104 protein-coding genes and 1 riboswitch (2 of these 105 only partly in view) are annotated in these 113,485 nt (G+C 64.9%); of the genes, 36 read left to right on the forward strand and 68 right to left on the reverse strand.

Going from position 1 to position 113,485, the window contains the following annotated elements; all coding sequences use genetic code 11:
- The 3 genes in view from LN047_RS00265 to LN047_RS00275 are tightly spaced (at most 7 nt apart) and all read left to right on the forward strand, a layout consistent with a single transcriptional unit that may run on beyond the window.
- Positions 1–323 carry the 3' portion of a nuclear transport factor 2 family protein gene (locus LN047_RS00265; protein WP_056327686.1) on the forward strand. 136 nt of this gene lie to the left of the window's left edge, so the window shows 323 of its 459 coding nt (coding positions 137–459); its start codon lies off the left edge, out of view; its stop codon occupies positions 321–323.
- Positions 324–330: 7 nt separating this feature from the next.
- Positions 331–894, forward strand: a complete 564-nt coding sequence (locus LN047_RS00270) for a flavin reductase family protein (RefSeq protein ID WP_373980877.1) — start codon at positions 331–333, stop codon at positions 892–894.
- Between the two features lie 5 nt (positions 895–899).
- Positions 900–1,400: a nucleoside 2-deoxyribosyltransferase gene (locus LN047_RS00275; protein ID WP_373980878.1), complete on the forward strand. Its 501-nt coding sequence runs from the start codon at positions 900–902 to the stop codon at positions 1,398–1,400.
- Between the two features lie 16 nt (positions 1,401–1,416).
- Here LN047_RS00275 and LN047_RS00280 read toward each other — a convergent pair whose 3' ends face one another.
- The 3 genes from LN047_RS00280 to LN047_RS00290 all read right to left on the reverse strand — a co-directional run bounded on the left by LN047_RS00280 (position 1,417) and on the right by LN047_RS00290 (position 3,846).
- Positions 1,417–2,067: a TetR/AcrR family transcriptional regulator gene (locus LN047_RS00280; RefSeq protein ID WP_334167811.1), complete on the reverse strand. Its 651-nt coding sequence runs from the start codon at positions 2,065–2,067 to the stop codon at positions 1,417–1,419.
- 84 nt (positions 2,068–2,151) lie between these two features.
- The gene (gene ribB / locus LN047_RS00285; RefSeq protein WP_056327690.1) at positions 2,152–2,871 is read right to left on the reverse strand and encodes a 3,4-dihydroxy-2-butanone-4-phosphate synthase; all 720 of its coding nucleotides are present in this window, start codon (positions 2,869–2,871) and stop codon (positions 2,152–2,154) included.
- Between the two features lie 112 nt (positions 2,872–2,983).
- Positions 2,984–3,135: riboswitch (FMN riboswitch) on the reverse strand.
- 111 nt (positions 3,136–3,246) lie between these two features.
- Positions 3,247–3,846, reverse strand: coding sequence for an SET domain-containing protein (locus LN047_RS00290; RefSeq protein WP_373980879.1), 600 nt, complete (start codon positions 3,844–3,846; stop codon positions 3,247–3,249).
- Between the two features lie 106 nt (positions 3,847–3,952).
- Between LN047_RS00290 and LN047_RS00295 the strand changes: the two genes are divergently transcribed.
- Complete coding sequence (locus LN047_RS00295) at positions 3,953–4,873, forward strand: bestrophin family protein (RefSeq protein ID WP_056327692.1); 921 nt, start codon at positions 3,953–3,955, stop codon at positions 4,871–4,873.
- A 22-nt stretch (positions 4,874–4,895) separates the two neighbouring features.
- Here LN047_RS00295 and LN047_RS00300 read toward each other — a convergent pair whose 3' ends face one another.
- Positions 4,896–5,366, reverse strand: a complete 471-nt coding sequence (locus LN047_RS00300; RefSeq protein WP_056327693.1) for an Lrp/AsnC family transcriptional regulator — start codon at positions 5,364–5,366, stop codon at positions 4,896–4,898.
- Between the two features lie 93 nt (positions 5,367–5,459).
- Here LN047_RS00300 and ilvB point away from each other — a divergent pair, with 93 nt between their 5' ends.
- The gene (ilvB, locus tag LN047_RS00305; protein ID WP_180099856.1) at positions 5,460–7,283 is read left to right on the forward strand and encodes a biosynthetic-type acetolactate synthase large subunit; all 1,824 of its coding nucleotides are present in this window, start codon (positions 5,460–5,462) and stop codon (positions 7,281–7,283) included.
- A gap of 240 nt (positions 7,284–7,523) precedes the next feature.
- On the opposite strand, the gene LN047_RS00310 is transcribed toward ilvB, so the two are convergent.
- The 5 genes from LN047_RS00310 to LN047_RS00330 form a co-directional block, all read right to left on the reverse strand.
- Positions 7,524–8,303, reverse strand: coding sequence for an SDR family oxidoreductase (locus LN047_RS00310; protein ID WP_373982093.1), 780 nt, complete (start codon positions 8,301–8,303; stop codon positions 7,524–7,526).
- 14 nt (positions 8,304–8,317) lie between these two features.
- On the reverse strand, positions 8,318–9,163 hold the full coding sequence (locus tag LN047_RS00315) for an ABC transporter permease (protein ID WP_108006355.1): 846 nt from the start codon (positions 9,161–9,163) through the stop codon (positions 8,318–8,320).
- A 19-nt stretch (positions 9,164–9,182) separates the two neighbouring features.
- Positions 9,183–9,953: an ABC transporter ATP-binding protein gene (locus LN047_RS00320; protein WP_193725346.1), complete on the reverse strand. Its 771-nt coding sequence runs from the start codon at positions 9,951–9,953 to the stop codon at positions 9,183–9,185.
- Positions 9,953–11,014: an ABC transporter substrate-binding protein gene (locus LN047_RS00325; RefSeq protein WP_373980880.1), complete on the reverse strand. Its 1,062-nt coding sequence runs from the start codon at positions 11,012–11,014 to the stop codon at positions 9,953–9,955. The genes LN047_RS00320 and LN047_RS00325 overlap by 1 nt, the downstream gene beginning before the upstream one ends.
- A 119-nt stretch (positions 11,015–11,133) precedes the next feature.
- A complete protein-coding gene (locus LN047_RS00330) occupies positions 11,134–13,785 on the reverse strand; it encodes a DNA topoisomerase III (RefSeq protein ID WP_373980881.1) in 2,652 nt (883 codons plus the stop codon).
- A gap of 62 nt (positions 13,786–13,847) precedes the next feature.
- Between LN047_RS00330 and LN047_RS00335 the strand changes: the two genes are divergently transcribed.
- The gene (locus tag LN047_RS00335; RefSeq protein WP_373980882.1) at positions 13,848–16,472 is read left to right on the forward strand and encodes a GDYXXLXY domain-containing protein; all 2,625 of its coding nucleotides are present in this window, start codon (positions 13,848–13,850) and stop codon (positions 16,470–16,472) included.
- Positions 16,473–16,532: 60 nt separating this feature from the next.
- Here the strand turns inward: LN047_RS00335 and gluQRS are convergent, their stop codons facing one another.
- The 4 genes from gluQRS to LN047_RS00355 form a co-directional block, all read right to left on the reverse strand.
- Positions 16,533–17,411 (reverse strand): tRNA glutamyl-Q(34) synthetase GluQRS, encoded by an 879-nt coding sequence (gluQRS, locus tag LN047_RS00340; RefSeq protein WP_373980883.1) that lies wholly within the window; start codon positions 17,409–17,411, stop codon positions 16,533–16,535.
- Positions 17,412–17,497: 86 nt separating this feature from the next.
- A complete protein-coding gene (locus tag LN047_RS00345) occupies positions 17,498–17,956 on the reverse strand; it encodes a DUF494 family protein (RefSeq protein WP_056327700.1) in 459 nt (152 codons plus the stop codon).
- Between the two features lie 248 nt (positions 17,957–18,204).
- Positions 18,205–20,229 carry a TRAP transporter permease gene (locus tag LN047_RS00350; RefSeq protein WP_373980884.1) on the reverse strand — a complete coding sequence of 675 codons (2,025 nt, stop codon included), beginning with the start codon at positions 20,227–20,229 and terminating at the stop codon, positions 18,205–18,207.
- Positions 20,230–20,467: 238 nt separating this feature from the next.
- The gene (locus tag LN047_RS00355) at positions 20,468–21,430 is read right to left on the reverse strand and encodes a TAXI family TRAP transporter solute-binding subunit (protein WP_223573802.1); all 963 of its coding nucleotides are present in this window, start codon (positions 21,428–21,430) and stop codon (positions 20,468–20,470) included.
- Positions 21,431–21,694: 264 nt separating this feature from the next.
- On the opposite strand from LN047_RS00355, the gene LN047_RS00360 reads away from it, so the two are divergent.
- Positions 21,695–22,834 carry a DSD1 family PLP-dependent enzyme gene (locus LN047_RS00360; protein WP_373980885.1) on the forward strand — a complete coding sequence of 380 codons (1,140 nt, stop codon included), beginning with the start codon at positions 21,695–21,697 and terminating at the stop codon, positions 22,832–22,834.
- 150 nt (positions 22,835–22,984) lie between these two features.
- On the opposite strand, the gene LN047_RS00365 is transcribed toward LN047_RS00360, so the two are convergent.
- The 10 genes from LN047_RS00365 to LN047_RS00410 form a co-directional block, all read right to left on the reverse strand.
- Positions 22,985–23,113, reverse strand: a complete 129-nt coding sequence (locus tag LN047_RS00365) for an entericidin A/B family lipoprotein (RefSeq protein ID WP_056327784.1) — start codon at positions 23,111–23,113, stop codon at positions 22,985–22,987.
- A 58-nt stretch (positions 23,114–23,171) separates the two neighbouring features.
- Positions 23,172–23,354: a CsbD family protein gene (locus tag LN047_RS00370; protein WP_056327704.1), complete on the reverse strand. Its 183-nt coding sequence runs from the start codon at positions 23,352–23,354 to the stop codon at positions 23,172–23,174.
- Between the two features lie 243 nt (positions 23,355–23,597).
- Entirely contained in the window at positions 23,598–24,335 is a 738-nt protein-coding gene (locus LN047_RS00375; protein ID WP_142052026.1) for an amino acid ABC transporter ATP-binding protein, read from the reverse strand.
- Complete coding sequence (locus LN047_RS00380) at positions 24,316–24,972, reverse strand: amino acid ABC transporter permease (RefSeq protein ID WP_063954198.1); 657 nt, start codon at positions 24,970–24,972, stop codon at positions 24,316–24,318. Before LN047_RS00380 ends, LN047_RS00375 begins: the two co-directional genes overlap by 20 nt.
- Entirely contained in the window at positions 24,969–25,637 is a 669-nt protein-coding gene (locus tag LN047_RS00385) for an amino acid ABC transporter permease (protein ID WP_108696637.1), read from the reverse strand. The genes LN047_RS00380 and LN047_RS00385 overlap by 4 nt, the downstream gene beginning before the upstream one ends.
- A gap of 16 nt (positions 25,638–25,653) precedes the next feature.
- The gene (locus LN047_RS00390; RefSeq protein WP_373980886.1) at positions 25,654–26,436 is read right to left on the reverse strand and encodes a transporter substrate-binding domain-containing protein; all 783 of its coding nucleotides are present in this window, start codon (positions 26,434–26,436) and stop codon (positions 25,654–25,656) included.
- Between the two features lie 200 nt (positions 26,437–26,636).
- Positions 26,637–27,542 (reverse strand): LysR family transcriptional regulator, encoded by a 906-nt coding sequence (locus LN047_RS00395; RefSeq protein WP_056327709.1) that lies wholly within the window; start codon positions 27,540–27,542, stop codon positions 26,637–26,639.
- 118 nt (positions 27,543–27,660) lie between these two features.
- Positions 27,661–27,924 carry a hypothetical protein gene (locus LN047_RS00400; protein WP_373980887.1) on the reverse strand — a complete coding sequence of 88 codons (264 nt, stop codon included), beginning with the start codon at positions 27,922–27,924 and terminating at the stop codon, positions 27,661–27,663.
- Positions 27,925–27,946: 22 nt separating this feature from the next.
- Entirely contained in the window at positions 27,947–28,720 is a 774-nt protein-coding gene (locus LN047_RS00405) for an SDR family oxidoreductase (protein ID WP_373980888.1), read from the reverse strand.
- 207 nt (positions 28,721–28,927) lie between these two features.
- On the reverse strand, positions 28,928–29,893 hold the full coding sequence (locus LN047_RS00410; protein ID WP_373980889.1) for a Bug family tripartite tricarboxylate transporter substrate binding protein: 966 nt from the start codon (positions 29,891–29,893) through the stop codon (positions 28,928–28,930).
- Between the two features lie 228 nt (positions 29,894–30,121).
- Between LN047_RS00410 and LN047_RS00415 the strand changes: the two genes are divergently transcribed.
- From LN047_RS00415 to LN047_RS00445, 7 genes are all read left to right on the forward strand, one after another.
- Complete coding sequence (locus LN047_RS00415; RefSeq protein ID WP_056327713.1) at positions 30,122–31,315, forward strand: acetylornithine transaminase; 1,194 nt, start codon at positions 30,122–30,124, stop codon at positions 31,313–31,315.
- 124 nt (positions 31,316–31,439) lie between these two features.
- A complete protein-coding gene (locus LN047_RS00420) occupies positions 31,440–31,766 on the forward strand; it encodes a hypothetical protein (RefSeq protein ID WP_373980890.1) in 327 nt (108 codons plus the stop codon).
- A gap of 51 nt (positions 31,767–31,817) precedes the next feature.
- Entirely contained in the window at positions 31,818–32,456 is a 639-nt protein-coding gene (locus LN047_RS00425) for a class I SAM-dependent methyltransferase (RefSeq protein ID WP_373980891.1), read from the forward strand.
- A gap of 567 nt (positions 32,457–33,023) precedes the next feature.
- Positions 33,024–33,836: a pentapeptide repeat-containing protein gene (locus LN047_RS00430; protein WP_373980892.1), complete on the forward strand. Its 813-nt coding sequence runs from the start codon at positions 33,024–33,026 to the stop codon at positions 33,834–33,836.
- A gap of 1 nt (position 33,837) precedes the next feature.
- Positions 33,838–34,500 carry a nucleotidyltransferase domain-containing protein gene (locus LN047_RS00435; protein ID WP_373980893.1) on the forward strand — a complete coding sequence of 221 codons (663 nt, stop codon included), beginning with the start codon at positions 33,838–33,840 and terminating at the stop codon, positions 34,498–34,500.
- A gap of 313 nt (positions 34,501–34,813) precedes the next feature.
- Positions 34,814–35,395 carry a hypothetical protein gene (locus tag LN047_RS00440; RefSeq protein ID WP_373980894.1) on the forward strand — a complete coding sequence of 194 codons (582 nt, stop codon included), beginning with the start codon at positions 34,814–34,816 and terminating at the stop codon, positions 35,393–35,395.
- Between the two features lie 268 nt (positions 35,396–35,663).
- Positions 35,664–37,178, forward strand: coding sequence for a HEPN domain-containing protein (locus LN047_RS00445; protein WP_373980895.1), 1,515 nt, complete (start codon positions 35,664–35,666; stop codon positions 37,176–37,178).
- 395 nt (positions 37,179–37,573) lie between these two features.
- On the opposite strand, the gene LN047_RS00450 is transcribed toward LN047_RS00445, so the two are convergent.
- Together LN047_RS00450 and LN047_RS00455 are read right to left on the reverse strand one after the other, a co-directional pair.
- Entirely contained in the window at positions 37,574–38,071 is a 498-nt protein-coding gene (locus tag LN047_RS00450) for a hypothetical protein (protein ID WP_313689399.1), read from the reverse strand.
- 57 nt (positions 38,072–38,128) lie between these two features.
- The gene (locus tag LN047_RS00455) at positions 38,129–38,593 is read right to left on the reverse strand and encodes a J domain-containing protein (protein WP_313689402.1); all 465 of its coding nucleotides are present in this window, start codon (positions 38,591–38,593) and stop codon (positions 38,129–38,131) included.
- A gap of 730 nt (positions 38,594–39,323) precedes the next feature.
- On the opposite strand from LN047_RS00455, the gene LN047_RS00460 reads away from it, so the two are divergent.
- Positions 39,324–39,656 (forward strand): hypothetical protein, encoded by a 333-nt coding sequence (locus LN047_RS00460; RefSeq protein WP_373980896.1) that lies wholly within the window; start codon positions 39,324–39,326, stop codon positions 39,654–39,656.
- Positions 39,657–39,756: 100 nt separating this feature from the next.
- Here LN047_RS00460 and LN047_RS00465 read toward each other — a convergent pair whose 3' ends face one another.
- Complete coding sequence (locus tag LN047_RS00465; protein WP_373980897.1) at positions 39,757–40,494, reverse strand: anti-sigma factor; 738 nt, start codon at positions 40,492–40,494, stop codon at positions 39,757–39,759.
- Positions 40,491–41,006 carry a sigma-70 family RNA polymerase sigma factor gene (locus LN047_RS00470; RefSeq protein WP_217284666.1) on the reverse strand — a complete coding sequence of 172 codons (516 nt, stop codon included), beginning with the start codon at positions 41,004–41,006 and terminating at the stop codon, positions 40,491–40,493. Before LN047_RS00470 ends, LN047_RS00465 begins: the two co-directional genes overlap by 4 nt.
- Positions 41,007–41,205: 199 nt before the next feature.
- On the opposite strand from LN047_RS00470, the gene LN047_RS00475 reads away from it, so the two are divergent.
- Complete coding sequence (locus LN047_RS00475) at positions 41,206–42,429, forward strand: catalase family peroxidase (protein ID WP_373980898.1); 1,224 nt, start codon at positions 41,206–41,208, stop codon at positions 42,427–42,429.
- Positions 42,426–42,980, forward strand: coding sequence for a cytochrome b (locus tag LN047_RS00480; protein WP_373980899.1), 555 nt, complete (start codon positions 42,426–42,428; stop codon positions 42,978–42,980). Before LN047_RS00475 ends, LN047_RS00480 begins: the two co-directional genes overlap by 4 nt.
- A gap of 250 nt (positions 42,981–43,230) precedes the next feature.
- Here the strand turns inward: LN047_RS00480 and LN047_RS00485 are convergent, their stop codons facing one another.
- Entirely contained in the window at positions 43,231–44,724 is a 1,494-nt protein-coding gene (locus LN047_RS00485) for a carotenoid oxygenase family protein (RefSeq protein ID WP_373980900.1), read from the reverse strand.
- 190 nt (positions 44,725–44,914) lie between these two features.
- Positions 44,915–45,361, reverse strand: a complete 447-nt coding sequence (locus LN047_RS00490) for a hypothetical protein (protein WP_271263931.1) — start codon at positions 45,359–45,361, stop codon at positions 44,915–44,917.
- 161 nt (positions 45,362–45,522) lie between these two features.
- On the opposite strand from LN047_RS00490, the gene LN047_RS00495 reads away from it, so the two are divergent.
- The 3 genes from LN047_RS00495 (at position 45,523) to LN047_RS00505 (ending at position 49,692) form a co-directional block, all read left to right on the forward strand.
- Positions 45,523–46,050 carry a sigma-70 family RNA polymerase sigma factor gene (locus tag LN047_RS00495; protein ID WP_063954182.1) on the forward strand — a complete coding sequence of 176 codons (528 nt, stop codon included), beginning with the start codon at positions 45,523–45,525 and terminating at the stop codon, positions 46,048–46,050.
- Positions 46,040–47,092, forward strand: a complete 1,053-nt coding sequence (locus LN047_RS00500; RefSeq protein WP_373980901.1) for a FecR domain-containing protein — start codon at positions 46,040–46,042, stop codon at positions 47,090–47,092. Before LN047_RS00495 ends, LN047_RS00500 begins: the two co-directional genes overlap by 11 nt.
- Positions 47,093–47,205: 113 nt before the next feature.
- Positions 47,206–49,692 carry a TonB-dependent siderophore receptor gene (locus LN047_RS00505; RefSeq protein WP_373980902.1) on the forward strand — a complete coding sequence of 829 codons (2,487 nt, stop codon included), beginning with the start codon at positions 47,206–47,208 and terminating at the stop codon, positions 49,690–49,692.
- Positions 49,693–49,758: 66 nt separating this feature from the next.
- On the opposite strand, the gene LN047_RS00510 is transcribed toward LN047_RS00505, so the two are convergent.
- Positions 49,759–50,133 (reverse strand): glutaredoxin family protein, encoded by a 375-nt coding sequence (locus tag LN047_RS00510; RefSeq protein ID WP_373980903.1) that lies wholly within the window; start codon positions 50,131–50,133, stop codon positions 49,759–49,761.
- A gap of 277 nt (positions 50,134–50,410) precedes the next feature.
- Here LN047_RS00510 and LN047_RS00515 point away from each other — a divergent pair, with 277 nt between their 5' ends.
- The gene (locus tag LN047_RS00515) at positions 50,411–51,475 is read left to right on the forward strand and encodes a hypothetical protein (protein ID WP_373980904.1); all 1,065 of its coding nucleotides are present in this window, start codon (positions 50,411–50,413) and stop codon (positions 51,473–51,475) included.
- Positions 51,476–51,707: 232 nt separating this feature from the next.
- On the opposite strand, the gene LN047_RS00520 is transcribed toward LN047_RS00515, so the two are convergent.
- From LN047_RS00520 to LN047_RS00545, 6 genes are all read right to left on the reverse strand, one after another.
- Positions 51,708–52,943 carry an MFS transporter gene (locus tag LN047_RS00520; protein ID WP_373980905.1) on the reverse strand — a complete coding sequence of 412 codons (1,236 nt, stop codon included), beginning with the start codon at positions 52,941–52,943 and terminating at the stop codon, positions 51,708–51,710.
- A gap of 131 nt (positions 52,944–53,074) precedes the next feature.
- Entirely contained in the window at positions 53,075–55,099 is a 2,025-nt protein-coding gene (locus LN047_RS00525) for a biotin carboxylase N-terminal domain-containing protein (RefSeq protein ID WP_373980906.1), read from the reverse strand.
- Positions 55,100–55,277: 178 nt separating this feature from the next.
- Positions 55,278–56,885: a carboxyl transferase domain-containing protein gene (locus LN047_RS00530; RefSeq protein WP_056327727.1), complete on the reverse strand. Its 1,608-nt coding sequence runs from the start codon at positions 56,883–56,885 to the stop codon at positions 55,278–55,280.
- A 228-nt stretch (positions 56,886–57,113) separates the two neighbouring features.
- A complete protein-coding gene (locus LN047_RS00535; RefSeq protein WP_062839373.1) occupies positions 57,114–58,295 on the reverse strand; it encodes an acetyl-CoA C-acetyltransferase in 1,182 nt (393 codons plus the stop codon).
- A 35-nt stretch (positions 58,296–58,330) separates the two neighbouring features.
- A complete protein-coding gene (aceK, locus tag LN047_RS00540) occupies positions 58,331–60,211 on the reverse strand; it encodes a bifunctional isocitrate dehydrogenase kinase/phosphatase (protein ID WP_373980907.1) in 1,881 nt (626 codons plus the stop codon).
- A gap of 22 nt (positions 60,212–60,233) precedes the next feature.
- On the reverse strand, positions 60,234–61,412 hold the full coding sequence (locus LN047_RS00545; protein ID WP_063954174.1) for an isovaleryl-CoA dehydrogenase: 1,179 nt from the start codon (positions 61,410–61,412) through the stop codon (positions 60,234–60,236).
- A gap of 247 nt (positions 61,413–61,659) precedes the next feature.
- Between LN047_RS00545 and LN047_RS00550 the strand changes: the two genes are divergently transcribed.
- Positions 61,660–62,835, forward strand: a complete 1,176-nt coding sequence (locus LN047_RS00550) for a M20 aminoacylase family protein (protein WP_373980908.1) — start codon at positions 61,660–61,662, stop codon at positions 62,833–62,835.
- Between the two features lie 58 nt (positions 62,836–62,893).
- The gene (locus LN047_RS00555; protein ID WP_373980909.1) at positions 62,894–63,865 is read left to right on the forward strand and encodes a Bug family tripartite tricarboxylate transporter substrate binding protein; all 972 of its coding nucleotides are present in this window, start codon (positions 62,894–62,896) and stop codon (positions 63,863–63,865) included.
- Between the two features lie 154 nt (positions 63,866–64,019).
- Here LN047_RS00555 and LN047_RS00560 read toward each other — a convergent pair whose 3' ends face one another.
- Together LN047_RS00560 and LN047_RS00565 are read right to left on the reverse strand one after the other, a co-directional pair.
- Positions 64,020–64,352, reverse strand: a complete 333-nt coding sequence (locus LN047_RS00560) for a YnfA family protein (RefSeq protein WP_373980910.1) — start codon at positions 64,350–64,352, stop codon at positions 64,020–64,022.
- A gap of 5 nt (positions 64,353–64,357) precedes the next feature.
- Positions 64,358–64,738, reverse strand: coding sequence for a MerR family DNA-binding transcriptional regulator (locus LN047_RS00565; RefSeq protein WP_056327734.1), 381 nt, complete (start codon positions 64,736–64,738; stop codon positions 64,358–64,360).
- 73 nt (positions 64,739–64,811) lie between these two features.
- Here LN047_RS00565 and LN047_RS00570 point away from each other — a divergent pair, with 73 nt between their 5' ends.
- Complete coding sequence (locus tag LN047_RS00570; RefSeq protein ID WP_373980911.1) at positions 64,812–65,879, forward strand: MBL fold metallo-hydrolase; 1,068 nt, start codon at positions 64,812–64,814, stop codon at positions 65,877–65,879.
- 115 nt (positions 65,880–65,994) lie between these two features.
- Here the strand turns inward: LN047_RS00570 and LN047_RS00575 are convergent, their stop codons facing one another.
- Entirely contained in the window at positions 65,995–66,621 is a 627-nt protein-coding gene (locus LN047_RS00575) for a LysE family translocator (protein WP_152383112.1), read from the reverse strand.
- Positions 66,622–66,804: 183 nt separating this feature from the next.
- Between LN047_RS00575 and LN047_RS00580 the strand changes: the two genes are divergently transcribed.
- Positions 66,805–67,524 (forward strand): nitroreductase, encoded by a 720-nt coding sequence (locus LN047_RS00580; RefSeq protein ID WP_373980912.1) that lies wholly within the window; start codon positions 66,805–66,807, stop codon positions 67,522–67,524.
- Between the two features lie 58 nt (positions 67,525–67,582).
- Entirely contained in the window at positions 67,583–68,776 is a 1,194-nt protein-coding gene (metC, locus tag LN047_RS00585) for a cystathionine beta-lyase (protein ID WP_373980913.1), read from the forward strand.
- Positions 68,777–68,885: 109 nt separating this feature from the next.
- On the opposite strand, the gene LN047_RS00590 is transcribed toward metC, so the two are convergent.
- The 5 genes from LN047_RS00590 to argS form a co-directional block, all read right to left on the reverse strand.
- Positions 68,886–69,851: a hypothetical protein gene (locus LN047_RS00590; RefSeq protein ID WP_373980914.1), complete on the reverse strand. Its 966-nt coding sequence runs from the start codon at positions 69,849–69,851 to the stop codon at positions 68,886–68,888.
- Entirely contained in the window at positions 69,830–71,041 is a 1,212-nt protein-coding gene (locus LN047_RS00595; RefSeq protein ID WP_175156337.1) for an ABC transporter substrate-binding protein, read from the reverse strand. Before LN047_RS00595 ends, LN047_RS00590 begins: the two co-directional genes overlap by 22 nt.
- A 161-nt stretch (positions 71,042–71,202) precedes the next feature.
- Entirely contained in the window at positions 71,203–71,835 is a 633-nt protein-coding gene (locus LN047_RS00600; protein WP_056327737.1) for a thiol:disulfide interchange protein DsbA/DsbL, read from the reverse strand.
- Between the two features lie 79 nt (positions 71,836–71,914).
- The gene (locus LN047_RS00605) at positions 71,915–72,631 is read right to left on the reverse strand and encodes an SPOR domain-containing protein (RefSeq protein ID WP_217618943.1); all 717 of its coding nucleotides are present in this window, start codon (positions 72,629–72,631) and stop codon (positions 71,915–71,917) included.
- A 9-nt stretch (positions 72,632–72,640) separates the two neighbouring features.
- A complete protein-coding gene (gene argS, locus LN047_RS00610; RefSeq protein ID WP_056327739.1) occupies positions 72,641–74,326 on the reverse strand; it encodes an arginine--tRNA ligase in 1,686 nt (561 codons plus the stop codon).
- Positions 74,327–74,595: 269 nt separating this feature from the next.
- Between argS and LN047_RS00615 the strand changes: the two genes are divergently transcribed.
- Both LN047_RS00615 and LN047_RS00620 read left to right on the forward strand, forming a co-directional pair.
- On the forward strand, positions 74,596–74,943 hold the full coding sequence (locus LN047_RS00615) for a DUF1840 domain-containing protein (RefSeq protein ID WP_056327740.1): 348 nt from the start codon (positions 74,596–74,598) through the stop codon (positions 74,941–74,943).
- Between the two features lie 81 nt (positions 74,944–75,024).
- Positions 75,025–75,342, forward strand: coding sequence for a hypothetical protein (locus LN047_RS00620; protein WP_056327741.1), 318 nt, complete (start codon positions 75,025–75,027; stop codon positions 75,340–75,342).
- A 71-nt stretch (positions 75,343–75,413) separates the two neighbouring features.
- Here LN047_RS00620 and LN047_RS00625 read toward each other — a convergent pair whose 3' ends face one another.
- The 6 genes from LN047_RS00625 to LN047_RS00650 all read right to left on the reverse strand — a co-directional run bounded on the left by LN047_RS00625 (position 75,414) and on the right by LN047_RS00650 (position 81,459).
- On the reverse strand, positions 75,414–76,214 hold the full coding sequence (locus LN047_RS00625; protein WP_056327742.1) for a carbohydrate ABC transporter permease: 801 nt from the start codon (positions 76,212–76,214) through the stop codon (positions 75,414–75,416).
- Entirely contained in the window at positions 76,211–77,086 is an 876-nt protein-coding gene (locus LN047_RS00630) for a carbohydrate ABC transporter permease (RefSeq protein WP_062840145.1), read from the reverse strand. Before LN047_RS00630 ends, LN047_RS00625 begins: the two co-directional genes overlap by 4 nt.
- Positions 77,087–77,101: 15 nt before the next feature.
- Entirely contained in the window at positions 77,102–78,397 is a 1,296-nt protein-coding gene (locus LN047_RS00635) for an ABC transporter substrate-binding protein (RefSeq protein WP_128829723.1), read from the reverse strand.
- Between the two features lie 33 nt (positions 78,398–78,430).
- Complete coding sequence (locus LN047_RS00640; RefSeq protein ID WP_152383116.1) at positions 78,431–79,486, reverse strand: ABC transporter ATP-binding protein; 1,056 nt, start codon at positions 79,484–79,486, stop codon at positions 78,431–78,433.
- Positions 79,487–79,601: 115 nt separating this feature from the next.
- Positions 79,602–80,399, reverse strand: coding sequence for a phosphodiesterase (locus LN047_RS00645; RefSeq protein ID WP_373980915.1), 798 nt, complete (start codon positions 80,397–80,399; stop codon positions 79,602–79,604).
- A 46-nt stretch (positions 80,400–80,445) separates the two neighbouring features.
- Positions 80,446–81,459: a LacI family DNA-binding transcriptional regulator gene (locus tag LN047_RS00650; protein ID WP_056327747.1), complete on the reverse strand. Its 1,014-nt coding sequence runs from the start codon at positions 81,457–81,459 to the stop codon at positions 80,446–80,448.
- A gap of 319 nt (positions 81,460–81,778) precedes the next feature.
- Between LN047_RS00650 and LN047_RS00655 the strand changes: the two genes are divergently transcribed.
- Complete coding sequence (locus LN047_RS00655) at positions 81,779–83,107, forward strand: amidase (RefSeq protein ID WP_373980916.1); 1,329 nt, start codon at positions 81,779–81,781, stop codon at positions 83,105–83,107.
- Between the two features lie 235 nt (positions 83,108–83,342).
- Here the strand turns inward: LN047_RS00655 and leuA are convergent, their stop codons facing one another.
- Both leuA and LN047_RS00665 read right to left on the reverse strand, forming a co-directional pair.
- Positions 83,343–85,052, reverse strand: coding sequence for a 2-isopropylmalate synthase (leuA, locus tag LN047_RS00660; RefSeq protein WP_062840150.1), 1,710 nt, complete (start codon positions 85,050–85,052; stop codon positions 83,343–83,345).
- A 518-nt stretch (positions 85,053–85,570) separates the two neighbouring features.
- Complete coding sequence (locus LN047_RS00665; protein WP_373980917.1) at positions 85,571–86,248, reverse strand: hypothetical protein; 678 nt, start codon at positions 86,246–86,248, stop codon at positions 85,571–85,573.
- On the opposite strand from LN047_RS00665, the gene rpoN reads away from it, so the two are divergent.
- Both rpoN and LN047_RS00675 read left to right on the forward strand, forming a co-directional pair.
- Positions 86,247–87,692 carry an RNA polymerase factor sigma-54 gene (gene rpoN, locus LN047_RS00670; protein ID WP_373980918.1) on the forward strand — a complete coding sequence of 482 codons (1,446 nt, stop codon included), beginning with the start codon at positions 86,247–86,249 and terminating at the stop codon, positions 87,690–87,692. The genes LN047_RS00665 and rpoN overlap by 2 nt on opposite strands.
- A gap of 121 nt (positions 87,693–87,813) precedes the next feature.
- Positions 87,814–88,092 carry a bacterioferritin-associated ferredoxin gene (locus LN047_RS00675; protein ID WP_056327752.1) on the forward strand — a complete coding sequence of 93 codons (279 nt, stop codon included), beginning with the start codon at positions 87,814–87,816 and terminating at the stop codon, positions 88,090–88,092.
- Positions 88,093–88,121: 29 nt separating this feature from the next.
- Here LN047_RS00675 and LN047_RS00680 read toward each other — a convergent pair whose 3' ends face one another.
- The gene (locus LN047_RS00680; RefSeq protein WP_373980919.1) at positions 88,122–88,985 is read right to left on the reverse strand and encodes a LysR substrate-binding domain-containing protein; all 864 of its coding nucleotides are present in this window, start codon (positions 88,983–88,985) and stop codon (positions 88,122–88,124) included.
- A gap of 132 nt (positions 88,986–89,117) precedes the next feature.
- Between LN047_RS00680 and LN047_RS00685 the strand changes: the two genes are divergently transcribed.
- Together LN047_RS00685 and bfr are read left to right on the forward strand one after the other, a co-directional pair.
- The gene (locus LN047_RS00685) at positions 89,118–90,029 is read left to right on the forward strand and encodes a DMT family transporter (protein WP_056327754.1); all 912 of its coding nucleotides are present in this window, start codon (positions 89,118–89,120) and stop codon (positions 90,027–90,029) included.
- Between the two features lie 393 nt (positions 90,030–90,422).
- Positions 90,423–90,899 (forward strand): bacterioferritin, encoded by a 477-nt coding sequence (gene bfr, locus LN047_RS00690; RefSeq protein ID WP_056327755.1) that lies wholly within the window; start codon positions 90,423–90,425, stop codon positions 90,897–90,899.
- Positions 90,900–90,992: 93 nt separating this feature from the next.
- Here bfr and LN047_RS00695 read toward each other — a convergent pair whose 3' ends face one another.
- From LN047_RS00695 to LN047_RS00710, 4 genes are all read right to left on the reverse strand, one after another.
- A complete protein-coding gene (locus tag LN047_RS00695; protein ID WP_056327756.1) occupies positions 90,993–91,667 on the reverse strand; it encodes a hypothetical protein in 675 nt (224 codons plus the stop codon).
- 37 nt (positions 91,668–91,704) lie between these two features.
- Positions 91,705–93,312, reverse strand: coding sequence for a peptide chain release factor 3 (locus LN047_RS00700; RefSeq protein ID WP_056327757.1), 1,608 nt, complete (start codon positions 93,310–93,312; stop codon positions 91,705–91,707).
- Between the two features lie 109 nt (positions 93,313–93,421).
- Positions 93,422–94,051 carry a LysE family translocator gene (locus tag LN047_RS00705; RefSeq protein ID WP_056327758.1) on the reverse strand — a complete coding sequence of 210 codons (630 nt, stop codon included), beginning with the start codon at positions 94,049–94,051 and terminating at the stop codon, positions 93,422–93,424.
- 46 nt (positions 94,052–94,097) lie between these two features.
- A complete protein-coding gene (locus LN047_RS00710; protein ID WP_373980920.1) occupies positions 94,098–95,633 on the reverse strand; it encodes a DEAD/DEAH box helicase in 1,536 nt (511 codons plus the stop codon).
- 305 nt (positions 95,634–95,938) lie between these two features.
- Here LN047_RS00710 and LN047_RS00715 point away from each other — a divergent pair, with 305 nt between their 5' ends.
- Positions 95,939–97,411 (forward strand): YdgA family protein, encoded by a 1,473-nt coding sequence (locus LN047_RS00715; protein ID WP_373980921.1) that lies wholly within the window; start codon positions 95,939–95,941, stop codon positions 97,409–97,411.
- A gap of 131 nt (positions 97,412–97,542) precedes the next feature.
- On the forward strand, positions 97,543–98,994 hold the full coding sequence (locus LN047_RS00720; RefSeq protein ID WP_373980922.1) for a YdgA family protein: 1,452 nt from the start codon (positions 97,543–97,545) through the stop codon (positions 98,992–98,994).
- A 3-nt stretch (positions 98,995–98,997) separates the two neighbouring features.
- On the opposite strand, the gene LN047_RS00725 is transcribed toward LN047_RS00720, so the two are convergent.
- The 8 genes from LN047_RS00725 to LN047_RS00760 form a co-directional block, all read right to left on the reverse strand.
- Complete coding sequence (locus LN047_RS00725; protein ID WP_056327762.1) at positions 98,998–100,206, reverse strand: amidohydrolase family protein; 1,209 nt, start codon at positions 100,204–100,206, stop codon at positions 98,998–99,000.
- A gap of 27 nt (positions 100,207–100,233) precedes the next feature.
- Complete coding sequence (locus LN047_RS00730; protein ID WP_062840160.1) at positions 100,234–101,961, reverse strand: ABC transporter ATP-binding protein; 1,728 nt, start codon at positions 101,959–101,961, stop codon at positions 100,234–100,236.
- A 7-nt stretch (positions 101,962–101,968) separates the two neighbouring features.
- Positions 101,969–102,895 carry an ABC transporter permease gene (locus LN047_RS00735; RefSeq protein WP_223573838.1) on the reverse strand — a complete coding sequence of 309 codons (927 nt, stop codon included), beginning with the start codon at positions 102,893–102,895 and terminating at the stop codon, positions 101,969–101,971.
- 12 nt (positions 102,896–102,907) lie between these two features.
- Positions 102,908–103,879, reverse strand: a complete 972-nt coding sequence (locus tag LN047_RS00740; protein WP_056327765.1) for an ABC transporter permease — start codon at positions 103,877–103,879, stop codon at positions 102,908–102,910.
- Between the two features lie 119 nt (positions 103,880–103,998).
- Complete coding sequence (locus tag LN047_RS00745) at positions 103,999–105,606, reverse strand: ABC transporter substrate-binding protein (protein WP_373980923.1); 1,608 nt, start codon at positions 105,604–105,606, stop codon at positions 103,999–104,001.
- Positions 105,607–105,868: 262 nt separating this feature from the next.
- Positions 105,869–107,254 carry a GTPase/DUF3482 domain-containing protein gene (locus LN047_RS00750; RefSeq protein ID WP_056327767.1) on the reverse strand — a complete coding sequence of 462 codons (1,386 nt, stop codon included), beginning with the start codon at positions 107,252–107,254 and terminating at the stop codon, positions 105,869–105,871.
- Entirely contained in the window at positions 107,247–108,704 is a 1,458-nt protein-coding gene (locus tag LN047_RS00755; RefSeq protein WP_373980924.1) for a DUF2868 domain-containing protein, read from the reverse strand. Before LN047_RS00755 ends, LN047_RS00750 begins: the two co-directional genes overlap by 8 nt.
- Before the next feature lie 108 nt (positions 108,705–108,812).
- On the reverse strand, positions 108,813–109,703 hold the full coding sequence (locus LN047_RS00760; protein ID WP_179690774.1) for an AraC family transcriptional regulator: 891 nt from the start codon (positions 109,701–109,703) through the stop codon (positions 108,813–108,815).
- Positions 109,704–109,875: 172 nt separating this feature from the next.
- Here LN047_RS00760 and LN047_RS00765 point away from each other — a divergent pair, with 172 nt between their 5' ends.
- Entirely contained in the window at positions 109,876–110,781 is a 906-nt protein-coding gene (locus LN047_RS00765) for a DMT family transporter (RefSeq protein ID WP_373980925.1), read from the forward strand.
- Between the two features lie 13 nt (positions 110,782–110,794).
- On the opposite strand, the gene LN047_RS00770 is transcribed toward LN047_RS00765, so the two are convergent.
- From LN047_RS00770 to LN047_RS00780, 3 genes are all read right to left on the reverse strand, one after another.
- Entirely contained in the window at positions 110,795–111,991 is a 1,197-nt protein-coding gene (locus tag LN047_RS00770) for an aminotransferase class V-fold PLP-dependent enzyme (RefSeq protein ID WP_373980926.1), read from the reverse strand.
- A 25-nt stretch (positions 111,992–112,016) separates the two neighbouring features.
- The gene (locus tag LN047_RS00775; protein ID WP_128829732.1) at positions 112,017–112,490 is read right to left on the reverse strand and encodes a RidA family protein; all 474 of its coding nucleotides are present in this window, start codon (positions 112,488–112,490) and stop codon (positions 112,017–112,019) included.
- 108 nt (positions 112,491–112,598) lie between these two features.
- On the reverse strand, positions 112,599–113,485 hold the 3' portion of the coding sequence (locus LN047_RS00780; protein WP_373980927.1) for a LysR substrate-binding domain-containing protein. It continues 7 nt past the right edge of the window; 887 of the gene's 894 nt are visible here — the last part of the coding sequence; its start codon lies beyond the right edge, outside the window; the stop codon is at positions 112,599–112,601.

The raw sequence follows: 113,485 nt of genomic DNA on the forward strand, positions 1-113,485 counted from the left end.
ACCGCGATATCGACGAGGCGGTGCGCCTGTACGTCGGCCCGAACTACACCCAGCACAATCCGTACATGCAGGACGGCGTCGGGCCGATGGTCGACTTTTTCCCGCGCTACTTCGAGCAGCATCCGCAGGCCATCGTCGAGATCAAGCGCGTGATCGCCGAAGGCGACCTCGTCATGATCCACAACCTGTGGCGCGACTCGCCCGAAGACCGCGGCCAGGCAGTGGTCGACATCTTCCGCCTTGAAGGCGGCAAGATCGTCGAACACTGGGACGTGAGCCAGGAAATCCCCGAGAACCCCGCCAACAAGAACGGCATGTTCTAGGCTGCCCATGATCGAACCCGTCGACCTGCCCCGCGCCTATCTGCTTTTGAACCACGGCCCGACCGTGCTGGTGACCAGCGCGCACGGCGGCGCCCGCAACGTCATGGCCGCGGCCTGGGCCATGCCGCTGGACTTCAGTCCGCCCAAGATGCTGGTGGTGGTGGACAAGAACACCTGGACGCGCGAGCTCATCGAAGCCTCGGGCGAATTCGCGCTGTGCATCCCGTCGCGCGCGCAGGCGCACGCCACGCTGCAGGTGGGTTCGCACTCGGGGCGCGACGAAGACAAGTTCCAGGCCAGCGGCCTGACCACGTTTGCCGCCAGCAAGATCGGCGCGCCGCTCATTGAGGGGTGTCTCGGGTGGCTGGAATGCAAGGTCATCCCTGAACCCCACAATCAGCAGGCCTACGACCTTTTCATCGGCGAGGTCGTGGCCGCATGGGCGGCGCCGGACGTGTTCTCGGGCAACCGCTGGCACTTTCCGGCCGACGAGCGCCGTTCGGTGCATTACGTGGCCGGCGGCTCCTTCTTCGCCACCGGCGATGCCTTCAACGTCGCCGATCCGGAGTAAGGGCCATGCGCAGCGTGTATCTGGCGGGTTTCGACGTCTTTCTGCCCGACGCCGTGGCCCACGGCGAACGGCTCAAGACGCTGTGCGCCACCTACGGTTTCGAGGGCGTGTTTCCGCTGGACAACGCGGCGCCGCCGGACCTGTCCGGACAGGCGCTGGCGCAATGGATCTATCGCGCCAACGTCGCGCTGATCCGCCGCGCCGACATGGTGATGGCGAACCTGAATCCGTTTCGTGGCGCCGAGCCCGATTCGGGCACGGCCTTCGAGGTGGGTTACGCCATCGCCTGCGGCAAGCCCGTGTGGGGCTACACCGGCCAGTCCGGCAGCCTGATCGATCAGGTGGCGGTGGGGGCGGCGGCCGACGACGGCGCATCGCGCATGGTCGACGCCCAGGGCCATACCGTCGAGGACTTCGGCCTGAGCCTTAACCTGATGCTGGCGTGCAGCGCGCGCATCGTGAATGGCGGTCCGGCGGACTGCCTGGCCAGCATGGCGCGCAACTGACGTTTGATGCCAGCAGCTAGGCGCGCGCGGCCTTCGTCTTTCTGGCGGCGCCGGCTGGCGCGCCCAGATACCCCATCACTGCATCCACCACCGCGGCCTCCAGCTGCTTGGGCGTGAAGCCCGCCGGCGGCGCCAGCGCGGCCGCGTGCACCAGCGATTCCATGATGCGCAGGACCACGTAGGTCGCCAGATCCCGGTCCGCCTGCGCGATCTCGGCGCGGTGCAGTTCCAAGAGATGCCGCATGCGGCGGTGAATGTCCTGGTCCGCGCGGCTGTGTTCGTGCGGCTGGTCAAACAGCGGAAATTCCCGTTCCAGCACGCGATGCAACGCCGGCTCCAGCAGATGCGCGTGCAGCATGGCTTGCACGATTGCGCCCACACGCTCGCGCAGCGTGGCCGCCGGATTGCCGTTCAACACGTCGTCGATCACATCCAGCATCTGGTTGTCGTGCCGGTCATGCAGCGCGGCGATCAGCGCGTTCTTGTTGGGAAAGTACTGATACAGCGAGCCCACGCTCACGCCGGCCGTTTCCGCAATCAGATTCGTGTTGGTGCCGGCATAGCCATGCGTGGCCAAAACGTGAGCGGTGGCCTGCAGGATGGTGTCGACGGTGTGCTGGGACCTGAGTTGGCGCGGCGATTTCCGGGGCTGGGGGATAACGGTCATGGGTGGGGCAAAAGGCGAGTATTCGCGCGGATTATGCCATCCGCATCGGGGCTGCGATGGCGCGGCCCCACCCATTGCGGCCGGTCAGACGGTGGCCGCCATCTCCAGGACCTCGTCATCGATCGCTTCGGCCTGGCCGTCCTGCAGCTTTTGCAGGTGGTCGGCCAGTTCGGCGATGGTCAGCGCCACCAGGCCCTGTTCGGCGGCGTAGCGCTCCAGCGCCGCACCGCGCATCATCGTGCCGTCGGCGTTCATCAGTTCGCACAGCACGCCTGCCGGACGCAGCCCGGCCAGCACGGCCAGGTCCACCGAGCCTTCGGTGTGGCCGCGGCGCGTCAGCACGCCGCCCGGTTGCGCGCGCAGCGGAAACACATGACCGGGGCTGACGATGTCGTCGGCCTGTGCCGACGGCGCAATGGCGGCGCGGATCGTGGTCACGCGGTCCACGGCGGACACGCCGGTGCTTACGCCTTCGCGCGCTTCGATCGACACGGTGAAGGCCGTGGCAAAACGGCTCTGGTTGCGCTGGACCATGGGCGGCAGTTCCAGGCGGTCCAGCGTTTCGCCGGGCAGGCACAGGCAGACGATGCCGCTGCCGTCGCGGATGAGTTGCGCCATGACGGGCACGGTCAGCCGGTCGGCGGCCACGATCAGGTCGGCTTCGTTCTCGCGGTCAAAGTCGTCCATCAGGATGACGGGACGGCCCAGACGCAGATGATGCAGCGCGCGTTGCAAGCGGGCGGCAAAGGGCTGGGATGCCAGGCTGGGGAGGGGGGACTGCTGGGTAAAGGCAACGTTGGACATTGAAACGCTCTCGCAAAAGGATTGGGCGAAAAACGTTTCAGGGCTAATCGACAGCCGAACGCAATACGGCCAGGCGGACGCAAACGCGCCCGGCGCAGCCGAGTATGTGCCGGCACATCTTCTCTCATCCGGACTATGACCGTCGGCCCTGGCTTCTCACCAGGTCTGCTGACCCCGGCCAAATAGCTGGCCGGGCGCTCGCGGGCTCGCCACATTGCATGGCATACCGCCGGTGGGGAATTGCACCCCGCCCTGAAGACGTACTGCATGTCGTGTTAACGACCGAATGATTGTACGCCTGTCCGCGGGACGGGATTGAATATGCTTATTGCAGTTGTGGTCTTCGGAAAGCGCGGGACTGGCCCCGTGTTGCCGTCAGGCGGCCTCGGCGGCGCTGGCCTTTTTGGCCGCGGGGCCCTTATTGGTCTTGGCGGTCTTTTCGGTCTTTTCGGCCTTGGCGGGCTTCTCCACCTTCTCCGCCTTGTCGGCTTTCTTCGCCTTCTTGGCGGGCAGCGCCAGCATCGTGCCGCGGCACGGCGGCGTGCCGCAGAGGCACTTGTAGCCTTCCTTCAGCGCCTTGGTGATGCGCCCATCCAGCACCAGCCCGTAGTCGTACGACAGCTCGGTGCCGCGCGCGATGTCCTCTAGCGCCACGATGTAGACGCGCTTGCCGTGCTTGCCTTCCTGCGCCTCGCAATTGGGCTGGCAGGAATGGTTGATCCAGCGCGCGTCGTTGCCCTCGTCGCCGCCGTCGATCACGCGGCCGGAGCTGAGCGCGAAGAAGAAGGTGTGGAAGGGATCGTCCGGATTGGTCGGGTGGCGGCGGTCGGCTTCCTTGGCGCTGATGCGCTTGCCGCCGTACTCGATGATGCGCGTGCCCGCGGGAATCTTGCGGGCGGCGAAGACGCCATTGCCGTGCAGCTTGGAGCGGCGGACGGCGTACCAGGGCTTGATCGGGGTGTCTTCGGTGGTCATTGAAGGTCGCGTGTGGCGTGAGACGAAACAGAATTATATCGGCGGCCTCTTTGCGCGATCACAGGCGTATAGTGAGCGCCGGCTTGTCCCTTGTTTGATATTCATCATGATCGTCCGTCCGCGGCCCTCCGCGCTGGCTCTGTTCTTTGTACTGCGCGGTTCCATCATCCCGCGCATCCTCAGCAGGATCATCGTCATCACGGTGCTCTCCTGCGTGGTGGTGTGGATGTACCACCGCCAGTTCTTCTCGCCCGCGCATCTGACCGCGGTGCCGTTCTCGCTCTTCGGGCTGGCCCTGTCCGTCTTCATGGGCTTTCGCAACAACGTCTGCTATGACCGCTGGTGGGAAGCCCGCAAGCAATGGGGCGACCTCGTCGTGCAGGCGCGCAGCCTGGCGCGCGAGAGCGCCGTGCTGCTGGCGGCCAGCACCGCCAATCCCTTGCAGGAGCGTCTGGTGCGGCGCTGCATCGGATTCGGCTACGGACTGGCGGCGCGGCTTCGCGGGCAGGACATGGTCGAGGCGGTGCGGCCGTGGGTGCAGCAGGACGAGCTGGATTCGCTGGCCGGCTGCCGCAACGTGCCCGATGCCCTGCTACTGGCCATCAACCGGGATCTCGCGGCCTGCCTGCGGCGCGGTGAGCTGACCGACATCCTGTACCAGGGCCTGACTCAGCGCGTGGCGCAGTGCGCCGCCATCCAGGCGGCCTGCGAGCGCATCAAGTTCACGCCCTGTCCGTTCGCCTATTCGCTGCTCCTGCATCGCACGGCGTGGCTGTTCTGCCTGCTGCTGCCCTTCGGGCTGGTGGGCACGCTGGAGTTCCTGACGCCGCTTGCGGTGACCATCGTCGCCTACACCTTCTTCGGCCTGGACGCGCTGGGCGACGAGCTGGAAGACCCCTTCGGCGCGGACGAGAACGACCTGCCGCTGTCGGCGCTGGCCCGCGTCATCGAGATCGACCTGCTCGAAGGCCTGGGTGTGCGCCCCTTGCCCGAGCCGGCGGTGCCGGTGGACTACGTCCTGCGCTGAAACAGCTGGGCGGGGCGGCGGCTTACGACGCCGGCCCGGTCAGCGGCAGCTTGGTTTCCTTCAGCCGGCGCAGCACAAAGCAGGACTTGCTGTGCCGGATGCCCGGGATGCGGTAGAGCTGTTCGCGCAAGAGGCGCTCGTAGTCGCGGGTGTCGCGCACGGCGATGCGGATGTAATAGTCGTAGTCGCCCGACACCAGGAAGGCCTCCAGCACCTCGGGGATCTGCGCCAGCGCGCGGCCGAATTCATACAGCGTCTCTTCGCTGTGGCTCTCCAGGGTCACGTGGACGATGACCGTGTCCATGAAGCCCAGGCTGGCCGGATCGATGTCCACGGTGTAGCCGCGGATGACCCCGGCGCTCTCCATGCGTTTGATGCGGTTCCAGCACGGGGTGGACGACAGGCCGACCGCCGCGCCGATGTCGTTCAGGCTGGCGCGCGCGTTGTCCTGCAGCACCTTCAAAATGGCCAAGTCGAACTTGTCGAGGTTCATTTTCTTTGATTCCTCCAAATCAAAGATGAATTTACTCCGTCCGCCCGTTATCCGTGGAAAAGAAGATAAAAATTCTTCGGTTCTACCAATAAGATGGATAGCATGAACGATCGCCTGCACCCCACCGCCGCCGCCGCGCTTGCCGCCACCGAAACCGCCCCTGAAAACGGGGCGAAGATTTTGCTCGACACGCTGATTGCGCACGGCGTCGACACGGTCTTCGGCTATCCGGGCGGGGCCGTCCTGCCCTTGTACGACGCGTTGTACGCCGAGCCGCGCCTGCGGCACGTGCTGGTGCGCCACGAGCAGGCCGCCGTGCACGCGGCCGAGGGCTACGCCCGCACCACCGGCCGCACGGGCGTGGTGTTCGTGACCTCCGGCCCCGGCATGGCAAACACGACCTCGGGCCTGTTGGACGCCATGTGCGATTCGATCCCCGTGCTTTGCATCAGCGGCCAGGTGGCCACGGCGGCCATCGGCACCGACGCCTTCCAGGAATGCGACGCCATCGGCATTTCGCGTTCCGTCACCAAGTGGAACACCCAGATCCGCGCGGTGGACGACGTGGCTGGCGTGACGGCCCGTGCGTTTGAACTGACGCGCCAGGGCCGTCCCGGTCCGGTGCTGGTGGATTTTCCCAAGGACGTGCAGCTGGCGGTGCCGCGCGATAGCGGCGATGGCCTGGACGTGCCCTCGCAGCACAAGCTGGCCGCGCTGCGCGCGCGCCGCCAGTCGGGCAAGCTGGCGGCCAAGCTGCCGCAGTCGGCCGTGCGCCGCGCCGCCGCGCTGATCGCGCAGGCCAAGCGTCCCATCTTCTACGGCGGCGGCGGACTGGTGAACGCCGGTCCCGAGGCCTGCGAAGCGTTCACCGACTTGGTACGCCACACCGGCGCGCCTTGCACGCTGACGTTGATGGGCCTGGGCGCGTTTCCCGCGTCCGACCCGCAATTCGTGGGCATGCTGGGCATGCACGGCACGGTCGAAGCCAACCTCGCCATGCACAACTCGGACCTCGTCGTCTGCATTGGCGCGCGCTTTGACGACCGCATCACCGGCAAGCTGTCCGAGTTCTGCCCGCACGCCCGCAAGATCCATATCGATATCGATCCCGCGTCGATCAACAAGGTGGTGCGCGTGGACGTGGCGCTGGTGGGCGACTGCCTGCCGCTGGTGCGGGCGCTACGCGCCGAACTGGGCGACACCAGGCTTGAGCCCGCGCGCCTGGCGCCCTGGTTCAAGCGCATCGACGCCTGGCGCGCGCAGGACTGCCTGGGCTTCACGCCCGCGCCCGACGCCATCCTGCCGCAGCACCTGATGTCGCGCCTGAACGCCGCGCTGGCGGACCGCGATGCCATCGTCTCCACCGATGTGGGCCAGCATCAGATGTGGGCGGCGCAGTATCTGCGCTTTGACCGCCCGAACCGCTGGTTGACGTCTGGCGGCGCGGGCACGATGGGCTACGGCGTGCCGGCCGCCATCGGCGCGCAGGTCGCGCACCCGGACAAGACCGTGGTCTGCGTCAGCGGCGACGCGTCGGTGCTGATGAACATCCAGGAACTGTCCACCGCCATGCAGCACGAGACGCCCGTCAAGGTCGTGCTGTGCAACAACGGCTACATGGGCATGGTGCGCCAGTGGCAGGAGCTGATCCACGGCGGACGCTACAGCCACAGCTACAACGCGTCGCTGCCGGATTTCGTGGCGCTGGCGCGCGCCTTCGGCTGGGGGGCGGCGCGCGTGGATGACCCGGCCAAGCTGGACGCCGCGCTGGCCGAATGCCTGGCGCACGATGGCCCGTACTTCCTGGACGTGGCGGTCACGGCGCAGGAAAACTGCTTCCCGATGATGCCGGCGGGGCATGGCCACCAGAAGATGATGCTGGCCGAAGGCGTCTGGTATCAGGACGAGACGACTTGAGCGTTTCAAGGTGTCTGACACCCGTTGAGGCGTTGCGGCAGGCTGGAGATCATCTCCCCAGGGTGTCAGACACCGGAATCAGAACGCCTCAACGTAGGTGTCTGACACCCGTTGAGACGCAGCGGCAGGCTGGAGATCATCTCCCCAGGGTGTCAGACACCGGTGCGGCACCGCTGAAAAAGCCGGTGTCAGACACCGGCGCCAGCGCGGCACACGACGATTTCAGACACCCCGCCGTCTTCAAAACTGAATAGACAGCCCGCCGTCCACCACCAGCACGTGACCGTTCACATACGATGCCGCGGGTGACGCCAGGAACACGGCGGCCCCGGCGATTTCCTCCGGTTCGCCCCACCGCCCCGTCGGGTTGCGCGCCGCGATGCGCGGCCCGAATTGCGGGTCGGCCACCATATCCGCATTGGTCTCCGTGGCAAACGTCCCCGGCGCGATGGCGTTGCTGGTGATGTAATGCCCGCCGAATTCCGCCGCCAGCGCTCGCACCATCCCCGTCAGTCCCTGCTTGGCCGCCGGATACACCGCATCGCCCGCCCGCGCCAGCTCCCCCACCACCGACGTAATCGCAATCAACCGGCCGCCGCCCTGGCGCATCATGCGCTCGGCCGCGAACTTGGCCAGCAGCATGCCGGCCACCAGATCGGTGTCGATCAGCTCGCGGATTTCAGCGGGGCTGGTGTCCTGCAGCGTCTTGCGGTTGCGTGCACCGACGTTGTTGACCAGGATGTCCAGCCGTTCGTGTTCGCTGTCGATGCGCTGGAAGGCCGCTGCCATCGCCGCATCGTCGGTCACGTCGAACGGCAGCGGATGCGCGTCCAGGCCCGCGCCCGTCAGCTCGGCCACTGCCGCATTGACCGCGTCGGCATTGCGCCCGTTGATCAGCACGCGCGCGCCGCAACCGGCCAGTGCCCGCGCGATGCAAAAGCCCAGCCCGCGGGCCGAGCCGGTCACCAGCGCCACCTGTCCCGTCAGGTCGAAATTGCGCAGATACGGAAGGGTCTTCATCTTTCGGGCCTCGCTCATTCCCGGAACTCCGGCGCCCAGTGCAAGAGCCGCCGTTCGATCCACGTCACACAATAGACCAGCGCGATGCCGACGATGGACAGCAGCGTCACCGCCGCAAACATGTCGGTGGCGTTCAGCGTCGCCAGCGCCGTGATCATCAGATATCCCATGCCCGTGGTCGAGCCCACGAACTCGGCCAGCACCACGCCGATCAGCGCAAAACTGATGGCGTTGGGCAGCGCGGCAAAGGTCCAGGCCGCGGCCGTGGGGATGCGCACCCGCCACAGGATCTGGCGCGGCGAGCCGCCCAGCGTGCGGCAGAAATCGACAAGCTCGCGCTCCACGCTGCGCCCGCCCTTGTAGGTGTTGAAGAACACCAAAAAGAACACGACGAACCACGACGTGACCACCTTGGACGCCAGCCCCAGCCCGAAGAACATGGTGATGAGCGGCACGAACGCGATCCGCGGCATGGAATTGAACGCCACGATGAACGGATTGAACACGTCGGCCAGAAAGCGGCTGCGGCTGAGCGTCATGCCCACCACGAAGCCGCTGCCCACGCCCACCACCAGGCCCACCAGCGTCGCCTGCAGCGTCAGCCACAGGTGCGGCCAGACCGAGCGCGGCCCGGGTTGCAGCCATTCCCACAATCGCACGGCGACGCGCGAGGGCTGGCTGATGAAGAAGGGATCGAAAAGCGTGTTCTGGGTGAACCACGGTATGCGCGTGAGAATTTCCCACGAGCCCAGGATGACGGCAAGAATCAGAACCTGCCACAAGGTGATGCGCACGCGTCGCGCGGCGTTGGCGCGGCGGTCCAGCCGCAACTGGTCCTGCAGGGTGTCGGCGGTATCCATCGAATTCATGACTGTCGGTTCAGGCGGCGGCGCGGAACTGCTGGCCCAGCACGCTCCAGAGGCTTTGCACGTGGGAGACGAACTGCGGCGTTTCGCGCAGCGTGAAGACGTCGCGCGGATGCGGGATCTGGATGCGCTCGTCCAGCAGCACGCGGCTGGGCGGGCCGGACAGCACCACCACGCGGTCGGACAGCAGGATGGCTTCGTCCAGGTCGTGCGTGACCATCACGATGGTCTGGCCCAGCTTGCGCCAGATCTCCATCAGCTCGCGGTGCAGGTGGGTCTTGGTATGCGTGTCCAGCGCCCCGAAGGGCTCGTCCAGCAGCAGGATGCGCGGCTCGACCGCCAGGCTCATCAAGAGCGCCACGCGCCGGCGCATGCCGCCGGAAAGCTGATGCGGAAAGGCGTCGGCGAAGGCGCTCAGGTGACCCAGTTCCAGCAGTTCGGCGACACGCTTTGCGATCCGGTCGGCCGGCACGCCCTGAAACTTCAAACCCAGCGCCACGTTCTTCCTGACGCTGAACCACGGCAGCAGCGTGTCTTTCTGAAAGATGTAGCCCAGCGCGGGCGGCACCTGCCCGTCCACCACGCGGCCGTCCACCAGGATGGTCCCGGTGGTGGGCTGCAGAAAGCCCGCGATCATGTTCAGAAGCGTGCTCTTGCCGCAGCCCGACGGCCCGACGATCGACACGAATTCGCCTTCGTTGATCGTCAGGCTGACCTCGCCGACGGCGTGCGTCGTGCCCTGGCGCGACTGGTACGCCTTGCCCACCTTGTCCAGCGTGATCATCAAAGGCCCCGGGCTTTGCGCACGAAGCTCATGTTCACGCATTTGGCGTAAGGCACGGTCTTGATCTCTTCATTGGAGAACTGGCGCCCGTCGCCCATGATGGCCGTCATGCGGTTGTACGCGTCCTCGGTGATGATGTTGTCCTTCAGGAACACCGTCTCCTTGTAGACGCCCAGCGTCTTCTCGATGGCGGCGCGCGGGAAGGCGCTCAGGTAATCATCGTAGATGACGTCGGTGATGGCGGCCGCGCTGTTGGCGGTGATGAAGTCCTGCGCCTTGACCATGGCGGTCACAAACGCCTGCACGAGCTCGGGGCGCTTCTGGATGGTGTCTTGAAGCGTCAGCGCCGCGATGCCCGGCACGTCGCCGCCCATGAACTCGTTCCACGACGCTTCGGTGGTGGCGTCGAAGATGGGAACGCCCCAGCCTTCCTGGCGGGCCTGTTCCATCATCGACATGGTCGCCATGCTGGCCGCGACCGAGCCCGTCTTGAGTGCGCCCAGCATCGTCGCCAGATCGCCCAGGGGGCGGATGTCGACCTTGTCGGCCACGCCGGCCTTCTGCATCAGGTACAGCGCCATCAGCCACGTGCTGGACTGCGGCTGGGTCGCGCCCACGCGCTTGCCCGCCAGGTCCTTCAGCGACTTGATCTTGCCGCTGTCGAAGTCCTCTCGGCGCACGATGACGTTGGCGTACGTCAGCTTGCGGTCAAAGCCGAACACCAGTGTGGCGGGCTTGCCCGCGATGGTCAGCGCGGGCGCGGCGGTGGCCGCGGTGGCGCCAAAGGCGATCTGGCCGGCCGCCAGCAGCTGGTTGGTGCGCGGGCCGCTTTGCGAATTCAGATACTCGACCTCCAGGCCGCCTTCTCCGAAGAAGCCCTTTTTCAGCGCCACGTAGCCGGCCGCGAAAAAAGGGTCGATGCTGCCCTGGCCGTAGACGACCTTGCCCAGCTTGGGCTGCGCGAAGACGACGCGCCCATTGAGCAGGCCGAAGCTGGCCAAAGCGCAAGCGCTCGCCGCCAGCACGCGGCGGCGGGTGGTGAAGTCGGAGCTACGGGTCATGTCGTCCTCGGAAGTTTCTGGGTTGCAGCTGTTTGGCGTCAACAATACCCCAGCGATTGCTGCCCAACAATGGAAAACGCCCGGTCTCCCGGGCGTTTGGTCGTGCGGCGCAGGCTGGATTACGCCGTGGTCTTCTTGGGCGCCGCCTTTTTCACGGCTTTCTTGGCCGCGGTTTTGGTGGCGGTTTTTGTGGCCGTTTTGGTTGCGGTCTTGGCGGCAGCCTTCTTGGCCGGCGCCTTCTTCGCAGCCGTCTTGGCCGCCGTCTTGGTGGCGGTCTTCGTTGCCGTCTTGGCCGGCGCGCGGGCGCGGCCGGGCTTCTCGGGACGGGGCTCGAACTCGAACCCGATCTTGCCGTCAGGCTGGCGCACCAGGAACGCCTTGAACTTGCGGTTCGTGCGGCTGGAGACAAAGCCGTCGAGCAGGTCGGTGCGGCCGTTGGTCAACAGCTTTTCCATCTGCTCGCGCGAGATCTCCTGCTGCAGGATGACCTTGCCCGACCGGAAATCGCACGACTTCTCGGGGCCCACCGATTTTTCGCAGACGTAGCTCATGCCGTGCTCGAAGACGCGCGACTGGCACTTCGGGCAAGAGCCCACCGGCGTGTGGCCGGAGAAGTCCACGGCTTCGTTGTCGTCCTCGTCGTTTTGGCCGAAGTCGAATTCCAGCTTGTACTCGTCGCTGATCCGCAGGATGGCCGCAAACGGCCGGCCCATCTTGCTGATGAAGCCTTGCAGCGGACCGATCTCTCGCTTGGCCAGGAGTTCTTCGACTTCCGGCAGCTCGAACGTGCGGCCGCCCGGGTGCTTGCCGATGGAAAAGTCGCAGGCCGTGCAGGCGTAGCGGCGGTAGTTTTCCTTGACCACCGCGCCGCACTTGGGACACGGCGTTGTCAGCGTGGCGTAGTCGCCCGGCACCGTGTCGCGCTCGTATTCCTTGGCGCGCTTGACGATCACCTGCGTCATCTGCGCGATCTCGCGCATGAAGGCCTCGCGGCCCAGTCCGCCCTGCTCGATCTGCTTGAGCTTGTGCTCCCATTCGCCGGTGAGTTCGGGCGAGGTCAGTTCGGCCACGTCCAGACCCGACAGCAGCGTCATGAGCTGGCGCGCCTTGGCGGTGGGCACCAGGTCGCGGCCTTCGCGGCGCAGGTAGCTTTCGTTGAGCAGGCCTTCGATGATGGCCGCGCGCGTGGCCGGCGTGCCCAGGCCGCGCTCGGACATGGCTTCGCGCAGTTCCTCGTCGTCCACCAGCTTGCCGGCGCCTTCCATGGCCGACAGCAGCGTGCCTTCGTTAAAGCGCGCGGGCGGCTTGGTCGACAGGCCGACGGCCTCGATTTCCTCGGTGCGCACGGTCTCGCCGTCGCCCACGGGCACCAGGTTGGCGTCTTCGCCCTGCGCTTCCTTGCCGTACACGGCAAGCCAGCCGGGGTTGACCAGCACCTTGCCGTCCGTGCGGAAGCGATGCCCCTGCACTTCGGTCAGGCGCGTGGTGACGCGGTACTCTGCCGCCGGGAAGAACACGGCCAGAAAGCGCTTGAGCACCAGGTCGTAGAGCTTGGCCTCGGCTTCGCTCAGGTCGTGCGGGATCTGCAGCGTGGGGATGATCGCAAAGTGATCCGACACCTTCTTGTTGTCGAAGATGCGGCGGTTGGGTTTCACCCACTGCTGGCTGACGACGGTCTCGGCGTGGCGCGACAGGCCGCCCACGGCGTTCGAGCCGCCCTTGGCCAGCGCGCGCATGGTTTCCTGCACCGTGCTGATGTAGTCCTCGGGCAGGTAGCGCGAGTCGGTACGCGGATACGTCAGGGCCTTGTGGCGTTCGTACAGCGTCTGCGCCAGCGCCAGGGTGGTCTTGGCCGAAAAACCGAACCGGCCGTTGGCCTCGCGCTGCAGCGACGTCAGGTCGTACAGGGCCGGCGACATCTGGCTGGACGGCTTGGATTCCTCGGTCACGCTGCCCGGCTGCTCGCGGCAGGCGGCGACCACGCTTTGCGCGGCGGCGGCCGACCACAGGCGCGATTCGCGCTTTTCGGGATCTTTGTCGTCTTTCTTGAATTGCGGGTCGATCCAGCGGCCTTCGTACAGGCCGGCGGCCGCCACGAAGGTGGCGCGCACTTCCCAGTAGTCGCGCGGCACGAAGCGGCGGATGCGCTCTTCGCGTTCGGCCACGATAGCCAGCGTGGGCGTCTGCACCCGGCCGACCGGCGTCTTGAAAAAGCCCCCGTCCTTGCTGTTGAAGGCGGTCATGGCGCGCGTGCCGTTGATGCCGACCAGCCAGTCGGCCTCGGCGCGCGAACGCGCCGCGGCTTCCAGCGGCTTCATCTGCGTGTCGTCGCGCAGGCTGGCAAAGGCCTCGCGGATGGCGGCCTGCGTCATCGACTGCAGCCACAGGCGCTGGATGGGCTTGTTCACGCCGGCGTACTGAATGATGTAGCGGAAGATCAGTTCGCCTTCACGCCCCGCGTCACAGGCGTTGATGATGGCGTCCACATCCTTGCGCTTGGCAAGCCGGACCAGCAGCTTGAGGCGTTCGGCGGACTTCTTGTCGGTCGGGCCCAATTCGAAGGCCGGCGGAATCACGGGCAGGTGCGTGAAGCTCCATTTCCCCTTGACCGGATCGTTGGGCGCGACCAAGCTGAGCAAATGGCCGATGCTTGAAGCGAGAACGTAACGTTCGCTTTCAAAATAGTCGCCCTCGCGCGCGAAGCCTCCCAAGGCGCGTGATATATCAAGGGCCACCGAGGGCTTCTCGGCAATAATCAGCGTTTTATTCATGTGTTTCCAGTGGCGGTAGTCCCGCCGTATCAGCGCGGATAATAAGATCGGAGATTCGCCAGATGCAAGTCGGCACTGAAAGGCAAGCGGGATCCGAACTGCACGCTTGGCGTCAATTTTTGGCGCGAAGCACCTTGTGGCTAGGCGTTTTGCTGCTGGGCAGCGCTGCCGTCTGCTGGGTTGCCGCCAACTGGCAGGACATGACAAAAATGCAGCGCTTTGCCGGGTTGCAGGGCCTGTTGGCCGTCTGCGCGCTGGCCGCCGCGTGGTCCGGTTTGCGCTTGCGCGCCCGGCCCGGCGTGCGGCGCAGCATCCCTGGCGCGCTGCTGGCATTGGCCGGCATTTTGCTGGGCGCCCTGCTCGCCCTATTAGGACAAACTTACCAGACGGGCGCCGATACCTGGGAACTGTTCGCGTGGTGGGCAGTGTTGCTCTTGCCCTGGGCGCTTGCCGCGGGCAGCCAGGCCGTGTGGTTGTTGTGGGCGCTGGTGCTCAATCTTGCGGTCGCGCTGTGGCTGGGCGAACGCGTCTTCACGTGGATGATGATCTTCGGCGGTCCGGGCCTGCCCAGCCTGGTCATGGCCGCGTTGAACCTCGTCTTGCTGTTCGGCTGGGAAATGGCCGCGCGACGCTGGCGCGCCAGCACGGTCTTCGGGCCGCGCATCCTGGCCGCCATCGCAATCAGCGTGCTGGTGCTGGCCCTCATGTTCGGCGATTTCATCGTCGACGGCCTGGGCACCTACAACGGCGTCGCCTGGGTCGCTGCCACGCTGGGGCTCGGTCTTTACTATCAGCGGGGCCGGCGCGACCTCGTCATCCTGGCCATGCTGGCCGCCGGCGTCATCTGCGTGTCGCTGCGCGTGGTGGGCGAATGGTTGTGGCGGCTTGAGCCCGGCGCGTGGGCGGCGCTGCCGCTGGCCGCCTTGCTCATGGCCGAGGCCGTCGTGGCCGCCCGATGGCTGCGCGGCATGAGCAACGAAGCGCCGGTCCCCGTGCCGGCCGCCGACGCGGAACCGGCTGGCGCCTCGGCAGGCAATGCCGTCGATCCCGCCGAATCCAGCGCGCCCGTGGCCCAGTTGGCGCCCGCTGCCGTGCCGCGCGCTGAACCGCCCTGGTACGTGCAATGCCTGCTGGGCCTGTCCGCGTGGCTGGCCACCCTGCTCCTCTTGCTGTTCGTCGCCTTCTCCAACCTGATCACCACCGAAAGCGGCGCGCTGGTCGCCGGCCTCGTGCTCTGCGCCGTGGGCGTGGCGGTGCTGCGCAGCGATGCCGGCCCGTTCTGGCGGCAGTGCGGCACGGCCATGGCTTTCACCGGGCAGATCCTCATCATCTTCGGCCTGTCCAGTTCGACCTCGTTCGCCAGCGCAAGCTTCTTCGTGCTGCTGATGGCGGCCGCAGTCTATGCGCTGGGACCCGACGTGATCCTGCGCTTTCTGAGCGGCCTGTTGATCGCGCTGGCCAGCGCCGGCCTGATCTGGCGCGGCCTGTCGCCCGACCTCATGCGGGAAGACCTGATGGACGCCTGGATCCGTTTCGACGCGACCCGGGCCACCTTCCTGTGGCTGCCCATCGGCGTCATCGGCGCCTGGGCCACCGCCGTCATCTTCACCGTCAGCCACCGCGTGGGCGCGCGGCGCGGCCATGCGCTGCAGCCGCTGGCGTGGGCGTTCCTGCTGTCCGTGCAGGGCATGGTCTGGCTGGCAAGCGGCATTGCCGTCACCGAACTGCCCGCGATCTGGCAGCTTGCGCCGCGCACCGCTGCCCTGGTCGTCGCGGGCGCGCTCTTGCCGGTGGCCGCCGCGCTGGCCGTGCTGTGGCCGCGACGCCGCCTCCTGACCGGCGGCGTCACCTGGGGCGTGCCGATCGGCCTGTTGCTGCTGGCGCTGTTCTGGCTGCCCAGCCCGGGCGTCGGCTTCGCGCTGGCGTGGCTGCTGCTGGGATTTGGCCTGAACCAGCCGCGCGTCATGATCTTCGGCGCCGCCAGCCTGTTGGCGTACCTGGGCGTCTATTACTACCAATTGGAGCTGCCGCTGCTGCAAAAGGCGCTGTGGCTGAGCGGCGCGGCGGTGCTGCTGTTCGTGCTGCGCGCCGCGGTGTGGCTGGTGCCGCGCCTGATGCGCACGCAGGCCCCGGTTCAAGCGCGTCCCCTGCCGCCGGTATCCCCGGCCCTGCGCTGGCGCACAGCGGGCATCCTGGGCGGCCTGGCGCTGGTGCTGGTCGCGGCCAACGTCGGCATCTGGGAGCGCGAAAAACTCCTGTCGTCGGGCAAGGTCGTCATCCTGGAGCTGGTGCCGGTCGATCCGCGCTCCCTCATGCAGGGCGACTACATGGCCTTGAATTTTGCGGCCGGACGCGAGGTGACGCGCCTGCGGCTAGGCGGCAACCAGAACGACGCCGAAAGCGTCATGGGCTACGAGCCGGACGGCTACGTGATGCTGACGCCGGATTCGCGCGGTGTGGCGCAGGCGGTGCGGATCCAGTCCGACGTGCACCCGCATGCCGAAACCGAAGTGCCGCTGCGCTATCGGGTCCGTGGCAATGGTGTGCGCATCGTGACCAATGCGTTCTTCTTCCCGGAAGGCGAAGCCGCGCGTTACGAGGTCGCGCGTTTCGGCGAACTGCGCGTGGCCGACGATGGCGAAGCGTTGCTGGTGCGGATGCTGGGGGCAGACTTGCAGCCGCTGTGAGCGGTTGCAGGGCCTTCAGGGATCAGCCGGCAGGCAACGCGCGCGGCAGTGCGGGCGGCGTCAGCCCGGAAACCGCGCTGCCCAGCGCGCCGTGGCGTCCTGCAGGAATGACGTCAAGTCCGTGGCGGCCAACGGCGCAAAGCCCAACGCCGCCCACGCCGCCTGCAAGGCCGGCAGCGGCGCGCGCGTATCCACCGCGGGGGCGCCATTCTGTTTGGACAGCTTCAGCCCGCTGGCCGGGTCCAGAATCAACGGCACGTGCAGGTAGCGCAGCGGCGGCAGGCCCAACAGGCGGCCCAGCACGCGCTGGCGCGCCGTGGAACTGAGCAGGTCGGCCCCGCGCACCACGTCCGTCACGCCCTGCGCGGCGTCGTCCACCACCACCGCCAATTGGTACGCCCACAGACCGTCCGCCCGCCGCAGGGCGAAATCTCCCACCGCCTGCGCCACATCCTGCTCCTGCGGGCCAAGCCAGCGGTCCTCGAAGCGCTCCACGCCGTCGGGCACGCGCAGCCGCCAGGCGCGGGCTTCGCGCCCCGCCGGCAAGCCGTGACGGCATGTGCCGGGATACGGTCTTTCCCCGTCGGCGCCCGGCGCGGTCTGGCCGCGTAGCGCCGAGTCCGCAATTTCACGCCGCGTGCAGCCGCATCCATAGATCAGGCCCTGCGCGGCAAGCGCGTCGAACGCCGCCTGGTAGGCCGCATTGCGGCGCGACTGCCAGACGATGTCGCCGTCCCAGACCAATCCCAGCGCCTGCAGCTGGCCCATGATGACGTCCGCCGCGCCCGCCACCGTGCGGGGCGTGTCGACGTCCTCGATTCGCAGCAGCCAGCGCCCGCCCTGCGCGCGCGCGTCCAGCCAGCTGGCCAGCGCGGTCGCCAGCGAGCCCGCATGCAGCGGGCCGCTGGGGCTGGGGGCAAAGCGGCCGACGTAGGTCACGGGGACGGAATAAATGACTCAAGCCCGCGCGGCCAGGCGCGCGGGCTGAAGGGTTGAATCAGGGAGTGCGGGACGGGGACGCGCGCTCAATGCAGCAAGCGGCCGCCTTCTTCGTCGAGCAGCTCTTCGAGGACCAGATTGTCGATCTCGGCTTCCTGGCTCCAGAGAACCATGAGGGCGATGATCTTGATCTTGGAGAGCGGCACGGGCGTTTCCGGCGAGGCCAGGCCCCGGTCGATCACGATCTCGCGCAGGGGCGCGGGCAACACGCCGGCCGATTCCAGGAATGCGATGAAGCCAATGGACTCGGTGCCGAGCTGTTGGTATTCGTTCTCGGTGTAGATCCGGGTGCCGGACGAGGGCGCCTGTGCCAGATCGACGCACCTTTCGGTGGTCTCGGCCAGGCCGTACAGCCACCCGAGCGCGTCGTCGATGTCCTCGTGCTCGAAACCGGCAGCGGCAAGCCGCTTGGCGAGCACATCGGCAGCAGGACAGGCCTGAGGCGTGTAGTAATTCTCGAACAGATAGACCAGGATATCGAACATATGGCGCAGTTTGTGCCTGTTTGCACAGTCGGCCCGCATATCGGCAGACCAGCAAACATGAATTTTACTTTACGCCGATTTAATTTGCCGGGCAACCGGGGAAAAGGCGGATGTTGTAGGACGTCACCATGCGCCCAAGACCGCCCATTTTGCGCCCAAATGCTGACAAAATGGCTGATTCAGCAAAAAGGGGCGGGCCCGATTGGGTCCGCCCCTTTTTTCATGGCGCCGCCTGCGCGGCGCGTACGTCATGCCGACTTCGGCGCGTTCTCCAGTTTCAGTTCGGCCAGCTGCCGGATGAATACCGGAATGCAGATGGCCAGTCCGATCAGGCCGGTGACGATGCCCGGCAGAATGGTCAGCAACGCGCCGATCGTGCACAGCCAGCGCTCCCAGCTCTTCATGGCGACCAGCATGTAACGCGAGAAGGCGGCCGACAGCAGCACCAGCCCGACCATGCAGCCGAACAGGGTCACGAAGAAGTCGTACCAGGTGAACCCCTGCACCGAGATCAGCAGCGACGGCGAGAACACAAACACGAAGGGCACGATGAGCTTGGTGATGCCCAGCCTGAACGCCGTGTTGCCGGTCTTGAAGGGATCGCTGCCCGCCATGCCCGCCGCCGCATACGCGGCCAGCGCCACCGGGGGCGTGATGTCCGCCAGGATGCCGAAATAGAACACGAAGAAGTGCGCCGCGATGGGTTGCACGCCCAACTGCACCAGCGTGGGCGCGGCAACCGCGACCATGATGAGGTAGTTGGCGGTGGTGGGGATGCCGCAGCCCATCAGGATGCAGACGATGCCGGTCATGATCAGCGCCGCAATCAGCGTCAGCGTCTGCATATTGGCGATGGCTTCGGGAATCACCGTGGCCGCACCGCCCGCGATGGCTTGGGCTGCCGAGATCACGATGTAAGAGATCTTGAAGCCCACGCCCGTCAGGGTCACCACGCCGATCACGATGCCGACCGTCCCGGCCGCGGCACCCACGGCCAGCGCGTACTTGGCGCCCGTCTCGAAGGCTTCGTACAGGTCGCGCAAGCGCAGGCGCTGGAACGGATTCAACAGACCCACCACGATGCAGCCCGTGATGCCCGCGAAAGCGGCCAGGTAAGGCGTGCGTCCGCTGGCCAGCACGCCGATCAGCAGCACCAGCGGAATCAGCGTCGGCCAGCGCATCTTGAACGACTGCTTCAGCTTGGGCATTTCCTCGGGGGTCAGGCCGCGCAGCCCTTCACGCTTGGCCTCGAAGTGCACCTGCATGAACATGCCGAAGAAATACAGGAAGGCCGGGAAGATGCCCGCGATCGCGATCTGCTGGTACGGGATGCCCAGGAACTCGATCATCAGGAAGGCTGCCGCGCCCATGATCGGGGGCGTGATCTGCCCGCCCGTGCTGCTGGCCGCTTCGACGCCTGCCGCGAAGTGGCGCGGATAGCCGATGCGGATCATCGCGGGAATGGTCAGCGAGCCCACCGTGACCGCGTTCGCGACCGAGGAGCCGGACAGCATGCCGAACATGGCCGAGCCGAACACCGACACCTTGGCCGGGCCGCCGGCATAGCGGCCCGCGATCGTGGACGCCACATCCAGGAACAGCTGGCCCAGGCCGATGCGGGTGGCCAGCACGCCGAACAGCACGAAATGGAACACGTAGGTCGCCACCACGCCCACCGCCACGCCATACACGCCCTGACTCGTCAGGTACATGTGGTTGACGATCTGGGACCAGGTATTGCCCGCGTGCTGCAGCAGACCGGGGAAGTACGGACCAAACATGGCATAGGCCATGAACACGATCGCGATGATCGGCAGCGGCCAGCCCATTGCCCGGCGCGTGGCCTCCAGCAGGCCGATCAGCAGGATCGAGCCCATGAAGACGTCGATCGGCAGGGGGTTGCCGACGCGGAACGCCAGGTCTTCAAAGATGTACGGGATGTACAGCACCGACAGCGCCAGCGCGACGGCGATGATCCAGTCGTACAAGGGGATGCCGCCCGGCGCGTACCACGTCGACTTGGGCTCGCGCTGGTAATGCGACTTGGAAAAGCCGAACACCAGGAAGATCAGGCTGAGCACGAACGCCAGATGCACGCCGCGGTGCGTGGCTTCGCGCAGCAGCCCGAAGCCGGCGGTGTAGTAGTGAAAGATCGACAGCGTGACCAGAAGGCCCGAGACGATCCAGGTGGCGGTCTTGTCCAGCGGCCGGAAGCGGATTTCCGAGTCGTACTTCTCCGCCAGCTGCTGGGTTTTCTCGTGGTCGATTTGCATCGCGGTGATTCTCAAGATGATTCAACAAGCAGGGCCGCGCATAGGCGGCCCTGCTCAAAGGCGGCAAAGAGCCAATGCCGCCACATAAAAACCTGCAACGATCCGCCACCTCATCAAAGGCAAGCAATCGGAATAAAGAACCCCGGCCTCCCGAAAGCGGGGCCGCGCGGATCCGGCTCCGCCGGTCCGCCACCGGCGCCCCCTGGGGGGAAAGCGCCAACGGCGCTTCGGGGGGGGCCTACTTCAGCAGGCCGATTTCCTTGTAGAACTTCTCGGCGCCCGGGTGGAACGGGATGCCGGCGCCCTTGATGGCGTTGTCGCGGGTGATCAGCTTGCCCTTGGCGTGGCCGTTGTCCAGCGTCTTGCGCGTGGCATCGCTATACAGGGCCTTGGTGACGTCGTAGACCACCTGTTCGGGCAGCTTGGCCGACGTGACCATCTGCGCGTTGACCGAGATGGTCTTCACTTCGCCGACGTTCTGGTAGGTGTTGGCCGCAATGGTGTCGGGCGTGAAGAACTCTTGCTTGGCGCGCAGCGCGTCGATCTCGGGGCCGACCAGCGGCACGATCTCGATCCCGGCGCCGCTGGAAGCCAGTTCCGCGATGGCGCCGGCAGGCGCGCCGCCCACGAAGAAGAACGCGTCCAGGCCGCCGTCCTTGAGCTTGTCGCCGGCCTGGTTGGGCTTGAGGTATTCGGCCTTGATGTCCTTGTCGGTCATGCCGTATGCGCCCAGGATCAGGCGCACGTCCACCAGGGTGCCCGAGCCGGGCTCGTCCATGGACACGCGCTTGCCCTTCAGGTCCGCCACGCTCTTGATGCCCGCGCCCTTGCGCGTCACCAGGTGGATGCTTTCCGGGTACAGGGTGGCGATCAGGCGCAGGTCCTGCGCCTTGGGCTTGCCTTCAAACGTGCCGGTGCCGGTGTAGGCCCAGTAGGCAACGTCCGACTGCGTGAAACCGGCCTCGAACGAGCCGCCCATGATGCCGTTGATGTTGGCCACGGAGCCATTGGAAGCGACGGCGGTGGCCACCAGCTTGCCGGGCTGCGACACGGCATTGGCGATGATGCCGCCGATCGGGTAATACGTGCCGGCCGTGCCGCCCGTGCCGATGCGGAAGAACTGCTGGGCCTGCGCGGTGCCGGTGGCGCCCACGGCGGCGACCGCGACGGTCAGGGCGGTGATCCAATGCTTGAGTTTCATGCGAGCTTCTCCAATACGAAATGACAGGTCTGTCGAGTGACGAGGTGCGTTTTGTCATCGCCGGCGCGGCGTGGCCGCCTGCCGGAAATGGGCCTCCCCTTGGGGGCCGTTTTCATGATGAAATTCTGTCATGCCGCCCTCTGGTAGCCAATGGTTACGGGGCTATCGTTTACCTGGGGGTGCATTGCCCCTTTGGTTATGGGTGGTCCCGCTTTGGTTATGCGTGCGCAACCCCTCAAGCAGTCAGACTACGGAGTCATCAGGATGTCCCAGGAAGTCATACGCGGCATTGCGCTGCCCCCGCCCGCACAGCCAGGCGATCCGCTGGCCCGCGTCGACACGCCCAGCCTGGTGCTGGACCTGGCGCCTTTTGAAGCCAACCTGCGCGCGATGCAGGCCTGGGCCGACCGCCACGACGTCGCCCTGCGCCCGCACGCCAAGGCGCATAAATGCCCCGAAATCGCATTGCGGCAGCTGGCGCTGGGCGCGCGCGGCATCTGCTGCCAGAAGGTCAGCGAAGCCCTGCCCTTTGTGGCCGCCGGCATCCAGGACATCCACATCAGCAACGAAGTCGTCGGTCCGGCCAAGCTGGCGCTGCTGGGTCAGCTGGCGCGCGTGGCAAAAGTCAGCGTGTGCGTGGACAACGCGCACAACCTGTTGCAGGTCTCTGAGGCCATGGTGCAAGCGGGCGCGCAGATCGACGTGCTGGTGGAAGTGGACGTCGGCCAGGGCCGCTGCGGGGTGTCCGACGACGCCCTCGTGCTGGCGCTGGCGCAGCAGGCGCGCGACCTGCCCGGCGTGAATTTTGCCGGCCTGCAGGCCTATCACGGCTCGGTGCAGCATTACCGCACGCGCGAGGAGCGCGCCGAGGTCAGCCGCCAGGCGGCGCGCATCGCGGCGTCCTACGCGCAACTACTGCGCGAGAGCGGCATCGCCTGCGACACCATCACCGGCGGCGGCACGGGCAGCGCCGAGTTCGATGCGGCCAGCGGCGTCTATACCGAATTGCAGGCCGGCTCCTACGCTTTCATGGACGGGGACTATGGCGCCAACGAGTGGGACGGCCCCCTGGCGTTCGAGAACAGCCTGTTCGTGCTGGCCACGGTCATGAGCAAGCCGGCGCCCGACCGGGTGATCCTGGACGCGGGGCTCAAGTCCACTACGGCGGAATGCGGCCCGCCCGCCATCTTCGGCGAACCCGGGCTGACGTACACCGCCATCAACGACGAGCACGGCGTCGTGCGCGTGGAACCGGGGGCGCAGGGGCCCGACCTGGGCGCGGTGCTGCGCCTGGTGCCGTCGCACGTGGACCCCACGTTCAACCTGCATGATGGGTTGGTGGTGGTGCGCGATGGCGTGGTCGAGGATATCTGGGAAATCTCGGCGCGCGGCTTTTCGCGCTAATAGGTCCTTCTGAGGGCAGGCCAGCTGGCGCGGTGCACGGTCACGATCGACCGTGCACTCCTCATGCCCCGCCCATCCCGCGTTTCGCAAGAACGAAAAAAGGCCGGCGCGCCGTCAACGCGCCGACCTTTGGATGCAGCCCGCAAGCGCTTACTTGGCCTGCTGCTGGATCTTTTCCCCGCCCCTTTCAATGTCTTTGCCGGCACCTTCCATCGTGTTGCAACCGGCGGTCACGGCGGTAATCGCGAGCATCAGTGCAAGCCAAATACGGTGGGTCATTTTCTTCTCCTTCGGGCATTCATTGGACAGTGCGGGTCATGCCGAACGGCAGCCGCAATTACTTGTCCAGCAAGTCCCGTGCCTGATCCTTCGCTTCGCCTACATTGCGCTGCACTTTACCCTCGGTCTTTTCCACTTTTCCTTCGGCTTCGGTGCGGGTGTTGCCCGTCACCTTGCCAGCTGTTTCCTTGATCGCGCCCTTCACTTCCTTGGCGGCGCCCTTGATGCGGTCCTTGTCCATGTCATCGATCCTCAGGTTTCAGGTGGGGTGAAACCGCGCCGGGGAAACCCGGAGTCCGGCGGCGGACAAGTCCAATATAGGAACCGCGCCGCACCCGCGATAGAGGCATGCGCACCAGGACGGGTGGTGCATTTTTACTTTCGGGTGGGCGCAAAAGGGAGTGCGTGAACGGCCCGATACCCGCCTTCAAACGGGGGCGGAACATTAAGGTCAGCCCCCCCGCCCTGATTGATACCGCCAAGCTCACGCCGCCAGATTCGTCATCCCCAGAAACTGCCGCAATTCCGGCGTGGCCGGCGCCGTGAAAAGTTGCTCCGGCGGACCGATCTCGTGCACGCGCCCCTGGTGCATGAACACCACGCGATCACAGACCTCGCGCGCAAAGCGCATTTCGTGCGTCACCATCAACAGCGTCATGCCGTCGGCAGCCAGCTCGCGCACGACCGCCAGCACCTCATTGACCAGCTCCGGGTCCAGCGCCGACGTGATCTCGTCGCACAACAGCGCCAGCGGCTGCATCGCCAGCGCGCGGGCAATCGCCACGCGCTGCTGCTGGCCGCCGGACAGTTCGTCCGGCCAGGCGTCGAACTTGTGGGCCAGGCCCACGCGGGTCAGCATGGCCCGGGCCATGTCCTCGGCCTCGCGCTCGGGCACGCGCTTGGCCACCATGGGCGACAGCATCACGTTGCGCCCCACCGTCAGGTGCGGAAACAGGTTGAACTGCTGAAAAATCATCCCGACCTTCAGCCGCAACGCGCGCAGGCGCAGCTCGTCATCGCCCAACTGTGCATCGGCCACCATGATCGCGCCGCCGTCGATCTGCTCCAGCCCGTTGATGCACCGCAGCAGCGTGCTCTTGCCCGAGCCGCTCTTGCCGATGATGGCAATGACCTCGCCGGGGTCGACGCGCAAGGTCACGCCTTTCAGGACTTCGTTGTCGCCGAACCGTTTGCGGACGTCTTCAAGGGCGATGAGGGGCATGCAACTTCCTTTCCAGCCGGAGGCTAAGGCGCGACAGGGGCCAGCACAGCGCAAAGTAGATCAGCGCGGCGCAGGCATAGACAGTGAAGGGACTGAAGGTGGCGTTGGTGATCACGGTGGCTGCCTTCGACAGTTCCGTGAAGCCGATGATGGAGGTCAGCGCCGTGCTTTTGACGATCTGCACCGCAAAGCCCACGGTCGGCGCGACAGCAATGCGCAGCGCCTGCGGCAGCACCACGTAGCGCATCTGCTGCACGTAGCCCAGCGCCAGGCTGGCCGATGCCTCCCACTGTCCCTTCGGCACGGCTTCCACGCAGCCACGCCAGATTTCCGCCAGGAACGCGCCCGACCACAGCGTCAGCGCCGCCCCGGCGGCCAGCCACGGCGGCACCTCCACGCCGATCAGCGACAGCCCGAAAAACGCCAGGAACAGCTGCATCAGCAGCGGCGTGCCCTGAAAGAGTTCGATGTATGCCCAACTGATGCGGCGCATCGCCGCCACGCGCGACGTGCGCATCATCAGCGCCAGCAACCCCATCAGCGCCCCGCCCGCAAAGGCCGCCAGCGACAGCACGATGGTCCAGCGCGCCGCCAGCAGCAGGTTGCGCACGATGTCCCAGGTCGAGAACTCGATCATCTTGCCGCCTTGCGAAAGAGCCGCCGTCCGGTCAGGCGCAGCACCTGGCGCAGCAGCACCGCCAGCACCAGATAGATCCCGGTCGTCACGAAATACACTTCAAACGCGCGAAAGTTGCGCGACTGGATGAAGTTGGCGGCAAAGGTCAGGTCTTCGGCCGCGATCTGCGAACACACCGCCGATCCCAGCATCACAATCACGATCTGCGAAGACAGCGCCGGCCAGATGCGCATCAGCGCCGGCTTGAGCACCACGTGCCGGAACACCTGCAGGCGCGACAGCGCCAGGCTGGCGCCGGCCTCGTACTGCCCGCGCGGCGTGGCGTCGATCCCCGCGCGGATGATCTCGGCGCTATAGGCGCCCAGGTTCAGTGCCATCGCCAGGCACGCCGCCTGCATCTCGCCCAGCTGGATGCCCAGCGACGGCAGGCCAAAAAACACGAAAAAGAGCTGGATCAGGAACGGCGTGTTCCGGATCAGCTCGATATAGGCGGTGACCGGCGCGCGCAGCCACGCCGGGCCCTGCGTGCGCACCCAGGCGCAGGCGATGCCCAGGGCCACGCCCGCCACCGCGCCGAACGCGATCAGTTCGATCGTGACGCCGATGCCCTTGATCAGCACCGGCGTGTACTCGAACACCGAGGAAAAGTCGTACTGGTAAGCCATGACGGCCTCGCGCAGCCTACAGATCCTTGGGCAGTTCGGCGCCCAGCCATTTCTGCGAAATCGCCGACAGCGATCCGTCACGCTTGGCCGCGGCCAGGATGTCGTTCACGCGGGCGCGCAGCTTCGGTTCGTCCTTGTTCAGGCCGATGTAGCACGGCGAATTCTTGATCAGGAATTTCGTTTCCGGCTTCTTGGGCGGATTGCGCGCCAGGATGGCCGCGGCCACCACGTTGCCCGTCGCGATCATCGGCACCTGGCCCGACAGGAAAGCCGTGATCGTGCCGTTGTTGTCCTCATAGCGCTTGACCGTGGCGGACTCGGGCGCAATCTTGGTCAGCTCGATGTCTTCCACCGCGCCCCGCGTCACGCCGATGGTCTTGCCCGCCAGATCCGCGGCGGACGACACCTTCAGGTCCGCTGGGCCAAACACGCCGTTGAAAAATGGCGCGTACGCGTCGGAAAAGTCGATGGCCTTCTCGCGCTCGGCATTCTTACCCATGCTGGAGATCACCAGATCCACCTTCTTGGTCTGCAGGTAGGGCACGCGGTTGGCGCTGGTCACCGGCACCAGTTCCAGCTTCACGCCCAGCTGCTTGGCGATCAACTGCGCGGTATCGATGTCATAGCCCAGCGGCTTCATGTCGGCGCCCACCGACCCAAACGGCGGAAAGTCCTGCGGCACCGCAATCTTGATCACGCCCGCCTTGACGATATCGTCCAGCGCGTCGGCGTGCGACACAGGGGCGGCCAGGATGCTGGCGGCGGCGCAAAGGGACAGCAACAGGGTTCTGCGTTTCATAAGGAACTCTCCAGGGCCCGCACTGCCCGGTCGGGTCAGCGCGTTGCACACCAAGTCGGTATACAAAGCGAGAAGATGCAAGTTCTGTGCCATGTGGGCGTCCCGGGAAGAGGGCGCGCAAGGTTCGTGCAAACGCCCCGCAATGGTGCGGCGGATGCGCCGCAGACGGGCGTATCCGCACCGCTTTGGATCGCGCGGCCTCAGGCGTCCACGTAACCTGCCATCAAACCTTCAAACCACTCCTGAAACACGGTAAGCCGCCGCGTGCGCTGGCGGCGGTGCGGATACAGCAGCGATACCGGCATCGGCGCCGCGCGCGCGGCCGGCATCACTTCCACCAGTTCGCCCGCTTCAAGCAGATGCTGCACGTCAAAACGGGGTATCTGGATCAGGCCCAGCCCCGCCAGGCAGCAGGCGATGTAGCTTTCTGCGTTGTTCACCACCACCCGGCTGCGAACCGTATCCTGGCGCACGCCGCCATCGGCGGACACGGATTCCCAGGGCAGCTCGCGGCCGGTCTTCGGTGACGCATACCCCACGGCCCAGTGGCCGCCCAGTTCCTCGGGGTGCATTGGCGCGCCGTGCTCGCGCAGGTAAGCCGGACTGGCACAGTTGATCAGCGCAATGCTGCCCAGCGGCCGCACGACCAGACTGCTGTCGTGCAGCGTACCGATGCGCACCGCACAGTCCACGCCCTCCTGCACCAGGTCAATGGCGCGGTCAGTGGAACTCAACACCACCTGCAATCGCGGATGGCGGCGCAACAGGCCGGGCAATTGCGGCGCGATCAGCCGGCGCGCCACGCGGCTGGGCACATCAATGCTTAGGCGGCCCGACACCTGCCGCTCGCTCGCCTGGAACAGTTGGTCGATGTCTTCGACTTCCGTCAGCAGCGGCAACACGCGTTCCAGCAGTTGCTCGCCGTCGGCCGTCAGCCGCACTTGCCGGGTCGTGCGATGCAGCAGCCGCACGCCAAGCTGCGCTTCCAATTGCTGGATGGCGGCCGAGACGGAGGCCCGGGGCGCGTCCAGGGCATGAGCCGCCTTGATGAAACTGCCCATCTCGGCAACGTGCGCGAACACGCGATACTGGTCGAATCGGTCCATGAGCGGCCTGTGGCGATGCGGTGGGACGGGACAACGGAATTGCGCGCACCCTCCCGTTGCCCGGGGGCGCGCGCAAGGCACCAAAAGCATAGCCGCAATCGGGGGGCGCCCAGCCGCGTCAGGCGCTGCGCCAGATCGCCAGGGCAGCCAGCGCCGCCGGCACCACCAATACGATCGCCAGAATCGGCAATTCCTCGCGCACGCTGTACCCAGCATGGGTGACGCCCACCCACATGTTCACCAGCGACACCACCAGCCAGACGGGAATGAACGCCTTGGCCGCCCCCGCCAGCGCTGCCGCATCGCCGCCCCACAGCTTGCCAAAGAGCAGAAACACCCCCAGCAGTACCGCGCCGCCTCCGATCACCATTGCCATATGCATGCCGCGCTCCCTGTCCTGACGCCTACTTGGTCGTGTAACCGCCGTTGATAAGGATGGTCTGTCCCGTGATCCACCAGCCGTCGCTGACCAGATGGCGGATGAAGGGCACCACGTCCTCGATATCCGTCAGTCCAGTCTTGCTGAACGGCGACAGCGCCGCCGCGGTCTTGTGATACGCCACGGCGTCGTCGCCCTCGGCCGGGTAGAAGAACGGCGTATCCATCGGCCCCGGTCCCACCGCCGTCACCGAAATCCCCCGCGCGCCAAACTCCTTGGCCGCCGCACGCGTGAAATGCTCCACCGGCGCCTTCGTGCCCGCATAGGCCGCATAGAACGGCGTGAAGGCGCCCAGCAGCGACGTCACCAGCGTGCACACCTTGCCGTTGTCATTGACGTGCCGGCCCGCCTCGCGCAGAAAGAAAAACGCCGTCTTGGAATTTACCGCCGTCATCTCGTCGTATTCAGCTTCGCTGATCTCGGTAATGGGCTTCTTGAGCACCTTGCCCACCGTATTGATCGCGATATCCGGCCGGCCCACCGCCGCCACCGCATCGGCAAACAGCTTCTCCACCGCCGCCGCCGTCGTCAGGTCGCCCTGCAACGCCACGGCCTTCGCGCCCGCCGCCTGAACCGCGGCCACGGTCGCCTCGGCCTCTGCCTGGGATGCCGCGCTGTTGTAGTGGATCGCTACTGCGCGGGCGCCCTGCTCGGCCAGGTCGCGCGCAATCAGCCCGCCCAGATTCTTCGCCCCGCCCGCAATGATCGCGACCTTGCCCTTGATCGAATGGTCCGCCATGGAAAATCTCCTTCAGGTGTTTCGGATGTCGATGAAGCTTCGAGCTTAGGCAAGCGCCCGCGCCCGATAAACCACCTGAAGCTGGATGGATCATCCAGAAAAACCACCCAATCGCGGCGCGCGGTGTGTGCGGTGTCCAGCAACCGGCAACAAAAAAGCCGCCCCTATTGAAGGACGGCTTGTATCGACGGCTGTCGCCAATCGCGCTCAATCCACCTGCGCGCCCGACTGCTTCACCGCCTTGCCCCACTTGTCCACTTCCGCGGCAATAAACGTCCCGGTCGCCTCAGGCGTCAGCGGCATCGGTTCCGCCCCACGATCCCGGAAGAACTTCTGCATCTCCGGCGTATTCAACACCTGCCCGATCTGCTTGCTAAGCGCATTGGTGATCTCCGCAGGCGTGTCCTTGGGCGCCAACACCGCAGCCCAGCCAATCGCCTCAAACCCCGGATAACCCGATTCCGCCACGGTCGGCACATTCGGCAGCTGCGGCAACCGCTTGGCCGTCGTCACCGCCAGCGCCACGGCCTTCTTGCTTTGCACGTGCGGCAGGCCCGCCGTCACCGAGTCCACCATCAGCGGCACCTGGTGCCCCAGAAAATCCGCCTGCGCCGGGCCACTGCCCTTGTACGGAATGTGGCGAATGTCGATATTCGCCGCTGCCTTGAACATCTCGGCCGACAAATGCTGCGTGCCGCCAATACCCGCGCTGGCATACGCCAGCTCGCCAGGATTGGCGCGCGCCTGCGTCACCAGTTGCTGCAGCGACGTAATGCCCGACGCAGGCGTCGCCAGGAACATCAGCGGCACCGAGAACACGCCCGACACCGGCGCGAAATCCTTGGTCAGGCTGTAGTTGATGGTCTTGTACAGCGTCTGGTTCACCGCTGCCGCGCTGCCCGCGATCACCAGCGTGTAGCCGTCCGGCGCCGCGCGCGTGGCCTGCTCCATGCCGATATTGCTGCCCGCGCCCGCGCGGTTCTCCACCACGATGGGTTGCTTGACCGCCGCGCCCAGCTTCTCGGCCAGCGCGCGGGCAAAAATGTCCGTCGCCTGCCCCGGCGGGAACGGCACGATCAGACGGATGGGACGGTCGGGATACTCCGCGTGAGCGGGCGTCATGGCGGCGGCCAACGCCAGGCCGGCGGCAAGACTGGAAAGAATACGTTTCATGATTGGTCAGTAAAAAGCGACGGCGGACGGCGCGCGAGGGGCGCATCGCCTGCATAAAATAGAGTGCCCGCGCTGGCAGCCCTTGTGAGGCCGGCCCGGGGCAGATCGGAGGGGTAGCGTCACGATAGCATCCCCCCGTCGGTGCTACATTTGCCTTTTCGCGCTTCCCCCGGGGAAGTTCCCCGAAATTCCCTTCATCCCCTGTCCTTACATCCCGCAGGAACCGCCATGGAATTCAGCCAGTTCAACGTCAACACCCTCATGGAGATCACCTCCCGCCCGGACCTCGTGTTCGTCAGCGGCAAGGGATCCTGGCTGGAGGATCACGCGGGCAAGCGATATCTGGACTTCGTGCAGGGCTGGGCGGTGAACACCCTGGGCCACTCCGCGCCCGAAATGCAGCGCGCGCTGGTCGAACAGTCGCAAAAGCTGATGAACCCGTCGCCGGCGTTCTACAACATCCCCTCGATCGAGCTGGCCCAGCGCCTGACCGGCGCATCCGACTTTGACCGCGTCTTCTTCGCCAACAGCGGCGGCGAAGCCAACGAAGGCGCCATCAAGCTCGCGCGCAAGTGGGGCCAGGTCAAGAAGAACGGCGCCTACAAGATCATCACCATGAACCACGGCTTCCACGGCCGCACCCTGGCAACGATGTCCGCCTCGGGCAAGCCGGGCTGGGACAAGATGTTCGCCCCGCAGGTCGAAGGCTTCCCCAAGGCCGAACTGAACGATCTGGAATCCGTGCGCAAGCTGATCGACGACAAGACCGTCGCCATCATGCTGGAACCCGTCCAGGGCGAAGGCGGCGTGCTGCCCGCCACCAAAGAATTCATGCAGGGCCTGCGCAAGTTGGCCGACGAAAACCAGCTGCTGCTGATCGTCGACGAAGTCCAGACCGGCATGGGCCGCACCGGCAAGATGTTCGCCTACCAGCACTTTGACGTCGTCCCCGACATCATGACGCTGGCCAAGGGCATCGGCGGCGGCGTGCCGCTGGCCGCCCTGCTGGCCCGTCAGGAAGTCAGCGTGTTCCAGCACGGCGACCAAGGCGGCACCTATAACGGCAACCCCCTGACCACCGCAGTCGGCGTCGCCGTCTTCGACGCGCTGGTCGCGCCCGGCTTCATGGACGCGGTCAACGCCCGCGCCAAGCAACTGTCCGAAGGCCTGCTGGCCATCTCGGCCAAGTACGGCATGAAGGGCGAACGCGGCATGGGCCTGCTGCGCGCGCTGGTGATGGATCGCGATGATGGTCCGGCGATTGTCGAGGCTGCGCGTAATCAGGCGCCGGAAGGTCTGCTGCTGAATGCGCCGCGTCCGAATCTGCTGCGCTTCATGCCCGCGCTGAATGTGACGGCTGAGGAAGTGGATTCGATGCTCAAGCAACTGGATGCGCTGATTGCGCAGGTGCGTAAGGCTTGATGAGGTTTTAGAGAGTAGTGAATGCAGGGGCCGCGATTATGCGGCCCCTGTTTTTTTGGGTTGACTGGATCGCGGTTGGGGTTGGATATGCGGCCGCGGGTTGGGACACGTTTAAGGGAATCGAATGGACGCGAAGGAATTTGTCGGCAACTGGAATGCGTTGCGGGGCGAGCTGTTGGAGACGTTCATGGCGGCGGACAGCGGGAGTGCCGTCGCGGCCAAGGTGCGGGGGTTGGGGTTGTCGCCGGAACAGCTTGAGGGTGTGCGTGGCGTTTTGGATCTGGCGCTGCGGGACACGATGTATTCGCTGCTGCTGGGGTTGGATGGGGCGGGGAGTATTGGCGATAGCCAGGAGCAGTTCACCATCGCGGGTGAGGATGGAGTGGTGATTGAGGATATTGAGGCGGAGGCTTGGGAGTGCTTCCATGGGGATGCGGGCGTTTGCGGGTGATTCGCTCGTTGAGGGTCTGCGTTCTTGGGTCGCCGTTACGGGAGTTTGAAGATGTCCAAGTCGCCTGCTGATGACGTGGTGTCGATCTATCGGGAGCATGCCGATGCGTTTGTGCGGCTGCGTGGGATGGGGCTGATCGAGCGCGCATGGTTGGATGCGTTTCTGGCGCTGCTGCCGGGGGCAAGTCCGCGGGTGCTGGATATTGGGTGTGGGTTTGGGGTGCCGATTGCTCAGTATCTGATTGAGCGTGGTTGCCGGATCACCGGCGTGGATACGTCAGTGCCGTTATTGAATCGGGCGAAGGCGGCGTTTCCTGAGCATCAGTGGATTGCTGCGGATATGCGCAAGATGCCTGTCGCCGGGCCATTTGATGGATTGATCGCTTGGCATAGCTTTTTTCATTTAACGCCAGAGGATCAGCGGGGGATGTTTGGGGAGTTTGGGCGGTTGGCTGCGCCGGGGGCGGTGTTGATGTTTACGAGCGGGCCGGGGTTGGGTGAGGCGATTGGGGAGTTTGAAGGGCGGGCGTTGTATCACGGGAGTTTGGAGGGGGCGGAGTATCGGCAGTTGTTGGGGGGGGGTGGGTTTGAGGTGGTGCGGCATGTGGTGGAAGATGCCGGGTGTGGGGGGGCGACGGTGTGGGTGGCGAAGCAAGGTAAAGAAAAGGCGGGTGTTCGCGAGGAGCGGTGAGGCGAGATTGGGGAGTGTCCGGATTTTGTGGGAGTGTCAGAATTTTTGTGTTCTAGGCCAACGGGCTGAGCGTTTCCAGTGAACGATTCTGGCCGTCTTGGCTGCTAATCTGCTCAAGCCCCCGGCCGGGCCCATGCGAAATAAAAATGCTGTCACGCAAACATCTTACGCGGTGGCTGATTTTTGCATGCATAGGTCGTGGCTGCGGTGAGATCTATCGTTAGCGCCAAATTGGCCGAGTGCAAGAATAACCCATGCTTGCGGGCCATTTTTAAATCTACTAAATTCCGAAATCCGTCGTGCTGCGACATGCTCATGTGACAGCTCTCATGAGGATGATTTAAGGCAGCGCTGTAAGTGCAAATTGATGGGGCAGTTTAGGAGCGTTGTGGGCTGGGGAGGGAATTCGATCCCGCTGGGAAATAGGCTGGCCGCCCAGTTGACCCGCTGAAAACTAAGCGTGCTCTGAAATAGTTGCCGTCTCAGATCGAAAGACGTCGCTCTAGAGGGCCTGCATCGATCTCAGAACCGCTGCTTTGTGGCTTTAATCCAATAACTCTGGATGCTATGAATAATCAAAAAGACTATTTCAAAAATCACGGTTCGTGCGAACAGAATTATTCCGGGCAGAACCTTTGTGATGTCGCTGGGAAAAAAATACGTTTTGTTGATTGCGACTTTAGCTATTGCGTAATTGAACGCGGTTACTTCCATAATGCTAAGTTTGAGAATTGTAAATTCGTCGGAACCAGGTTTATTTCATGCAATTTTCGGTCTGCAACTTTTGCGATGTGCGACTTTTCGTATGCTACTTTTTTCACTACGCTCGTGTCACACGTAGAGATTTCTAAGAATTTGCCTGACCAGCCGAACAAAAAACGCGATTTAATACGGACTCTCCGTTCAAATGCCACTTCTATGGGAGACCAGGACGCTAACAATAGTCTTCTTTCAGGCGAGTTGAAAGCTACAACTGAGCATTATAAAAATTTATTTTCAAGTAAAAATTCTTACTATAGAAAATATTCCCCGTCGGAAAAGGTGGCGGCGTTCTTAAAGTATCTAGTTTTAACGGTTGAGGGTCTGGCATGGGGATACGGCCTTTCTCCACTTCGATTGCTTTTATGGCTCTCGGTGGCTGTTTTGCTTTCGGGGACGATTCTGGTGTTTGCGGAGCAGGACGCTGTGTTGATAAACGCTGCGCTGTTTTCGGAAATCGGCCGAAACGCTTTGATATCAGCATCTGCCGTCCTGGATTTGGCATTAGTGGATCCTGATACTATAAAAACACATCCGATGGTTTTTGGATTTCTCGTAACGCTACGCGTTGTAGTGCTGGGTTTATTAATAACAGTGCTATATCGAAGATATGCTCGGTAGTATGGAAAACATTATATCAATGCGATTGTTTGGGTCGCATGCGCGGGGTGAGGCGGACCTGGGAAGCGATATCGACATTCTGTTGGTGGTGGAGAACGGGTACTTGGAACCGTGCAGCGAGAAATTTCCTAGGAAAGCCGATATTTCAGTATATTCACGCGATAAGCTTGAACAGATGTTTCAGGAAGGGCATCTGTTCGCTTGGCATCTTTTTCTCGAATCCGTCCCATATTGCTCGGCCCGATCGGAAGCATGGTTCATGTCACTTGGTACGCCCGCTGAATACAGGGAGGCTCGGGAAGATATAACCCAGTTTATGGGAATAATAGAAGATGCTCTTGCGAGTATGGAGAGCGAAGATTGCTACATCTATGAAGCGGGGATTCTGCATTTGGCTATGCGAAACCTAGGTATGATCCTTGGATATCTTCACACCGGTAAGCCAAACTTCTCAAGATATTCAGCGCTTCAATTGCCAGAAAAGTTCGCGCCCAGTATCTCGGCTCCAGAATATGAAATGCTACTGGCTTGCCGGAGAGCTTCAACTCGGGCCGACACATCAGGAGAGCTGCCATCCTATCAACAAGTTGGGCGACTTTCCTTTGCAATTAGGGACTGGTTGGATAAGCTAAATCTCATTTGCCATTCAAAAGTGGTGGGATAAACTGAAGAAACTATGACGACAAGATCGGAGCGATTTCGTACAAGAGTTCGGCTGGAGAGGCAAGCTCTGAAAATGGTAAATAGCGAATGGGGAGATCCGAAGCTGATGGGGCTTTCTCGGGATTCTATCGACTCATGGCTAGCGAACAGTAAGGATTATTCTCGGGCACAAAGGGTTTATCAAGTTGTCGCAGGGATTGCGATAAAACTGCGAATTGAGGCAGATTCGAGTCGAGTTGTTTTTGATGAATCTGCCTTGGAAACGTCTCTAAGCAGCGATTTTCTATTACTTGAGTCCCTTCTGCGAGCCGACAGTGCTGATACACAGTGAGGGAAAGTTCCAAGATTTCCTGCAGCTCCACGAGGTCGGCTCTCAACAGTGCTCCGAAATATTGGCCGCTATTCCCTACGCCATGGAAGGCGTGTCTAGTCAGGAAATATATGAAACTGCAACATTATCCGATATTAATATAACCACATTCTGCCGGCTAGACTGGAGCATACCTTTTGATACCAGGCTAATTCAAAAATATTCATCGCAATCGGTGCGTTTTCTCTTCATTGCGGAGTACTTGCACGCGAAGGTTATTTGGTGGAAGGGCTGGGGCGCATATGTGGGCTCTTGCAATCTTACAGATCGCGCGTGTTTTGAGAATTACGAAGCCGGATACTTTATCGAACAAGACGCTATTGAACGATCGTGTTTTGATAAGGACTTGACGATTTTCTTTGACGGTTTGCGTGATGTTGCGATTGAGCCTACAGACGAAATATTCGACTTATTGCGTAAGCAGACTGACCGCTTAGCTAATTTTCGATCACTGCGACGTTATCTTTCGCATGATTTTTCGATTGAATTGCGGAGCATTATTAATGGTAGCGACTTCTCCATGTAATGCCGGTTTGAAATTCAGCATGGGGAGGTCGAGTTTTTTTATAAGTCGCGCTGCGCATGTTTCAGAGGCCAGCTTAGTTGGATGGGAAAAAATTGACTAGATTTGCGTTTTATCGCGCGTAGTGTCGATACATCAAATGTTTCTCCACTTGGAATGTAAAGATTATATTTCTCGATAATCCTGAATTGCTTATTCGGCGTTAAGTGGTTAGAAAAAATTTTCCCGCCTGCTCCTTTTCCATCTCAAACGTTAATTTGAAAGATTGCCTATGCAAACGCATGAGCGGTACAACGGGATTTTTCTTCCAGCCAACAGTCAATTTGCTGGGATGCTGAATATTTCAGGGGGTGACAGCATCCTTAAAATCGTCGGGACGAGCTTTATTGCGGACCCGGAAGCTGACGCATTAGACATCCACGGAATACTAAGTGACGGCAAGAAAGCTTCATTGATAGATTGCGTGCTCCAAAGGAACACGCGGTATCGCCTTGGTGAGAATACTCAATCTGAAAGCGTCTATTTTCCGCACTATGTCGTTGTCGGTGAAGAGTTCATCAGCTCGAGCGAGCCGGTCATCTGTGCCGTCCGCTACCACTTTGAAAACGTCGACCGCCTTCTAAGTGGGCACAAGACGTTTCGCTCGTTGTTGGTCGACAAAGATGAAGTCCTTCAGATTTTAGAAGCGGATCATAAGCACTCGGAAAAGATAGCGAAGGAGCATGGCTGGCAAAGGCAACCGTTCGAACCCGAGCTCGGCGAACATCCCCATCTCGTATATTTTAGTGGCTTGTGGGAAATTGTTGCTTGTCAAACTGAAATCGGAAAAATCTCTTTGACGAATCGCACTTCCCACGGGATGGGAGATGCGACGGGGATCGGCATCGACAACGAGGTTGTCGCTAATATCGAATTTTCGGAACCGAAGACGCTGAACGCCGCGATACACGCTCTTCAAGTGTTACACGGATTATTCGAATTGAGTCTCGGATGTCGACAGCGCATTCGTTGGATTGAACTGGAATTGATTCACCGCTCACCGGAAACCGATAGTGACATGCCGAGCATGGTTCGGCTGTATTGGAGTTTGTGCAACGATCACGTTAAGGGCGACCCAAAGGTGAGTCTTAATGACAGCCTTCTCGTCGCAGATCGGCGACCCGAGGAGTTCGCTAAGGTCACTAAAGAGTGGATGAATAGCGCGAATGTAATGGGCGATCCGAGAAACCGGTTTGCTGTCGCTTTTTTCGGAAGCTACAGCATCAACCGGATTGTCGGAGCTGCAAATATGTTTGACTTGCTACCCGAGAGCCACGCACCTAGAACAAGGGAGGTTGACCCGTCGTTCAAGGAAGTGGCTAGCCAAAGTCGCAAGTTGTTCGCGACATTGCCCGATAGTTTCGCTAAACAGTCCGTATTATCAACCCTGGGCCGTGTTGGTAAGGCGAGTCTGCGCGATAAAATCTACCACCGTGCTGAAATAGTTCTTGCTGTGGTTGGGGATCACTTTCCGGACCTCTTTCTGCCATGTCATCATGCAGTGGCCTGCCGCAATCACTATGTGCATGGCAGCGATAGAAAGTTCGATTATCAGGAAAACTTCATAGAATTCGCATTCGTCACCGACACTCTAGAGTTTGTTTTCGCTATGTCCGAACTTATCGAGTTGGGATGGAATATTAAAAGATGGATGGATGGAGGCGTGTCGATGACGCATGCTTTCGGCGCCTATCGCATTAATTATCTCAGAAACATTCAACGTCTTAAGGTATTGGTTGACAAATAGAATGTTGATCTGCAAATAGAATTAAAAGACTTCCTATAAGATCTGCATACATGAAAATTTTTCATCGCGAACGCGGGTAATGACTATCGGCGGTGAATCTATATAGTCCGTGGCAATATTAGGACATTGCAAGTCCTATAAGTTGAGCGGCGAATAAGTTTCGACTTTGACCGCTCCAAACTGATCTCGTGATGTAGGAATTGGCCCCTATTGCGCTAGCCGCTGATGCGTATACTATATCTCCCCCCCCCCCCCTCAGCGTCCCTTGCGGCCTAGGCAATATTGACGGACTTGGTAGCCCTTCAAAGTGGCTCATTTCATGCGCGCTTTGACTAGGGGAGCTTGCCAAGGGGCACTGTCAGACAAGTCAGTAGTGATGCATGGGTTGGGCGTTATCACGGTAGCCCCACAATTGAAAGTGCGTTCATGAGCGTGGTATTTGCGTGCGTAAAGTTGTTCAATTGCCCCTGAATTCCATAAGCCCACTTCGCGCCATGAAACAGATTATTTCGAAGCCGATAGACGACGATGAGAAGCGCGGCAACGCAATCTGCTGGGTTTGTGTTCTCACCCTTCAGCACAGCGTGAACCAAGTCTCGACAATCATTCGGCCGGAGATTTAGACCGGCCAGAAAGGCGGTTACCTCGCCATTTGAATAGTACCGTTGTTGAAAGTACAAAAGGCTTTCAGAAAACGGTTCGCTAGCGAGAGGGTCTCGTGACAACCACTCATGTGTAAGCGCGACTATTGCTTGAGACGAACCGCGTGTTGACAGGGCGCGAGCTTCGAACAAACTCCACAGAAGAGCAAAGTGCGAGATAACTGCGCGCTCTTGCTCCGACAACGTGTCGAAGCCTGGAGCATTTTTTTCAAGCCATTGGATGGGATTCATGACATCCAGCACCTGAGGTAAGCCGAGCCGTGAGGCGGCGTCGGCTGCCGCGAATTCTTAGGCTTTGTCGATATTAAGTTGCTCATATGCATTTTGAATTAGTTGCATGAGGAAATTATTTCCACCTTTATCTGGGTGAAGCTTTTGTGCCAGTTGGCGATAACGCTTCTTTATCTCTTCCTGATTAGGCTGGGTGGTAAAACCTAAGACCTCCAATGGATTTAAGTTATTTGCACCGAATGAGTAGCCAAATCTACCATTAAATTTTAAATTGCTATTTTCGCTTAGAAGCTTTTTATATTCATGGCGCAAGGCATTGAGTTCGGACTGCAACTTAATAATCTCCGAATTTTCATTCTGTCTTGCAACTTCAATTGCGGCACTAGCGCTAAACGCACTTACCTCCATGAAAAACGCATATCCTTGGTCGTGATAATGGCCTAACTCCCACTGCGTGTTTGAGTTGGTGAGTACAGCCAGGAAGTCTTCGTTCTTTTTCAGAACAACATAGTGAAAATACATTATTCAATTTCTATGACGGATTTCGCACTGCCTAACGCAATGCAGACGGCGCCAAACAGCAGGCTATATCTTGCGCTTGCGGTCTAAATTGGCACCCAAGAAGTGCTGCAGTGGCCTCGTGGTATGCCCTGCAGCAGGCGTAATGAATAAAATCACAGTTCTAATTCTAGCCACGAAACTCGACGCATCTCCAGCGTTACGCGCCACGGTTGATGAATCAGATCCATGAGCGATTTTGCAATAGCACTATAGACTCCTCTACGCAGTGAGCAGACCTATGTGCAATGGATGCGTCGGTTTGTGAAATGGGGCTATTAGGTGCATCCCGAGACATGGGGCAGCAGGAAATCGAGATTTTTCAGGCCATGCTGGCCAACGAGAGACAGCTTTCTAGCTTTTAGCTGGATGGCGGCGCAGGGCAGGAAGCGGACTAAGGCTTATCTCTGCCACAATTCCTGTTGCGAATTTATCCCTCATCACCGACGGGGCTTCCTTCACACGTATACTCCTGTGACTACCGCCAGCAACGGTAGCCCGGTGTGGAAGCCGGTAAATTCGTCGGTGTTGACCTCACGGTCAGCACGCCTTCGCACGCCCGATGGGCGGGTCTTGGCAGGGGTGCGCTTGTCGCACGCCGGTTCCGACGGTCCGGTCTTCCAACCTTGTCCTGTGCCCGCCCGCCCCATTTGGAAGTGGGGCAGCGGGATTTCCATATCGTCGGAGGAAATCCATGCAATCCCACCCCCTCACCGAAAACCCCTGGTCTGTCGACACTAATCCCGAGCTCAGCATGGTGTCTCTATCCCACGTCTACAACATCGACCGCGCCCGATATGCCATCGCGTCGATCGCTCGCCTCGTCGGCAACAGCGCCTCCGAACCAGACGCAACCGGCGCACAGCCGCTGGACGCATGGACCGTGGCAGCATTGTTGGGTGGCGTAGAAGGCTTGTGTGAGCACATGGGCGTCATGACTGAGGCCATGCTGGAAATTGCACGAGCGTGCGCGCAAGATGCCGATTACGCCGACCCCACGCATGACGCGCCCGCGTCGATTCAATAAGCGCAAAAAAAGCTCGGGCCTGCCGCGACGTGCGATAGGCCCGAGCCGTTAGATTTCGAGGAAGACGTGCGCGATGCGGGGCGTCAATATCTCCCGGGCGTCACGATTCTCCCAATTGCAAGTTCTGACCGCGCCCATCCCCCGCCGTCACCAACGCATAGTTGTATCCCTGCCCCGACCAATACCGCGCCAGCAGCTCACCATCCCTCCGGCTCCCTCGCGCTAGAAACAGTCCCCCCGGCCCAGGCGGCCGAATATAAAACGTAGCGCGCTGCCCCGCATTCTCATAGATAACAATCGCCGCCGGCCCCTGATCGGTAGCCAACAAACGCGCTGCAACAGGCCTAAACCCGCTATCGCTCAAATTAGGCAACCGCTCGGCATGCGCAAAATACGCATCCAACCACCCCTGCAAATCCCCAGCATCCGCACGCACATCCGGCTGCGGCGCATCCGCTGACGCAAACAACCGATAAGCCTGCATCGCATCCTGCATCGGCAACACCCGATTTCCCAAGGCCGTATCGCGAGCACTCCATCCCGTGACGCCGCCAATCGCCACCGCCACAACCAGACTAGCCGCCATCACCATCCGCCGCCGCGTGCGAACTCTTAACCCCGCACGCACCGCAGCAGGATCCAACGCAGGATTACCCGGCAAACCCTCCCCGCCAGCCCCTTCCCGCAGCCGCTGCGCATCCCGACGCCATGCCTCCAGCTCCTGCGCCTCATCAGGATGCGCCCGTAAATACGCCTGCAACTCCTGCAACTGCGACGGATCCAGCTGCCCGTCCACATACGCATTACGCGTCAGATCATCGATAGCGCGTTCTTTCATTTCAATATCCTCAGACGAGCCTCGCCGGCCTGGCCCTCATGCAGTTCACGCAAGGCACTCCGCGCGCGGGACAGGCGCGACATGACGGTGCCTAGTGGCACGTCTAAAACATCGGCGACGGCCTTGTAGCTCATGCCTTCCACGCTGACGAGCCACAGCAGCGTGCGCTGCGCCTCGGGCAGGCGTTCGAAGACATCCAGGGAAGATCGCGCGATGACCTCGCGCTCGGCCGACGGCGCGGCGGCGTCGGACCCGGCAAACCATGACAGAAGCCGCGCATAGCGGCGCGAGCGGCGTTGGGCGTCCAGGAATTGGCGGTACAGGATGGTGAAGAGCCACGCGCGCACGTCGCCTTGCGGACGGCGGCCGCGCCAGCGGGTGAGCGCTCTTTCCAAGGTGGATTGCACCAGGTCGTCGGCCGCGACCGCGTCGCGCGTGAGGCGCAGCGCAAAACGCCGCAGGCGCGGCAGTAGTTGGCGCAGCACGGCGTCGGAGAGTTCTTCCGCTGGCATCTCGTCGTCGGTGGATGCCGGCGCGTCGGGCGGCACGCGGACCGGTTGAATCATGGCGGGTTCCTGGGACAGGCCTGCGCAACCAGCTTACAGGTCAATGCAGTAAGACGCCGCGCCGGCGGGTTTATTCCATCGGGGAATAACTTTTTTGGGGTGGCGTCCTACAGGGGTATTCATCGCCCCATGGGCAAGGAGCCTTATGCAACAAGGATCTGACCGCAACGGCCCGCCGCCGGGTCAAACGCCACCGGAAAGCCAGCCGCCGGGCCGCCTGCCGCCGAATCGCCGATCGACGAGTGCAGGGCACCAAGACGGCGAGTCGCCCGAAGACCGGCCCCTGAAGCCCCGGCCGCTCACCACCCCGCAAACCCTCCTTCGCCTCACCGCCATCGGCGCCGTCGTCCTCGCATCCGGCGCCGCGTTCGCCTACGTGGGCGGTTGGCTCGACCCGCAGCGCCTGACGCCAGACCGCATCGTGAACGCCCTGGAAGCCAACAGCGGCGTCCACGAGGGCTTTCGGCGCAACCACGCCAAAGGCGTCTGTGTGATCGGCCGCTTTGAAAGCAGCGGCGCGGCACACGATTTATCCACCGCTGCGGTGTTCGCCTCGGGCAGCACGCCGGTGATTGGACGATTGGCCCTGCCCGGCGGCAATCCTTATGCCTCGGACTCCAGTGTCCCGATCCGCAGCTTTGCGTTGATGTTCACGTCCGCCAACGGCGAACAATGGCGAACCGGCATGAACAGCATGCCGGTGTTTCCGCTGTCGACCCCGCAGGCGTTCTACGATCAGCAGCTAGCCGGTCGGCCCGACCCCAAGACAGGCAAGCCCGATCCGCAGCGCATGCAGGCGTTTTTCGCGGCGCATCCGGAAACGGGCGCATTCCGCGCGTGGGCCAAGACCGCCAAGCCATCGGCCAGCTACGCCACCGAAGACTATTACGGCCTGAACGCGTTCTACCTGGTCGATGGCAACGGAAAGCGGCAGCCGGTGCGCTGGCAGTTGGCACCGCTGGACGCGGCGGCGGCGCCTGTGGCGCAGCCGGGACACGATGCGGACTATCTGCAAACCGATCTGCAGCAGCGCCTGACGCAAGGGCCGTTGCGCTGGCGTCTGCTGCTTACGCTGGGCCAACCCCGCGATTCCACCAGCGACGCAACGCGACAGTGGCCGGCGGACCGGCCGATCATTGATGCCGGCACCGTCGTGATAACCAGCAGCGCACCGCAAAGCGACGGCCCGTGCCGCGACGTGAACTACGACCCGACGGTGTTGCCGCAAGGCATCGCCGTGTCCGACGACCCGCTGCTGGCGGCGCGTTCCGCAGCCTACGCGGCCTCTTATGAACGCCGCACGGGCGAAGGGCCGCCTCAAGCCGCCGCTGCGTCATCCCATTCGACCCAACCGGAGCGCGCCCAATGATCCCGTCGCCTACTCAAACCCGTCGGCCGCCCGCCACGTTCAGCCTATTCGCACGCGTGCTGCATTGGTCGATGGCGGCCGGCATACTGGCGATGCTGTTCATCGGCGTGGGCATGGTGGCGTCGGTGTCCGAGCGGCATCAGTGGCTGGTGCAGATTCATAAACCCTTGGGCTTGGCGCTGCTGGTGTTGGTGTGCATACGGCTGGCCAGGCGTCTGTTCAAGGGCGCGCCTGCGTTGCCGGCTGATCTGCCGGCCTGGCAACGTCATGCGGCGTTGGCGTCGCACGTTCTGCTGTACGCGCTGATGTTCGCGATGCCGCTGATCGGCTGGGCGATGCTGTCGGCGGGTGGCTATCCCGTCGTGGCGGGCGGTTGGCAGTTTCCGCCCATTGCGCCTGCGGATGCAGCCTTATTCAGTTGGCTGCGCGGTGCGCATCGCTATCTGGCCTTTCTGCTGTTCGCGACGGTGCTGCTGCATCTGGCCGCGGCGTTGTTTCACGGATGGGTGCGGCGGGATGGCGTATTGGAATCGATGACGCGGGGTCGCTAAGGGGCGTCGGGGCCATCAGCCCAAAGCCGGGCAGTTCACTGATCTGCCGGGCTTACTAAATTCACCGACAGAAGGCTCGAAAGCTCCCTTCTTACTCGCACTCCATTCAGGAAAACAGGGTGGTGCAGGCATCCGCCAAGTCATCGAAGTGATGCAGCAGAACATCCGGCTTGACCTCGGCCGCGGGCACTTCTGAATAGCCGAAATCGCGGCCGGTGTTTGGTCTTGGCGCCTGCGCGAGGTGCGCTCATCACGCGCGAGAGATCCAGTTGCCATGCAGTCCCTGGGGCACGCGCTGGGGCATCTCGATCACTGCAACGGGCGCCTCTTCGATGCGGCGCGCGTCCAGCAGCACCAGATTGCTGTTCCTGCGCGCCGGGTCGTAAGTGAAGGCCGCCAGGTAGCCATCGTCCTCCGCAAGAGCGTCCGGCTTAGGCACGTAGGCCGCCTCGCCCACGATCTGGTTGCCCAGGTCATGGCGGGTGTACTTGCCGGTCTCGGTGTCCAGCTTGAGCACCGCGTTGAACACCGCCGATGGCGGATCGGCCTGGCCGAACGAGGAAGTCAACGTAGGCATGTAGACGAAGCGCGTGGTCATGGCTTCGCGCAGATGATTGACGCGCGGAAACTCGGTGATTTCGTTTGAAAAGCCGAAAATCTCGAAGTTACGGCGTGCCGGATCGATGTGCATGCGCTTGAATGTGGGCGTCGGGCCGTTCGCCAGTGCGAACTTGTCGTGCTGCACGTAGTCCACGATGATTTGCTGCCCGCGCTCGAAGCCGTTGGCAAAGTGGAAGACAAAAAAGGGATCGCCTTCAATCCAGACCGGAGCGCCGCCGTCCAGCGGCAGCAACGCGATACGCATGCCCAGGTCGGGGCGCCATTGCAGCATCGACTGGCCGGCCTTGGCTGCCTGGACGTCGAACACCGCCGGCCCGGCGATGAGGACCACGTAATGCTCAGTCAGGATGAAGTCATGAATCATCGTCGGCATGGGAAGTTCGACGGACCTCGTGCCCACCAGTACGCCTGACGCGTTGATGCGATGAAACTTCACCGTGGGCGTGCGCCAGCTGTATTCCAACGCGTAGAGATCGCCGGTGCGTGGGTGGCGCCGGTTGTGAGCCCCCAGCCGCAGCGGTTCTGTGCCGCCCGCGGTCCATTGCCCAAGCGTGTCCAGTTCCGCGGTTACCTCATAGCTGGTTGTAGCCTCGTTCAGTGCAATCAGTCGGCCGCCATGCTGGATGATGTTGACGAAAGCGCCGTTCTTGATTGGCGACGGCACTTCACCCGGGAGGAATACGTCCGGATTGACGCGCACGGGATGCGCGAAGCTGCCGAAGACCGCTTTGCCGGCGCGGCGCTCGACCGCCAGGCTTTGCGTATTCACGAAGCGGTTGCGGTAGCGGGCCTTTCCGTTCTCGATGAACACAGCGTGGATCATGCCGTCGCCGTCGAGCGGATAGGTGTAGCCGATGGGCTTGAATTCCGGGTTGGGTCCGTTGCGCATGTAGACCCCGCGCAAGGCGGCAGGAATTCGCCCGGAAGTCACCCGCAGATCGCGAGCGTCGACCTCGCGCAGTACCGGGAGGAAGTTACCGCTCAAGTGCGGATCATCGTCAATCCAAGGCACGTCCACCCGCTCGGCGGCCCGGGCCAACGGCCACAGTGCAGGGCTGCCAATGAGCGCCGCGCCACAGGCGGCCAGACGATGAAACGAGCGGCGGGTAAGCTGAAGCGGCATGATGGGCACCTCTATAGAGGGATACGGCGCGTGCTGGCGTCGCGGCGGTCGCGCTTCCTCCACGTTAACCGCCTCACGGTACGGTGGGTCCAGACAATTGCCGTACTCAGTATTGGGTATTCCCCAAACTTGCCTTTTGCGGGGGAAGGCAGCCCGTCTTGCATGACTTGCGCTTAGCGGTTGGGTGCCGTCAGTGCGGCTTCCAGTTCAGCCCATCCTTTGACCGGTATTCGGGCTGCCCGGTGCAGCACCCGCCCGCGCCGAAGGCCTGGCGCCCAATGAACGCCGTGACATGGCCTCTTTCCGCGGTGAGCGATTGGCGGATGCATGACGTGGGGAGCGGATAGGGATCACCCTCCAGGACCAACGTCCAGCTGACGTTTCCGCCTTCGGCGGCGTCAACCCGATAGACCTTGCAGTTGTGGACGAGCAGGTGAATGGGCTTGCCAGCCAGTACGCCCTTGAACTGATGTTCAGCCGGCGCTTCACGCGTGGCGATAGTTTCAGCGGTGAGCTTGGATCCGGCCGGCGGGGGCGGCAGCGACGGTTCGCATGCGGCAAGCAGGCTGGTGGCGCATAGCGTCATGGCGATGCGGCGGACGGAATGCTTTGGCAGTGTCTTTATCTTGGTGACCATACGAGCTCCTTGGGCGACATCTTAGGCCGCAAACACCCGATCCACTTAAGCCCACCGGTCGCAAAGAGATGAACCGATCCCGAGGCCACCCGCATCATCCCATCCCCGCGATCCGTCTTCACCCTATAATGGGAACCATTCCCATTAACAAAGCCCGTCCGATGTCCGCCAAGCCCAGCGCCAGTCCCGACGCCGGTATCTCGACGATTTACCGTGACCACCATTCCTGGCTGCATGGCTGGCTGCGCCTGAAGCTTGGCGACGCACACCGCGCGGCGGATCTGGCGCAGGACACGTTTGTCCGCCTGCTCTCGGCCAATTCCTCCACCCAGACCGAAACCGCCCTGCGCGAACCGCGCGCCTATCTGCGCACCATCGCCAACCGCTTGCTGGTGGACCATTGGCGCCGCCAGGAAATCGAGCGCAATTACCTGGCGGTGTTGCAGACCTATCCCCAACAACATTGGCCGTCCGAAGAGTCGCGCCTGGTGATCCTGGAATCGCTGGAGCAGATCGCGCAGATGCTGGGCCGGTTGAGGCCCGGGGTGCGCGAAGTGTTCCTGCTGGCGCAGATGGAGGGCCATACCTGCCCGCAGATCGCGCGGCAGGTGGGCAAGTCGGTGGCGACGGTGGAGCGTTATCTGGCGCAGGCCCTGCAACACTGCTATCGCCTGGTTTATGAGTGCTGATCGCGTGGCGTCGGCAAAGCTCGGCGCGGGTGCGGACGCCACCTTGAACGGCGCGGGCGATGCGGCGGTGCTGGACGCCGCCATCCGTTGGCGCATCAAGCTGCAATACAACACGGCGGACGCGTCCGCTTGGCGGGCCTTTGATGCGTGGTTGGGCGCGAACCCGGCGCATGCGGTGGTCTGGGAGCGCTTGCAGGCCTTGAGCGCGCGGTTGCAGCGCCCGGCGATGGACATGCCGCCGCAAGCCGCGGCGCGAATTCTTCGGCAGACAGGGACGGCGCAGACGCTGCGCTCGCGGCGCAAGGCGTTGATGTCACTGGGCGTGCTGGCGGCGGGCGGCTGGATGGTGTGGCAGGCGCGCGATGCCGCGCTGGTTCAGCATGCGCTGGCCGATGCGTCCACGTCGCGCGGCGAGCGGCGCCGCATCGTACTGCCGGACGGCGGCACGCTGGTGTTGAACACGGATACGGCGGTCAACATCCGTTATGGCGATCAAGCGCAACGGATCACGTTGCTGGCCGGCGAGGTCTATCTGATCTCCGGCAGCGACCCGCTGTCGCGTCCGCTGTTCGTGGAAACGCGCGATGGCCAGGCGCGGGCGTTGGGGACGCGCTATCGGGTGCGTCAGTGCGACGAGGCCAGTGAAGTGTCGGTGGACGAAGGCAAGGTTGCCATGCTGCCGCGCGATGGCGGCGACGCGGCCGGAATGACACTGCAGGCAGGCGAATCCGCGCGGATGACGCGTCAGAAGGTATTCGGTGCGGGGCCGACCGATGTGCGTGTGATGGATGGCAGCGCCTGGGTCGAAGGCGCGTTGTCGGTGCGGGACATGCCGCTCGCCGCATTCCTGCAAGAACTTTCGCGCTATCACGGCGCAATCGAATGCGACCCTGCGGTGGCTCGGCTTAGCGTCTCTGGCGTGTTCCAGTTGGACGACACGCGCAAGGTGCTGGCGTTGCTGCGCCAGATCCTGCCGATCGAGCTGCAATCCGGCCGCATGTGGTGGGGCGGACGCGTGACGCGGGTGCGGTCGCGCGCGTGATGGGCAAGGGCCGGCAAAGAATATTTGAGGGGATCGGCGGATTCGTTCGTCATACCGCTTGAAGCAGTGCGCACTGCCCAAGATGGACCGACCCTCATTGGAGTAACCCTTTCGTGAAGACTTACCGACACCCGGCCGCTGCGGCGCCGGGCGCCCGGGCTTGCTTGCGCGCCTGCCCCACCCCCTCCCTTGCCGTGCTGTTGCCGCTGGCGGCGGCGCTTGGTCTGGCCGCGTTGTCCGCGAGCCCTGCGACCGTGCGCGCCCAGACGGCGCCAGCCACGAACGCGCCCTCTGCCGCGTCTCGCGTCTATGCGATCGCGCCGGGTACGCTGAACGACACCTTGGCGGAATTTGCCAGACAGGCTGGCATTTCGCTGGCGTATTCGGCCTCGCAACTGAACGGCATCCGTAGCGCGGGCCTGAATGGCCAGTATGGCGTGGCCGACGGTCTGCGTGCGTTGCTGTCGGGCACGGGCTATCGCGCCGTCAACGTAGATGGCGGCATTCGCATCGAGGCCGAGCCGCAGTCTGCGGCCAGCACGCTGGCGCCGGTGCTGGTGACGGGCGTTTATAACGCGACCACCGAGGGCTCGAACTCCTATGCGGCCAGGGCGGCGACCATCGGCAAGACGGAAGAGGCGCTCAAGGACATTCCGCAGTCCGTGACGGTGATCACGCGCAGGCGGATGGACGATCAGAATCTGTCGACCATCAGCGAGGTGCTGGAGAACACGACGGGCGTGACGATCAGCGAAGTGGCCGACGGCGGCCGCAATTTTTATTCGCGGGGTTTCAAGATCACGAACATCCAGTACGACGGCGTGCCGCTGTCACGCAGTTTCTATGCGGTGGGCAACAGTTTCACGGGCAGCACGGCGTATCTGGATCGCGTCGAGGTGCTGCGGGGCGCGCAAGGCCTGATGGAAGGCGCGGGCCAGCCGGGCGGATCAGTCAACCTGGTGCGCAAGCGGCCTACGGCCGAGACGCAGGTGCTGATGGAAGCACGCGCGGGCTCGTGGGATCACGTGGGCGGCATGCTGGACGCGGGCGGCGCGCTTAACGCCGACAGCAGTCTGCGGGCACGTGCGGTGCTGGACTACGACACCAAGGGTTCGTTCATCGACGTGGTGAAGGAACGCAACACCAACCTTTACTTTGCGCTGGACTACGACGTGTCGCCGCGCACGACGGTGGGCGCTGGCGTGCTGGTGTCGCGCGTTCGGTCCACGCCCTTCTTTGGCGGCTTGCCGCGCTACAGCGATGGCCGGTCGCTGGACTTGAAGCGTTCAACCTTTCTGGGCGCGGACTGGAATCAGTGGGACCGTGACGAGACCCAGGTTTTTGCTGACCTGACGCATCGGTTCAACAGTGACTGGCGCCTGAACATCGCGGGCACCTACGTGAAGGAAACCAGCCTGACGTCGGCGCTGGATGCGACGGGCGCAGTGGATCCTGTGACGTTGATGGGGCCGATGCGTAACGCCTGGAACTACGACAAGTCCGCGGAGCACTTCGGTTTTGACGCCAACGTGAACGGCCGCTTCACGACGTGGGGCATGGCGCAGGATCTGACGGTGGGCGTGAGCATGTCGCGCCTGAAGTCGACAGATCGGATCGAGTACGCCTCCAACTACCTGCCCCTGGATGTCTTCAATCCAGATCCGCATGTGCACAAACCCGACAGCTTTCCGGACTCGCAGCGCTTGTCCCGCTATGACCCGCATGTGCAGAAAGGCATCTATGCGCAGTTGCGCAGCAGCCTGACGGATGACCTGACGCTGGTCTCGGGCGGACGATTCAGTTGGTTTGAAAGCCGCTACACGACGCAGGCCGCGACGTGGGACGACGTCAGCACCGCGAAAGCCAGCGCCGAGTTCACGCCGTTCCTGGGCCTCGTGTATGCCTTGACGCCGCAGTGGTCGGCCTATGCCAGCTATGCGGACATCTTCGAGCCGCAGACGGCCACCACGTTGGACGGCAGCGTCCTCAAGCCCATCGTGGGCGCCAACTATGAAGTGGGCATCAAGGGCGAGTTGATGGACGGCAGGCTGAACACGTCGCTTGCTGTGTACCGGATCGACCAGAAGAATCGCGCGGTGCAGGATTACGAGGCTGGACCGGTTTGCAATGGCGGCTATTGCTCGCGGGCGGCGGGCAAGGTGCGCAGCCAGGGCTTCGAGGCCGAGATGAGCGGCGAACTGGCGCGAGGCTTGCAAGTGGCTGCGGGCTATACGTTCAACAGCAACAAGTATCTGAGCGACCCCGAGCGGGCGGGTCAGACCTTCAGCGAGGAAACGCCGCGGCACATGCTGCGCGTCTGGAGCGAGTACCGCCTGCCGGGTGACCTGAATCGGTTGAGCGTGGGCGCGGGCGTCAATTGGCAGAGCGCGTTAACGAACACGATTTCAAACGTGCGGCGCCCTTCGTATAGCGTCTGGAATGCGCGCGTCGCGTACGACCTGACCTCGCACTGGACCGCCGCCGTGAACGTGAACAACCTGTTCGACAAGGTCTATTACGAGTACCCGGGCTATCTGGAAAACCGCAACAACTACGGCGCCCCGCGCAGCGTGCTGCTGACGCTGCGGGGAAGGTTCTGATGCGTTCTTGATGCGATTGAAAGCGGCCTGCCGGATGTCTAGGCGGGCCGTTTGCTTTCCGTACGGTCAGGCGACGTTGGCAAACCGCTTTTCCAGGTACGCGATGATGTCGTTGGACTCGTACATCCAGCGCGTGCCCTCGGCGTCTTCGATGCGCAAACAAGGCACCTTCACCTTGCCGCCGCCCGCCTGCAACGCGGCGCGCGCGTCGGGATCATGCTTGGCATCCTTCAGCGCGACCGGCACGTTCAGGCGATGCATGGCGCGGCGGGTCTTCACGCAGAAGGGGCAGGCCTGGAATTGATACAGCGAGAGCGCGGCCGCTTCGGCGTTGACGGCGGCCTGGCCTTGCGGCGAGCGCTTCTGCGGACGCGGGCGGGTCAGTGCGTCGCCCAGGACAATGATTTGACCCAGGCCGACACGCAGGGCTTTGACGAGCATGGATGTGGACTCGGAATGTTGAAGAAGGCTGCCAGTCTACTCTGAGCGGCGACGCCGACGCTGACGGGCCGTCTACGAGGCAGGCACATGGCCCGCCACCGGCATGTGGCGGGAGGTATCCCGCGACGTGATCAGGAAGCGGATGCCGCTCGTCCCATCGCGTGAATGTTCGCCGCGATATCATGCCCTGGTGTCTTCGCCCCGGGGCCTTGTTCAGCCGCAGGGGCAACAGACGCCGATAGGCTCAACAACCAATCTCATAAAGGAACGAAGACCGATGTCGCTTTCTCGCCGCGTGCTTGCCCTTGTATGCGTGTCCGCCCTGTCCGCCCCGGTTGCCGCCTGGGCGCAGTCGACAAACGATAAAGCGACACAAGCCGAGGCGGCAGCCATGTGGAAGCGGCATCTTGAGAACACCGACAAGCTGTTCGACCAAGCCCGCAAGGACATGGCGATCGTGGTGATCCCAACCGTCAATTTCGATGCGGGACCACCGCGCAACTTCGACGATGCGGACACGCGGGATCAATTCACTCGTCAACGCAGCACGCTCCTGCATTGGCAGCACAAGACCGAGAAGGGCTTCGCGATGACCGTGGGGCAAGGCAAGCACAAGTTTGATTTCTCCGACACGGGCCCGCTGTTCCAGACGACGCGCGGCGCATTGGCGTATCAAGTGATCCCGGTGTGGCCCGGCGAGTACCGGCTCAATCGCATTACCTACCACCAGCCGCGCACGGCGTTGCCGGACTCCGACGCGCGTGCAAAATCGATGGACTATCAGAAAGACCTCGGCATGGCGACGCTGACCGAGACGCCGGATATCGACTTCAAGAAGGATGGGCCTTGGACGCCGATCACGCCAAGCGAGGATGGGCTAGGCGCAGGCTGCGAGGTCACGTTGCGCATCGGTGAAGGCTGCGATGAGGCCGCGCGGGAGTATCGGTGGGTGGAAGGGGCCAAGCGCGCGTTCCACAACCGCGAGGCAGAGATGTTGCCCATCGCCGGCGTTGACACGGAACTGCTCTTTACGCCGTTGGCGACGATCACGCTGAAAGCGGGTGATGTGGTGCTGATGGATGGGTACAAGATGCCGGACGATCAGCCGGTCATGGTCAAAGATTCTTGCGGGGTGTTGGCGCGGGAATGGGTGTGTTTGCTGGAGTCGATGACGCTGGAGCGGCTGCCTGCCAGTCTGGAGGATTTTCGGAAGGCGCCTTCTGCTGCGAGTTTCAAGCTGCCTAAGCTGGATGCCGCGTTGAAGGAGCTGGTTTATCGGGAGCCCAAGTATTACTTCGAACCTGCGGCTGGGGCGGCGAATCGGTTTGAGATGAGGAAGTAGGGTTTCAGTGCAAGGCCTAAGCCGGCTGACCAAGGCCGGTGGTCTTGGTTACGGCCTAGTTCCGCGCCAGCAGGCAACAAGATTTTGGCTGTCTGGCCGGTGGCTTGCTCCGGTGTCTGACACCCGTTGAGACGCCGCTACAGATTGATGAGCGTCTCCATAGGGTGTCAGACACCTGCGTTTGATAGGGTGCTGCATCGCGGTCGGCGTGTGTGCAGCGCCGAGGCAACCCTCAGCCCTGCGCCACCTCATTCCCATTCAACGTCCGAAGCCGCCTCAACTCCGGAAACCACCGCATCCAAAGCGCGGCGACCGCAATCGTCCCCACCCCGCCAATCACCACGGCGGGCACCGCACCGAACAATTGCGCGGTGAGCCCAGACTCAAATTCCCCAAGCTGGTTCGACGCACCGACAAACAAGGTGTTCACCGCGCTGACCCGCCCCAGCATGTGATCGGGCGTATTCAACTGCACTAGCGATGACCGCACGACAACGCTGACCGCGTCCGCTGCGCCCAGCACGACCAGCGCGGCAATCGACATCGGAATCGATGTCGACAGCCCGAACGCCGTGGTCGCCAGGCCGAATACGATGAGCGAACCGAACAGCAGCCGGCCAACGTTCTCACCCAGACTCAGGCGCGCCAGCGTCAACGACATCAACGCCGCACCGCAAGCCGGAGCCGCGCGCAATGCGCCAAGCGCCCAAGGCCCGGCATTGAGAATGTCCTTCGCAAAGATCGGCAGCAGCGCAGTCGCCCCGCCCAGCAGTACCGCAAAGAGATCCAGCGACAGCGTGCCCAGCAGCAACCGCCGCTGGAAGATGAAGGTGATGCCGCCGAACAGCGTGCGCCACGTGGTCGGTTCCTTGCGCGGCGGCGCGCGGTCGATGACGAGGGTGGCGATGGCGATGAAGGCCGTCAGATACAACGCAGCGGCGACGCAGTAGATCCACCCAGCCCCGAGGCTGTAGCCGACGCCGCCGAGCGCGGGGCCGGCGATCTGCGCGATCTGGCCGCCGGATGAGGACAGCGCGGTGGCGCGAGGGAGCCATTCGCGCGGGACGACGGCGGGGATGAGCGTGGAGAGCGTCGGCGCTTCGAAGGCGCGGGCCGAGCTCATGATGATGATGGTGGCGTAGATGAGCGTCTTGCCGCCGACGCCGTGCAGCGCGGCGATGGCGAGGACCAGCGTGGCCAGGGCTTCTAGCGCCATGCAGAGGGCGACGATCTTGCGGCGGTCGTAGCGGTCGGCGACGTGGCCGACGACGAGCGTGAGCGCGGCCATGGGCAGGAATTGGGCGAGGCCGATGAGGCCCAGGTCTAGCGCGCTGCCGGAGAGCGCATAGATCTGCCAGCCCACGGCGACGGAGACGATCTGGAACGCCAGTGACGCGGCGACCCGGCCGCAGAGGAAATGCAGGAACGGCGGACGGGAAAGCGGACTGGGCGTGTCGGCGGCGGACATGGTGGGCGTTGCGCGGGGGAAGAGCCGATTCTAGGCGCGGGGCGCTGACGGATAGCTAAACCGGCTTGCCCCAAAAACAAAGCGGCTCCGAGCGAAACCGCCGGGAGCCGCGAGCCAAACCCAAAAGGCCGTTACTCGATCGAGACGAGCTCCGCGCCTTCCGTCACCTGATCCCCCACCCCATAGAACACTTCCCCCACCGTACCGTCCGCCGTGGCAGAAATAGTGTGCTCCATCTTCATCGCTTCCATCACAAGCAGCGGCTGGCCCTTCTCGACCTTGTCGCCGGCCTTGACCGAGATCGAGATGATCTTGCCAGGCATGGGAGCGGCCAGGCCCGCGCCGTGTTCACCTTGCGTGTCCTGCGAGTGCGTCAGCGCGTCATACAGCTCCAGGACGTGCGAGCCGTCCTCGCGGAAGACGTAGGCGCGGTCGCCGTGCAGGACGACCGTGCCGGCGCTCTCGTGGCCTTGCAGGGTGATCCGCAGGCCGTAGGCCAGGTTGGGATTGGCGCTGGCGTGCGAGCGCCACAGGAAGGGGCGTGCGCCGTCGCCGGTGTCCAGCGTCCACGCGCCGCCTTGACGGGCGACGGTGACGTGACGGGCTTCGCCGTTGTCGGTCCATTGCAGTTGACGCCGATACTGGCCGCCCAGCCGCCAGCCGTCGCGCGCGTCCCACGGGTCGGCGGGGCCCTTGCCCGCGCCTTGCGCGCCCGGCTGCGCCAGCCCTTGGCGCACCAGCACGGCGGCGGTGGCCAGCGCCAGTGCGTCGGCGTCGGCGGGTTGCGGGTCGGGCAGCAGCGTGGCGCGTTGGCGTTCGATGAGGCCGGTGTCCAGATCGGCGGCGGCGAACGCGCTGTCCTTCATCAAACGGGACAGGAACGCGACGTTGGTCTGCACGCCTACGGCCTGCGTCTGCGCCAAGGCTTGCAGCATGCGGGCGCGGGCCTGGTCGCGGTCGGCGCCGTGCACGATGAGCTTGGCGATCATCGGGTCGTAGAACGGGGTGATGGTGTCGCCCATGCGCACGCCGCCGTCGACGCGGATGTCGCCGTTGGCAAACGCAGTGTGCGGCGGCAGGCCCAGGTAGGCGAGCGTGCCGATGGACGGCAGAAAGCCCTTCTCGGGGTTCTCGGCGTAGATGCGGGCCTCGATGGCGTGGCCGTTGATGCGCAGGTCTTCCTGGCGCGCGGGAAGCGGCTGGCCGGCGGCGACGCGCAATTGCCATTCGACGAGGTCGTGGCCGGTGATCATTTCGGTGACCGGGTGCTCGACCTGCAGGCGCGTGTTCATCTCCATGAAGTAGAAGCGGCCGTCGGGCTCGGCGATGAATTCCACCGTGCCCGCGCCCACGTAGCCGACGGCGCGCGCGGCGGCGACGGCGGCTTCGCCCATGGCGCGGCGACGTTCTTCGGTCATGCCGGGGGCGGGCGCTTCTTCGATGACTTTCTGGTGGCGGCGCTGCACGGAGCAGTCGCGTTCGAAGAGGTACACGCAGTTGCCGTACGTGTCGGCAAACACCTGGATTTCGATGTGGCGCGGCTTTTGCAGATAGCGTTCGATCAGGACGCGGTCGTCGCCGAAGCTGGAGGCGGCTTCGCGCTGGCACGAGGCCAATGCATCAAGGAATGCGCCGGACGATTCGACGATGCGCATGCCCTTGCCGCCGCCGCCCGCGCTGGCCTTGATGAGCACGGGATAGCCGATGCTGTCGGCCTGCGATTTGAGGAACTGCGGGTCCTGGTTGTCGCCGTGGTAGCCGGGCACGAGCGGCACGCCGGCTTTTTCCATGAGGGTCTTGGCGGCGGACTTGCTGCCCATGGCGGCGATGGCCGATGCCGGCGGGCCGACGAAGGCGATGCCGGCGTCTTGCGCGGCCTGGGCGAAGGCTTCGTTCTCGGACAGGAAGCCGTAGCCGGGGTGGATGGCGCCGGCGCCGGTGTCGCGCGCGGCTTGCAGAATGGCGTCGGCGCGCAGGTAGCTGGCGCGCGGCTCGGAGCCGCCGATGTAGACGGCCTGGTCGCAGGCGGCGACGTGGCGGGCGTTGGCGTCCGCGTCGGAATAGACGGCGACGGTGCGCAGTCCCATGCGGCGCGCGGTGGCGGCGACGCGGCAGGCGATTTCGCCGCGGTTGGCAATCAGCACAGTATCGAACATTGCGTTATCCAAGCTGAAGTTGTTTGTTGACAGCGGTGCGGCGAGGGCACTGCCGCTAAATTTCTAACCATCGTTCCCCGACTGCGCCGGCCCTGTCGGGGGCACTGCGGATCCGGCTCCGCCGGTCCGCCAGTTCCGCCCCCTTGAGGGGGCGCGCGAAGCGCGTAGGGGGTGGGCTCTACATCCGGAAGACACCGAACTTGGTGTCTTCAATAGGCGCATTCAACGCCGCGGACAACGCCAGTCCCAACACGCGGCGCGTGTCGGCCGGGGCGATGATGCCGTCGTCCCACAACCTTGCGGTGGCGTAGTACGGATGGCCTTCGCGCTCGTACTGCTCGCGGATCGGGGCCTTGAAGGCATTTTCTTCGTCCGCCGACCATTGCCCGCCGCGGGCTTCGATGCCGTCGCGCTTCACAGTCGCCAGCACGCTGGCGGCCTGTTCGCCGCCCATGACCGAGATGCGGGCGTTGGGCCACATGAAGAGCATGCGCGGCGAATAGGCACGGCCGCACATGCCGTAGTTGCCGGCGCCGAACGAGCCGCCGATCAGCACGGTGAACTTGGGCACGTTGGCGGTGGCGACGGCCGTCACCATCTTCGCGCCGTGGCGCGCGATGCCTTCGTTTTCGTATTTGCGGCCGACCATGAAGCCGGTGATGTTCTGCAGGAACACCAGCGGGATCTTGCGCTGCGCGCACAGCTCGATGAAGTGCGCGCCTTTTTGCGCGGACTCGGAGAACAGGATGCCGTTGTTGGCGACGATGCCGACGGGCATGCCGTGGATGTGCGCAAAGCCGGTGACCAGCGTGGGGCCGAAGCGGGCCTTGAACTCGTCGAACTCGGAGCCGTCGACGATGCGCGCGATGACTTCGCGTACGTCGTAGGGCTTGCGGGTGTCGGCGGGAATGATGCCGTTCAGTTCGCTGGGATCGAAGCGCGGCTCGCGCACAGGGATGGTGGCCAGCGGCTGGGGCTTCTTGCGGTTCAGGCGCGCGACGGCGTTGCGCGCCAGTTGCAGCGCGTGCATGTCGTTGGCGGCCAGGTGGTCGACAACGCCCGACAGGCGCGTGTGCACGTCGCCGCCGCCCAGGTCTTCGGCGCTGACTTCTTCTCCGGTGGCGGCTTTGACCAGCGGCGGGCCGCCCAGAAAGATGGTGCCCTGGTTGCGCACGATGATGGACTCGTCGCTCATGGCGGGCACGTACGCGCCGCCGGCGGTGCAAGAGCCCATCACCACGGCGATCTGCGCGATGCCCTGCGCCGACATCTGCGCCTGGTTGTAGAAGATGCGGCCGAAGTGTTCGCGGTCGGGAAAGACCTCGTCCTGCTGCGGCAGGTTGGCGCCGCCCGAATCCACCAGATACACGCAGGGCAGATGGTTCTGCGCGGCGATCTCCTGCGCGCGCAGGTGCTTTTTGACGGTCATCGGATAGTAGGTGCCGCCCTTGACCGTGGCGTCGTTGCAGACGATCACGCACTCGGTGCCGGACACGCGGCCGATGCCGGTGATGACGCCGGCGCCGGGCGCATCGCCGTCGTACATGCCATGCGCCGCCATCGGCGACAGTTCCAGGAACGGGGTGCCCGGATCGATCAGGTTCTCCACGCGGTCACGCGGCAAGAGCTTGCCGCGCGCCGTGTGCTTGGCGCGGGCGGATTCGCTGCCGCCCAAGGCGGTCTGCGCCAGTTGCTGGTTCAGATCGTCCAGTTGCGCCTGCATGGCGCTGGCGTTGTCGATGTAGTCCTGCGACCGCGGATTGATGCGGGATTCGATGATGGGCATGGGGTACCACCCGTCCTGCTTGATTGGAATTTGAAGGCGCTCGAAAAAGAGCGGGTTGTCTCGCTGCCCGGTGGGCCGGGCATTCTTGTCGATTTGGTAAATCAGGATTTCGTTGCGCCTTTCCTGCCTGACCCGCGACCGACCCGTCGCGGTGATTGCCCTGCCAGAAAGGCGCAGCGGAATCCTGCTCGGGGGAGGGACGAAACCCTTCACCAAGCAGGCAGCCGCTTAGACCATTTCGATGGCCATCGCGACGGCTTCGCCGCCGCCGATGCACAGCGTGGCCACGCCGCGCTTGCCGCCGGTCTTGCGCAACGCGCCGATCAGGGTGGCCATCAGGCGCGCGCCCGAAGCGCCGATCGGGTGGCCCAGGGCGGTGGCGCCGCCGTGGATGTTGACCTTGTCATGCGGAAGCTTGAAGTCGGTCATGGCGGCCATGGTGACCACCGCGAAGGCTTCGTTGATTTCGTACAGGTCCACGTCCTCGGCCGTCCAGCCGGTCTTCTTGAACAGGTTCTTCAGCGCGCCGACGGGGGCGGTGGTGAACCAGTTGGGTTCCTGCGAGTGCTGCGAGTGCGCGACGATGCGGGCCAGCGGTTTGACGCCGAGCTTTTCGGCGGTGGACGCGCGCATCAGCACCATGGCGGCGGCGCCGTCGGAGATCGACGACGAGTTCGCGGCGGTGACGGTGCCGTCTTTCTTGAAGGCGGGCTTGAGCGTCGGGATCTTTTCCGGCATGGCCTTGGTGGGCGCTTCGTCGGTGTCGATCACGGTGTCGCCCTTGCGGCCGGCAACGGTGACGGGGGCGATTTCCCACTTGAAGCTGCCGTCCTCCGAGGCCGCGCGCGCGCGGCGCAGCGATTCCAGCGAGAATTCGTCCTGCTGTTCACGCGTGAACGAATACTTGGAGGCGCAATCTTCGGCGAACACGCCCATGGCCTTGCCCTTGTCGTAGGCGTCTTCCAGGCCGTCCAGCGCCATGTGGTCGTACACGGTGTTGTGGCCGTAGCGGTAGCCCTGGCGGCCCTTGAGCAGCAGGTACGGCGCGTTGCTCATGCTTTCCTGGCCGCCGGCCACGACGATTTCGGCGCTGCCCGAAGCCAGCAGGTCATGGCCGAACATCGCGGCCTTCAGGCCCGAGCCGCACACTTTGTGGATAGTGGTGCACGCGACGCCCAGCGGCAGCCCGGCGCCCAGCGCGGCCTGGCGGGCGGGCGCCTGGCCTTGGCCAGCCTGCAGCACGTTGCCCATGATGACTTCGTCGACCTGCTCCGGCTTGATGCCGGCGCGTTCGACCGCGGCCTTGATGGCGACCGAGCCCAGCTCGTGCGCGGCCAGGCCGGACAGGCTGCCCAGCATGCCGCCCATGGGCGTGCGGGCGACGGAAACGATGACGATGGGATCTGACATGACTTGCTCCTGTGAGGGTCGGGACAGCGATTGGGTTACAACACCGCGTGGCCGTTTGAAGGGCGGTCTGAACGCAGGCGTCTGTCCTTATCGTAAGGGAAAAATTCTTCGATCCGGCCTTGCGCCACGTGGGCGCGGCAGGCCTGCCACCAGTCCGGTTCCAAGAGGTCGGCATGGTGACGCATGAAGGCGCCGCGCACCCGCGCATCGCCCAGCAGGAAGCGGCCGAATTCCTCGGGGAAGACGTCGTTCGGACCGATGGCGTACCAGGGTTCGGCGGCCATCTCCGCTTCTTCATTCGGGGCCGGCGGGATGCGCCGGAAGTTCATTTCGGTCATGCGCTGGATTTCGTCGTAGTCATAAAAGACGACCCGGCCCAGGCGCGTGACGCCGAAATTCTTGTAAAGCATGTCGCCGGGGAAGATATTGGCCGCGGCCAGTTGCCGGATGGCGTCCCCGTATTCGCGCACCGCGTGGTCCAGCAACGCGTCCGGCGCCTGCTGCAGGTACAGGTTCAGCGGGGTCATCCGGCGTTCGATGTAGACATGGCGGATGACGACGGTGTCGGCGGTTTCCTCGATAAGGCTGGGCACCAGCCGGCGCAGTTCGTCCAGCAGCGCAGGCGCGAAGCGGGCGCGCGGCAGGGCGACCTGGGAATACTCCCAGGTGTCGGCCATGCGGCCGACGCGATCGTGCAGTTTGACCATCTGGTACTTGCGCCGCACGGTGGCGTGGTCCATGCCGTCCTTGTCGATGCGGTCCTTGATGAGCTTGAACACGTACGGGTAGGACGGCAGCGTGAACACGCACATCACCATGCCCTTGATGCCGGGGGCGATGTCGAACGCGTCGCGCGAATGCGCCAGATGATGCAGGAAGTCGCGGTAGAACAGCGTCTTGCCCTGCTTTTGCAGGCCGATCATGGTGTAGAGCTCGGCCTTGGGCTTGCGCGGCAATAGGCTCGACAGGAAGTTGACCACGGCCGCGGGCGTTTCCATGTCCACCAGAAAATACGCGCGGGTAAAGCTGAACAGCGTGCTCAGGTCGTCCGCGCCCAAGAGCAGCGCGTCCAGCGTGACCTGCCCGGCCGGATTGCGCGTCAGCGCGATGGCAAAGGGATAGACGGTGGTCTGGTTGATCAGGCGGCCGACGATGTAGGCGCCCTTGTTGCGAAAGAACAGCGAGCCCAGCGCATGGATCTGGCAGTCGGTGGCGATGCGCCGGCCGACGTGGCGCGGCAGCACGGCGCGCAGCTTGGATACGGCGGCACGCGCCAGCAATCGCGTGTCGCGCGGCAGGTCTTCGAAGGGCAGCGCCAGGCCAAAATCGGCCACCATGCGGATCAGGCTTTTTTCCAGGCCGTCGGTCACCGGGTAATACACGCGGTAGGACGGGATGCTGCTGTCCAGGTAGTCGGTGGCGACGGCCGGCCGGACGAACAGGAAGTCGTTGTGGAAGTAGTCGCGGTGCAGCAGCCGGCACGACACCGAGTTAAAGAAGGTCTCGGCGCACTCGGGCTGGCGGTGTTCGCCCAGGAGGCCGACGAACTCCTGCTTGATGTCTTGCCAGTAGGCGGTCTGCGCGTCGGTCAGGGACGGGGCGTCGGCGCCATTGCCGCCACCGTTGCCCGCGCCGTTTCCACCCACCGCGCCTTCCGGCCGCCCGCGCAGCACGCCTTCCAGCTGCGTGGCGCATTCGCGCACACGCATGTCGTAGTACTCGATTCGTTCGCGCGACAGGTGCTGGATGCCGTGCCAGTCGCCGGATTCGAACAGCGCCTTGGCGCGCTGCGCGCTGTAGCGAAACAGCGCATAGTGCCGGTCAAAACCCGCCAGGATCAGACGCGCGACGTCCAGCGGCGAGGGGCCCGGGGCGGGCGCCTGCTCGATGTGCTGGATGTCGGACGTGCGGATCATGGCGCGGGCTGTGGATATGGCGTCAGGCGGTTTCGTTGAAGAGTTCGCGGCCGATCAGCATGCGGCGGATTTCGCTGGTGCCGGCGCCAATCTCGTACAGCTTGGCGTCGCGCCACAGGCGGCCGACCGGGTATTCGTTGATGTAGCCGTTGCCGCCCAGGATCTGCACGCCCTCGCCCGCCATCCACGTGGCCTTTTCGGCGGTGTACAGGATGAGCGCGGCGCAGTCCTTGCGCACCTGGCGCACGTGGTCGGACCCCAGTTTGTCCAGGTTCTTGCCGACCTGATAGCAGAAGGCGCGGCTGGCTTGCAGCGTGGTGTACAGGTCGGCGACCTTGCCCTGAATGAGCTGGAATTCGCCGATGGCCTGACCGAACTGCTTGCGGTCGTGGATATAGGGCACCACCACGTCCATCACGGCCTGCATGATGCCCAGCGGTCCGCCGGACAGCACGGCGCGTTCGTAGTCCAGGCCGCTCATCAGCACCTTCACGCCGCCGTTGACCTGGCCCAGCACGTTTTCTTCGGGGATTTCGCAGTCCTGGAACACCAGCTCGCCGGTGTGGCTGCCGCGCATGCCCAGCTTGTCCAGCTTCTGCGCCACGGAGAAGCCCTTGAAGCCCTTTTCGACGAGAAAGGCGGTGATGCCGCGCTGGTGGGCCTCGGGGTCGGTCTTGGCGTAGACGACGAGGGTGTCGGCGTCCGGGCCGTTGGTGATCCACATCTTGGTGCCGTTCAGCACGTAGCGGTCGCCCTTTTTGTCGGCGCGCAGCTTCATGCTGACAACGTCCGAGCCCGCGCCCGGTTCGCTCATGGCCAGCGCGCCCACGTGCTCGCCGGAGATGAGCTTGGGCAGGTACTTGGCCTTCTGGGCGGCGGTGCCGTTGCGGTTGATCTGGTTCACGCACAGGTTGGAGTGCGCGCCGTACGACAGGCCGATCGAGGCGCTGGCGCGGGAGATTTCCTCCATGACGACCATGTGGGCCAGGTAACCCATGTTGGCGCCGCCGTATTCCTCGTCGGCGGTCATGCCCAGCACGCCGAGGTCACCGAATTTGCGCCACAGGTCCATGGGGAATTGGTCGCTGCGATCGACTTGGGCGGCGCGCGGCGCGATCTCGGCCTGCGCGAAGTTGCGTACGGCGTCGCGCAGCATGTCCAGGTCTTCGCCCAGGTCGAAGTTCAGGCCGGGAAGATTCATCAGTGTCTCCGTGATAGTAGGTGCTTACATTCATGGGCCTGCGCGTGCGTGTCTTGGCCGCCGTCGCGGGAGTGATCCATGATGCGCCGTTCGTCCGGCGCCGCGCAATGATGCAGTGCAAATATTACGTTTACGTAAACGTAAATTGGATGAGGGTTATCCCTAGCGTGTTGTGGGCGCGGCGGAAGGGACGATGGGCAATACTTGATGCGACCCTTTAATCCTGAAACATCCGACGGAGTCAGCTGTGCTTGAACTATCCAACCTGGACGACATCGTGGCGCTGCGCCGTGACATCCACATGCACCCGGAGCTTTGCTATGAAGAGCACCGCACGGCCAAGGTGGTGGCCGACACGCTGCGCGGGTGGGGCATCGAAACGCACACGGGCATTGCCAAGACGGGCGTGGTGGGTGTGATCAAGCGGGGCACGTCGGACCGGGCGATCATGCTGCGCGCCGACATGGATGCGCTGCCGATGCAGGAAGAGAACCAGTTCGAGCACCGCTCGCGTCACGACGGCAAGATGCACGGCTGCGGTCATGACGGCCACACCGCAATGCTGCTGGCTGCGGCGCAGCATTTGCAGACAGCGGGCGGCTTCGACGGCACCGTGTACCTGTGCTTTCAGCCGGCCGAGGAAGGCGGCGCGGGCGGCCGGGCGATGATCCAGGATGGCCTCTTCACGCGGTTTCCGTGCGAGGCGGTCTTCGGCATGCACAACTGGCCGGGTTTGCCGGCCGGTGCCTTCGGTGTCTGTGCCGGCCCGATGATGGCGGCGGCCAATGGCTTCAAGATCACGGTCAAGGGCAAGGGCGGCCATGCCGCCGCGCCGCAGGACTGCAGTGATCCGGTGCCGGCGCTCTTCGCCATCGGCCAGTCGCTGCAGACGATCCTGACGCGCAGCAAGCGTCCGCTGGATGCGGCGGTGCTGTCGATCACGCAGGTGCAGGCGGGGGGCAGCGTCATCAACGTGATTCCCAATACCGCGTGGCTCGGTGGCTCGGTGCGCGCCTACAGCACCGACGTGGTCGATTTGATCGAGCGGCGCATGCAGGAGATCGCGCCCAGCATCGCCGCGGCGCATGGCTGCGAGGCCGAGGTGTACTTCGAGCGCCGCTACCCGGCGCTGGTCAACACCGCGGCCGAAACGGAATTCTGCATGGGCGTGATGCGCGAGGTCGTGGGCGAGGACCGCGCGCTGACCATCGAACCGGCCATGGCATCGGAAGACTTTGCCTTCCTGCTGCAGGAAAAGCCGGGGTGCTACGTGTTCCTGGGCAACGGCGATGGCGAGCACCGCATGGCGGGCCACGGGCTGGGCCCCTGCATGCTGCACAACGCCAGCTATGACTTCAATGATTCCTTGATTCCGGCGGGGGCTTCGTACTGGGTTCGCCTGGCGCAACGCTACCTTGCCTGATGGGCTTTACCGCAATCCGTTTCACCCACGCAGTGCTACGCAACATCACCAGGACGATATGAAAAAGAAGACGTTGTTCATCAAGGCCGCGGGGGCGGCCCTGGCAATCATGGCAAGCGGCGCGATGGCGCAGACCTGGCCGGCCAAGCCGGTCACCGTGGTCGTGCCGTACACGGCCGGCGGCAGCGCCGATGCGATCGCGCGGCGTCTGGGCGACGCGCTGCGCAAGGAAGCGAACATCACGGTCATCGTCGAGAACAAGCCCGGCGCGGGCGCGTCCGTGGGCACGGACTACGTGGCGCGCGCGCAGCCGGACGGCACCACGCTGCTCTTGGCTTCGACCAGCCCGCTGACTATCTTTCCGCATCTGGCCAAGACCAACTACGACCCGATGAAGGACCTGACGCCGTTGGCCAGCGTGGCCGTCGCGCCGGTGGCCATCGTGGCGACCAAGGCGTTGCCCGTGAAGGATTTTGCGGGCCTCGTGGAATATGCCAAGGCGCATCCCGAAGGCGTGCGCTATGGCACGCCCGGTCAGGGCACGGTCGCGCACATCGGCATGGCGGCGGTCACCGCGCAGACGGGGACCAAGATGCTGCATGTTCCCTACCGCGGCAACAGCCAGGCGCTGACCGACGGCCTGGGCGGCGTGGTGGAACTGCTGGTGGTCAACAGCGACGTGGTGTTGCCGCACGTGGCCAACGGCGCGCTCAAGCCGCTGGCGGTGATGGCGCCGCAACGCCTGGCCGCGTGGCCGGACGTGCCGACGATGGCCGAGCTGAAACTGCCGCAGGCGCAGTACTACTCGAACTTCGGCATCTTCGCGCCGGCCAACCTGCCGCCCACGGTGTCGCAGCCCTTGCAGGCCGCGTTGACCAAGGCGGTGGCCAGCGCCGAGTTCCAGGAGCTTCTGGCCAAGTCGTTCCTGCAGCCGGGCACGGCGTCGGGCGAGGCGTTTGCCAAGCAGGTGCAGGCCGAGTTCACGAATAACGCCCGCCTCATCAAGGAAGGCAATATCAAGGCGGAGTGATCGGCGGTTTGCGGTGGCACTTCGGCGCGGCGGCGGTCGATCCGCCGCGCGCAGATGCGCCGAGACGCCGCCTGCGTCAAAAGACCAGCACCAATGCAAAACGCGCGGCCCTTTACGGCTCGCGCGCTTCTTCTTAGCCGTTCGGCGGCCCGGATCAGCTCCCGCGCGGCCCGAACATGATCACGAGCATCCCGGCGATGCACAGGCTCACGCCGATCCAGTCGCTGGCGCTGGGACGCACGCCGTCCACCGCCCACAGCCACAGCAGCGCCATGCCGATGTAGACGCCGCCGTACGCGGCATAGACGCGGCCGGACGCCGTCGGGTGCAGCGTCAGCAGCCAGGCAAATAGCGCCAAACTCAGCGCGGCGGGCGCCAGCAGCCAGATGGAGTGTCCTTTGCGCAGCCAAAGGTAAGGCAGGTAGCAGCCGATGATTTCGGCCAGGGCGGTCAGGACGAACAGGCCCAGCGTTTGAAGTGCTGCCATGCGGACTACGGCTTCTGCGCCAGCAGGGCGCGGCACTGGCGCTCCTGTTCGCTGATTTCTTGCAGCGTATCGTCGATGTCGCGGCGCTGTTGCTCCAGCGTGGCGCGGTGCTGCTCCAGCACGGACAGGTATTGGCGCAGCTGGACTTCGGTGTCGCCGGGTCCGTCGTACATGTCGATCAGCGTCAGGATCTCGGACAGTTGCAGGCCCAGCCGCTTGCCGCGCAGGGCAAGTTTCAGGCGCGTGCGGTCTCGCGGTCCGAAAATGCGGTTGCGGCCCTCGCGCGCCGGGCTGACGATTCCCTGGTCTTCGTAGAAGCGGATCGTGCGGGGCGTGACGTCGAACTCGCGGGCGAGCTCGGAGATGGTCCAGGTTGACGAGGGCATGCGACGTGTGGCAGTTTACGTAAACGTAAATTATGATGACTTGACGTGATCGTCAAGCGTGGAGCGAGAGGCAATGAACCCCAACGAGCAGAAGCTTCAGTATCCCTGGGCCGATTTCCAGCCCGAGGCCGGCCGCGCGCATGCAGTGGCGGAGGGCGTCAAATGGATCCGGATGCCGCTGCCGTTCGCGCTGGATCATATCAACCTCTGGCTGCTGCGCGACAACATCGACGGCCAGGACGGCTGGACCATCGTCGACTGCGGCATTTCGCGCGACGAGGTGAAGACGCTGTGGGAAGACGTGTTCAAGAACGAGCTGGACGGCCTGCCCGTGCTGCGCGTGCTGGTCACGCACATGCACCCGGACCACATCGGGCTTGCCCACTGGCTGTGCGAGCGCTGGAAAGCGCGGCTGTGGATGACGATGACGGACTACATGGTGGCGTCGCTGTGGTCGTCGCGCCGCACGGATGCGGGGGCGGGCCCTGGCGGGCAGTCGGCGGTCGAGCATTTCGCGCGCCACGGCCTGACCGACCCGGACTCGCAGGAGCAGATCCGCCAGCGCGCAAGCTACTACCCCAACCTGGTGCCCGCCGTGCCGTCGCGGTACACCCGCATCATGGACGGCGACCAGGTTCGCATCGGCGGGCGCGATTGGCGCGTGATCGTGGGCTACGGGCACGCGCCGGAACACGCGTCGCTGTTTTCGCCTGATCTTGGCGTGCTGATCTCCGGCGACATGGTGCTGCCGCGCATTTCCACCAACGTCAGCGTCTTCGATTACGAACCCGACGCCAATCCGCTGCCTTTGTATCTGCGCTCGCTGCACGGCTATGACGGCCTGCCTCGCGACACGTTGGTGCTGCCGTCGCACGGCCGCCCGTTCAAGGGCCTGCATGAACGCATCACGCAGCAGCACGAGCATCATCGCGACCGGCTGGCCGAGGTGCTGGAAGCCTGTGCGGTGCAGCCGCAATCGACCTCTGACATCGTGCCGGTGCTGTTCAAGCGCAAGCTGGACTTGCACCAGCTGACCTTCGCGATGGGCGAGGCGCTGGCGCATCTGCATGCGCTGTACTTCGAAGGCAAGCTCTCGCGGGCGCAGGATGCAGACGGCATCGTGCGGTTCAAGGCGGCTTGATTGGCATGATGGGCGGCCGGGCGATGCGAGCATCGCTGCTCGTGTCCGGCTGCCGGTGTCCCGCTGATCGCGTGCCGCCGCTGGGAATCAGCACCAGCGCGACGATTAGCGGTGCCTAGCGGGAAGCCGTCGCCAGCCTGACGGCCAGTCCCACAAACACCAGCGCGGCAATGCGATTCAACCAGCGCTTGGCCGTCACCGAACGCTGCAGCAATTCCCCGAACGCACCCGAGAAGAACGCGATCGCCCCGAACACCAGCAGCGTCGACACGATAAACACCGCACCCAGTTGCATCGTCTGCAAACCCACCGGCCCGAGCCGCGGCGACGTGAATTGCGGCAGGAAGGCGAAGAAGAACAGCAGCACCTTCGGATTGGTAAGGTTCATGACGATGCCGCGGCGGTACAACGCGCCGGGCCGCATGGGTTCGGGACGTTTTCCGTCTTCGGATTCGAGGGGGGCGCGCAGGATCTGCCAGGCCAGGTACGCCAGATAGGCCGCGCCCGCCAGCTTGAGCACCGTGAACGCGACGGGCGAAGCGGCGAACACGGCGGCCAGGCCGACCGCAACCGCCGCCGTGTGTCCCAGCAAGCCGGTGCACAGCCCCAGCACCACGAACATGCCCGCCTTGCGTCCCCAGATGGCGGACTGCATCAGCACAAAGAGATTGTCCGGCCCCGGCGTCAGCGCCAGCAGTACGGCAATGCCAAAGAATGCGATCAGGGTGTCGAGGGGCAGCATGGAGTTTCTTCGGTATCGGAGCAGCGGATGCGACGGGGCGGTGGAAGCGACAAGTCCATTCGGTCAGCGGCGTAGCGTTGAAGCCACCGCGTCATTGGCGCGAGGACAGCGTCGCCCGGACAGCGCCGGACAGCAAGTGGCATGATAAGGGCAAAGCCGACCACGACAGGAGACAGACTGATCATGACCGTTGCCGCTCAGCACGCTAAAAGCGCCCATAACGCCGACGACGCCCCGCCTGATGCCGCGCTCCAAGAATGGCTGCTGGCCCGCCACAGTTGCCGCGCCTTTCTGCCAGAACCCGTGCCCCGCGCCACCGTCGAGCGCATCCTGACGCTCGCGCAGCGCACGGCGTCCTGGTGCAACTGCCAGCCGTGGCAGGTGGCGATCACTGAAGGCGACGCCACCCGGCGCCTGCGCGATGCGCTCGAGCGCCGCGCGCAGGTCGAAGGCTTCAAGCCTGATTTCTCGTTCCCGCGCGAATACCGGGACGAATACCTGGCCCGTCGCCGCGAATCCGGCTTTCAGCTGTACGGCGCCGTGGGCGTGCCGCGCGGCGACCGCGAGGCCTACCGGCGGCAAGAGATGCGCAACTTCGCCCTCTTTGACGCGCCGCACGTCGCCATCATCACGACGGACGAGGCGCTGGGCGAATACGGCGCCATGGATTGCGGCGGCTATGTCGCCAATTTCCTGCTGGCCGCGCAAGCCAATGGCGTGGCGACCGTGGCCCAGGCGTCGCTGGCGATGTATCCCGAGGTGCTGCGCGAAGTGCTGGGCATCGGACCTGACCGGCGCGTGGTCTGCGGCATCTCTTTTGGGTTTGAGGACACGGCGCATCCGGCCAACAGCTACCGCACCCGCCGCGCGGATTTGTCCGAGACGGTTCAATGGATCGGCTGAAATTCCCGCCGCGTCCTGATATGGTTTGGTTTTCCCGGCTTTGACGCACCTCTACAAGATGCCTACCAAACACATCGATACGGTTCTCCAGCACGCGGGCACCGCCCCGTTCAATCCCGAGACCGGCACGGCGCCGGTGCCGCTGCCGCCCATGCGGGCCAGCACGGTGCGCTTTGCCAATCTCGCCGCGCTGGAAAACGCGCAGCGCAGCAAGGCGGCCGGGGGGCGCGCATCCACGTATGGCCGCATGGGCATGGACACGCATGCCGCGCTGGAAGAGGTGTTCACGCAACTCGAAGGCGGCACGCACTGCTATCTGGCGTCCTCGGGTCTGTCGGCCATGACGATGGTGATGATGGCGCTGTGCTCGGCTGGCGACCATGCATTGATCTCGGACAGCGTGTACGGTCCGATGCGCGAGCTGGACGACGCGGTGCTCAAGCGCATGAACATCGACATCACCTACTTTGCGGCGGGTGAGGACATCGATGCGCTGGTGCGGCCCAACACCACGCTGTTGTACGTGGAATCGCCGGGTTCCCTGCTTTTCGAAATGCTGGACATGGGCGCGATGGCCGCCATCGCGCAGCGTCACGGGCTGGTGCTGGCCACCGACAACACCTGGGGGTCGGGCTACATCTACCGGCCGCTGACGCTGGGCGCGCAGGTCTCGGTCATCGCGGGCACCAAGTATGTGGGCGGGCACTCCGACCTGATGCTGGGCGCGGTGGTCACCAACGACGAGGGCATCGCCCGCAAGCTGAACCGCACGCAGTATGCGATGGGCTACTCCATCAGTGCGGACGACGCCTGGCTGGCATTGCGCGGCGTGCGTACCATGCCCATCCGCATGGCCCAGCATGCGCGCCACGCCATGCAGGTGTGCGAATTCCTGAACGCCCGTCCCGAGACCGTGCGCCTCTTCCATCCGGCCTGGCCGAAGGATCCCGGCCACGATTTGTGGAAGCGCGATTGCACGGGGTCGAACGGCATGCTGTCGGCTGAACTGGCCCTGTCCCCGGCCGCGGCGCGCCGTTTTGTCGATGCGCTGACGCTATTTGGGATCGGCTTCTCGTGGGGCGGGTATGAAAGCCTGGTGCAGCTCGTATCGCCCAAGGATCTGTCCAAGCACCGCTATTGGGGCGAAGGCGAGAACCCGGTCGTGCGTCTGCACATCGGGCTGGAGTCGCCCGAGGACATCATTGCGGACCTGACGCAGGCCTTCGAGCAGGCGGCGGAAGTCAAGGAATAAGCGGAGACCGGCGGGGGGCGGCTGCCGGACGGCTGCCCCGAAGCGCGCTAGCGGGCACAGGCGCGCGGCCCAGCAGCCGAGTAACCTCCCCATTGGCCCACGCGCCCAATCACCCCGCCGTCTCGCGGATCCACGCGCCGATGCGCGCCGCGATGTCGTCGCTGTTGTCGTCCATCATGGGCATGTGCGAATTGCCTGCGATACCCATTTCCGCCAGCCGCCACGTCTGCACCCGCCCGCCGTGGCGCGCCAGCGCATCGGCGTAGGCGGCACCGGATTCGCCAAGCTTTTCCCACAGCGGCGTGGCATCCAGATAATCGCCATAGACAAACAGAAACGGCTTATCCGCCACGCAGTCGGCGACAACCTCGCTGGAAAACCCGGACGGCTCGATGCCGATCACCCCGCGCACCAGCGCCGGCCGCGCGTGGAGCGCCCGGTAGGCCACTTCACCGCCGTGGCTGTGCGCCAGCACCAGGCACGGTCCGACGCGGTCCAGCGCCGCGCAAAAACCGTGCAATGCGGCATCGTTGTTGCCCAGCCAGCGCGGCACGGCGTGGCGGATGAAGTCGTCGAAATGGTCTACCGGAAAGCGCTGTCCCGCAAACGCCTGCCGCGCCGCGAAATCCTCCGCGCGGCCAAACCGGAACAGCGACCAGCTTTCCTCGGCGTTGCGGATGATGGGCGGCTCGGGCCAGACCTGCGCAAACGGCGCCCACCCGGCGCGCCCGCGCTCCACGTTGTCCACCACATAGACCGCATGGCCCTGTCGCAGAAAATGCTGCATCCAGCCGGACCGCCCATCGGGCGTCTGTTCCCACATTGCGCCGGTCATCCCGCCGCCGTGCAGCAGCACGATGGGCAGCGGATGCGCCAGGCGCGCGGGGATGAAGAACTGCACGTAGGCCTGCTCGAAGTGATAGAGGCCGTTGGGGTCGTAGGCCAGCGATGCCGACTGCGTGAAGGCGATGTCGCGCTTTGGCTGCCCTTCGATGCGTACAGGCCGGCCCCCCGCGTAGAAGCTGCCAAAGTCGGCCAGCGCCAGCGCCTGCGTCATGGCTTGACCAGCGGGCATTGGCTGTCGGACAGCGGCCATGCCAGCGACTCGCCGGGGATGGTGCGCACGATGTTGTAGTAGTCCCAAGGCGCCTTGGACTGCTCGGGCGTCTTGACCTGCGCCAGCATCATGTCGCGCACCACCAGGCCATCGGCGCGGATATGCGCGTTCAGGCTGAAGGGATCGTCGATCGGCATGGACTTCATCTTGGCCATCACCGCGTCCGCGTCGACTGAGCCAGCCGCCTTCACCGCCTGGAGGTAATGGCGCACCGAACTGTAGACGCCGGCCTGCAGGAAGGTGGGCGGACGGCCCACGCGCGCCTCGAACTTCTTGGTGAAGGCGCGGGTGCCGTCGTTCATGTCCCAATAGGAAGGCACGGTCAGGTAGGTCTTTTGCGCGGCAGCGAGCCCAAGGCTATGCACGTCGGTCAACAGCAGCAGCATCGCGGCCAGTTGCTGCGCGCCGCCGATGCCGAATTCCGCGGCCTGCTTGATGGCCGAGATGGTGTCGCCGCCCGCGTTGGCAATCGCGATGATCTGGGCCTTGGAGCCCTGCGCCTGCAGCAGGAAGGACGCGAAGTCCGGCGCATTGAGCGGATGAAAGACGGTGCCGGCGATTTCGCCGCCGTTGGCCTTGACAACCGTTTCCGTGTCCGCAGCGAGCTGCTTGCCGAATGCGTAATCGGACGCCAGGATGAACCAGCGCTTGCCGCCCTCTTTCACGACGGCGGTGGCGGTGCCGCGCGACAGCGCGTAGGTGGTGTAGGTCCACTGCACGCCGTAGGGCGAGCACTGCGCCTGCGTCAGCGCGGTGGTGCCGGGGCTGGAGAACAGCACCAGCTTTTTCTTTTCGCGCGCGATGCCTTGCACGGCCAGCGCGACGGACGAGTTGGGCACGTCCACCACCACGTCCACGCCTTCGGTGTCGTACCACTTGCGGACCATGCTGCTGCCGATGTCGGGGCGGTGCTGGTGATCGCCGGACACGAGCGTGATGGGCTTGCCGAGCAAGGTGCCGCCCATCTCTTCGATGGCGAGCCGGGCGGCTTCCACCGACCCCTTGCCCGTGGCGTCGGCGGTAACGCCCGCCATGTCCGTCAACACGCCGATCTTGACGCCGTCGGCGGCGTTGGCGTGGGCCAGGCCCGTTGCGAGCGACAGGCACAGGCCCAGCGCCGCGCTGCTGCGCGAGAAGTGCTTCTTCATTTGTCTTCCACCCTTTTGATGCCGTGCTTGCGGCGATTTTTATGGCGAAAGTGTAGCCCGTCCCCCTGGAGACGCGGCTGAACGAAGCCTGAATGAAAACGCCCCGGCCGGAGAGGCTCGGGGCGTTTGCGATGCCGCGGTTGCGCGGGATCTTGCGCGACTTACTTGGCGCGCGCCATCGGGATCAGCGCGTTCACCTGCTTCAAGGCGCCTTCGTAGCTGTTGCCCGCCATGACCGGCGAGGTCATGAACTTGCCGCCCACGGCGAACGACGGGGTGCCTTCGATGCGGTAGGCGTCGGCGAGCTGGTTGGCGCGCTGCACCTGGGTCTGGACGCTGAACGAATCGAACACCGAGTCGAACTTGGCGCGGTCCACGCCCTGGGTGGCGATCCACTCGCCCATGGCCTTCTTGTCGAACAGGCGCTTGTGCTCGCCGTGGATGGCCGTGAAGACCTTGGCGTGCAGGTCGGGACGGTCCAGGGCCTGCAGCGTGTAGTACAGCTGTTGCAGCGGCTTCATGCCGGCGTTGAAGGCGATCGGCACTTGCTTGAGGACGACGTCGGACGGCGCGGTCTTGACCCAGTCTTCCACCATGGGTTCCATGGCGGCGCAGTGCGGGCACGAATAGGCAAAGAATTCCAGGACCTCGACCTTGCCCGGGGTGTCCGACGGCAGCGGCGGGTTGATGGGCACGTACTGCTGGGCGCCTTGCGCGTGGCTGGCCGGGCTGAAGAACGCGGTGGCGGTCAGCGCGGCGGCTGCCAGGATGCGGATGAGCTTGGGGGACAGCATGGGTGAGGTTCCTGAATAAAAGGCTACAGACAGGCCCGGGGCCGGATTAGTTCAATGCAAAACGATCCGCCGCGTGGCGCTACTGGCGCACCACGGCGGTTTCGATCTTGTTCTCGCCCAGGCGGCCACGTGCCCGGTTCATGTCGTCCAGGCGGGCAAACGGGCCGACGCGGACGCGATTGATGGGCTTGCCGTTCAGTTCCGCCTTCTGCACCGCGACCGGCAGACCCAGCAGAATGATGCGCGCCTTGAGCGATTCGGCGTCGTTTTCGCCGCGGAAGGCGCCCGCTTGCAGGTAGTACGTGCCCGTGGCAGCGGGGGCGGCAGGCTTGGCCGAGGCCGTGGCCGTGGGGGCGGCCTTGGAGATGGGCGTGGGGGCGGACGCGGTGGCGGGGGGCGCCGCCGGGGCAGCGGCCGGCGCCCGGGAAGTCGGCAGCGTGGCAATCAGCGCACCCAGGTCGTCCAGCTTGGCGGGCGTCTCGTCGCCCTTGCCCGGCGCGCCTGCGCCCGGCAGCGGAGCCGGCGCGGTGGCGGTGGGACCGGTGGGCGGGGCGCCCGCCGCCCCGTCGCGGCCATAGAGGCCCGCGTTGGGGTCCGGCGCCGAGCGCGGATCGGGCAGCTTGCCCGTATCGCCCTGGCGGCTGGCCCGGTCCACGAAGGGAACGGGCGCCTTGGTGACATAGAACGCGACGACGGCGGCGACGATCAGCCCGATCAGCAGACCGGCCAGCGCCCCGTACAGGGTGCTGCCGCTTTCGCCGGAGGAACGGCGGGTGGATTTGCGCTTGGTGGCCATGAACCGATGTTACATCCGCTCGGGCGCGGAAACGCCCAAGAGCGCCAGGCCGTTTGCCAGCACCTGGCGGGTGGTGGCGGCCAGGCGCAGGCGGGCCAGCTTCACGGCGGTGTCGTCGACCAGCACGCGCTCGGCGTTGTACCAGGCGTGGAAGTCGGACGCGCAGTCGCGCAGCCAGAACGCAATGTGGTGCGGCGACAGGTCCTGGGCGGCCAGCGCCACCACCTGCGGGAATTCGGCCAGGCGCTGCATCAGCGCGAATTCGGTCGGCGCGGTCAGCAGCGCGGCGTCAGCCTGGGCCACGTCGGCGGCCGGCATGCCGGCGTTGTTGATGACCGAGCAGATGCGCGCGTGGGCGTACTGGATGTAATAGACCGGATTCTCGTCGCTCTTGGACAGGGCCAGGTCCACGTCGAACACGAATTCCGTGTCGGCGCGGCGCTGGATCAGGAAGTAGCGCACCGCGTCGCGGCCCACCCAGTCGATCAGGTCGCGCATGGTCACGTAGCTGCCGGCGCGCTTGGAGATCTTGACCTCTTCGCCGCCGCGCATGACCTTGACCATCTTGTGCAGGACGTACGACGGGTAATCCTTCGGGATGCCTTCTTCCAGCGCCTGCAGGCCGGCGCGCACGCGGGCCACGGTGCCGTGGTGGTCGCTGCCCTGGATGTTCACGGCGCGGTGAAAGCCGCGCTCCCATTTGGCCTTGTGATAGGCCACGTCCGGGACGAAATAGGTGTAGCCGCCCTCGCTTTTACGCATGACGCGGTCTTTGTCGTCGCCCGTGCCCAGTTCGGTGGTGCGCAGCCACAGCGCGCCGCCTTCCTCGTAGGTGTGGCCGCCGGCAATCAGCGCCTTGACCGTCGCTTCGACGCGGCCGGACGTGTAGAGCGAGCTTTCCAGGTAGTAGTTGTCGAACGCCAGGCCGAACGCCTGCAGGTCCAGGTCCTGTTCGCGGCGCAGGTAGGCCACGGCGAAGGCGCGGATGTCGTCCAGGTTGTCGATGTTGCCCGTGGCGGTGACGGGCTCGCCGTCGGACGCCTGGATGGTCTTGCCGTCCTGGAAGTCGCGGGCGATATCGGCGATGTAGTCGCCCTTGTAGCCGTCTTCGGGCCAGTCGGGGGAATCGGTGGTCAGGCCGCGGGCGCGGGCCTGCACGCTGATCGCCAGGTTCTGGATCTGGTTGCCGGCGTCGTTGTAGTAGAACTCGCGGGTGACGTCCCAGCCGACGGCGTCGTACAGGCGGCACAGCGCGTCGCCCAGCGCGGCCTGGCGGGCATGGCCCACGTGCAGCGGCCCTGTGGGGTTGGCCGACACGAATTCGACCAGGATCTTTTCGCCCAGGCGCGGGGCGCGCCCGTAGGCCTCGCCCTGCTGGGCCACCGCGGCGATCACGGCCTGGCGCGCGGCCGGGGTGATGCGCAGGTTGATGAAGCCGGGACCGGCCACTTCGGCGCTCTCGACCAGCGCGGCGGCGTCGGGATTGGCCATCACGGCGTCCACGATGCCCTGGGCCAGTTCGCGGGGATTGCGTCGGGCAGGCTTGGCAAGCTGCATGGCCACGTTGGTGGCGACGTCGCCGTGGGCGGCAACCTTGGGGCGCTCCAGCAGCACGTTGGGCTGGGCGTCGGGCAGGCTTTGCGCGACGGCGGCCTGGATCAGGGAGATTAGCTGTTTCTGTTGCTCGAGGAGCATGGGCGTCTGGCGTGGTTCTGGGTGAGTGACGATGGCGGCACGGCGCTTGCGGCCTGCCGGCGATCCGCGTCGCGCCGACGGGCGCGGGGCACGGTGCCGTCCGGCGGGTGGCCGGCAAGCCGGCGCGCGCATGCCGGAATCAGGGCCGGCGCGGCGCCTGCTGTCACGGGAAACCCCTGAATCATAGTTGATTTGGGGGCGCCAGTTGGCATCATGGGGACGTTGCGGTAGTGTACGTAGCTAAGGTAATCATTGTGGGAGACCAGAATATGCTGATCACTTTTCACTCCAAGGTCGTGGCCGAAGTCCTGATGCTGACCGACCACGCCGGGCCCCTGCTGCAGGCGGCCGGCAAGTCCGTCGGCGACAAGATCCCCGAACGCGGCGTCTTCACCGTCGAGCAACTGGGACCGGCCATCAGCGGCATCGAACGCGCGATCGACGAGTACCAGCACGCCCACGAAGGCCAGGACGAGGAAGACGACGACAAGCCCGCCGTCGCTCCGATGGCGCGCATGGTGGGCCTGAAGGAACGCGCTTTTCCGCTGCTGGACATGATGCGCCAGTCGCAAGCCGCGGGCGCCGAAGTCACCTGGGAAGTGTCGCGGGGCTGGTAAGGATATGTCGCCGGACGGACAATCTGTCCGGCGTTTTTTGCCTACCCTGTTGGCCTGACGCCTTCTGACGGAGTTTTTCCCATGCGCAGCGACATCACCATCGTTTTCGACCCCCGCCGTTCGCTGGACCTGTCCGCGAACGTCGAACCCTCCCCGCAACGCCAGGCCGATGCACGCGACTGGTTCGACAGCGCCTGGGAAACCCTGGGCTGCGAGCCGCTGCGCCCCAGCGGCAAGGTCCTGTTGCTGGACAAGGTGCTGGGTGTGGCCGACGCGCTGGGCTACGACACGCTGTCCACCGACGAAAAGGAAGCCCGCGAATTTGCCGAGCACCTGGCGCTGGCGCTGGAGCGTCCGCGTATCACGGTGGACCTGCCGGGCCTGACTGTGGGGTACTGAAACGCCGCCCCATCCAACGAGAAACCCCGCCTGAGCGGGGTTTTTTTTGCGGCGCATCCGGCTGGCGGTCCTTAGCGGATCCCCGCCCGCATGAACGACTGCACGAACTGGCGCTGGAACAGCAGGAACGCGATCAGCAGCGGCGCGGCCGACATCAGGGTCGCGGCGGTGATCACGGACCAGTCGATGCCCTGGTCCGTGGACGAGAACACCTGCAGGCCGACCGTCAGCGGCCGGGACTCGACCGAGTTGGTGATGATCAGCGGCCACAGGAAGTTGTTCCAGTGATGGCTGACCGACACCAGCCCGTAGGCCACATAGATCGGCTTGGCGAGCGGCACGTACACCTTCCAGAGCACCTGCAGCGGGTTCGCGCCTTCCATGCGGGCCGCTTCCTCGAGTTCGCGCGGAACCGTCTTGAAGGTCTGGCGCAACAGGAAGATGCCGAAGGCCGACGCGAAGTACGGCAGGCCGATGGCAAACACCGTGTCGCGCACGCCCAGCAAGCTCATCGACCGGTAGTTCTCCACCAGCAGCACGTCCGGCATGATCATCAGCTGCAGCAGCACCAGCATGAAGACGAAGTCGCGGCCGCGGAACTCGAAGCGCGCAAACGCGTAGCCGGCCAGCGTCGACAGCACGAGCTGCGCGGCCAGCACCATCGTGACCAGCACGAACGTGTTCAGGAAGTAGCGCGGAAACGGCGCCGCATTCCAGGCACGCACGAAGTTGTCCAGCGTCAGCGGCGCAAAAAGGTCAAAACGCGTTGCGTAGGCGGGCGGATGGAAGGCCGCCCACATGGCGTACGCCAGCGGCAGGATCCACAACAGGCCCAGCGCCCAGGCGCCCAGGGTATCGAGCTTGTCTTTCATTGGTAGTGCGTCCTGCGGTCCAGCCAGCGGAACTTGATCAGCGCGGTCAGCGCCAGCACCACCAGCAACACGACGGTCAGGGTCGCGGCGTAGGCCGTGTCCCAGAAGCTGAATCCCACCTGGTAGATGTAGTAGAGAAGCAGCGTGCTGGCGTTGTCGGGGCCGCCGCGCGTCATCACCACCACATGGTCGACCAGCCGGAACGCGTTGATCAGTGCGTTGATCAGCACGAAAAGCGTCGTCGGCATCAAGAGCGGCCACAGCACACGCCGGAAGTACTGCCAGCGCGATGCGCCTTCCAGCATGGCCGCTTCACGCAGCGACGGCGACACCGTCTGCAACGCCGCCAGATAGAAGATCATGAAAAAGCCGGATTCCTTCCACACGGTCACCAGCATCAGGGCGGGCAGCGCGGTCTCGCGGTTGCCCAGCCAGTTGGGACCGGGCGATCCGAACCAGCCCATCACCTGCGCGATCAGCCCGTATTGCGGCGTGTAGAAGAACAGCCAGATGTTGGCCACCGCCACCATGGGCAGCACCGTCGGCGTGAAATACGCCATGCGCAGGAAGCCGCGGCCGGTAAGGTTGCGGTTCACCCACAGCGCCATGATCAGCGCGATGCCGATCGAGGTGGGAATGGTGCCCAGCGCGAACCACAGGTTGTTCCAGAGCGACTGCCAGAACACCGGATCGTCGCGCATGACGGCGTAGTTCTCCAGCCCGACGAAGCGGGCCGGGCGCGCACCCTTGGGCGTGGAGAAAAAGCTGTGCCAGAGCGTCGCCACCGCCGGGTAATGCGTGAAGGCGGCGAGCAGCACGATGGCTGGCAGCAGAAGCAGCCAGCCATAAAGCGCATTTAAAGAGCGGCTCATCGTGCTTGGGGTCGGTTACTTGTAGGAACGCAGTATGCGATCGGACTCGCGCTGCGCGTCGGTCAGGGCCTGCTGAGGCGTCTTCGAACCCGTCAGCGCCGCCTGCAGGGCGTCGTTCAAGGTCTTGGTGACGCGCTGGTTCTCATGCGTGGAGAATTCGGCCACGCTGACTTCCAGCTGGTCGCGCGCGACCGTGGCGGCCGGCACTTCCTGCGCGTACTTCTTCATCTTCTCGGTTTCCCAGGCGGCCGGCGTCACGGCCACGTAGCCCGTGGCGATGCTCCAGTCGGCCGCGCGCTCGGGCGTGGTGGCCCACTGCGCGAACTTCAGCGCCGCTGCCTGCTGCTCCGGCGTGCCGCTCTTGAAGATGTAGAAGTTGCCGCCGCCCGTGGGGCTGCCGCCGCGCTTTTGCTGCGGCATCATCGCCACGCCAAACGGGAAGTCGGCGTTCTTGCGGATGTTGGTCAGGTTGCCGGTGGTGGTCCACACCATGGCGGCCTTCTTTTCCAGGAAGTCCTTGGGCGTGGTACCCCAGTCGATCGTGCCGGTCGGCATGATCTTGTGCTTGGCCGACAGGTCGCGCCAGAACTGGGCCGCTTCGACCACGGCCGGCTTGTCCAGGTAGACCTCGTTGCCGGCTTCGTTCATCAGGATCGCGCCGTTGGGCGTGGTCAGCGCCTGGAACAGCCAGTACGCGAACGCGCCGCCCGAAGGAATCTCGATGCCCCACTGCGTGGTGTTGCCCGAGGCGTCCTGCTTGGTCAGCTTCTTGCCGTATTCGACCAGCTCGGCCCAGGTCTTGGGCGGCTTTTCGGGATCCAGGCCGGCGGCCTTGAAGAGATCCTTGTTGTAGTACATGACGATCGTCGAACGCTGGAACGGCACGCCCCAGGTGTGGCCGCCGGTGCGGCTGTTCTGCATGAAGGCGTCATAGAAGCCGCCCAGCCACTTCTTGTCGGCGTCGGTCTTGGCCAGGCCGTCGATCGGGACGATGGCGTCCTCGTCGATCAGCGTGAACATGTCGGTGGACAGCAGCACCGCGAGCTGCGGCGGGGTGCCGCCCTTGAGCGCGGTCAGCGCCTTGGCGATGGAGTCCTGGTACGAACCGGCGTAGATCGGCTTGATCTTGATGTTGGGGTTTTCCTTCTGGAAGTCCGTCACCATGTCATCAACGATTTTGGTGATCGGGCCGCCGACGGCAACCGGGTAGTAGAACTCGACCTCGACGGGCTTGTTCTGCGCCTGCACAGGCAGAGACAGGCAGGCGGCGGCCAGGCTGGCGGCCAGGGTCTTGAGTACGATGCGTCGCATGGTGTGTTTCCTTTCCTGTGTGGGCTATTCGTTCTAGTGCCCGTCGGTGTTGATGACCGCCGAATCGGCGGCAAAGAAATGCTGTTGCCCGTCCGGCCAGGACAGGCGCAGCGGCTCGCCGGCGCTGGCGCGCAGGTGGCCGCCGACCCGCACGGCCACGCCGCTCGTGTCGCCGATGCGGCACACCACGATGGAGTCCGCGCCGAAGTACTCCACGCTTTCCACGGTGGCGGCGATGCCGTCGCCGTCGATGCGGATATGTTCCGGACGCACGCCAAGCTTCACGGCGCCAGCCGGGGCGTTTGCGATGACCGGGCCTTGCGTGCCGGCGATCACCGTGCCGCCTGCTTGCTGCGCCAGGTTGATCAGGTTCATGGGCGGCGTGCCGATGAAGCGCGCGGCGAACTCGCTGGCCGGCCGCGCATACAGGCCGTCGGGCGTGTCGTGCTGTTCGATCTGGCCGCCGCGCAGCAGCACCACCTGATCGGCCATGCTCATGGCTTCGGTCTGGTCGTGCGTCACGTAGACCATCGTGATGCCCAGGCTCTGCTGCAGCGCGCGGATCTCGCGGCGCATTTCGTGGCGCAGCTGCGCGTCCAGGTTGGAAAGGGGTTCGTCCATCAGGCAGACCGGCGCCTCGGAGATCACGGCGCGGCCCAGCGCCACGCGCTGCTGCTGCCCGCCCGACAATTGCGACGGCTTGCGGTCCAGGAGGTGAGTCAGGCCCAGCAGGCTGGCCACGCGCTGCAGGCGCCGGTCGAAGTCCTTGGCGGGCTCCTTGCGCACCTTCAGGCCGAACAGGATGTTCTCGCGCACTGTCAGGTGCGGAAACAACGCGTACGACTGGAACACCATGGAGATGCGCCGCTTGGCAGGCGGCAATTGCGTGACGTCGCGGTCGCCGATGCGGATGCTGCCCGATGTGGGCGTATCCAGGCCGGCGATCATGCGCAGCGTCGTTGACTTGCCGCAACCGGACGGACCGAGCAGGACGGTGAAGCTGCCGGCCGGAACCGTGAAGCTCACGCCTTGAATCGCCGCCGCGCCGGCGTACTGTTTGGTGAGGTTATCCAGAACGATGGATGACATGCTGTCTCGTAGATCTAATTGTTAGATCCGCATTGTTGCCTGTTATGAAAACCTTTTCATTGTGCAGCGCAAACATGACGGATATGTGGCAATGCGTGTTTCCTGGTCCCGGTCGTCAGCCGAAGGGATACGGCCCGGGGTATTCCCCCAGAACGGCGTGGTGCGTGACCAGATTGCCGCCCTGCCACCAATGCAGCTGGTAGCCGGGCGGTTCCATGATGTATTGCAGCGTGGGGCGCGGACCCAGCTCCAGCGCAAGCTGGTGGGCTGTGCCCGGACACGTCGAGGCGATGGTGCCGCCAAAGCGCTGGAAGATCGTGCGGTGCAGGTGGCCGCAAAGCACGCGCTCCACGTTGGGGTAGCGGGCAACGATGCGCTCCAGCTCCGGCGCGCCGGCCAGAAGGCCGATGTCGTCCATGTGCTCGATGCCGGTCAAGAACGGCGGGTGGTGCATCAGCACCAGCGTGGGCCGGCCGGGCTGCTCGGCCAGGCGTTCGGCCAGCCAGTCCAGGCGCGTCTGGCACAGTTCGCCGTGGCTCTTCATCGGCACGACGGTGTCCAGCGCCAACAGGCGCAGCGGATAGGTCTCGACGGCGTACTGGACGAACGGTCCGCCGTCCTGCAGGTACGCGTGGTCGGGAAACGCGGCGCGCAACTGCGCGCGATCGTCGTGATTGCCGGGCATCAGGAAATACGGAATCTCCAGCGCCTGCAGGTGTTCGCGCAGCGTCTGGTATTCGATGGGCTTGCCCAGGTCCGTCAGGTCGCCGGTGATCAGCACGCAGTCGGGCCGCGGCGTCAGGGCATTGAGGGCGCGAACCGCCGGCGCCAGGAACGCCTCGGGGTCAATGACGCCGTAGGCCTTGTCTCCCGGGGTGCGCATGTGAAGGTCGGTGATCTGAGCGATGAGCATGGCGCGTGGAAATCTGGAAATGGTTGGATTGTTGAGCAGGCTGCGCCTAGCGGCGCACGGACGCCGCGGTGCCGCCCACGACGATGCAGTGCGGCAGGCGGTTCGATTGCGGCGGCTGGCCATGAATCTGCGCCAGCAGGTTGGAGCAGGCCGTCTGCCCGATGCCGTCGCTGGGCTGCGCGACGGTGGTCAGCGGCGGCGTCAGCAGGGCGCCAAAGCGCATGCCGTCAAAGCCGCACACCGAGATGTCGGCCGGCACGGACAGCCCCAGCCCCACCAGATCGGCGATGACGGCGGTGGCCAGCAGGTCGTTCGAGCAGAAAAGCGCCGTGGGCGCCTGCTTGCCGCGCAACGCGGCCTTCAGCGCGTCCACGTCGCTACCGGTATGCGAACTCATGGAGATATGCTGGATTGCATCCAGGCCCAGCTTCTTGGCGCTGGCGCGTGCGCCCATCAGGCGGCGGCGGGCGCGGTCCGATGCGGTCAGCGGGCCGGTCACCAGCGCGATGCGCTTGTGCCCCATCGCCGCCAGATGCGCGACCATGTCGCTTGCCGCGGCGCGATTGTCGACGGAAGCAAAGGGATGGTCGTTCGATTCGTTGTAGACCAGCACATAGGGAATGCCGCTGCGGTCCAGATCGTCCAGGGTGGCGCTTTTGCCCACGTCAGCCACGGTCAGGATGAGGCCATCGACCTGATGGTCGATCAGTCCCTGCACCGCGGCCGATTCCACGGCGGGGTCGTAGCCGGTGGCGGTCAGCATGACGCTGTAGCCCGATTCGCGAGCGCGCCGCTCCGCGCCTTCAAAGCACTCCGCAAACACGGGATTGGACAGCGTGGGCAGGATCAGCCCGATGGTGCGGGTGCTGCCCGAACGCAGGCTGCGGCCGACGCGGTTGGGACGGAAGCCCGCGCGCTTGGCGATGTTGCGGATGTGCGCCAGCGTGTCGGGGTGCACGATCTCGGGCTGGTTGAACGCGCGCGACACCGTCGCCGGCGAGACGCCTGCCTTGCGAGCCACTTCGATGATGGAAAAGCGGGGCGACGGGCGCGTGGCCATGAATGAATCGCTGCAAGTTTGCTGAAAACGATTTCATCTTACTTGAGGAATATGACCTTTGTATTGCACGGGTTTGCGCTATGCTGGTGCGAACGCAACAACACAAAGCCACGGCGCGGCGCGTGTTTTCGCGGAAAACCCGGCGTTTCGGTGTTTTTCCCAATTGACTGACGCGAAGCGCACAATGGCAGGGTCGGTGTGTGCGGGCATGGCGCTGGCTTGAATGGGCGGTGGGCATGTCCGGCATACCCTCGGTCAAGGGGACCGGGTGCGAAGGATCATCCGCGCTTGTCGCGGCACCGGCAAAGAGGAAAGAATCATGTCTATTGCCTTGAACAGACTGGGCGCGGTCCAAGCCGCGCACAAGCTGCAACGGCGCGAATTGACCGCAGTGCAATTGGTGCGCGCCTGCTTTGCGCGCATCGAACAGCGCGAAAGCACCGTCCATGCCTGGACGGCCCTGCAAAAACAGGCTGCGCTCGACCAGGCCGAAGCCCTCGACAAGGGCGCGTTGCGCGGCCCGCTGCACGGCCTGCCCATCGGCGTGAAAGACCTGTTCGACACCGTCGATCTGCCTACCCGCTACGGGTCCCCCATTTACGACCGGCACCGTCCGGGCCTGGACGCCGCCTCGGTGGCGCTGTGCCGCGGCGCCGGCGCCCTCGTCATCGGCAAGACCGTCACCACCGAATTCGCGACCTACCAGGCCGGTCCCACGCGCAATCCGCGCAACGAGGCCTACACGCCCGGCGGCTCGTCCAGCGGCTCGGCGGCTGCCGTGGCGGACGACATGGTGCCCTTCGCACTGGGGTCGCAGACGGCCGGTTCCATCATCCGGCCGGCCTCCTACTGCGGCGTCGTCGGCTTCAAGCCCACCTTTGGACGGATCCCGCGCGCGGGCGTGAAGAGCCTGGCCGAATCGCTGGACACCCTGGGCGGCTTTGCGCGGTCCGTGGAGGACGTGGCGCTGTTCTCGTCGGTCCTGATGCGCGATCCCCGCGTGCTGGACCTGTCCTATCACGACGCGCCGCGCGTGGGCATGTACCGCAGCTTGCAGTGGCGTCACGCGCAGCCCGAAACCAAGGAGGCGTTCGCGCAGGCCGCGGCGATCCTGTCGCGCGCTGGCGCCAAGGTCGAGGAAGTGCCGCTGCCGCCGGAGCATTGCGTGCTGGTGCAACTGCATTCGGACATCATGGCGTTCGAGGCCTCGCAGGCGCTTGCCTATGAACGGCTGGAGCATGCCGCGCAGCTGAGTTCCAAACTGCAGGCGATCCTGGAGTCCGGCGCGCAGATCAGCGCCGAACAGCACATCAAGAACCTGGCGCGCGCAGCCGAATCGCGTGCGCGGGTCGATACGTGGTTCCAGCAGTACGACGTGCTGCTTGCGCCCAGCGCCAGCGGCGAGGCGCCCTTCGCCGACCTCGGCACGGGTGATCCGCAGTTCTCGCGCGCGTGGACGCTGTTTGGCCTGCCTTGCCTGAACCTGCCGTTTGCCACCGGCCCGCAGGGTCTGCCGGTGGGATTGCAACTGGTCGGCGCGCGCCATGAAGACCATCGCCTGCTTGCCATCGGCGCGTGGATCCACGCGCGCCTGCTGGCCGCCACGGCGCCGGACATCGGCGCGTCGGACATGTGGCCGCGCGGCTGAATGCTGCGGATGGGTGTCTGACACCCTGGCGAATCCTCGTCATGCCAAGCCGGCCTCCCAAGGGTGTCAGACACCGCCCTACACCGAAGCCGGCCTCCCAAGGGTGTCAGACACCCTGCCACACCGTGCTTCACCTTGCCCTTCAAAGACGAATCACACGCAATGAAAAAGCCCGCCGGATAAGGCGGGCTTCATTTTGTGCCCCGTTGTCGGGGGCTTCAGGCCTGGTCGTGGATCACACGGCTTCGGCGGTTTCCTGTTCGGCGGTGACGGCGCCCGAATTGATGTGGCGGTTCACGGCGCTCAGCACGGCCTGGAACGACGCCGTCACGATGTCGCGGTCGATGCCCACGCCAAAGCCCGTGGCGGATTCGCCGACGCGCAGCTCGACGTAGGAAGCGGCGCGCGTGCCGGTGCCGGTGCCGATGGCGTGCTCGTGGTAGTCCATGATGCGAACCGGCACGTCCAGCGCGGCCACGAAGGCGGAAATCGCGCCGTCGCCCTTGCCGCGCACCACACGGCGTTCGCCGTTGAATTCAAGTTCGGCTTCGATGCTGAAGTGCTGGCCTTCGCCGGCCGACGGATCGCCGTCGATGCGATGGCGGATCAGCTTCCACGGCGCCTTTTGCTCAAGGTACTCGCGGTTGAAGATCGTGTGCACGTCGTCGGCGGTGACTTCGCGGCCGGTCTCGTCCGTGACGCGCTGGATGGCGCGGCTGAATTCGATCTGCAGGCGGCGCGGCAACACCAGGCCATGTTCCTGCTCGAGCAGGTACGACACGCCGCCCTTGCCCGACTGGCTGTTCACGCGGATCACGGCGTCGTAGCTGCGGCCGAGGTCGGCGGGGTCGATCGGCAAGTAAGGCACTTCCCAGACCGCGTCCGGCTTCTGCAACGCAAAGCCCTTCTTGATGGCGTCCTGGTGCGAGCCCGAGAATGCGGTAAAGACGAGGTCGCCGGCGTACGGATGGCGCGGATGGACGGGCAACTGGTTGCAGTATTCGGCGCAGCGGCGCACTTCGTCGATGTCCGAGAAGTCCAGGCCGGGATGCACGCCTTGCGTGTAGAGGTTCAGGGCCAGCGTGACGAGGTCGACGTTGCCGGTGCGCTCGCCGCTGCCAAAGAGGCAACCCTCGATGCGGTCGGCGCCGGCCATCACCGCAAATTCGGCGGCGGCAACAGCGGTGCCACGGTCATTGTGCGGGTGGACGCTGAGCACGATGCTGTCGCGGCGGGCCAGGTTCTTGTGCATCCATTCGATCTGGTCGGCGTACAGGTTGGGCGTGGTGGCTTCGATCGTGGCGGGCAGGTTCAGCACCATCTTGGCGTCGGGCGTGGGCTGCCAGACGTCGGCCACGGCGTTGGACACTTCCAGCGCGAATTCGGGTTCGGTCGTGCTGAAGACCTCGGGCGAGTACTCGTAGCCCCACTTCGTTTCGGGGCGTTGCGACGTGTACTGCTTGATGAGGCGCGTGCCGGTCGTGGCGATGTTCTTGATCTCGTCCTTGGACATGTTGAACACCACCTTGCGGAAGGCAGGCGCGCAGGCGTTGTACATGTGGACGATGGCCTGCTTGGCGCCGGCGGCGGCTTCGACGGTGCGGCTGATCAGGTCTTCGCGCGACTGGGTCAGCACGATGATGGTCACGTCGTCAGGGATGCGCTTTTCGTCGATGAGCTTGCGCACGAAATCGAAGTCGGTCTGCGACGCGGACGGAAAGCCCACTTCGATTTCCTTGAAGCCGATCTTCACGAGCTGCTCGAAGAAGCGGACCTTGCGTTCCACGCTCATCGGCTCGATCAGCGCCTGATTGCCGTCGCGCAGGTCCGTGCTCATCCAGATCGGCGCCTTGGTGATGCGGCGGCTGGGCCAGGTGCGTTCGGAAAAATCGCGGGCAAAGGGCGCGAAGGGGACGTATTTGGTGGCGGGGTTGGCAAGCATCATCACTACACCTCGATCGGTTTCTTGTGAATCCCGGCGCGCTTGGCGCTCGTCGGCATCGCGACCGGATGACGGTCTTGTGCCAGGGTTTGCCGTGATGGACGGCAGGATTCAGAGATAAAAGGGGAAAATCGCGTGTGGCAAGCGTGGCTGCCGAGCTACCACGGGGACACTAGGCCCGGCAACCGATCGGTAGCAATAGCGATAGCGCGATGAAGGAGGTACGAGCGCGCAGGCCGGCGACCGGAGCGGCGGAGCGTCCGGAGGCAATCGCGAAGGGGGTGCGGTGAGCGGCCATAGGGTGCTAGTCAAACACACTTTTTCGGGAAGCGCAAACGGAAAAAGCGAGGGACGGATCGCGGTGCGGGCGTTTGCGCGGGATCGCAGGCAGCTCGGTAAGGCCGCTTGATCCGGGAGCTTGTGGCTGTTTTCTCGGTCGATCGGGGACGTTGGCGGGGATTGGCGGCGCAAACAGCAAGGCCGCCTTGCGGCGGCCTTGAGTCGGATTTGGATAAGTGAAATTAACGGGCAGGGCCGATGCGGGGTTCGACATAACGATCGCCACGCGGTTCGCGCGGACCGTCCACGCGGGGGTCAATGCGGCGGTCGTCAACGCGTCGGTCGTCACTGCGGCGGCCGTCATCCCGAGGATCGCGGGTCGGCCGGTTGGCGCCGCCTTCAAGAATCCGGGCCTGCTCGACCACCATGTCGATCTTGCCGACGCGGTTGTGGCGCAGCTCGGACAGCGAGCGGCGCAGGTCGCCGACGGTGAAGGGTTCCTGGCGGTCGCCCCACGTCCAGCGCAGCACGCCCAGCGATTCCTCGGACAGGTTCGGCGCCAGTTCGGCCAGCGTGTCCGTGCCGACAGGCGTTGCGGCGCCGGAAGCCAGGCTGGCGTAGAACCACGCGCGCACCGAGAAGAAGACGATCAGCGTCCAGATGCCGGCAACCACCCACCAGAGATAGGGGTTGATCCGCTGCGCCATGTCCATGGTCGGCTGGCCCAGCGTGTGCAGAAAGTCATAGTTCATGCGCTTGCCGAAATCCAGTATCCACGTGGCGACGAGATACCAGACAACCAGGGCGACGGCGATGACGATCGCGCGCAGAACGAGTCGGGGAAGCGCCAGTTTGAGCAGGGTCTGACCGATCAATCGGCAGTCCTGGCGAACGCTTGCGGGCGAAGTCAGATTCATCATGCAAAATATTGTACCTATGACCCGTCCAATTTTAGAACTGCGGCCTGGCCAGCACCTGACGCTGACCCCACAACTTCAGCAATCGATCCGATTGTTGCAGTTGTCCACGCTCGACCTTGAAGCGGAAATCTCGCAAGTGCTGGCCGAGAATCCCCTGCTGGATCGCGAGGACGAGCCGGCGACGGCGGAGGATCGCGCCGAATCCGAGCGCGAATCTTCGGTTCAGGACGACGAACCGGCGGCCGAGCGCGAGACCGCCGTCGACGAGATGCCTGGATCGGGCGGGGTGTATCCCGACGACGACGCCAGCCTGCCCGAGGCGGCGCGGCCGGACACGCTGCGCGAACATCTGCTGGGTCAGCTTGCCCTGACGCGCGCCGCGCCGCGCGATGCCGCGCTGGCGTCCCTGCTGATCGACGAACTGGACGAAAACGGCTACCTGGGTTCGCCGCTGGACGAAATCCTGGGTTGGCTCCCTGCCGAAATGGAGCCCGACATGGACGAGCTGCGCGCCGCCCTGTCGCTTCTGCAATCGTTCGACCCGGTGGGCATCGGCGCGCGCGACATGGCTGAATGCCTGCAACTGCAACTGCGCAATCCCGATCTCACCTTGCTGCCGGAGGCGGCTGACCCCGTCGTGCTTGCCTGTGCGCGCCGGATCTGCGCCGAGCACCTGCCGCTGTTGGCAACCGGCAACGCCGCGCGCCTGTGTGCGGCGGTCGGCTGCGACGAGACCACGTTCCGCGCGGCGCATTCGCTGATCCTGCGCCTGGAACCCCGGCCGGGCCGGGCCTGGACCGTGCCGGCGGCCGAGTACGCAGTGCCGGACGTCATCGTCCGCAAGACGCGGCGCGGCTGGCAGGCCACGCTGAATAGCGCCGCGGTGCCACGGCTGCAGATCAATGGGCTGTACGCCCAGATGCTGGGCAACCAGAAGGAATCCGCCCACGCCGGCCTGCAGGCCCAGCTGCAGCAGGCCAAATGGATGATCCGCAACGTGGAGCAGCGCTTTGACACGATCCTGCGCGTGTCGCAGGCCATCGTCGAGCGTCAGACGGCTTTCTTCAGCCAGGGGCCGGCGGCGATGCGTCCGCTTATCCTGAAGGACATCGCCGGCGAGCTTGGTTTGCATGAATCGACCATTTCGCGGGCCACAACACAGAAGTACATGCTCACTCCGTTCGGCACGCTGGAGCTCAAGCGCTTCTTTGGAACGGGCGTGTCGACAGAAGGCGGCGACGCCACGTCGGCCACCGCGGTGCAGACCTACATCCGCCAGATGGTGGCCGACGAGAACCGCGCCAAGCCGTTGTCGGATAGCCAGATTATGCAAAAACTGGCCGATCAGGGGATAGTGATTGCGCGCCGGACGGTGGCAAAGTACCGCGAAGCGCTGCGGATTGCCCCCGCCGCGCTGCGCAAGGCGCAAGCCTCCGCACGCTGAAATAAGGGACGTGCTTCGGCAAATTCGTCCCTGTTTTCAACGGCTTGCGTGACAGTTCGGTTGCAAATTTATTTGCGCGAAGGGCTTGTCAGGGCATGAATATTTTTCGATAATCATTCGCATGTACATTTGCGTATGTAATGCCATCACCGAACGCCAAGTCCGCGCCAGCGTGGACGCCGGCGCGACGACGCTTTCCGACCTGCAGTTCGAGCTGGGCGTGGCCACGTGCTGCGGCTGCTGCGCGGCAACCGCCGCCGAATACCTGCCGGGCGGCCGCTGCTCCAGCGTGTGCGACGTGCGCTCCATCGCGGTTCCGGTCAATGCTCCCGCCCTTGTCGAATCGGACACGCCGGCTGCCAACAGCAGCTTCCCGATTCCGCTGGTCGCCATCGCCTGAGCATTGGTGTCTTTACCGGCTCGCTGCCTTCATGCGGCGAGCCGCGTCATTTCCTTCTCGCAAAAATCCCTGATATCCATCGCCAGCTGACGCGCGGGTTCACGTGCGGGGCCGGCCACGCATAACGCCAATTCCGAAGGCGGCACCGCGGGCAGGCCCACGTCCAGGATCCGGTGGCCGGCGCCGATGCAGCGGCGTTCCAGCAGCGCGATGCCCAGGCCGCCGGCCAGAGCGGCCTGCACCCCCGACAGGTTCGGGCTTTCATAGGCGATGCGCCAACGCCGCCCGGCCGATTCCAGCGCGTGGATCGCACGGTTGCGGTAGATGCAGCCCTGCGGAAAGGCGACCAGGGGCACCGGCGCCTCCGCGCCCAGGGCAGGCTGCACCGAATCGCTACCGATCCAGTGCAGCCGTTCCGGCCATGCCGCCAACGCCGCGCCCGCGCCGGGCTCACGCTTGAGCAACGCCACGTCCAGATCCCCGCGCTCCAGGCTTCGGGTCAGGACGGCGGTCAGATCGCAACGCACCGACAACTGCACGCCCGGTCGTGTCCGCGCGAATTGGGCGACGACAGCCGTCAGGGCGTCGACCGCAAAATCGTCCGGAATGCCCAGGCGGATCACGTCCACGCGCTTGCGGCCGCTGACGGCTTCGCGGACCTCGGTGGATAACGCCAGCATCCGGCGCGCGTAACCCAACAGGCGTTCGCCTTCTTCGGTTAGCTGGACCTGGCGGCCCTCGCGCAGAAACAGCGGGCATTCCAGCGTGTCTTCAAGCTTGCGGATCTGCTGGCTGACGGTGGACTGGCTGCGGTGCACGCGTTCGCCGGCGGCTGTGAAGCCGCCGGCATCCACCACCGACACAAAGCTGTGCAAAAGATCGAGATCAAGCATGGGCGCCCCCCAGCCATTTGAATTTCAAATACTTTCGATCCGAATAAAGAGTTTGTCAATGGATGGGGCCGCGAGGAGAATGCCTGCATCCCGCCGCCACCGCGGCCGCAGTCCCACATTGCCGGACCCGCCATGAAGGCTCTCTCCACCCCTGCTTGCGCCTTGCCCGCGAACGACCGCCCTGGCATCAGTCTGGCGCCGATCGCCGCGTTCTGCTTTCTGTGGAGTTCGGCCTTTGCCGCCGCGAAGATCGCGGTGCGCGATTGTCCGCCGCTCACGCTGCTGACGATCCGTTTCCTGATTGCGGGCGCGCTGATGCTGGGACTGGCAGCGGCCAGCGGTCGGTGGAAGCTGCCTTCCGGCCGCGACCTGGCGGCGCTGGTCCTGCTGGGGGTGCTCAACAACGCGCTGTATCTGGGCCTGAGCTGGTCGGGGATGACCACGGTATCGTCCGCGTTCACGGCCGTGCTCATCAGCACGAATCCGCTGCTCATCGGCGTGCTGGCCGGGCCAATGCTGGGCGAGCGGCTGAGCTGGCGCAAAATGCTCGGGCTGTGCCTGGGCCTGGCGGGCGTCGCGCTGGTGTTGCGGTCGCGTTTGACCGGCATGCAGGAAGACCTGCACGGGACGCTGCTCGTCACGGGTGGCCTGGTGGCGCTGGTTGCCGGCACGCTGCTCTACAAGCGGCTCAAGCCCACTTCCGGTCTGTGGACGTCGACCGGCATTCAGTCGCTGGCCGGCGCCGCCGCGCTGCTGCCATTTGCGCTGGCCACCGAGAGCCTGGGCGATGCGCGCCTGACCACGAGCCTGATCTGGAGCATGGCCTACATGATCGTGGCGGTGTCGATGGGCGGCTATTACCTGTGGTTCATGATCCTGGGCCGCGCCAGCGCCACGTCGGCGAGCGCGCTGCATTTCCTGATGCCGCCATTGGGCCTGCTCTTCGGATGGGTGGTGCTGCGCGAGCCCGTTTCGTGGCTGGACCTGCTGGGCATCGTTCCCATCGCGTTCGGCATCTGGCTCGCGACGCGGCGCACCGCATAAGTTGAGAGCGGCCAATATTGAGGGCGGTCAATACGGCCCGCTGCGGTTGCTGATATGCAACGAGCGCGCGCATTGCGCTGGCAGGGCAGGATCGGGCACCATCAATGCGCATCCGGCGCACAAAGGCCCGGCATGTGCGCGCCCGATTCGGCGTGACGCGCATCGCAAAGCCGCGCCAATCCGTCCCCGAGCGTGCAAGGCCTCACGCACGCATACTCATTCTCATTAGCCTGTCGCTTTCTTGTTGCGCTCCTAAAGCCGTTTACCAAATGCAGCGCAAGGCTAGTCGCGGCCCGGCGCCGAATGGTAGTCTGCACGGGTTGCGTACGCGCGGCATCGTGCGCTCCTTTGTCGCGATGCGCTCGCGTCGCGCCTGACTGCAAGGAGTCCATCATGAAAGGCGACAAAACCGTCATCCAGTTTCTCAACAAGCAACTGACCAATGAGCTGACGGCCATCAACCAATACTTCCTGCATGCCCGCATGCTGAACCATTGGGGCTTCGACAAGCTGGGCAAGCACGAGTACGAAGAATCGATCGGCGAAATGAAGCATGCCGATCGTCTGATCGCCCGCATCTTCATGCTGGACGGCCTGCCCAATCTGCAAGACCTGCACAAGCTGCTGATCGGTGAAGACGTGCCGGAACTGCTGGCCTGTGACCTGAAGCTCGAGACGGCTGCCCAGGCAACCGTCAAGGAAGCCATTGCGTATTGCGAATCGGTGCGGGACTACGTGTCGCGTGATCTGTTCCAGGACATCCTGGACGACACCGAAGAGCACATCGACTACCTGGAAACCCAGATCGACCTGATCGACAAGGTCGGCATCCAGAACTACCTGCAAAGCCAGATGTCCGTGCCCGAATAAGGCGCTTGGCTGCAAAGGAAATGGCGCCCCGCGGGGCGCCATTTTTCATGCCGGAAAGCTGTGCAGGCAGGCTGATATGCCGCTGCAGAGACCTTACTGCGGGCGGGCCGGGCATTCGGCCATCGTGCCCCAGGCGCGGTTAGGCGCGCAGTACTTGTTGCGCGCGTTCCAGGAACACGAGGGACGCTCGAAGAAGCCTTGCGTGGCGCATTGGGCCAGTTCGCGCCGCAGCGCATCTTGCCAGCCCTGGGCGCCGGGGGCCGGCGCCGTGTTGGGCGGCGGCGGGGGCGCCTGCACCATTTGCGGCGTGCCGTAGCTGCCGCCAGCGGCCACGCCGCCATTGATGGCGGTCGACGTGCCGGGAACCAGCAGGTCCATGGTGCTGACGTCCGACGTCCCCGAGGGCAGCGGCACGTGCGACGAGGCAGCGATTTCGCGCGCCTGTTCGGGGCTGATGCGTTCGCGCGAGATCTGGACGGCCGGGTCGCTGACCGTGTCGAACAGCGACACGGTATTGACCTGCCATTCGCGGTCGGCCGGCTTGTCCGGCACGCCCAGCGTGCCATCGATGCGCGGTTGCGGCGGCTGCGCCACGTACGGACGGCCATTGGCGTCCAGCACGGGCTGTTGGGACGCGGCGGCGTCCTGCCCAGGAGCGGGCGCGGCCGCGGGCGCGTGCGCCACCAGCCAGTCACCCAGTTGAATACCGCCCCAAGCCGACGCGCCGAGCGCGATCAGGAGCGTTGCGATCAAAAAACGCCAAGACATTGCTACCCTCAATCTGCCGTGCGGAACCCGAACGGGTCTACGCTTTGTCTCCGAAAACCTTGCCGCCGTGCTCCCGCATGGCATGGAATTTCACATCGGGATACAGTTCCTCGGCGACGCGCAACTGCGCGGGAGAACCGATCAAAAACGCCGCAGCATCGACCACATCATAGGCGATATGGGCGGCATTGGCATCCATGAACTTGCGCAGCGCCTTGGGGTTTTCAGACGTAATCCAACGTGCCATTGTGTAGCGCGACGGCAGCATCCGGGCATCGACGCCATACTCGGTCTTCAGGCGGTGCGCGACCACTTCGAACTGCAGTTGGCCGACCGCGCCCAAGAGCAGCGAGCCGCCGGCGACATCGGGACGGAACACCTGAATGGCGCCTTCCTCGCCCAATTGGGTGAGGCCGGTGCGCAGCTGCTTCGTGCGCAGCGGGTCTTTCACTTCGACCGCCTGGAACAGTTCCGGGGCGAAGAACGGCAGCCCGGTGAACTGCAGGGTCTCGCCTTCGGTCAGCACGTCGCCCAGTTGCAGCACGCCGTGGTTGGGGATGCCGATGACGTCGCCGGCATAGGCCTCGTCCAGGAGTTCGCGGCGCTGCGACAGGAACGACACCACGTTGTTCGGGCGCATTTCCTTGTTGGTGCGCGCCACCTTCAGGCGCATGCCGCGTTCAAAGCGGCCGGAGCTCACGCGCACGAAGGCAACGCGGTCGCGGTGCGCCGGGTCCATGTTGGCCTGAACCTTGAAGACGACGCCGGTGAACTTGGGCTCTTCGGGCTGCACTTCGCGTTGCAGGGCCGTGCGCGGGCCCGGGGGCGGCGCCTGGTCGACCAGGGCGTCCAGCACTTCCTGCACGCCGAAGTTGTTGATGGCGGAACCGAAGAACACGGGCGTCTGCTTGCCGGCCAGGAACTGGTCGCGGTCAAACGCCGGCGCTGCTTCGTTGATGAGCTCGATCTCGCCGCTGGCCTGGTCGAACGCCCCGCCAAAGCGCTTGGCGATCTCGGGGTTGGTCAGACCTTCGATGAAGTCGTCGTTGTCGGAGCGGCGCTCCTGGCCAGGACGGAACACGCGCATGCGGTCGCGGCGGATGTCGAACACCCCGCCGAACGACTTGCCCATGCCCACCGGCCACGAGAACGGCACGGCGTCCATGCCCAGGTGCCCTTCGATTTCCGACAGCAGTTCCAGGGGCTCGCGCACTTCGCGGTCCATCTTGTTGATGAACGTGATGATCGGCGTGTTGCGCGCGCGGCAGACCTGCAGGAGGCGGATGGTCTGCGGCTCGACGCCGTTGGCCGCGTCGATCACCATCAGCGCGGCGTCCACCGCCGTCAGCACACGATAGGTGTCTTCGGAGAAGTCCTGGTGGCCCGGGGTGTCGAGCAGGTTGATGACGCAGTCGCGGTATTCCATCTGCATCACCGAGGACGCCACGGAAATGCCGCGCTGCTTTTCGATTTCCATCCAGTCGGACGAGGCATGGCGCGACGCCTTGCGCGCCTTGACGCTGCCGGCGATCTGGATCGCGCCTGCGAACAGCAGCAGCTTTTCCGTCAGCGTGGTCTTGCCCGCGTCAGGGTGGGAAATGATGGCGAACGTACGGCGCCGTGCGACTTCGTTGGAAATGCTCATATCGGAGGTTTCTGCTTGGCGCCGTCAATCAGGCCGGCGCGGTCCGGTGTCGTGCACGAAAACATGTGGGGCACGCGCCGTTACCGGCACGTGCCCCACGCTTTTTGATTCAGTTGTGGCGGCGGAAGGTCGCCAGGAACACGCCCGCCAGGATAAACAGCGACCCGAAGGTCCGGTTCATCCAGCGGATGTGCTTGGCATCGCGCAAGAGGCGCAACACGCGCGCCGCCAGCAGCGTATACACGCCCATCGCCACCAGGTCGGTGAACGCCAGCGTTGCCGCAAGCGCCGCGTACTGCGGCGTCAAGGAGAGCGCGGGGTCCACGAATTGCGGCACCACGGCCAACAGGAACACGGTGCCCTTGGGGTTCATGGTGTTGATCAGGAAACCGCGCATCACCAGATCGCGGATGGACGCCTTGCGGGGATCGCCCGCGTCCACCGCAACGGGTGCGGCATCCGTGCGGATCTGGCGCACGCCGAGGTAGATCAAGTAGGCCACCCCCAGGTACTTGACGACGTTGAACGCCATTTCCGAGGTGGCCAGCACGGCGCCCAGGCCCACGGCCACCACGACGAACTGGAACAGGATGCCCAGGATCAGGCCTGCCGTGTTCCAGTAGCCGCGCGCAAAGCCGTATTTCAGGCCCGACGACATGGCCGAGATCGCGCCTGCGCCCGGTGAGAACGAAATGGCCCAGGAGGCCAGGAAGAACGTCAACCAGGTGGATAAAGGCATGATGGCGCGGGTCCGTGGGTCGCAGTGTCGGGGGTTGCCAGTGATATTACTTGCTCAGCAGCGCGGCGCGGGGCGCACCGCCCGGACGGCCTTGGCCCGAGCGGCCTTCGGCCGGGCGGCCGGCGGGCGCATTGCCTGCCGGGCGCGACGAACCTTCAGGACGGCGGTTCTGCTGGGGACGGCCCTCGGCGCGGCCGGCGTGAGCCGGACGGTCGGCGGGCTTGCCGTCGCGCGAACCGGCATTGCCACGGCCTTCACCGGTGCGGGCCGGCGCGGGCGCACGGCCGCCTGCCGCCGCGCGCGGCTGGCCCTGGGCGGGACGCGAGCGACCCGAGCCGCCGTTGCCGCCACGGCCGCCATTGCGAGGGCCGCCGCGCATGTTGCGCGTGTCTTCGTCACGCTCCTGGCGCTCGAACGACGCCGCGCTGGTGGCCGGAGGCGTCCAGCCTTCCACCGGCTTGCGCTCGATGGTCTTCTTGATCAGGCGCTCGATGTCCTTGAGCAGCTTGATCTCGCTGTTGTCGACCAGCGAGACCGCGGCGCCGGTGGCGCCCGCGCGGCCCGTGCGGCCGATGCGGTGGACGTAGTCTTCCGGCACGTTGGGAAGTTCGAAGTTCACGACCTGGGGCAACTGGTCGATGTCCAGGCCACGGGCGGCGATGTCGGTGGCGACCAGCACGGTCACGGTGCTGTCCTTGAAGCCGGCCAGCGCGCGGGTGCGGGCCGACTGGCTCTTGTTGCCGTGGATGGCCGCGGCGGTCAGGCCGTCCTTGACGAGCTTTTCGGCCAGACGGTTGGCGCCGTGCTTGGTGCGCGTGAAGACCAGCACCTGGTGCCAGCCGCTTTCACGGATGATGTGGCTGATCAGGTCGCGCTTGTGGTGCTGCTCGACCATGTGCACGGTCTGCGTGACGAGTTCGGTGGCGGTGTTGCGCGGGGTGACCGAGACTTCGCCCGGATTGTTCAGCACGCCGCGCGCGAGGGTACGGATCTCGTCGGAGAACGTCGCCGAGAAGAGCAGGTTCTGGCGCTGCTTGGGCAGCAGGGCGAGAATCTTGCGGATGTCGCGGATGAAGCCCATGTCCAGCATGCGGTCGGCTTCGTCCAGCACCAGGATTTCCACGCCCGACAGGTCCACCGTCTTCTGGCCGCAGTGGTCCAAGAGGCGGCCCGGGGTGGCGACCAGGATGTCCAGCGGCTTGCGCAGCGCGGAGATCTGGGGGTTGATATTGACGCCGCCGAACATCACCATGGACGTCAGCGAGGTGTACTTGCCATAGGTCTGCACCGATTCGGCCACCTGCGCGGTCAGTTCACGCGTCGGGGTCAGGATCAGGCAACGGGGGCGGCCGGGCTTGCGAGCCTCGGGCTTTTTCTGCGACAACAGGTGCAGGATCGGCAGCGTGAAACCGGCGGTCTTGCCGGTGCCGGTCTGGGCGGCTGCAAGCAGGTCGCCGCCTTTCAGCACTTGGGGAATGGCCTGGGCTTGAATGGGCGTGGGCGCGGTGTAGCCGGTATCGGCAATGGCGCGCAACAGCGAATCAGCCAGCCCGAGGTCGGCGAAAGGGGAAGTGGTAGTCAAAACAGCTCCAGCGGCAGCCTGTCGCTCTATTTGAGAGACTCCAATCCAGGCGGTCGGTATAAGGAGAAAAGGGAAGCGCCCATCAGGGGCGAAGCTTGGCAGCGAAGGGCCTAGCGGACGTGCGCAGATTGGCTTGGCGCACGAAGCGGATTGTAGCTGATGTGGCGGCGCAGCAAGCGGGCAATAGGTCGCTATAGAATCAAACAGCAATATTTTGTATTAACTTCGAACAAAATAAGTGTTTTCCCTAGTCGGCCCTCCCTATAATCCGTCGGCTTTCATCTATTCAAAATAAAAGGGATGCAATGAAGAAATCGGCAATAGTTGGCATCGTCGTCGCGCTGGGCGCGGTCTGGACCGGCACGGCCTGGTACACGGGCCAAAAGGCCGAGGAATTCGTCAAGCAGGCCATCGAGGACTCGAACGTCGAGCTCAAGAAGGTCGCCGACAAATGGGGCATCAACGCCGCCGCCGAACTGGTCTCGTTCGACCGCGGCGTCTTCACCTCTGTGTCGCGCTACCGCATCAAGTTCACCACGCCCGCCGCTGACGGCAAGCCCGCGCAAGAGCGCGACGTGGTGTTCGTCGAACACCTGAGCCACGGTCCCCTGCCGTTCTCCAACCTGAAGTCGGGCAAGTTCATGCCGGCCATGGTGGCCAGCGATTTCGCGCTGGAAGAGACGGACACGGTCAAGGACTGGTTCGCCGCCGCCAAGGGCGCCGTGCCGCTCTCGGGCCACTACAGCGTCAGCTACGGCAAGGACATTTCCGGCAAGTTCAACATGCCACCGGTCGAAGTCGCCAAGGACGCCACCAAGCTCGTCTTCTCGGGCATGAAGGGCGACTTTGAATACGCCACCTCCACCAAGCGCGGCGTCTTCGACGTGGCGGCCGACAGCCTGGAGCTCTCGGGCCCGTCCGAAAACAGCGACATCACCGCCATGGCGGTCAAGGGCATCAGCCTGACCAGCGACCTGAAGCCGGCTGCCAACGAGATGTACGTCGGCAGCCAGAAGCTGACGTTCAAGGACTGGACGATCACGTCCCGCGAAAAGCCGCCCGTCCAGTTCAAGGACACGTCCATCGCCGTGGACATGACCGAGAACGGACCGGCCATGGGCGCCAAGATGGCCGTGGACTTCGGCATGATCAACGTGCAGGCCAAGGACGTGGCCGGCATGAAGCTGGTCGTCGACGCGCAGAACCTGGACTCCAAGGCGCTGAAGTCGCTGAACGACGTCTATGAAGCCGCCTCGCGCCGCATGCTCCAAAGCCAGGGCGAAGAGCAGACGCCGCAGTTCACGGAAGAAGAAAAGGCCGTGCTCAAGACCAACTTCGAGCAGCTCTTGGCCGGCAACCCGACGCTGGCCGTGTCCCCGCTGGAAGTGCGCACCGCCAACGGCACGTCGACCTTCAACCTGAACCTGGCGCTGGTCAAGCCGGCCGCCCTGGAAGGCGAGGCCTCCGACATGGCGTTGCAGGCCCTGAAGAAGCTGGATGCCAAGCTGGTGCTGTCCAAGGGCAACCTGGCGGACCTGATGGCCATCGAACCGCAAATGCGCGGCGTGGCCCCCGAACAGGCCGCGCAGACCGCCAAGGGCCAGGTGGAAATGGTCGGCACCATGGCCACCGCGATGGGTCTGGGCAAGGTCGAGAACAACAACATCGTCACCTACCTGAACTACGCCGACGGCCAGGTGGACTTCAACGGCAAGAAGATGCCGCTGCAGCAGTTCCTGATGATGGCGATGGGCGGCGTGATGGGCGGCATGCGCTAAGCTGCCGCAACACGAATGGCGCGCCGCAATCGTCTGGGCGCGCCTGACACGGGCTGTCTTGCGACAGCCCGTTTTTCTTTGACGCGACCGATCGCGGTAATGGCGAGGTTTCACAAACGGACAGGGGCAACATGAACAAGCGGATCGTGGCGGGTGGCGCGTTGGTGGCGGTGGTGGCCGCGGCGTGGGTCGGCACCGCGTGGTACACCGGCAAAGAGATCGAATCCCGGCTGGCGCAGGACGTGCAGGCGTTGAATGCGCAGGCGCAGCGCCTGGGTGCGAAGGTGGGCGTGCCCGTGACGCTGGAACTGCTGTCGTTCGAACGCGGCGTGTTTTCTTCCGAAGCGCGGTTCGGTGCGAAGGTCACCGTGCAGTCTGGCCGCAAACCCGCCGAGAAGGCGTTTGCGTTCACGAGCAACATCGAACACGGTCCGTTTCCCGCCTCTCGGCTGGCGTCAGGCGACATCGCGCCCGTGATGGCGGCGGGCCGGCTGCACATGACGCAGACGCCCGATGCGGCCGCCTGGTTCGCGGCCGCGGGCGGATCGGCGCCGGTGACGGCGAACTTTCTAGTCGCGTATGACCGCGACTTTTCCGGCGATCTGGCGCTGGCGCCCGTCAAGTATGCCGACGCTCCGATCACGTTCGACTTCTCGGGTTTGCAGGCGCAGGTCGAACATGCCGGTGACGGCACGCGCGACGCGGTGTCATTGGCCATCGGCAAGGCCTCGCTGACTGAAGTGATCAAGGGCAACCCTTACACGCTGACCCTCGATGATCTGGCGTTATCGCATGAATTGACGGGCGCACCCGAGTCCACCGCAAGCAGCACGACGCTGACGGTGAAGCAATGGGCTTCCGATCTGGACAAGCTGCCATTGGGCCTGAAGGACATTGCGCTGACGCTGGGTTCGGACGGAACCCCCGAGCGCATGACCGGCAAGATGACGCTCGATGTCGGCAGCATCAGCGTGCGCCACCTGCATGTGGCCAAGCTGCAGATGGCGGCGAGCGGCAAGGACTTGGATATTGCGTCGCTGAAGGCGTTTCAGGACGCCACCGCAAGCTCGCCGTTGCACGCGCAAAAGGCCGATCCGCTTTCGGGCGACGGAATGCTTGCCGCGTCTCATATGTTGAAGTTTCTTCTGGCCCGCCCCAGCTTCACGCTGTCGACGCTGCAGGTCGACACGGCGCGTGGCACGTCGACGCTCAGCCTGGATATCGGCCTGGACGCGCCGTCATTCTGGAAGCGAGACCCTATCGCCATCATCAAGGAAGTCGTGCGCAACGTGAGCGTGCGGCTGAAGCTGTCGCCGGAGAACATGGCCGATGTGATCGCGGCGCGGGCGGAATTGAAGGGCGCGACGCGTGAGGCGGCCCGGTCGGCGGCCGAGCGGGAAGCCGCAGGCGTGCGCGGCCTGGTCGCGGCAACGTCCTGGGCCCGTATCGAGGACGGCGTGATCCAGTTCGAGGCCGACTACCGCGATGGTCAAGTCGACATCAACGGAAAGCGCATACCCATCGAAATGTTCCTGGGCCAGATGTTCATGCGCAACTCGCAGGGCGCCGCACCGGCGCCCTGAGGTTCAGAACGGCAAGGCGCCCGCCGCAAGTTCGCCGTTGCGCAGCACGGCCACGTGAAAGCGCTTGTCGGCGGCCTTCATGATGTCTTCGGCGGGGTCGCCCTGCACCAGCAGCAGGTCGGCCACCTTGCCCTCGGCAATCACGCCGTGATCGGTCATGCCCATCAGGTCATGGCCGCGTGACGTGCCGGCGATCAACGCGTCCACCGGCGTCATGCCAAACTCCACCATGTACGCCAGCTCCATCGCGTTCTCGCCGTGCAGATTGAACGGTGTGCCCGCGTCGGTGCCCAGCGCGATGCGCCCGCCCGCCTTGTAGTACATCTGGAACGACTCGCGATGCCGCTGTTCCACCGCGCGGGCCTTTTCCACCGCGTAGGCGGGAATGCCGTTGTCGGCATTGGCGATGATGTTGCGCACGGCGGCGATGGTCGGCACCAGGTAGGTCTCGGCCTCCAGCATCTCGCGCAGGCAGTCGTCGTCCATGAAGATGCCGTGCTCGATCGAATCGATGCCCGCGCGCACCGCATTCAGGATGCCCTGCGTGCCCTGCGCGTGACTGGCGGTGCTTTTGCGAAAGCGCTTGGCCTCGTGCACGCCCGCTTTCATCTCGTCGAAGCTGTAGTGCGCGTCCATGGGGCTGACGCCCGGCGTCATGACGCCGCCCGTGGCCATGATCTTCACGAGGTCGCAGCCCGCGTGGACCTGTTCGCGCACCGCCTTGACGACTTCCTCGCAGCCGTCGGCCACGCGGCCGATGCGGTTGCCGTGGCCGCCCGTCATGCAGATGATGCGGCCCGAGGCCTTGATGGTGGGACCGGGGAACACGCCACGCGCAATGGCGTCGCGCACGCCGAATTCCAGATAATCCTTGCCGCCGCAGTCGCGTAGCGCCGTGACGCCGCCGCGCAGGCTGGCCTGCGCGTTCTCCAGCGCGGTCAGCGTGATCTGCGCGGGGCCCTGCTTGCTCAATTGCGCGTTGGGGTCGGCGCCGCCCGTGTAGACCAGATGCACGTGGCAATCGGCCAGGCTGGGCATGAGCGTCATGCCGGTGGTGTCCACGCGGGCGCCTGCGTAACCTGAGAATTCCGCAGCCGGCGCCACGCGAGCCACGCGCGCGCCTTCGACCAGCACGCCGTGTCCGGGCAGCGTCTGCCCTTCTCCGTCGAATACCTTGCCGCCGATGAAGAGGGTCTGCCGTGTCGCGGTCATGTCAGTGGGCTCCGGGGGCGCGCGGTGTCAGCTCACCACGTCCAGCCCCTCGCGGGACATGGACTGAAGGCGAGGCATCAGGCCGAGCAGGTGTTGGCTGTAGGGATGCTGCGGATGTTCGAACAGGGATTCGGTGTCGGCCACTTCCAGCAGTTCGCCGTGGCGCATCACGCCGACGCGGTCGCACATCTGCCGGATCACCGGCAGGTCGTGGCTGATGAACAGCATGGTCAGGCCCAGCTCTTCCTGCAGGTCCTTGAGCAGGTTCAGAATCTGCGCCTGGATGGACACGTCCAGCGCCGAGGTGGGCTCATCGCAGATCAAAAAGCGCGGCCGCGTGGCCAGCGCGCGCGCGATGCAGATGCGCTGGCGTTGCCCGCCCGAGAACTCGTGCGGAAAGCGTTCGGCGGCGCGGCTGCCCAACCCCACCACGTCCAGCAGGTCGGCCACGATGCGGCGCGTTTCGGCTTCGCTGGCGGCCAGCTTGTGAAAGCGGATCGGCTCGGCCACGATGTCCAGCACGCGCATGCGCGGGTTCAGCGACGAAAACGGATCCTGGAAGATCATCTGGATCTGCCGCCGGAACGGGTTCAGTTCCTTCTCGCCCTTGAGCGCCGTGAGGTCGGTGCCGCCAAACGTGACCGAACCTTCGCTGGGCGTGTAAAGCCCCGAGATCAACCGCGCCACCGTCGATTTGCCGGAGCCCGATTCGCCGACCAGCCCAAAGACCTCGCCTTCGCCGATGGACAGGTTCACGCGCTTGACCGCGTCCAGCGTGCGCTGGTTGCGCTTGAAGAAGGCGCTCTTGAGCACGAACCGCATCGACAGGTCGCGCGCCTGGACCAGCGGACCTTCGGTGCGCTTGCCGAAGTCCCGGCGCTGGCCCAGCCAGTGCGTGGCCAGGTCCAGCGGTTGCGCGGGCGTCTTCACGTCCTCGATGTAGGTCACCAGCGGAAAGCGCCGCAGCTTGATGTCCGGACGCGGCACGGCCGAGATGAGGCTGCGGGTGTAGGGGTGGTCGGGGTCGCCCAGGATCTTGGCCGTGGGGCCTTGTTCCACCAGCTTGCCGTGATACAGCACGGCGACGCGGTCGGTCACGTCGGCGATCACGCCCATGTCGTGCGTGATGATGATCATGCCGACCTGCTCTTCGCGGCACAGCTTTCTGAGCAGATCCAGGATCTGCGCCTGGATGGATACGTCCAGCGCGGTGGTGGGCTCGTCGGCAATGATGACCTCGGGTTCGCAGCACAACGCCAGCGCAATCACCACGCGCTGTCGCATGCCGCCCGAGAACTGATGGGGATACTGCTGCACGCGCAGTTCGGGCTGGTCGATGCCGACCTGCGCCAGAAGCTGCACGGCGCGTTTTTTTGCCGCGTCGTGCGTCAGATCCAGATGCACCAGCATCGTTTCGACCAGCTGGCTTTCGACGGTCTGCAGCGGGTCGAGCGAGGTCAGCGGATCCTGGAAGATCATGCCGATGCGCCGGCCTCGAACCTTGCGCTTCTGCGCGGGCGTGAGCGTATCGATGCGCTCGCCGTTCAGTAGCACCGCGCCGCCCGCCAGGCGGCCGGGCGCTTCGAGCAGGCCGATGACGGCGTTGCCGATCGTGGACTTGCCCGCGCCGGATTCACCGACCACGCCCAGGATCTCGCCTTTCTCAAGCGCGAGCGATACGCCGTCCACCGCCACCAGCGTGCCGCGGCGGCTGGGGAATTCGATGCGGATGTCTTCGATGTTCAGAAGGGCCATGACGTCCTCAGCGCAGCTTGGGGTTGAGCGCGTCGCGCAGCCAGTCGCCCAGCAGGTTGACCGACAGCACCAGCGCCACCAGCGCGATGCCGGGGAAGATCGAGATCCACCACATGCCCGAGAAAAGATAGCTGTTGCCGATGCGGATCAGCGTGCCGAGCGACGGCGCGGTGGGCGGCACGCCCACGCCCAGGAACGACAGTGTGGCCTCGGTGATGATGGCCACCGCCAGGTGGATGGTGGCGATGACCAGCACCGGCCCCATGACATTGGGCAGGATGTGGCGGCGCAGGATGGTGATGGGGCCGATGCCGATCAGCTTGGCCGCCTGCACGTATTCCTTGTTGCGCTCGACGAGCGTGGAGCCGCGCACCGTGCGCGCGTATTGCACCCAGCCGGAAATGCCGATGGCGAAGATCAGCACATACAGCGCCAGCTGGTCGTGCATGTCGCGCGGCAGCAGGCCGCGCGCCACGCCGTCGATCAGCAGCGCCACCAGAATGGCCGGGAACGAAAGCTGCACGTCGGCGATGCGCATGATGAAGCTGTCCACGCGTCCGCCCGCGTAGCCGCTGATGAGGCCGAGGGTCACGCCCAGCACCATCGAGAACAGCACCGAGGCAAAGCCGACCAGCAGCGACACGCGCGAGCCATACATCACGGCCGACAGGATGTCGCGGCCCTGATCGTCCGTGCCCAACAGGAAGTCGGGGCTGCCGCCCTCTTCCCAGGCCGGCGGCGTGTTGGCGTCCATGATGCTGAGCGACGCGAGATCGAAGGGGTTGTGCGGCGCCACGACGGGCGCGAACAACGCGCCCAGCACGATGACCAGCGTGACGACCGCGGCGACGATGGCGCCGGGCGAACGCTTGAAGCTGTGCCACAGGTCGCTGTCGGCGGCGCGCGTGAAGAAGGGGGCGATGCGAGCAATCATGGGGTGAATCCTTTATTTGCTCTGCACGCGCAGACGCGGGTCCACGGCGAAGTAAAGCAGGTCGACGACCAGGTTGATGACCACGAACATGAAGGCGATCAGCACCAGATACGCAGCCATGACGGGGATGTCCACCATGCTGATGGCCTGGATGAACAACAGCCCCATGCCGGGCCACTGGAACACCGTCTCGGTGATGATGGCAAAGGCGATGATGGAGCCGAGCTGAAGCCCGGTGATGGTGATGACGGGAACCATCGTGTTCTTGAGCGCGTGGCGGAAATTGATCAGCCGTTCCGGCAGTCCGCGCGCCCGCGCGAACTTGATGAAATCGGCGCGCAGCACTTCCAGCATTTCGGCACGCACCAGACGCATGATGAGGGTCATCTGAAAGAGCGCCAGCGTGATGGCGGGCATGATGAGCGCGAGCCACCCGGACTTGGTCAGAAAGCCCGTGGTCCACCATCCCAGGCTGACGACGTCGCCGCGCCCGAAGCTGGGCAGCCATCTCAGCTGCACGCCGAAGAACAGGATGAGCAGGATGCCGATAAGAAAGGTGGGCAGTGAAATGCCGGCCAGCGAAATCGCCATGAATGCCTTGGACAGCACGCCGTGCCGCTTGAGTGCGGTGTAGATGCCCATCGGAATGCCCAGCGCCAGCGCCATGACGGCGGACACGAACGACAGTTCCAGCGTGGCCGGCATGCGCTCTTCAAGCAGCTCGCTGACCGGGCGGCGGTGCCGGTACGACATGCCGAAATCGCCCTGTACCGCGTTGGCGACGAAGTGGGCGTACTGCACGATGAACGGATCGTCCAGGCCGAGCTGTTCGCGCAACTGCGCGCGTTGTTCGGGCGTGGTGTCCTGGCCGACCATGCTGGCGACCGGGTCGCCCACGTAGCGGAACATGGAGAACGCAATCAGCGCCACCGTCAACATCACGAGCACCGACTGCACCAGCCGCTGCGCAATAAAGGAAAGCATGTCTGAAAGCCCTTTGGTTCGGACGGCGCCGGGCCGCGTTCCACGCGCGAGGCGGGAGTGGGGGCTGGGCCGGGCGCGTCCGGGCGGCGCGCGCCGCCCGGGGTTGCATCACGCGGCGTTTACGGCAGCACGACGTTGCGCAGGTCGAGCACGTCGTCGGCGCGCTGGATGACGGTGACGTTGTCCTTCACGCCCCACGACATGGGCTGCTGGTGCAGCGGCAGGTAGCCGAAGTCGCTGCGCACGATGCCAAAGGCTTCCTTGATCATCGCGTTGCGCTTGGCCTGATCGGTTTCGACGCCGATCTTGTTGGTCAGCTCATCGACCTTCTTGTTGCAGTAGCCGCCCAGGTTGAACTGGCCCGCGGCCGTCTTGGCGTCGCGGCACGAGGTCAGGTTCAGCAGCGTGTTGTGCGCATCGGTGGAGCTGGGCGTCCAGCCCAGCATGTACATGCTGGTCTGGTTGCCGGCCTGCAGCAGGATCTTGCCGAAGTACTTGGACTTGGTCTGCGCCAGCAGGTTGATCTTGATGCCCACGCGCGCCAGCATGCCGGCCACGGCCTGGCAGACCTTCTCGTCGTTGACGTAGCGGTCGTTCGGGCAGTCCATCGTCACCGTGAAGCCTTTGGGATAGCCGGCTTCGGCAAGCAGCTTCTTGGCGCGCTCGGGATCGGGCTTGTACGGCGCGCCGAACGATTCGTCGTAGCCGTTGATGGACGTGGCGATCAGGGTGCCCAGCGGCTTGGCCGCGTTGCGCATGATCTTCTCGTTGATGGCCTTGGTGTCCACGGCCAGCACGACGGCCTCGCGCACACGCGCGTCCTTGAACGGGTTCTTGCCCTTTACGTCGGAGAACAGCAGCTCGTCGCGGTCCTGGTCCATGCCGATGAAGATGGCGCGGGCTTCGGGCGCGGTCAGCGGCTTGACGCCCTTGGCGTCTTCCAGGCGCTTCCAGTCCTGCACGGGAACCGGCTGCACGACGTCCATCTCGCCCGAGATCAACGCGGCCACACGCGTGGCTTCCTGCGTGATCGGCTGGAAGACGACCTCGTCGATATTGGTCTTGATGTCCTTGTTCCAGTAGCCGTCGTAGCGCTTGAGCACCGTCTTCACGTCGGGCTGGCGTTCGGTCAGCATGAAGGGGCCGGTGCCGTTGGCGTGCAGGTTGGCGTAGTTGCCCTGGTTGTCGCCCTTGACGTTGGTGGCCTCGGTGGTCTTGTTCTTTTCCGCCCAGTTCTTGCTCATGATGTACAAGAACACCCATTCGCGCGGCAGGATGGGGTTGGGCGTGGGCGTGGTGACTTCGATGGTGTAGTCGTCCACTTTCTTGATGTCGCTGGCCTTGGCGCCATAGCCCTTCATGTCCGAGCCCGGCGTCAGGCTGCGCTTCCACGAGAAGATCACGTCGTCGGCGGTAAAGGGCGAGCCGTCATGGAACTTTACGCCCTTGCGCAGCTTGAAGACCCATTTGGTGGGCTCGGGATTTTCCCAGCTCTCGGCGAGCAGCGGCGTGAGCTTCAGGTTGCCGTCGTAGCCTGCCAGCGTTTCGTAGATGTTGCCCTGGAACCCCAGCGTGAACGTTTCGTTCAGGGCCATGGGGTCCATCGACGTGGCGTCGCCTTGATACGACCAATGCAGCGTTTTGGCGGCCGCGCCGGCGCTGAAGGCCAGCGAGGCGGCCACGGCAACGGCAAGCGCCGCCTGCTTGAAGTGGGGAAAAGTACGCATAGCCCTCATGCTCCGTGTGGTGCGCGGATTGCGCGACAGAAGTGACAGGGCCCCGGCCCCAAAGGGCATCCGGGGCATGGCGTTGCTGCTGGAGTCGATAGACCCAACCCCTTGTGATTGGCATGACGGGGACGGACCCGCGTCGATGCAGATCGAATCTTATCGACGCATTCGTTTAAGCGTCAATTGGTTTGGATTGGGGTAATCACGCGCTTGCCGGATGCCGTGAATGGTGCGTGCTGCGAGGCGCGCGGGCCGCCGGTCAATCGGCCGGGAGCGGCGCGGATGCTAGGGTTTTCGCCAATTCGAGCAGCATGCGCTTGCGCCGGTCGCTGTCTTCATGGTGTTTACCCAGGGCCGACCATTCCGGCCGGCTGCGCGCTTCTTTCAGCGCGTCCGGCAAGGGGCCCTTGCGCCAGGCCTCGTCGTCCGGAAGGTCCAGGCGCAACGGCTCGCGCGCGGCGTGGCCGCGGCGCTCCAGCGCTTCGATCAACTGCCGTTGGCGCAGTGCCAGCAGCCGCAGCACGGCATCGTCGACACTGATCTCGCGATAACCGCGCAGCTTGCCCGCCACGCGCTTGCCCAGCTTTTCGACGCCCTGCCACAGGCCGCCGGCCGCCGCGCCGATCAGCATGCCGGTGCCCAGGCTGAGACCCGCGCTCATGAGGTCGACGGCCGCGCCGGCCATGGCGCCCGCGGCTGCGCCCATGCCCACTTGCACGCCCATGTCCTTGAGCGCCTGCGGATGAAAAAGGTCCATGCCCCAACGCTCGCCCTGTAAAGGCAACGCGTCGTCGGCGTAATCCGAGGCGCGAAAGTTGTAGAGCGCGAGCAGCGCGTTGACGCAGGTCTGTTCGCGCTGGCGCACCTGGTCGCGCAACTGGCTTGAAGCGGCGGCAAGCGCCGCGTCGTCGCTGGCGCTGGACACGTGCAGCGCGGCCACGTCGATCAGCAGGTCCGCCACCAGCTCGTAGGCCGCGGCGTGGCGCTGGCGGCGCTGCGCGGCCAGGCTGTCCGACAGCCGGGCCAGCGCGCCGGCGTGACGGTCCAGCAGCACGCCAAGCTTGGCGTACAGCTGTTGCTCGCCATCGAGCGGCGGCGCGATCGTGTCGAACTCCACCACGGCGTGCAGGCCCAGCCGCGCCATCGCGTCACGCCACGCGTCGGCGCGGTGCGCCGGCGCATTGACGAAGTTCAGCACCGGCAATAGCGGTCGTCCGCAGGCGGCAAGGATGGCGAGTTCGTCGCGGTGCTTGCCCAGCACCGGATCGCGCGCGTCGATCACGTACAGCGCGGCGTCGCAGTCCAGCATCTTGGTCAGCACGCGCGCCTCTTGTTCGAAGCGGCCGTGCGCTTCGGGCGTGTCCAGGAAGCGGCGGATGCGTGCGGGGCCGTCGAGCCGTTCGCCGGGACGATCCAGCCGTTCCAGGTATTCCAGCAATGCGATGCTGTCTTCCATGCCGGGCGTGTCGAACCATTCCAGCACGGGCCGGCCATCCAGGCGCAGGCGGGCGCCTTCGACGTGGCGCGTGGTGCCCGGCCGGTCAGCCACTTCGCCGAAGGTGGTGTCGCGTGTCAGCGTGCGCAGCAGCGACGTCTTGCCGGTATTGGTGTGGCCAACGAGCGCGATCTTGATCAGTTCAGCCATGGCCGGTCTCCAGCCAGGTCAGCGGCGCAACGGGCGCCAGCAGGATGGCGTCGGCCGGCAGGCCCAGCGCCAGCAGACGGTCGCGCCAAAGCTCGGCGCGGGTTTCGGTGCCAGCCCCGGCGGGGGCGTGGGCGCCGGCTTGCGGCAGGATCAGCCAGACCCGCGTCTGCGCCGCGTGCGCGGACAGGTCGGCGATCAGGGATAGCGTGCCGCGATCCGGCGTCTGGCGCGCATCGCACGCGATCAAAAGGCGCGCGGCGGCCGATTGCGCCAACGCGTCCAGCACGCGGTTGCGTTCCTCGCGCGTGTCCAGGTTGCCGGCCTGCCGGATGCCGTCGGGCAGGTTCGCGGGCGGCCACGGCAGATCCGCGGGCAGTTCCAGCGCCAGCAGCACCGGCTGCCCGCCCAGGCCGTCCAGCGCCGGCGCCCGCACGCGGGGTTCGTGCAGGGGATCGACGGGCCGGTCGATGCCGGTGGACAGCGCGGGCGGCTCAAGCCGGTCGCGCAGCGTGGAGAAACCGGCCAGCGCGGGGTCGATGCGCACGCGGCGCAAGGCGCGCAGCGTGGCCGCCACGCACAGCCCGCCGGCAATCAAGCGCGGCACGATGCCGTAGACCACGAGGACGCCGATCAGCCAGAGCGACCACTGCGCCTGCGCGCTGGCCGGCAGGACTTGCGTGCCGTCGCTGGCGCGTATGGTCGCGGCGTCGGGCATCGGAAAGCCCAGATGCGCCGGCAGCCAGCCGATGGCCTGCGTCAGCCACACGAACGACTCGGGCGCGAGCAGCGTGGTGGCCCAGACGAACCGGTAGCTGGCGGTGGACAGCACCACCAGCAGCGTCGCCAGCGCGGCGCATAGCGCCGTCAGCCACAACAGATGGCTGATGCTGCCGAACAGGCCGCGCAACGCGCCCGCGCGCGTCAGCAGGTTCAGGAAGGCCTGTGGCACCAGCGCGCCGTCGGGGCCGCGCGCGAGCTTGCGCGTGGCCCACAGCCAGAGGCGGCCCAGGCCGGTGACGGCGGCGGGCCGCAGCAGAAAGCTCGCCAGCCACAGCAGAAAGGTGAGCGCGTGCAGCCCCAGAAGCGCGCCCAGCGCCCACAGCACGTTCACGGCCCGCGTGCCGTCGCCCAGCGCGCCCAGGGCGGCGGCCGCGCCGGAGAGCACGGCCAAGAAGAACAGGACGGCCAGCATGGCCACGGCGCTGCGGCGCCAGCCATCGACAAGGGGAATCAGGTTTTCGCGGTGCGCCAGCAGCGCGGCGCGGGCAAGGATGCGCGCCGGCAGGCCGGCATCGAGCTGACGCACCTGGCGCACCGCCTGCGCGTCCTCGAGCGGTCCCCAGTGCGCCTCACGCAATCGGATCAGCTCGGCCAGCCAGTGCGCGCGCAAGGGGCGCTGAACGGCGCTGTCGATGAGGGGGGAAGTATCGCGAGAGGTCGGGGACGGCATCGCGTCGGTGCAGGCGGGAGAAGGCCGGCAAAGGCCAAGTGAAGCCGCGAGGGCGATGCGCCATTGTAGACCGCGTGTTGCGGCCGGCGGCATCCCGGATGGTCGGGGTCAGTGGCTGGCGCGCGCGCTGCGATACTGGCCCGGCGTGACGCCGATGGCATCGCGAAAGACACGGGCAAGGTGGCTGGCGCTGCCAAAGCCGCTGGCTTGCGCAATGGCCGCCAGGTCGCCTTTGCCGGCCGCCAGCAGGCTGCGCGCGCGGGCCAGGCGCCTGCCGCGCACCCAGGCATGCGGCGGCTCGCCGAACGAGGCATGGAACATGCGGGCAAAGTGATACGTGGACAGCGCGGCGACGCCAGCCAGTTCGTCCAGCGTCAGGGCATCGGCCAGATGCGCGTCCACATAGTCCATTACGCGGCGGCGCACGCCGGGCGCCAGGCCGCCGCGGACCGGTTGCGGGGTCTTGCGCGTGACACCCTGCGTCAGCAGGTGGTGCAGCACGGTCTCGGCGGCGCTGCTGGCGGCCAGCCGGTCGGCGGGCTGGTTCCAGTCCGTGCCCAGGAGTCGGCGGCAGACGTCGATCAGCGAGTCGTCCTGGATGTAGGTGCGGTCGCGCAGTTCCAGCGTCCGCGGTTCGCAGTCCAGCCGCATGACGGCTTCGCGGGCCAGCCGCTGCGGGGCGATGTACAGGTGCAGGAAATGCACGTTGTCGTTCATGCTCCAGCGGGAATGGTGCTCGGCGGGCAGCACGCAGAATTTGCCCGCGCCGCCATGCAGCGAGTCCTGGCCCACGCGAAACGACCGGTCTCCGCCCCGCAGGTATAGCGACAGCGTGTGATGGCCGGGCGTTTCGTAGCCCAGCGTTTCGCGGGCGGTGCGCGACCACTGCGAGATCGCCATGCCCTCGCCCAGCGACGCGGCGCGCTCAAGCGTCGCGGTCGAACGCGACAGCGTGCGGAAAACAGAGAAATCGGCCGGAGCCGTAGCGGGGGTGCCCATGGAAAGGAATGCTACTCCCGTCCACGGGCGCTTGACGCGCCCGATTCGGACAAAAGCGCAAGAACCGGCAATCGCGGCGTGGCATCGCGGCGCACACTGGATGCCCGGCGATCAAACATGGCCGCCGATGTCCGTATCAGCACTTCGCGTGGCCTGCCGCGCCCGTCGTATCATGAATCTTTCGCTGTATCTGCTCACCGTCCTGATCTGGGGCTCCACCTGGATCGCCATCAAGCTGCAGCTTGGCGTGGTGGCCATCCCGGTGTCGATCTTCTACCGCTTCGCGCTGGCGGGCCTGCTGCTGTTCGTGGCGCTGCTTGTCCTGCGCAAACTGCAAAAGCTGGACCGGCGGGGTCATTGGCTGTGCGTGGGTCAGGGCCTGTGCCTGTTCTGCCTGAACTTCCTGTGCTTCTATTCGGCCACGCAGTGGATTCCCAGCGGCCTGGTATCGGTGGTGTTCTCGGCCGCCACGCTGTGGAACGCGCTCAATGCGCGGCTCTGGTTCGGCACCCGCATCGCGCCGCGCATCATGGCGGCGGGCGCGCTGGGGTTTTGCGGCCTGGTGCTGCTTTTCTGGCCGGAACTGGCAAGCCAGCAGGCCAGCCACGAGACGCTGCTGGGCCTGGGCTTTGCGCTGCTCGGCACCCTGTGCTTTTCCACGGGCAACATGCTGTCGTCCCTGCAGCAGCGCGCGGGCATCCGGCCGCTGACCGGCAACGCCTACAGCATGCTTTACGGGGCGGGCATCCTGCTGGCCGGCTGCCTGGCCGCAGGCGTGCCGTTCAGCTTCTATTCGTCGCCCGCTTATGTGGGCGCGTTGCTGTATCTGGCCGTGGTGGGTTCCGTGGTGGGCTTTACCGCGTATCTGACGCTGGTCGGCCGCATGGGGCCCGCACGGGCCGCCTATTGCACGGTGCTGTTTCCGGTCGTGGCGCTAAGCATATCGACGGTGGTCGAAGGCTACCGCTGGACACCTTATGCCATCGCCGGCCTTGCGCTGGTGATGCTGGGCAACCTGCTCGTCTTCACGAAATGGTCGCCGTTTTCCAAGCGCCCGGCGCTGGCCGGCCGCGCCTGAGCCCATTGCCGGGCTAGGCCGCCAGCTTGCGCAAGGCCTGCAGCAGGCGATCGATTTCATCGCCGTTCGTCAGATAGCTCACGGACGCGCGGGCGATCCGGTCCAGGCCACGGGCCTGCATGTCCAGCGGCGTGTACGGCACGCCGTTGCTGCCGATGGTGATGCCCTGCGCGGCCAGCGCGCGCTGAACGTCGGCGGCGTCCTGTCCGGCCAGGTTGAAGGCGACCAGCCCGGATTGCTCGCGCCCCTGGTCCAGCACCGATACGCCGGGAATGGCCGCCAGTTCGGCGCGTAGCGTCTGGGCGGTGGCATCGATGGTGGCGCGGATCGTGTCCAGGCCCAGATCCAGCGCTTCGCGCAGGGCATTGGCCAGGCCGCAACGCAGCGCCAATGAATTCTCGGCGGATTCCAGGCGCGCGGCATCGGCGCGCAGCACGGGTTCCCCGTCCACGCCCAGCGGCGCGGAATGCGTGTCCACGAAGGCGGGCGTGAGCCGATCCAGGAATTCGCGCCGCATGTACAGCAGCCCGGTGCCGCGCGGTCCGCGCAAGGCCTTGCGGCCTGCGCCGCTCAGCACGTCGCAACCAACTTGCCGCACGTCGATGGGAATCTGACCCACGGCCTGGGCGCCGTCCACGAAATAGGGAATATCGTGCTTGCGCGCCACGCGCCCGATCGCGGCGGCCGGATTGATGAGGCCGCCGTTGGCGGGTAGCCACGTCAGCGCAATGAGCCGCACCCTGTCGTCCAGCATGGCTTCCAGCGCCTGCGGGTCCACGCAGCCGCTGTCGTCCGAGGGGATGGTCTCCAGCGTGGCGCCCGCGCGCTGCGCGATCAGCCGCATGGCCGCCAGGTTGCCGCCCCATTCGTGACGGCCCACCAGGATGCGGTCGCCGGGCCGCCAGGCCGGCAGCGCCGCAAAGGCGGCGCCCCAGCCCGGCGAGTTGCCGCCGGTCAACGCGATCTCCTCGACCTGCGCGTTCAACAGCTGTGCGGCCAGCGTGCGGGCCGCTTCGGTCAGGTCGCGCGCCGCCACGCCCGCTTCCATCGGACCCTGCGCCGCTTCACGCTTCAGATGCGCGTGAATGGCCTGGATCGAGGCCGTGGACGGCAAGGATGCGCCGGCGTGATTGAAATGCACCGAGCTTTGCGTGCCGGGCGCGTGGGCGCGCAGCGCCTGGATGGCGCTTGGGGTCAGGGGGGCGGTCATGGCGGTTCCTGTCGGGTGGGGCGTATCAGGCCGGGGTCAGCGCGATGACGGCCTCGACTTCCACCGACACGCCTTGCGGCAGGGCGGCCACGCCGACGGCGCTGCGCGCATGGCGTCCGGCGTCGCCGAACACGTCGACCATCAGGTCCGACGCGCCGTTGGCGATGACGCTTTGGCGATTGAAGTCCGGGGCGCTGGCGACGAACACGCCCAGCTTCACGACACGTGCCACGCGGTCCAGACGGTCGCCCGTGGCGGCAGCGATCTGCGCCAGGATGCCCAGGGCGCTGGCGCGCGCAGCCTGAACGCCGTCGGCGTCGGACACCTGGTGGCCCAATTGGCCCAGATACGCGGCCTTGCCATCCTTGCGGGAGATCTGGCCCGAGATGTAGAGCAGGTTGCCCTCCTGGACAAACGGCACATAGTTCGCGGCCGGGGCGGAGGCGGGATCCAGGGTCAGGCCAAGCTCGGCAACGCGGGCGGAAATGCTGCGGGTCATATCGAATCACCTATGAAAAAAGGGAAAGCGCGTCTTGACGCTTCCCCGATGCTATCGGCCGCGGCGTGGCCTGACCAATCAATTCTTGCGAAGTAGGTATGAGTAAAACTAATGTGTGTGCGCCAGCCAGTCGTGCAGCGCCTGGACCGGCGCGCTCAATGGCCCGCGCGGCGTGACGAACCACCAGCCGATGCGCGGGTCTTGCAGCACCGCACCCGGCAGGGCTTGCACCAGCGCGCCGCTGGCCAGGTGAGAGGAGATCAGCCGCTCGCGGCCCATCGCCAGGCCCTGGCCGGCCAGCGCGGCTTCGACGACGATGTTGTAGTCGTGCAGACGCACCGTGCGGGCCGCGCCCAGATCGAATCCGAACGCGTGCGCCCAGGCGTCCCATTCGAACTGGTGCCGCGCGTGAGAGACCAGTAGCGGAAGACGCAGCAGATCGGCGGGCGTCTTCGGCCGCTTCCTGCCCGCGACCAGCGCGGGCGCGCATACGACGGACAGGCGTTCGGTCATCAGCAACGTGCTGCGCACGCCGGGCCAGCCGCCACGGCCATAACGGATCGCGGCGTCGACCTCTCCGCCCGCCACATCGGCCAGCGCGATGTCGGGTTGCAGTTGCAGATCGATGTGAGGATGCGCGGCCGCAAAGGCGGGCAGGCGCGTCGCCAGCCAGCGCGTGGCGAACGACGCCAGCAATCCGATCCGCAGGGTGTAGCGCGCCGGCTCGGGCCCGCGCAATGCGTCGGTGCCTTGGCGCAGCAGTTCAAACGCCGCATGCACGCTGCGGAAATAGTTCTGGCCCGCTTCGGTCAGCGCCACGGCGCGCGTGCGCCGTTCGAAGAGCGCGACGCCCAGTTCTTTTTCCAGGCGCTGGATGTGATGGCTGATGGCGCTTTGCGTGACAAACAGATCTTCCGCGGCTTGCGAAAAGCTCAGCCGCCGCGCCGCCGCTTCGAAGGCGCGCAGGGAAACCAGGGGCGGCAGGGATCGCGATG

It is taken from the genome of Achromobacter sp. JD417, from assembly GCF_041879325.1.
Classification (GTDB): domain Bacteria; phylum Pseudomonadota; class Gammaproteobacteria; order Burkholderiales; family Burkholderiaceae_B; genus Achromobacter; species Achromobacter mucicolens.

Bases quoted from the DNA above. Each gene is read 5' to 3' on its own strand.
- LN047_RS00270 (WP_373980877.1), top strand. From the start codon at position 331: ATGATCGAACCCGTCGACCTGCCCCGCGCCTATCTGCTTTTGAACCAC.
- LN047_RS00275 (WP_373980878.1), top strand. From the start codon at position 900: ATGCGCAGCGTGTATCTGGCGGGTTTCGACGTCTTTCTGCCCGACGCC.
- LN047_RS00280 (WP_334167811.1), bottom strand. From the start codon at position 2,067: ATGACCGTTATCCCCCAGCCCCGGAAATCGCCGCGCCAACTCAGGTCC.
- ribB (WP_056327690.1), bottom strand. From the start codon at position 2,871: ATGTCCAACGTTGCCTTTACCCAGCAGTCCCCCCTCCCCAGCCTGGCA.
- LN047_RS00290 (WP_373980879.1), bottom strand. From the start codon at position 3,846: ATGACCACCGAAGACACCCCGATCAAGCCCTGGTACGCCGTCCGCCGC.
- LN047_RS00295 (WP_056327692.1), top strand. From the start codon at position 3,953: ATGATCGTCCGTCCGCGGCCCTCCGCGCTGGCTCTGTTCTTTGTACTG.
- LN047_RS00300 (WP_056327693.1), bottom strand. From the start codon at position 5,366: ATGAACCTCGACAAGTTCGACTTGGCCATTTTGAAGGTGCTGCAGGAC.
- ilvB (WP_180099856.1), top strand. From the start codon at position 5,460: ATGGATAGCATGAACGATCGCCTGCACCCCACCGCCGCCGCCGCGCTT.
- LN047_RS00310 (WP_373982093.1), bottom strand. From the start codon at position 8,303: ATGAAGACCCTTCCGTATCTGCGCAATTTCGACCTGACGGGACAGGTG.
- LN047_RS00315 (WP_108006355.1), bottom strand. From the start codon at position 9,163: ATGGATACCGCCGACACCCTGCAGGACCAGTTGCGGCTGGACCGCCGC.
- LN047_RS00320 (WP_193725346.1), bottom strand. From the start codon at position 9,953: ATGATCACGCTGGACAAGGTGGGCAAGGCGTACCAGTCGCGCCAGGGC.
- LN047_RS00325 (WP_373980880.1), bottom strand. From the start codon at position 11,014: ATGACCCGTAGCTCCGACTTCACCACCCGCCGCCGCGTGCTGGCGGCG.
- LN047_RS00330 (WP_373980881.1), bottom strand. From the start codon at position 13,785: ATGAATAAAACGCTGATTATTGCCGAGAAGCCCTCGGTGGCCCTTGAT.
- LN047_RS00335 (WP_373980882.1), top strand. From the start codon at position 13,848: ATGCAAGTCGGCACTGAAAGGCAAGCGGGATCCGAACTGCACGCTTGG.
- LN047_RS00345 (WP_056327700.1), bottom strand. From the start codon at position 17,956: ATGTTCGATATCCTGGTCTATCTGTTCGAGAATTACTACACGCCTCAG.
- LN047_RS00350 (WP_373980884.1), bottom strand. From the start codon at position 20,229: ATGCAAATCGACCACGAGAAAACCCAGCAGCTGGCGGAGAAGTACGAC.
- LN047_RS00355 (WP_223573802.1), bottom strand. From the start codon at position 21,430: ATGAAACTCAAGCATTGGATCACCGCCCTGACCGTCGCGGTCGCCGCC.
- LN047_RS00360 (WP_373980885.1), top strand. From the start codon at position 21,695: ATGTCCCAGGAAGTCATACGCGGCATTGCGCTGCCCCCGCCCGCACAG.
- LN047_RS00365 (WP_056327784.1), bottom strand. From the start codon at position 23,113: ATGACCCACCGTATTTGGCTTGCACTGATGCTCGCGATTACCGCCGTG.
- LN047_RS00370 (WP_056327704.1), bottom strand. From the start codon at position 23,354: ATGGACAAGGACCGCATCAAGGGCGCCGCCAAGGAAGTGAAGGGCGCG.
- LN047_RS00375 (WP_142052026.1), bottom strand. From the start codon at position 24,335: ATGCCCCTCATCGCCCTTGAAGACGTCCGCAAACGGTTCGGCGACAAC.
- LN047_RS00380 (WP_063954198.1), bottom strand. From the start codon at position 24,972: ATGATCGAGTTCTCGACCTGGGACATCGTGCGCAACCTGCTGCTGGCG.
- LN047_RS00385 (WP_108696637.1), bottom strand. From the start codon at position 25,637: ATGGCTTACCAGTACGACTTTTCCTCGGTGTTCGAGTACACGCCGGTG.
- LN047_RS00390 (WP_373980886.1), bottom strand. From the start codon at position 26,436: ATGAAACGCAGAACCCTGTTGCTGTCCCTTTGCGCCGCCGCCAGCATC.
- LN047_RS00395 (WP_056327709.1), bottom strand. From the start codon at position 27,542: ATGGACCGATTCGACCAGTATCGCGTGTTCGCGCACGTTGCCGAGATG.
- LN047_RS00400 (WP_373980887.1), bottom strand. From the start codon at position 27,924: ATGCATATGGCAATGGTGATCGGAGGCGGCGCGGTACTGCTGGGGGTG.
- LN047_RS00405 (WP_373980888.1), bottom strand. From the start codon at position 28,720: ATGGCGGACCATTCGATCAAGGGCAAGGTCGCGATCATTGCGGGCGGG.
- LN047_RS00410 (WP_373980889.1), bottom strand. From the start codon at position 29,893: ATGAAACGTATTCTTTCCAGTCTTGCCGCCGGCCTGGCGTTGGCCGCC.
- LN047_RS00415 (WP_056327713.1), top strand. From the start codon at position 30,122: ATGGAATTCAGCCAGTTCAACGTCAACACCCTCATGGAGATCACCTCC.
- LN047_RS00420 (WP_373980890.1), top strand. From the start codon at position 31,440: ATGGACGCGAAGGAATTTGTCGGCAACTGGAATGCGTTGCGGGGCGAG.
- LN047_RS00425 (WP_373980891.1), top strand. From the start codon at position 31,818: ATGTCCAAGTCGCCTGCTGATGACGTGGTGTCGATCTATCGGGAGCAT.
- LN047_RS00430 (WP_373980892.1), top strand. From the start codon at position 33,024: ATGAATAATCAAAAAGACTATTTCAAAAATCACGGTTCGTGCGAACAG.
- LN047_RS00435 (WP_373980893.1), top strand. From the start codon at position 33,838: ATGGAAAACATTATATCAATGCGATTGTTTGGGTCGCATGCGCGGGGT.
- LN047_RS00445 (WP_373980895.1), top strand. From the start codon at position 35,664: ATGCAAACGCATGAGCGGTACAACGGGATTTTTCTTCCAGCCAACAGT.
- LN047_RS00450 (WP_313689399.1), bottom strand. From the start codon at position 38,071: ATGAATCCCATCCAATGGCTTGAAAAAAATGCTCCAGGCTTCGACACG.
- LN047_RS00455 (WP_313689402.1), bottom strand. From the start codon at position 38,593: ATGTATTTTCACTATGTTGTTCTGAAAAAGAACGAAGACTTCCTGGCT.
- LN047_RS00460 (WP_373980896.1), top strand. From the start codon at position 39,324: ATGCAATCCCACCCCCTCACCGAAAACCCCTGGTCTGTCGACACTAAT.
- LN047_RS00465 (WP_373980897.1), bottom strand. From the start codon at position 40,494: ATGAAAGAACGCGCTATCGATGATCTGACGCGTAATGCGTATGTGGAC.
- LN047_RS00470 (WP_217284666.1), bottom strand. From the start codon at position 41,006: ATGCCAGCGGAAGAACTCTCCGACGCCGTGCTGCGCCAACTACTGCCG.
- LN047_RS00475 (WP_373980898.1), top strand. From the start codon at position 41,206: ATGCAACAAGGATCTGACCGCAACGGCCCGCCGCCGGGTCAAACGCCA.
- LN047_RS00480 (WP_373980899.1), top strand. From the start codon at position 42,426: ATGATCCCGTCGCCTACTCAAACCCGTCGGCCGCCCGCCACGTTCAGC.
- LN047_RS00485 (WP_373980900.1), bottom strand. From the start codon at position 44,724: ATGCCGCTTCAGCTTACCCGCCGCTCGTTTCATCGTCTGGCCGCCTGT.
- LN047_RS00490 (WP_271263931.1), bottom strand. From the start codon at position 45,361: ATGGTCACCAAGATAAAGACACTGCCAAAGCATTCCGTCCGCCGCATC.
- LN047_RS00495 (WP_063954182.1), top strand. From the start codon at position 45,523: ATGTCCGCCAAGCCCAGCGCCAGTCCCGACGCCGGTATCTCGACGATT.
- LN047_RS00500 (WP_373980901.1), top strand. From the start codon at position 46,040: ATGAGTGCTGATCGCGTGGCGTCGGCAAAGCTCGGCGCGGGTGCGGAC.
- LN047_RS00510 (WP_373980903.1), bottom strand. From the start codon at position 50,133: ATGCTCGTCAAAGCCCTGCGTGTCGGCCTGGGTCAAATCATTGTCCTG.
- LN047_RS00515 (WP_373980904.1), top strand. From the start codon at position 50,411: ATGTCGCTTTCTCGCCGCGTGCTTGCCCTTGTATGCGTGTCCGCCCTG.
- LN047_RS00520 (WP_373980905.1), bottom strand. From the start codon at position 52,943: ATGTCCGCCGCCGACACGCCCAGTCCGCTTTCCCGTCCGCCGTTCCTG.
- LN047_RS00525 (WP_373980906.1), bottom strand. From the start codon at position 55,099: ATGTTCGATACTGTGCTGATTGCCAACCGCGGCGAAATCGCCTGCCGC.
- LN047_RS00530 (WP_056327727.1), bottom strand. From the start codon at position 56,885: ATGCCCATCATCGAATCCCGCATCAATCCGCGGTCGCAGGACTACATC.
- LN047_RS00535 (WP_062839373.1), bottom strand. From the start codon at position 58,295: ATGTCAGATCCCATCGTCATCGTTTCCGTCGCCCGCACGCCCATGGGC.
- aceK (WP_373980907.1), bottom strand. From the start codon at position 60,211: ATGATCCGCACGTCCGACATCCAGCACATCGAGCAGGCGCCCGCCCCG.
- LN047_RS00545 (WP_063954174.1), bottom strand. From the start codon at position 61,412: ATGAATCTTCCCGGCCTGAACTTCGACCTGGGCGAAGACCTGGACATG.
- LN047_RS00555 (WP_373980909.1), top strand. From the start codon at position 62,894: ATGAAAAAGAAGACGTTGTTCATCAAGGCCGCGGGGGCGGCCCTGGCA.
- LN047_RS00560 (WP_373980910.1), bottom strand. From the start codon at position 64,352: ATGGCAGCACTTCAAACGCTGGGCCTGTTCGTCCTGACCGCCCTGGCC.
- LN047_RS00565 (WP_056327734.1), bottom strand. From the start codon at position 64,738: ATGCCCTCGTCAACCTGGACCATCTCCGAGCTCGCCCGCGAGTTCGAC.
- LN047_RS00570 (WP_373980911.1), top strand. From the start codon at position 64,812: ATGAACCCCAACGAGCAGAAGCTTCAGTATCCCTGGGCCGATTTCCAG.
- LN047_RS00575 (WP_152383112.1), bottom strand. From the start codon at position 66,621: ATGCTGCCCCTCGACACCCTGATCGCATTCTTTGGCATTGCCGTACTG.
- LN047_RS00580 (WP_373980912.1), top strand. From the start codon at position 66,805: ATGACCGTTGCCGCTCAGCACGCTAAAAGCGCCCATAACGCCGACGAC.
- metC (WP_373980913.1), top strand. From the start codon at position 67,583: ATGCCTACCAAACACATCGATACGGTTCTCCAGCACGCGGGCACCGCC.
- LN047_RS00590 (WP_373980914.1), bottom strand. From the start codon at position 69,851: ATGCCCGCTGGTCAAGCCATGACGCAGGCGCTGGCGCTGGCCGACTTT.
- LN047_RS00595 (WP_175156337.1), bottom strand. From the start codon at position 71,041: ATGAAGAAGCACTTCTCGCGCAGCAGCGCGGCGCTGGGCCTGTGCCTG.
- LN047_RS00600 (WP_056327737.1), bottom strand. From the start codon at position 71,835: ATGCTGTCCCCCAAGCTCATCCGCATCCTGGCAGCCGCCGCGCTGACC.
- LN047_RS00605 (WP_217618943.1), bottom strand. From the start codon at position 72,631: ATGGCCACCAAGCGCAAATCCACCCGCCGTTCCTCCGGCGAAAGCGGC.
- argS (WP_056327739.1), bottom strand. From the start codon at position 74,326: ATGCTCCTCGAGCAACAGAAACAGCTAATCTCCCTGATCCAGGCCGCC.
- LN047_RS00615 (WP_056327740.1), top strand. From the start codon at position 74,596: ATGCTGATCACTTTTCACTCCAAGGTCGTGGCCGAAGTCCTGATGCTG.
- LN047_RS00620 (WP_056327741.1), top strand. From the start codon at position 75,025: ATGCGCAGCGACATCACCATCGTTTTCGACCCCCGCCGTTCGCTGGAC.
- LN047_RS00625 (WP_056327742.1), bottom strand. From the start codon at position 76,214: ATGAAAGACAAGCTCGATACCCTGGGCGCCTGGGCGCTGGGCCTGTTG.
- LN047_RS00630 (WP_062840145.1), bottom strand. From the start codon at position 77,086: ATGAGCCGCTCTTTAAATGCGCTTTATGGCTGGCTGCTTCTGCTGCCA.
- LN047_RS00635 (WP_128829723.1), bottom strand. From the start codon at position 78,397: ATGCGACGCATCGTACTCAAGACCCTGGCCGCCAGCCTGGCCGCCGCC.
- LN047_RS00640 (WP_152383116.1), bottom strand. From the start codon at position 79,486: ATGTCATCCATCGTTCTGGATAACCTCACCAAACAGTACGCCGGCGCG.
- LN047_RS00645 (WP_373980915.1), bottom strand. From the start codon at position 80,399: ATGCTCATCGCTCAGATCACCGACCTTCACATGCGCACCCCGGGAGAC.
- LN047_RS00650 (WP_056327747.1), bottom strand. From the start codon at position 81,459: ATGGCCACGCGCCCGTCGCCCCGCTTTTCCATCATCGAAGTGGCTCGC.
- LN047_RS00655 (WP_373980916.1), top strand. From the start codon at position 81,779: ATGTCTATTGCCTTGAACAGACTGGGCGCGGTCCAAGCCGCGCACAAG.
- leuA (WP_062840150.1), bottom strand. From the start codon at position 85,052: ATGATGCTTGCCAACCCCGCCACCAAATACGTCCCCTTCGCGCCCTTT.
- rpoN (WP_373980918.1), top strand. From the start codon at position 86,247: ATGCAAAATATTGTACCTATGACCCGTCCAATTTTAGAACTGCGGCCT.
- LN047_RS00665 (WP_373980917.1), bottom strand. From the start codon at position 86,248: ATGATGAATCTGACTTCGCCCGCAAGCGTTCGCCAGGACTGCCGATTG.
- LN047_RS00675 (WP_056327752.1), top strand. From the start codon at position 87,814: ATGTACATTTGCGTATGTAATGCCATCACCGAACGCCAAGTCCGCGCC.
- LN047_RS00680 (WP_373980919.1), bottom strand. From the start codon at position 88,985: ATGCTTGATCTCGATCTTTTGCACAGCTTTGTGTCGGTGGTGGATGCC.
- LN047_RS00685 (WP_056327754.1), top strand. From the start codon at position 89,118: ATGAAGGCTCTCTCCACCCCTGCTTGCGCCTTGCCCGCGAACGACCGC.
- bfr (WP_056327755.1), top strand. From the start codon at position 90,423: ATGAAAGGCGACAAAACCGTCATCCAGTTTCTCAACAAGCAACTGACC.
- LN047_RS00695 (WP_056327756.1), bottom strand. From the start codon at position 91,667: ATGTCTTGGCGTTTTTTGATCGCAACGCTCCTGATCGCGCTCGGCGCG.
- LN047_RS00700 (WP_056327757.1), bottom strand. From the start codon at position 93,312: ATGAGCATTTCCAACGAAGTCGCACGGCGCCGTACGTTCGCCATCATT.
- LN047_RS00705 (WP_056327758.1), bottom strand. From the start codon at position 94,051: ATGCCTTTATCCACCTGGTTGACGTTCTTCCTGGCCTCCTGGGCCATT.
- LN047_RS00715 (WP_373980921.1), top strand. From the start codon at position 95,939: ATGAAGAAATCGGCAATAGTTGGCATCGTCGTCGCGCTGGGCGCGGTC.
- LN047_RS00720 (WP_373980922.1), top strand. From the start codon at position 97,543: ATGAACAAGCGGATCGTGGCGGGTGGCGCGTTGGTGGCGGTGGTGGCC.
- LN047_RS00725 (WP_056327762.1), bottom strand. From the start codon at position 100,206: ATGACCGCGACACGGCAGACCCTCTTCATCGGCGGCAAGGTATTCGAC.
- LN047_RS00730 (WP_062840160.1), bottom strand. From the start codon at position 101,961: ATGGCCCTTCTGAACATCGAAGACATCCGCATCGAATTCCCCAGCCGC.
- LN047_RS00735 (WP_223573838.1), bottom strand. From the start codon at position 102,895: ATGATTGCTCGCATCGCCCCCTTCTTCACGCGCGCCGCCGACAGCGAC.
- LN047_RS00740 (WP_056327765.1), bottom strand. From the start codon at position 103,879: ATGCTTTCCTTTATTGCGCAGCGGCTGGTGCAGTCGGTGCTCGTGATG.
- LN047_RS00745 (WP_373980923.1), bottom strand. From the start codon at position 105,606: ATGCGTACTTTTCCCCACTTCAAGCAGGCGGCGCTTGCCGTTGCCGTG.
- LN047_RS00750 (WP_056327767.1), bottom strand. From the start codon at position 107,254: ATGGCTGAACTGATCAAGATCGCGCTCGTTGGCCACACCAATACCGGC.
- LN047_RS00755 (WP_373980924.1), bottom strand. From the start codon at position 108,704: ATGCCGTCCCCGACCTCTCGCGATACTTCCCCCCTCATCGACAGCGCC.
- LN047_RS00760 (WP_179690774.1), bottom strand. From the start codon at position 109,703: ATGGGCACCCCCGCTACGGCTCCGGCCGATTTCTCTGTTTTCCGCACG.
- LN047_RS00765 (WP_373980925.1), top strand. From the start codon at position 109,876: ATGAATCTTTCGCTGTATCTGCTCACCGTCCTGATCTGGGGCTCCACC.
- LN047_RS00770 (WP_373980926.1), bottom strand. From the start codon at position 111,991: ATGACCGCCCCCCTGACCCCAAGCGCCATCCAGGCGCTGCGCGCCCAC.
- LN047_RS00775 (WP_128829732.1), bottom strand. From the start codon at position 112,490: ATGACCCGCAGCATTTCCGCCCGCGTTGCCGAGCTTGGCCTGACCCTG.